The sequence below is a fragment of the Streptomyces sp. NPDC048671 genome (assembly GCF_055587045.1).
Genome location: NZ_JBVJHB010000002.1, coordinates 55736 through 171078 on the forward strand (window position 1 = coordinate 55736; position 115343 = coordinate 171078).

At 70.2% G+C, this 115343-nt stretch carries 98 protein-coding genes and 4 pseudogenes (2 of these 102 running past the window's edge); 68 read left to right on the forward strand and 34 right to left on the reverse strand.

The features are described from left to right. The 3 genes from ACZ6S6_RS04665 to ACZ6S6_RS04675 form a co-directional block, all read right to left on the reverse strand. On the reverse strand, positions 1–562 hold the 5' portion of the coding sequence (locus tag ACZ6S6_RS04665; protein WP_362953027.1) for a sirohydrochlorin chelatase. 311 nt of this gene lie to the left of the window's left edge; only the first 562 of its 873 coding nucleotides appear in the window; it begins with the start codon at positions 560–562; its stop codon lies off the left edge, out of view. 5 nt (positions 563–567) lie between these two features. Continuing rightward, positions 568–873 (reverse strand): urease subunit gamma, encoded by a 306-nt coding sequence (locus ACZ6S6_RS04670; protein ID WP_073734599.1) that lies wholly within the window; start codon positions 871–873, stop codon positions 568–570. Positions 874–936: 63 nt separating this feature from the next. Continuing rightward, entirely contained in the window at positions 937–1899 is a 963-nt protein-coding gene (locus ACZ6S6_RS04675; protein ID WP_469703963.1) for an urea transporter, read from the reverse strand. Positions 1900–2097: 198 nt separating this feature from the next. Between ACZ6S6_RS04675 and ACZ6S6_RS04680 the strand changes: the two genes are divergently transcribed. Together ACZ6S6_RS04680 and ACZ6S6_RS04685 are read left to right on the forward strand one after the other, a co-directional pair. After that, positions 2098–2568 carry a fluoride efflux transporter FluC gene (locus tag ACZ6S6_RS04680; RefSeq protein ID WP_362953023.1) on the forward strand — a complete coding sequence of 157 codons (471 nt, stop codon included), beginning with the start codon at positions 2098–2100 and terminating at the stop codon, positions 2566–2568. Further along, positions 2565–2939, forward strand: coding sequence for a fluoride efflux transporter FluC (locus ACZ6S6_RS04685; RefSeq protein ID WP_362953021.1), 375 nt, complete (start codon positions 2565–2567; stop codon positions 2937–2939). Before ACZ6S6_RS04680 ends, ACZ6S6_RS04685 begins: the two co-directional genes overlap by 4 nt. A 79-nt stretch (positions 2940–3018) precedes the next feature. Here the strand turns inward: ACZ6S6_RS04685 and ACZ6S6_RS04690 are convergent, their stop codons facing one another. Together ACZ6S6_RS04690 and ACZ6S6_RS04695 are read right to left on the reverse strand one after the other, a co-directional pair. Then, on the reverse strand, positions 3019–3195 hold the full coding sequence (locus tag ACZ6S6_RS04690; RefSeq protein WP_362953019.1) for a hypothetical protein: 177 nt from the start codon (positions 3193–3195) through the stop codon (positions 3019–3021). A gap of 350 nt (positions 3196–3545) precedes the next feature. After that, a complete protein-coding gene (locus ACZ6S6_RS04695; protein WP_469703967.1) occupies positions 3546–5030 on the reverse strand; it encodes an SDR family NAD(P)-dependent oxidoreductase in 1485 nt (494 codons plus the stop codon). 210 nt (positions 5031–5240) lie between these two features. Here ACZ6S6_RS04695 and ACZ6S6_RS04700 point away from each other — a divergent pair, with 210 nt between their 5' ends. The 5 genes from ACZ6S6_RS04700 to ACZ6S6_RS04720 all read left to right on the forward strand — a co-directional run bounded on the left by ACZ6S6_RS04700 (position 5241) and on the right by ACZ6S6_RS04720 (position 10151). Beyond that, on the forward strand, positions 5241–6119 hold the full coding sequence (locus ACZ6S6_RS04700) for an RNA polymerase sigma factor SigF (RefSeq protein ID WP_362953015.1): 879 nt from the start codon (positions 5241–5243) through the stop codon (positions 6117–6119). Positions 6120–6259: 140 nt separating this feature from the next. Beyond that, the gene (locus ACZ6S6_RS04705) at positions 6260–7528 is read left to right on the forward strand and encodes a PP2C family protein-serine/threonine phosphatase (protein ID WP_469703970.1); all 1269 of its coding nucleotides are present in this window, start codon (positions 6260–6262) and stop codon (positions 7526–7528) included. Then, entirely contained in the window at positions 7525–9156 is a 1632-nt protein-coding gene (locus tag ACZ6S6_RS04710; protein ID WP_362953013.1) for a sensor histidine kinase, read from the forward strand. The genes ACZ6S6_RS04705 and ACZ6S6_RS04710 overlap by 4 nt, the downstream gene beginning before the upstream one ends. Then, positions 9153–9596, forward strand: a complete 444-nt coding sequence (locus tag ACZ6S6_RS04715) for a response regulator (RefSeq protein WP_469703972.1) — start codon at positions 9153–9155, stop codon at positions 9594–9596. The genes ACZ6S6_RS04710 and ACZ6S6_RS04715 overlap by 4 nt, the downstream gene beginning before the upstream one ends. A gap of 99 nt (positions 9597–9695) precedes the next feature. Next, a complete protein-coding gene (locus ACZ6S6_RS04720) occupies positions 9696–10151 on the forward strand; it encodes an ATP-binding protein (protein WP_362953009.1) in 456 nt (151 codons plus the stop codon). A gap of 52 nt (positions 10152–10203) precedes the next feature. On the opposite strand, the gene ACZ6S6_RS04725 is transcribed toward ACZ6S6_RS04720, so the two are convergent. The 3 genes from ACZ6S6_RS04725 to ACZ6S6_RS04735 all read right to left on the reverse strand — a co-directional run bounded on the left by ACZ6S6_RS04725 (position 10204) and on the right by ACZ6S6_RS04735 (position 16254). Continuing rightward, on the reverse strand, positions 10204–12555 hold the full coding sequence (locus ACZ6S6_RS04725) for a GH92 family glycosyl hydrolase (protein WP_469703975.1): 2352 nt from the start codon (positions 12553–12555) through the stop codon (positions 10204–10206). Between the two features lie 129 nt (positions 12556–12684). Continuing rightward, a complete protein-coding gene (locus ACZ6S6_RS04730) occupies positions 12685–15291 on the reverse strand; it encodes a PA14 domain-containing protein (protein ID WP_469703977.1) in 2607 nt (868 codons plus the stop codon). Between the two features lie 261 nt (positions 15292–15552). Then, positions 15553–16254: a (2Fe-2S)-binding protein gene (locus ACZ6S6_RS04735; RefSeq protein WP_362953005.1), complete on the reverse strand. Its 702-nt coding sequence runs from the start codon at positions 16252–16254 to the stop codon at positions 15553–15555. A 232-nt stretch (positions 16255–16486) separates the two neighbouring features. Here ACZ6S6_RS04735 and ACZ6S6_RS04740 point away from each other — a divergent pair, with 232 nt between their 5' ends. Next, positions 16487–17791, forward strand: a complete 1305-nt coding sequence (locus ACZ6S6_RS04740) for a DMT family transporter (protein WP_469703979.1) — start codon at positions 16487–16489, stop codon at positions 17789–17791. On the opposite strand, the gene ACZ6S6_RS04745 is transcribed toward ACZ6S6_RS04740, so the two are convergent. Further along, a complete protein-coding gene (locus tag ACZ6S6_RS04745; RefSeq protein ID WP_469703981.1) occupies positions 17761–19068 on the reverse strand; it encodes a transglycosylase family protein in 1308 nt (435 codons plus the stop codon). The genes ACZ6S6_RS04740 and ACZ6S6_RS04745 overlap by 31 nt on opposite strands. Positions 19069–19277: 209 nt before the next feature. On the opposite strand from ACZ6S6_RS04745, the gene ACZ6S6_RS04750 reads away from it, so the two are divergent. The 3 genes from ACZ6S6_RS04750 to ACZ6S6_RS04760 all read left to right on the forward strand — a co-directional run bounded on the left by ACZ6S6_RS04750 (position 19278) and on the right by ACZ6S6_RS04760 (position 23589). Continuing rightward, positions 19278–21797 carry a glycoside hydrolase family 3 C-terminal domain-containing protein gene (locus ACZ6S6_RS04750; protein ID WP_469703984.1) on the forward strand — a complete coding sequence of 840 codons (2520 nt, stop codon included), beginning with the start codon at positions 19278–19280 and terminating at the stop codon, positions 21795–21797. 8 nt (positions 21798–21805) lie between these two features. After that, positions 21806–22915 carry a LacI family DNA-binding transcriptional regulator gene (locus tag ACZ6S6_RS04755; RefSeq protein ID WP_362952997.1) on the forward strand — a complete coding sequence of 370 codons (1110 nt, stop codon included), beginning with the start codon at positions 21806–21808 and terminating at the stop codon, positions 22913–22915. A gap of 110 nt (positions 22916–23025) precedes the next feature. After that, on the forward strand, positions 23026–23589 hold the full coding sequence (locus tag ACZ6S6_RS04760) for a hypothetical protein (RefSeq protein ID WP_469703986.1): 564 nt from the start codon (positions 23026–23028) through the stop codon (positions 23587–23589). 68 nt (positions 23590–23657) lie between these two features. On the opposite strand, the gene ACZ6S6_RS04765 is transcribed toward ACZ6S6_RS04760, so the two are convergent. Then, positions 23658–25016 (reverse strand): ROK family transcriptional regulator, encoded by a 1359-nt coding sequence (locus ACZ6S6_RS04765; protein ID WP_362952993.1) that lies wholly within the window; start codon positions 25014–25016, stop codon positions 23658–23660. 145 nt (positions 25017–25161) lie between these two features. Here ACZ6S6_RS04765 and ACZ6S6_RS04770 point away from each other — a divergent pair, with 145 nt between their 5' ends. The 7 genes and pseudogenes from ACZ6S6_RS04770 (at position 25162) to ACZ6S6_RS04800 (ending at position 32483) form a co-directional block, all read left to right on the forward strand. Further along, the gene (locus ACZ6S6_RS04770; RefSeq protein WP_362952991.1) at positions 25162–26475 is read left to right on the forward strand and encodes an extracellular solute-binding protein; all 1314 of its coding nucleotides are present in this window, start codon (positions 25162–25164) and stop codon (positions 26473–26475) included. 9 nt (positions 26476–26484) lie between these two features. Further along, on the forward strand, positions 26485–27495 hold the full coding sequence (locus tag ACZ6S6_RS04775) for a carbohydrate ABC transporter permease (RefSeq protein ID WP_362952989.1): 1011 nt from the start codon (positions 26485–26487) through the stop codon (positions 27493–27495). Continuing rightward, positions 27488–28396: a carbohydrate ABC transporter permease gene (locus tag ACZ6S6_RS04780; protein ID WP_362952987.1), complete on the forward strand. Its 909-nt coding sequence runs from the start codon at positions 27488–27490 to the stop codon at positions 28394–28396. Before ACZ6S6_RS04775 ends, ACZ6S6_RS04780 begins: the two co-directional genes overlap by 8 nt. A 20-nt stretch (positions 28397–28416) precedes the next feature. Then, a complete protein-coding gene (locus ACZ6S6_RS04785; protein WP_469703991.1) occupies positions 28417–29775 on the forward strand; it encodes a GH1 family beta-glucosidase in 1359 nt (452 codons plus the stop codon). Between the two features lie 408 nt (positions 29776–30183). After that, a pseudogene (locus ACZ6S6_RS04790) lies at positions 30184–30378 on the forward strand (NAD(P)-binding domain-containing protein); the annotation flags it as partial. Positions 30379–30761: 383 nt separating this feature from the next. Then, on the forward strand, positions 30762–32201 hold the full coding sequence (gene gndA / locus ACZ6S6_RS04795; RefSeq protein WP_469703993.1) for an NADP-dependent phosphogluconate dehydrogenase: 1440 nt from the start codon (positions 30762–30764) through the stop codon (positions 32199–32201). A 75-nt stretch (positions 32202–32276) separates the two neighbouring features. Then, a complete protein-coding gene (locus tag ACZ6S6_RS04800) occupies positions 32277–32483 on the forward strand; it encodes a 3-hydroxyacyl-CoA dehydrogenase family protein (RefSeq protein WP_469703995.1) in 207 nt (68 codons plus the stop codon). 279 nt (positions 32484–32762) lie between these two features. On the opposite strand, the gene ACZ6S6_RS04805 is transcribed toward ACZ6S6_RS04800, so the two are convergent. Continuing rightward, on the reverse strand, positions 32763–33851 hold the full coding sequence (locus ACZ6S6_RS04805; protein WP_469703997.1) for an IS630 family transposase: 1089 nt from the start codon (positions 33849–33851) through the stop codon (positions 32763–32765). Between the two features lie 103 nt (positions 33852–33954). On the opposite strand from ACZ6S6_RS04805, the gene ACZ6S6_RS04810 reads away from it, so the two are divergent. Beyond that, positions 33955–36366, forward strand: a complete 2412-nt coding sequence (locus ACZ6S6_RS04810) for an NACHT domain-containing protein (protein WP_469704000.1) — start codon at positions 33955–33957, stop codon at positions 36364–36366. Between the two features lie 45 nt (positions 36367–36411). On the opposite strand, the gene ACZ6S6_RS04815 is transcribed toward ACZ6S6_RS04810, so the two are convergent. From ACZ6S6_RS04815 to ACZ6S6_RS04830, 4 genes are all read right to left on the reverse strand, one after another. Beyond that, complete coding sequence (locus tag ACZ6S6_RS04815; protein ID WP_469704002.1) at positions 36412–36789, reverse strand: hypothetical protein; 378 nt, start codon at positions 36787–36789, stop codon at positions 36412–36414. Further along, positions 36786–37175: a hypothetical protein gene (locus ACZ6S6_RS04820; protein WP_469704005.1), complete on the reverse strand. Its 390-nt coding sequence runs from the start codon at positions 37173–37175 to the stop codon at positions 36786–36788. Before ACZ6S6_RS04820 ends, ACZ6S6_RS04815 begins: the two co-directional genes overlap by 4 nt. A gap of 153 nt (positions 37176–37328) precedes the next feature. Continuing rightward, positions 37329–38345 (reverse strand): transposase family protein, encoded by a 1017-nt coding sequence (locus ACZ6S6_RS04825; RefSeq protein ID WP_469704007.1) that lies wholly within the window; start codon positions 38343–38345, stop codon positions 37329–37331. 277 nt (positions 38346–38622) lie between these two features. Continuing rightward, entirely contained in the window at positions 38623–39240 is a 618-nt protein-coding gene (locus ACZ6S6_RS04830; RefSeq protein WP_469704009.1) for a DUF6624 domain-containing protein, read from the reverse strand. 153 nt (positions 39241–39393) lie between these two features. On the opposite strand from ACZ6S6_RS04830, the gene ACZ6S6_RS04835 reads away from it, so the two are divergent. Next, positions 39394–39873 carry a hypothetical protein gene (locus ACZ6S6_RS04835; protein ID WP_469704012.1) on the forward strand — a complete coding sequence of 160 codons (480 nt, stop codon included), beginning with the start codon at positions 39394–39396 and terminating at the stop codon, positions 39871–39873. A gap of 93 nt (positions 39874–39966) precedes the next feature. On the opposite strand, the gene ACZ6S6_RS04840 is transcribed toward ACZ6S6_RS04835, so the two are convergent. After that, positions 39967–40515 (reverse strand): ATP-binding protein, encoded by a 549-nt coding sequence (locus ACZ6S6_RS04840; RefSeq protein ID WP_469704014.1) that lies wholly within the window; start codon positions 40513–40515, stop codon positions 39967–39969. A 317-nt stretch (positions 40516–40832) separates the two neighbouring features. Here ACZ6S6_RS04840 and ACZ6S6_RS04845 point away from each other — a divergent pair, with 317 nt between their 5' ends. Further along, positions 40833–41642 (forward strand): SDR family NAD(P)-dependent oxidoreductase, encoded by an 810-nt coding sequence (locus ACZ6S6_RS04845; RefSeq protein ID WP_469704016.1) that lies wholly within the window; start codon positions 40833–40835, stop codon positions 41640–41642. A gap of 9 nt (positions 41643–41651) precedes the next feature. On the opposite strand, the gene ACZ6S6_RS04850 is transcribed toward ACZ6S6_RS04845, so the two are convergent. Further along, positions 41652–43037: a hypothetical protein gene (locus tag ACZ6S6_RS04850; RefSeq protein WP_469704019.1), complete on the reverse strand. Its 1386-nt coding sequence runs from the start codon at positions 43035–43037 to the stop codon at positions 41652–41654. A 212-nt stretch (positions 43038–43249) separates the two neighbouring features. Between ACZ6S6_RS04850 and ACZ6S6_RS04855 the strand changes: the two genes are divergently transcribed. The 7 genes from ACZ6S6_RS04855 (at position 43250) to ACZ6S6_RS04885 (ending at position 48979) form a co-directional block, all read left to right on the forward strand. Next, complete coding sequence (locus tag ACZ6S6_RS04855; protein WP_469704021.1) at positions 43250–44770, forward strand: radical SAM protein; 1521 nt, start codon at positions 43250–43252, stop codon at positions 44768–44770. 16 nt (positions 44771–44786) lie between these two features. Next, the gene (locus tag ACZ6S6_RS04860) at positions 44787–45464 is read left to right on the forward strand and encodes an aspartate racemase/maleate isomerase family protein (RefSeq protein WP_469704023.1); all 678 of its coding nucleotides are present in this window, start codon (positions 44787–44789) and stop codon (positions 45462–45464) included. 80 nt (positions 45465–45544) lie between these two features. Next, on the forward strand, positions 45545–46285 hold the full coding sequence (locus ACZ6S6_RS04865; protein ID WP_469704024.1) for a hypothetical protein: 741 nt from the start codon (positions 45545–45547) through the stop codon (positions 46283–46285). Positions 46286–46301: 16 nt separating this feature from the next. Next, positions 46302–47120: a PfkB family carbohydrate kinase gene (locus ACZ6S6_RS04870; protein ID WP_469704025.1), complete on the forward strand. Its 819-nt coding sequence runs from the start codon at positions 46302–46304 to the stop codon at positions 47118–47120. 25 nt (positions 47121–47145) lie between these two features. Further along, complete coding sequence (locus tag ACZ6S6_RS04875; RefSeq protein ID WP_469704026.1) at positions 47146–48099, forward strand: nucleoside 2-deoxyribosyltransferase; 954 nt, start codon at positions 47146–47148, stop codon at positions 48097–48099. Beyond that, on the forward strand, positions 48096–48593 hold the full coding sequence (locus ACZ6S6_RS04880) for a hypothetical protein (protein ID WP_469704027.1): 498 nt from the start codon (positions 48096–48098) through the stop codon (positions 48591–48593). The genes ACZ6S6_RS04875 and ACZ6S6_RS04880 overlap by 4 nt, the downstream gene beginning before the upstream one ends. An 80-nt stretch (positions 48594–48673) precedes the next feature. Further along, a complete protein-coding gene (locus ACZ6S6_RS04885; RefSeq protein ID WP_469704028.1) occupies positions 48674–48979 on the forward strand; it encodes a MazG nucleotide pyrophosphohydrolase domain-containing protein in 306 nt (101 codons plus the stop codon). 77 nt (positions 48980–49056) lie between these two features. Here ACZ6S6_RS04885 and ACZ6S6_RS04890 read toward each other — a convergent pair. Then, positions 49057–49607 (reverse strand): annotated as a pseudogene (locus tag ACZ6S6_RS04890) (IS3 family transposase); the annotation flags it as partial. Positions 49608–49652: 45 nt separating this feature from the next. On the opposite strand from ACZ6S6_RS04890, the gene ACZ6S6_RS04895 reads away from it, so the two are divergent. Beyond that, entirely contained in the window at positions 49653–50108 is a 456-nt protein-coding gene (locus ACZ6S6_RS04895) for a helix-turn-helix domain-containing protein (RefSeq protein ID WP_469704029.1), read from the forward strand. 46 nt (positions 50109–50154) lie between these two features. Here ACZ6S6_RS04895 and ACZ6S6_RS04900 read toward each other — a convergent pair whose 3' ends face one another. Next, positions 50155–51888 carry a serine/threonine-protein kinase gene (locus ACZ6S6_RS04900; protein WP_469704030.1) on the reverse strand — a complete coding sequence of 578 codons (1734 nt, stop codon included), beginning with the start codon at positions 51886–51888 and terminating at the stop codon, positions 50155–50157. A 184-nt stretch (positions 51889–52072) separates the two neighbouring features. On the opposite strand from ACZ6S6_RS04900, the gene ACZ6S6_RS04905 reads away from it, so the two are divergent. Continuing rightward, positions 52073–52489, forward strand: coding sequence for a hypothetical protein (locus ACZ6S6_RS04905; RefSeq protein WP_469704031.1), 417 nt, complete (start codon positions 52073–52075; stop codon positions 52487–52489). 5 nt (positions 52490–52494) lie between these two features. On the opposite strand, the gene ACZ6S6_RS04910 is transcribed toward ACZ6S6_RS04905, so the two are convergent. Further along, positions 52495–52788, reverse strand: a complete 294-nt coding sequence (locus ACZ6S6_RS04910) for a transposase (RefSeq protein ID WP_469704032.1) — start codon at positions 52786–52788, stop codon at positions 52495–52497. Positions 52789–53111: 323 nt separating this feature from the next. Here ACZ6S6_RS04910 and ACZ6S6_RS04915 point away from each other — a divergent pair, with 323 nt between their 5' ends. Then, positions 53112–53582, forward strand: coding sequence for a DUF4429 domain-containing protein (locus ACZ6S6_RS04915; RefSeq protein ID WP_469704033.1), 471 nt, complete (start codon positions 53112–53114; stop codon positions 53580–53582). Positions 53583–54107: 525 nt separating this feature from the next. Further along, positions 54108–54998: pseudogene (gndA, locus tag ACZ6S6_RS04920) on the forward strand (NADP-dependent phosphogluconate dehydrogenase); the annotation flags it as partial. Between the two features lie 56 nt (positions 54999–55054). Here the strand turns inward: gndA (ACZ6S6_RS04920) and ACZ6S6_RS04925 are convergent. Genes ACZ6S6_RS04925 through ACZ6S6_RS04940 form a run of 4 tightly spaced genes read right to left on the reverse strand, consistent with a single transcriptional unit; the run spans position 55055 to position 61537 of the window. After that, complete coding sequence (locus ACZ6S6_RS04925) at positions 55055–56440, reverse strand: NAD(P)/FAD-dependent oxidoreductase (protein WP_362952981.1); 1386 nt, start codon at positions 56438–56440, stop codon at positions 55055–55057. Positions 56441–56477: 37 nt separating this feature from the next. Then, complete coding sequence (locus ACZ6S6_RS04930; protein ID WP_362952979.1) at positions 56478–57818, reverse strand: MFS transporter; 1341 nt, start codon at positions 57816–57818, stop codon at positions 56478–56480. Between the two features lie 56 nt (positions 57819–57874). Further along, positions 57875–59524: a hydantoinase B/oxoprolinase family protein gene (locus tag ACZ6S6_RS04935; protein WP_469704034.1), complete on the reverse strand. Its 1650-nt coding sequence runs from the start codon at positions 59522–59524 to the stop codon at positions 57875–57877. A gap of 3 nt (positions 59525–59527) precedes the next feature. Beyond that, the gene (locus ACZ6S6_RS04940; RefSeq protein WP_362952975.1) at positions 59528–61537 is read right to left on the reverse strand and encodes a hydantoinase/oxoprolinase family protein; all 2010 of its coding nucleotides are present in this window, start codon (positions 61535–61537) and stop codon (positions 59528–59530) included. Between the two features lie 179 nt (positions 61538–61716). Here ACZ6S6_RS04940 and ACZ6S6_RS04945 point away from each other — a divergent pair, with 179 nt between their 5' ends. After that, the gene (locus tag ACZ6S6_RS04945) at positions 61717–63543 is read left to right on the forward strand and encodes an ABC transporter substrate-binding protein (RefSeq protein WP_469704035.1); all 1827 of its coding nucleotides are present in this window, start codon (positions 61717–61719) and stop codon (positions 63541–63543) included. A gap of 129 nt (positions 63544–63672) precedes the next feature. Here ACZ6S6_RS04945 and ACZ6S6_RS04950 read toward each other — a convergent pair whose 3' ends face one another. Then, positions 63673–65328 carry a sigma-70 family RNA polymerase sigma factor gene (locus ACZ6S6_RS04950; RefSeq protein ID WP_469704036.1) on the reverse strand — a complete coding sequence of 552 codons (1656 nt, stop codon included), beginning with the start codon at positions 65326–65328 and terminating at the stop codon, positions 63673–63675. Between the two features lie 130 nt (positions 65329–65458). Beyond that, the gene (locus ACZ6S6_RS04955; protein WP_362952969.1) at positions 65459–66154 is read right to left on the reverse strand and encodes a type 1 glutamine amidotransferase domain-containing protein; all 696 of its coding nucleotides are present in this window, start codon (positions 66152–66154) and stop codon (positions 65459–65461) included. A gap of 418 nt (positions 66155–66572) precedes the next feature. Here ACZ6S6_RS04955 and ACZ6S6_RS04960 point away from each other — a divergent pair, with 418 nt between their 5' ends. The 5 genes from ACZ6S6_RS04960 (at position 66573) to ACZ6S6_RS04980 (ending at position 72639) form a co-directional block, all read left to right on the forward strand. Next, positions 66573–67328, forward strand: coding sequence for an MgtC/SapB family protein (locus ACZ6S6_RS04960; protein WP_362952967.1), 756 nt, complete (start codon positions 66573–66575; stop codon positions 67326–67328). A gap of 210 nt (positions 67329–67538) precedes the next feature. Next, the gene (locus ACZ6S6_RS04965) at positions 67539–68609 is read left to right on the forward strand and encodes a Dyp-type peroxidase (protein WP_469704037.1); all 1071 of its coding nucleotides are present in this window, start codon (positions 67539–67541) and stop codon (positions 68607–68609) included. Further along, positions 68609–69406, forward strand: coding sequence for a family 1 encapsulin nanocompartment shell protein (locus tag ACZ6S6_RS04970; protein WP_362952964.1), 798 nt, complete (start codon positions 68609–68611; stop codon positions 69404–69406). The genes ACZ6S6_RS04965 and ACZ6S6_RS04970 overlap by 1 nt, the downstream gene beginning before the upstream one ends. A gap of 55 nt (positions 69407–69461) precedes the next feature. Beyond that, positions 69462–71135 (forward strand): PucR family transcriptional regulator, encoded by a 1674-nt coding sequence (locus tag ACZ6S6_RS04975; protein ID WP_469704038.1) that lies wholly within the window; start codon positions 69462–69464, stop codon positions 71133–71135. Between the two features lie 106 nt (positions 71136–71241). Next, entirely contained in the window at positions 71242–72639 is a 1398-nt protein-coding gene (locus ACZ6S6_RS04980; RefSeq protein WP_469704039.1) for a type III PLP-dependent enzyme domain-containing protein, read from the forward strand. 648 nt (positions 72640–73287) lie between these two features. Here the strand turns inward: ACZ6S6_RS04980 and ACZ6S6_RS04985 are convergent. Genes ACZ6S6_RS04985 through panD form a run of 3 tightly spaced genes read right to left on the reverse strand, consistent with a single transcriptional unit; the run spans position 73288 to position 74805 of the window. Beyond that, positions 73288–73947, reverse strand: a complete 660-nt coding sequence (locus ACZ6S6_RS04985; RefSeq protein WP_362952958.1) for an aspartate/glutamate racemase family protein — start codon at positions 73945–73947, stop codon at positions 73288–73290. A gap of 39 nt (positions 73948–73986) precedes the next feature. Continuing rightward, complete coding sequence (locus tag ACZ6S6_RS04990) at positions 73987–74349, reverse strand: GNAT family N-acetyltransferase (protein ID WP_469704040.1); 363 nt, start codon at positions 74347–74349, stop codon at positions 73987–73989. 30 nt (positions 74350–74379) lie between these two features. Continuing rightward, a complete protein-coding gene (gene panD / locus ACZ6S6_RS04995; protein WP_362952954.1) occupies positions 74380–74805 on the reverse strand; it encodes an aspartate 1-decarboxylase in 426 nt (141 codons plus the stop codon). A gap of 160 nt (positions 74806–74965) precedes the next feature. On the opposite strand from panD, the pseudogene ACZ6S6_RS05000 reads away from it, so the two are divergent. The 16 genes and pseudogenes from ACZ6S6_RS05000 to ACZ6S6_RS05075 all read left to right on the forward strand — a co-directional run. Then, positions 74966–75061: pseudogene (locus tag ACZ6S6_RS05000) on the forward strand (IS5/IS1182 family transposase); the annotation flags it as partial. A 773-nt stretch (positions 75062–75834) separates the two neighbouring features. After that, a complete protein-coding gene (locus tag ACZ6S6_RS05005) occupies positions 75835–76608 on the forward strand; it encodes an amino acid ABC transporter ATP-binding protein (RefSeq protein WP_362952952.1) in 774 nt (257 codons plus the stop codon). Position 76609: 1 nt separating this feature from the next. Next, positions 76610–78643, forward strand: coding sequence for a helix-turn-helix domain-containing protein (locus ACZ6S6_RS05010; RefSeq protein ID WP_362952950.1), 2034 nt, complete (start codon positions 76610–76612; stop codon positions 78641–78643). Positions 78644–78714: 71 nt separating this feature from the next. Further along, positions 78715–79806, forward strand: coding sequence for an LLM class flavin-dependent oxidoreductase (locus ACZ6S6_RS05015; RefSeq protein WP_362952948.1), 1092 nt, complete (start codon positions 78715–78717; stop codon positions 79804–79806). Beyond that, positions 79796–80308, forward strand: coding sequence for a flavin reductase family protein (locus ACZ6S6_RS05020; protein WP_362952946.1), 513 nt, complete (start codon positions 79796–79798; stop codon positions 80306–80308). Before ACZ6S6_RS05015 ends, ACZ6S6_RS05020 begins: the two co-directional genes overlap by 11 nt. Then, positions 80305–80691, forward strand: coding sequence for a carboxymuconolactone decarboxylase family protein (locus tag ACZ6S6_RS05025; protein ID WP_362952944.1), 387 nt, complete (start codon positions 80305–80307; stop codon positions 80689–80691). Before ACZ6S6_RS05020 ends, ACZ6S6_RS05025 begins: the two co-directional genes overlap by 4 nt. Beyond that, a complete protein-coding gene (locus tag ACZ6S6_RS05030) occupies positions 80688–82169 on the forward strand; it encodes an aldehyde dehydrogenase family protein (protein WP_469704041.1) in 1482 nt (493 codons plus the stop codon). Before ACZ6S6_RS05025 ends, ACZ6S6_RS05030 begins: the two co-directional genes overlap by 4 nt. Beyond that, positions 82166–83812, forward strand: a complete 1647-nt coding sequence (locus ACZ6S6_RS05035) for an amidohydrolase (protein WP_469704042.1) — start codon at positions 82166–82168, stop codon at positions 83810–83812. Before ACZ6S6_RS05030 ends, ACZ6S6_RS05035 begins: the two co-directional genes overlap by 4 nt. Then, on the forward strand, positions 83809–84135 hold the full coding sequence (locus ACZ6S6_RS05040) for an NIPSNAP family protein (RefSeq protein ID WP_469704043.1): 327 nt from the start codon (positions 83809–83811) through the stop codon (positions 84133–84135). The genes ACZ6S6_RS05035 and ACZ6S6_RS05040 overlap by 4 nt, the downstream gene beginning before the upstream one ends. 257 nt (positions 84136–84392) lie before the next feature. Beyond that, entirely contained in the window at positions 84393–85289 is an 897-nt protein-coding gene (locus ACZ6S6_RS05045; RefSeq protein ID WP_469704044.1) for a substrate-binding periplasmic protein, read from the forward strand. Between the two features lie 48 nt (positions 85290–85337). Then, the gene (locus ACZ6S6_RS05050) at positions 85338–86066 is read left to right on the forward strand and encodes an amino acid ABC transporter permease (RefSeq protein ID WP_362952934.1); all 729 of its coding nucleotides are present in this window, start codon (positions 85338–85340) and stop codon (positions 86064–86066) included. Further along, positions 86045–86707, forward strand: coding sequence for an amino acid ABC transporter permease (locus ACZ6S6_RS05055; RefSeq protein WP_362952932.1), 663 nt, complete (start codon positions 86045–86047; stop codon positions 86705–86707). The genes ACZ6S6_RS05050 and ACZ6S6_RS05055 overlap by 22 nt, the downstream gene beginning before the upstream one ends. Positions 86708–87648: 941 nt before the next feature. After that, a complete protein-coding gene (locus ACZ6S6_RS05060; RefSeq protein WP_362952930.1) occupies positions 87649–89061 on the forward strand; it encodes a family 2B encapsulin nanocompartment shell protein in 1413 nt (470 codons plus the stop codon). Between the two features lie 104 nt (positions 89062–89165). Next, positions 89166–90482 (forward strand): family 2 encapsulin nanocompartment cargo protein terpene cyclase, encoded by a 1317-nt coding sequence (locus tag ACZ6S6_RS05065; RefSeq protein WP_469704045.1) that lies wholly within the window; start codon positions 89166–89168, stop codon positions 90480–90482. Between the two features lie 17 nt (positions 90483–90499). After that, positions 90500–91405, forward strand: coding sequence for a geranyl diphosphate 2-C-methyltransferase (locus ACZ6S6_RS05070; RefSeq protein WP_469704241.1), 906 nt, complete (start codon positions 90500–90502; stop codon positions 91403–91405). 340 nt (positions 91406–91745) lie between these two features. Continuing rightward, on the forward strand, positions 91746–93497 hold the full coding sequence (locus ACZ6S6_RS05075) for a beta-galactosidase (RefSeq protein WP_469704046.1): 1752 nt from the start codon (positions 91746–91748) through the stop codon (positions 93495–93497). A gap of 172 nt (positions 93498–93669) precedes the next feature. Here the strand turns inward: ACZ6S6_RS05075 and ACZ6S6_RS05080 are convergent, their stop codons facing one another. Continuing rightward, positions 93670–95118: an RICIN domain-containing protein gene (locus ACZ6S6_RS05080; protein WP_362952922.1), complete on the reverse strand. Its 1449-nt coding sequence runs from the start codon at positions 95116–95118 to the stop codon at positions 93670–93672. 408 nt (positions 95119–95526) lie between these two features. On the opposite strand from ACZ6S6_RS05080, the gene ACZ6S6_RS05085 reads away from it, so the two are divergent. Continuing rightward, on the forward strand, positions 95527–96522 hold the full coding sequence (locus ACZ6S6_RS05085) for a LacI family DNA-binding transcriptional regulator (protein WP_469704047.1): 996 nt from the start codon (positions 95527–95529) through the stop codon (positions 96520–96522). 114 nt (positions 96523–96636) lie between these two features. Here the strand turns inward: ACZ6S6_RS05085 and ACZ6S6_RS05090 are convergent, their stop codons facing one another. Then, positions 96637–97641, reverse strand: coding sequence for a LacI family DNA-binding transcriptional regulator (locus ACZ6S6_RS05090; protein ID WP_362953140.1), 1005 nt, complete (start codon positions 97639–97641; stop codon positions 96637–96639). A gap of 271 nt (positions 97642–97912) precedes the next feature. On the opposite strand from ACZ6S6_RS05090, the gene ACZ6S6_RS05095 reads away from it, so the two are divergent. From ACZ6S6_RS05095 to ACZ6S6_RS05130, 8 genes are all read left to right on the forward strand, one after another. Next, the gene (locus tag ACZ6S6_RS05095; RefSeq protein WP_362952918.1) at positions 97913–98839 is read left to right on the forward strand and encodes a carbohydrate ABC transporter permease; all 927 of its coding nucleotides are present in this window, start codon (positions 97913–97915) and stop codon (positions 98837–98839) included. Between the two features lie 3 nt (positions 98840–98842). Then, the gene (locus ACZ6S6_RS05100; protein WP_469704048.1) at positions 98843–99823 is read left to right on the forward strand and encodes a carbohydrate ABC transporter permease; all 981 of its coding nucleotides are present in this window, start codon (positions 98843–98845) and stop codon (positions 99821–99823) included. Between the two features lie 65 nt (positions 99824–99888). Further along, positions 99889–101223: an ABC transporter substrate-binding protein gene (locus ACZ6S6_RS05105; protein ID WP_469704049.1), complete on the forward strand. Its 1335-nt coding sequence runs from the start codon at positions 99889–99891 to the stop codon at positions 101221–101223. A 396-nt stretch (positions 101224–101619) separates the two neighbouring features. After that, the gene (locus tag ACZ6S6_RS05110) at positions 101620–101760 is read left to right on the forward strand and encodes a hypothetical protein (protein WP_469704050.1); all 141 of its coding nucleotides are present in this window, start codon (positions 101620–101622) and stop codon (positions 101758–101760) included. 8 nt (positions 101761–101768) lie between these two features. Beyond that, positions 101769–103172, forward strand: a complete 1404-nt coding sequence (locus ACZ6S6_RS05115) for an aldehyde dehydrogenase family protein (protein WP_469704051.1) — start codon at positions 101769–101771, stop codon at positions 103170–103172. 2 nt (positions 103173–103174) lie between these two features. Then, positions 103175–104263, forward strand: a complete 1089-nt coding sequence (locus tag ACZ6S6_RS05120) for an NAD(P)-dependent alcohol dehydrogenase (RefSeq protein WP_362952908.1) — start codon at positions 103175–103177, stop codon at positions 104261–104263. A gap of 519 nt (positions 104264–104782) precedes the next feature. Continuing rightward, positions 104783–105703 (forward strand): AurF N-oxygenase family protein, encoded by a 921-nt coding sequence (locus ACZ6S6_RS05125; protein WP_362952906.1) that lies wholly within the window; start codon positions 104783–104785, stop codon positions 105701–105703. A gap of 28 nt (positions 105704–105731) precedes the next feature. Continuing rightward, positions 105732–107378 (forward strand): FAD-dependent oxidoreductase, encoded by a 1647-nt coding sequence (locus ACZ6S6_RS05130; protein ID WP_469704052.1) that lies wholly within the window; start codon positions 105732–105734, stop codon positions 107376–107378. Positions 107379–107408: 30 nt separating this feature from the next. On the opposite strand, the gene ACZ6S6_RS05135 is transcribed toward ACZ6S6_RS05130, so the two are convergent. After that, on the reverse strand, positions 107409–107933 hold the full coding sequence (locus ACZ6S6_RS05135; protein WP_362952902.1) for a DoxX family membrane protein: 525 nt from the start codon (positions 107931–107933) through the stop codon (positions 107409–107411). A 238-nt stretch (positions 107934–108171) separates the two neighbouring features. On the opposite strand from ACZ6S6_RS05135, the gene ACZ6S6_RS05140 reads away from it, so the two are divergent. After that, entirely contained in the window at positions 108172–110187 is a 2016-nt protein-coding gene (locus ACZ6S6_RS05140; protein ID WP_469704053.1) for an FAD-dependent oxidoreductase, read from the forward strand. A 77-nt stretch (positions 110188–110264) separates the two neighbouring features. After that, positions 110265–110816 carry a PadR family transcriptional regulator gene (locus tag ACZ6S6_RS05145; RefSeq protein WP_362952898.1) on the forward strand — a complete coding sequence of 184 codons (552 nt, stop codon included), beginning with the start codon at positions 110265–110267 and terminating at the stop codon, positions 110814–110816. A 30-nt stretch (positions 110817–110846) separates the two neighbouring features. Here ACZ6S6_RS05145 and ACZ6S6_RS05150 read toward each other — a convergent pair whose 3' ends face one another. Both ACZ6S6_RS05150 and ACZ6S6_RS05155 read right to left on the reverse strand, forming a co-directional pair. Continuing rightward, a complete protein-coding gene (locus tag ACZ6S6_RS05150) occupies positions 110847–111803 on the reverse strand; it encodes a DMT family protein (RefSeq protein ID WP_362952896.1) in 957 nt (318 codons plus the stop codon). After that, complete coding sequence (locus ACZ6S6_RS05155; RefSeq protein WP_469704054.1) at positions 111800–112654, reverse strand: phosphatase PAP2 family protein; 855 nt, start codon at positions 112652–112654, stop codon at positions 111800–111802. The genes ACZ6S6_RS05150 and ACZ6S6_RS05155 overlap by 4 nt, the downstream gene beginning before the upstream one ends. A gap of 162 nt (positions 112655–112816) precedes the next feature. Between ACZ6S6_RS05155 and ACZ6S6_RS05160 the strand changes: the two genes are divergently transcribed. From ACZ6S6_RS05160 to ACZ6S6_RS05170, 3 genes are all read left to right on the forward strand, one after another. Then, a complete protein-coding gene (locus tag ACZ6S6_RS05160) occupies positions 112817–113446 on the forward strand; it encodes a TetR/AcrR family transcriptional regulator (protein WP_469704055.1) in 630 nt (209 codons plus the stop codon). Between the two features lie 240 nt (positions 113447–113686). Beyond that, positions 113687–114700: an SPFH domain-containing protein gene (locus tag ACZ6S6_RS05165; protein WP_469704056.1), complete on the forward strand. Its 1014-nt coding sequence runs from the start codon at positions 113687–113689 to the stop codon at positions 114698–114700. Continuing rightward, positions 114697–115343, forward strand: the 5' portion of a protein-coding gene (locus tag ACZ6S6_RS05170) for a hypothetical protein (protein WP_362952888.1). Its footprint extends 253 nt past the window's final position; only the first 647 of its 900 coding nucleotides appear in the window; it begins with the start codon at positions 114697–114699; its stop codon lies off the right edge, out of view. The genes ACZ6S6_RS05165 and ACZ6S6_RS05170 overlap by 4 nt, the downstream gene beginning before the upstream one ends.

Consider the following 115343-nt stretch of genomic DNA (forward strand, 5'->3'; position numbering starts at 1 on the left):
CGCCGGTGACCTCCGGCGCCTCCGGCGGCGCGAACCCGGCCGGAAGCAGCGTGACGCGCTCCGCGCCGAGCAGCCCGCAGCGCCGGACGCCCTCGGCCGGGTCCGGGTCCCCGCCGGTGAACGCCACCTCGACCAGGGCGTGCCGCCCGTAGCGGCGTACGAGTGCGGCGATCCGGTACAGCTCCGCGTCCTCGAACGGGTCGCCGGACGGGGCCGTGACCAGCAGGGCGGAGGCCTCGGGCACCCGTCCGGCCGCCGCGCGCAGCCAGCCGACGAGGTGCTGGGCGGTGCCGAACGGTGCGGCGAGCACGGTCGCCGCCCGTTCGCCGGCGGGAACGGCGCGCAGGGTCCGGGCGGTGTCCGCGACGAGTTCGGGGTCCCGGCCGAGCGTCATCGGGACGACCACGGTCTCCTCACCCCGGCGCAGGTGCGCGGAGATGCTCCGGAACAGCTCGCGCCCGCTCGGCACGACGCTCACCCCGGGGTCCACGAGTCCGTCCAGCGCACGCCCGTACGCCGCTTCGTGGCCGCACACGGCGATGACCGCGCAGCGCTCGGCCACCGGGGTCAGCCCCCGATCGGGTCGTGGCAGGACACCAGCTTCGTACCGTCCACGAAGGACGCCTCGACCTGGAGCAGGCCGAGCATCTCCCGTACGCCGGGCATGGTGTCCGGCTCACCCACGACATGGCGGCCCAGTTCCATGCAGTCGGCGACGCTCCTGCCGTCACGCGCGGCTTCGAGGATCGCCTCGGTGATCAGCGCGACCGACTCGCTGTAGTTGAGCTTGAGGCCGCGTCCCTGGCGTTTGCGGGCCAGGTCGGCCACCACGTACACCAGCAGCTTGTCGATCTCGCGAGGGGCGAGGTTCATCGTCAGTACCTTCCTCGGGTTGTACGGGCAGAGTGCGGAGGGCGGGGGCCCCGTGAGGGGCGGTCAGCCGCTCCGGCGAAGGCGGGGCAGCAGCGGCACGGCGGCCATCAGCGTCCAGGTGGTGAGAATGAACGGCCAGGTGAAGGTGTGGCCGCCGAAGGGTTTGAAGAAGGACGTCAGCGCCGCCGTCAGCCCGGTGCTGACCGCGGCGCCGAACAGCGCGTACACGCCGGTCCAGACCGTGTTCGCCATGAAGACCGCACCGATGGCGATGGCCACGAGCACCGCGTTGTATCCGTAGATTCCGTTGGCGATCAGCGCCGTCGGCGCGCCCAGCACCCATGCGGCGACGATGCCGAGCACGCTGCCGGCCGCCGCGTAGAGCACGACGCGCAGGCCGGCCAGGGCGAGGCCGACGAACATGATCAGTCCGACGTACCAGCTGTCGATCAGGAACACCTGCGAGAGGTTGTTGAAGAACGCGTGCCACAGGGCGTTCCAGGTCCACCCGGTCTCGCCGGTGGTGGTGCTGGCCACGGAGGCCGGGGCGCCGTGCCAGATCCGCTCGAACGAGGGGGCGCCCACCACCATCACTCCGGAGACCAGGCAGAAGGGCGCGGTCAGGGGGGTGAGCCCATAAGGGCCGAGGAAGGTGCCCAGGGCGGCCATCAGCAGGGTGCACATGATGGCGCCGACGACGGTCAGCACATAGGTGGCGAGATGGTTCCCCAGCGAGGAGACGAGGGCGATGCCCGTCAGGCAGCCCGCGTATCCCTGGAGGCCGAGTGCGATCCCCGACCGGTCGACGGCGAGGGCGTAGGCGGTCGCGGTGGCGAGCAGTGTGCCGAGCGTGGCGAAGAGGCCGTTCTGCCAGCCGGACACCCACAGTGCGGTGAGGATCGCCAGGCCGGTCAGCAGTCCGGCCTGAAGATCGACCTGGCCGAATCCCCGTAGGGAGGCCAGCATGTACGCGGACGGCTGACGGCTCTCCAGCCGCCGGACGATCTCGGGCTCGGCGAGGGGCAAGGCTGACTCCAGCGACTCGACAGCGAAGGACCGCCCCGGCCCGCAGACCGGGAGGGCGCATATCTACATCTGCTATCAAGACACAGAGTGATCGGATAATCGCGCTGTGCGGTGTTCGGGTAGCCCAACCGGGTACGGGATCCGGCCTCCCAGCGCGCTCGCCCCCCGGTCGCCCCGTCCGCTCCCTAGATTCGCGGAATGTCCCCCAAGATGCGGCTGAACCGCCATAGCCACCCCGATCACCACCCGGGGGTGCAGCTGTCGGTCGTGGGCGCCGTCGCGGTCGGCGGCGCCGCCGGAGCCGTCGCCCGGTACGGCGCCGAGCGCCTCTGGCCGACCGGCACCTCGGCCTTCCCGTGGACGATTCTCCTGGTCAACACGGTGGGCTGTTTCCTGATGGGCGTCCTGATGGTCACCGTGAAGCTGCGCTTCCCCGGTGCTCCCCGGCTGATCAGTCCGCTGCTCGGCACCGGTGTGCTCGGTGGATTCACCTCGTTCTCGCACTACACGGACAACGTCCGGGAGCTGTTCGAGAACCACCAGCCGGGGTACGCGGTCGGCTGCCTGGTGCTGACCGTGGTGGCCGCACTGGCCGCCGTGACGGCGGGGGCGTTCGTCACCCACTTCGCCTTCGGGCGTTCCTACGCCACGCAGAGTGACGCGTCATGACCGACTGGCTGCTCGTCTTCGCCGGCGGACTCGTGGGCGCGCCGCTGCGCTACTACCTCGGGGTGGACGCGAAGTTCCGGCTGCACAGTGTCTTCCCGTGGGGCACCTTCGCCGCCAACGCCGCCGCGGCACTGTTCGTCGGCTTCATCGCCGAGGCGGTGGCCGGCGGGAACCTGGAACCCCGGCTCCATCTGCTGCTCGCCACCGGGTTCTGCGGGGCCCTGTCGACCTGGTCGACGTTCTCCTACGAACTGCTGACCCTGAACTCCGCCCGCCGGCTGACGCTGGCGGCGGGCTATCTGCTGCTCACCGTGGGCGCGGGGGTCGGTCTCTCGTTCGCCGGGGCCGCCGTGGCCCGCGCGGTCTTCTGAGCGGGGTCACCCACCGCACGGCCGAGCTCCGGCCCCCGCCCCGTTTCGGGGTGCAGACCGGAGCTCGGTGGTGAAGCACTCAGTCGATTCCGGGCAGGATGTGCGGCTCGGCGAGGTCGTCCTCGTAGCCGGCCAGCCGGATCGGTGCGGACCTGGCCCAGACCTCGATGTTCCGGAGCTTCTCGGGCCTGCGGGCCCGGTCTCCTTGCCGTTCGGCCGGTCGCTTCTCGTACTTCGTCAGTTCCGGTGTCGTCACCGCGCACTCCTTTGTGTCGCGTAACCCCGGGCGTCGCCGGCGGTCCGGCTTCAATACCGGCACATCGACCGCCCGTCAGGGCAGGGGCAGGATCAGCTTCGGTCGCGGTGGCGCCGGGTACGGGGCGGGACGGCGGCCTGGTTGGCAGGCCTGTCCCAGGACGGCCGAGGAACCTTCGTGGGTCCCCTGGTGGCGTCCGTTCCCCTCAGAGTAACCAAATGAGCACATCTATGCTCGTTGGAACGTGTGCCCTGGGTCACTTTCAGCCACCACTTATGGAAAAGACCCGGCCCGGGAGGGTTCCCGGGCCGGGTCTTTCCGGCTGCGTGGAGGGGTGCTGTTCCGGACCGCTACCAGTTCGCGGGGGCGTAGTCCTTGAGGAAGCAGCCGTACATCGTCTCGCCCGCCTCACCGCGGACGATCGGGTCGTAGACGCGGGCGGCGCCGTCGACCAGGTCGAGCGGGGCGTGGAAGCCCTCCTCGGCCAGCCGGATCTTGTCGGGGTGCGGCCGCTCGTCGGTGATCCAGCCGGTGTCGACGGCGGTCATCAGGATGCCGTCCTTCTCGAACATCTCCTGGGCGCTGGTGCGGGTCAGCATGTTCAGCGCGGCCTTGGCCATGTTGGTGTGCGGGTGGCCCGCGCCCTTGTAACCGCGGCCGAAAACGCCTTCCATCGCGGAGACGTTGACCACGTAGGAGTGCTTGGCGGCGGTCGCGGCCATCGCCGGGCGGAGCCGGCTGATCAGGATGAACGGCGCGGTCGAGTTGCAGAGCTGGACTTCCAGCAGCTCGATCGGCTCGACCTCGTCGACTGTCTGGATCCAGCTGTTGGTGTGGTGCAGGTCCGGGACGAGCCCGCCCGCGTCGATGGCGGTGCCGGCGGCGATGCGTTCGAGCGACGCGGATCCGGTGACCAGCGCGAGACCGGTGACGTCCTGCGCGCTCAGCCCCTCCTTGCGGGCGGCGGGCAGCGCGGCGACGCGGTCGACGGTGCCGCTGCCGAAGGTGCCGATCACCTCGGCGGCGGGAAGCTCGCCCGCGGGCAGCGGGGCCGACTCGGCACCGAGCAGTTCGCTGTACGCCTGCGGCGAGCGGCGCACCGTCTGCGCGGCGTTGTTGATCAGGATGTCCAGCGGACCCTCGGCGGCGACCGAGTCGGCGAGCGCGACGACCTGGGCGGGGTCACGCAGATCGATGCCGACGATCTTCAGCCGGTGGATCCATTCGCCGCTGTCCGGCATCGCCTTGAAGCGGCGGATCGCGTCGTTGGGGAAGCGGGTGGTGATCGTGGTGTGCGCGCCGTCACGCAGCAGCCGCAGCGCGATGTACATACCGATCTTGGCGCGGCCGCCGGTGAGCAGCGCGCGGCGTCCGGTCAGATCGGTGCGCGCGTCACGGCGGGAGCGGTTCTCCCGGGCGCACGACTGGCAGAGCTGGTGGTAGAACGCGTCCACCTCGACGTACCGCGTCTTGCAGATGTAGCAGGACCGGGGTCGCTGGAGGACGCCCGCGATCTCCGCGGCGGCGGAGGAGGACGGCAGGACACCCTGCGTCTCGTCGTCGATGCGCTCGGCCGAACCGGTCGCGGTGGCCTCGGTGACGGCCTTGTCGTGCGCGGTCTTGGCGGCCCGGCGCTCCTGGCGGCGGCGCTGCTTCACGGTCCGGTAGACACCGGCGGTGGCGCGGCGCACCGCGATGGCGTCCGGGTGGTCGACCTCGATGGCGTCGAGTTCGTCGAGCACGCTCAGACAGACGGCCAGCCGCTGCGGGTCGATACCGGGACCGAACTCCTCGATATCGGGCACGAGCTCCGGGCCGTCCTCTGTCACCGTCATTGCCGTTCCTCTGTCATTTGTCTCTTGTGGCGGCGAACGCCCCGGTCAAGTTTGCCATGCGCCGGGCGCTGCTCCGTTCGCGTGAAGCGGGGGCTTCCGCCGCCGCCGGTGCCTCCGGAGGAAATATCCCGGAAGGGATACCGAGGAATGACTTCGCATCCGCCGGGCAGGAGCCGTTCGACACATTCGCGTTCCAGGGAGGGCGACACCATGGCAGTGAGTTCCGCGCGGACGACCGGAGCAGTGGGCACACCGGGCCACGGCATCGAGCGGACCGGCGAGCTGCCCTGGATCGAGGACACCGGGAAGATCGCGCCCCAGGACGCCCGCGCCCTGTCGAAGCTGTTCCTCGACCGCCTCCAGGAACTGGAGGAGGGCACCCCGGCCCACGCGTACGCCCGCAACACCCTGATCGAGATGAATCTCTCCCTGGTGCGCTACGCGGCCTCGCGTTTCCGCAACCGGGCCGGCGACGACACCGAGGACATCATCCAGGTCGGCACGATCGGCCTGATCAAGGCGATCGACCGGTTCGACCTGTCCCGTGAGGTGGAGTTCGCGACCTTCGCGGTGCCGTACATCGTGGGCGAGATCAAGCGGTTCTTCCGTGACACCACGTGGGCGGTGCACGTCCCGCGGCGGCTGCAGGAACTGCGCGTCGATCTGGCCAAGGCCAAGGAGCAGCTCTCGATCGAGCAGGACCGGGAGCCCACCGTCAAGGAGCTCGCCGCGTACCTCGATCTCCCCGAGGAAGAGGTCATCGAGGGCCTGGTCGCCGCCAACGGCTACTCGGCCGGTTCGCTGGACACCCCCGCGGTCGACAGCGACTCCGGCAAGGACCGGCGCACCTTCGCCGATCTGCTCGGCGAGCCGGATCCCGCGATGGAGAGCGTCGAGAACCTCCAGGCGCTGGCGCCGCTCCTCGAACAGCTCGGCACCCGGGAGCGCCGTATCGTCCAGATGCGCTTCGGCCAGGAGCTGACCCAGTCCCAGATCGGCGCCGAGCTGGGCGTCTCCCAGATGCATGTGTCGCGGCTGCTCTCCAGGATCGTCGGCCGGCTGCGCACCGGGATGTGCGTCGAGAGCTGATACCGGCCGTCTTCGCCGCCCGGACCGTTCACGGTCCGGGCGGTTGTCGTGCACCGGCCCGTTCCTCCACGCTTCGGTCACATATGCTTCCCTCCGATACGGCTCGGAGTGGACTGTGCCGTCCGTACGAGGGGTGGAGAGTGGTCGAGCTCCCTGCGGGCCGGGCGGTGGCGCGTTCCGCGCACACCGCCCCAGTCCCGGCACAGCACGGGGTCCTCCCGGCAGGCAACGGTTCGGTGTGGAACGTCGACGCCGTGATCCTGCTGGTCGAGGACGACGCGGGTGACGCGCTCCTGGTCGAGGAGATGCTCGCGGACAGCGAGCTGGACTCCGCGCTGACCTGGTGCAAGACGCTGGCCGAGGCACGCCGTTTCCTGGCCGCCTGCCGTACGCCCTGCTGTGTGCTGCTCGACCTCCACCTTCCCGATGTGCACGGGCTCGACGCCGTCACCCAGCTCGTCGAGTCGGCGCCCGACGCCGCCGTCGTGGTGCTGACCGGTATGGCCGAGGCCGACACGGGCCTGTCGGCCGTGGCGACCGGTGCCCAGGACTACCTGGTCAAGGGCCGGCTGGACCCGCAGGCGCTGGGCCGCTCGGTGCGCTACGCCCTCCAGCGCAAGCAGGTGGAGCGGGCCGCCGGTGCGCTGCGCGCCAACCAGCTGATGGCACAGGAGAACGCCCGCCTGGAGCGGGGCCTGCTGCCGGTCCCGCTGCTGCACGACAACAGGTTCGAGGCGGTGGCGCGGTACGAGCCGGGCCGGGCGCACGCGCTGCTGAGCGGTGATTTCTACGACGTGGTGCAGACGTCCGACGGGACGGTGCACGCGGTGATCGGCGATGTGTCGGGGCACGGGGCGGCGGAGGCGGCTCTCGGGGTCTGTCTGCGGGTGGCCTGGCGCACGGCGGTGCTGTGCGCGACCGACCAGCTCGAACAGGTCCGGATCCTGGAGGAGATCCTGGTCGCCGAACGGTCGGATACCCATCTCTTCGCCACCGTCACCACCCTCGCCTTCCGGCCGGAAGGGCGCAGGGTCCAGGTGGTCCGGGCCGGGCACCCCGGGCTGCTGGTGCGCGGCGGCACTGAGGTGAGCTGGATCGAGCCGGAGCCCGGCATGGCGCTGGGTCTGCTGCCCGGCGCCGGCCGGTGGACCACGACCGAGCTGACCCTGCCCGAGGACGGCCGGATCGTCCTGTTCACCGACGGGCTCTTCGAGGGGCGCACCGGACCGGACTCCCGGCTGGGCGAGGACGGGCTGCTGGCCATGGCCCGCCGTCACGGGGCTCTCACGGCCCGCTCCTTCGTCGACGCCCTGGTCGACGAGGCGTCCGAGGCAGCGGGCCCGTACGGCGGTCTCGCCGACGACGTGGCCGTGCTCCATCTGGGCTGGGCACACGGAGACGGGCGGTGAACCGCAGGCACCCGTCGGCGGATCCGCACCGGCCGGGACTCGTCGCGCGTCTGTCGGTCCAGAACTGGGTCCATCTGATCCTCGGCGGCTTCGTCCTGGTCGTCTGCGGCGCGCTGGTGACCGGTGGTCTGGTGATGTCCCGGATGTCCGATCGCACCACCGAACTGGTGGACCGCATCCAGCCCGCCCGCTCCGCCTCCTTCCAGCTCCAGAACGCCCTGCTCGACCAGGAGACCGGGGTCCGCGGCTTCGCCCTCACCGGCGACTCCTCCTTCCTCCAGCCGTACGGGGCGGGGATGCGCGCCGAGCGGCTGCGGCTGAGCCGGGTGCGGACCCTGGTCGGTGACGAGCAGCCGTTCGACCGTGACCTGGACCGGATCGCCGCCGCCGCCCGGACCTGGCGCGCCCAGCACGCCGAGCCGCTGATCGCCGCGGTCCGCAGGGACGGCCCGGCGTCGGAGTCCTCGGTACCGATCCGGCGCAGCAAGAACGAGTTCGACACACTGCGCCGGCTGTACACGGCGCAGCAGGCCCACCTCGACACGGCCCGTGACCGGGCCCGCGCCGATCTGGGCGAGGCCCGCACCACCCGGGACCGGGTGGTGCTCGCGCTGGTCGCCGGGTTCCTGCTGGCCGTGGTCTCGCTGAGTCTGCTGCTGCACCGGATGGTGGGCCGCCCGCTGAACCGGCTGAGCGCCGCTTCGGACCGGGTGCGCTCGGGTGCCTTCCGCAACAGGATCGAGGTCCGGGGCCCGTCCGACGTCCGGGCGGTGGCGGCCGCTGTCGAGGACATGCGCCGGCGCATCGTGGAGGAACTCGCCGAGTCCCAGGAGCGCGAGACACTGCTGGCCGAGCAGGCGCAGGAGCTGCGGCGGTCCAACGCGGAACTGGAACAGTTCGCCTATGTGGCCTCCCACGATCTGCAGGAGCCGTTGCGCAAGGTGGCCTCGTTCTGCCGGCTCCTGGAGAAGCGTTACGCCGGCGAGCTGGACGACCGCGCGCATCAGTACATCGACTTCGCGGTCGACGGCGCCAAGCGGATGCAGGTGCTCATCAACGACCTGCTCACCTTCTCCCGGGTGGGCCGGGTCCACGACAAGTGGCGGACGGTCGGCCTGGACCGGTGTCTGGACCGCGCGCTGGCCAATCTGGCCCTGGTCATCGAGGAGTCCGGCGCCGTCGTCGTCCGGGAGGACCCGCTTCCCGAGGTCACCGGGGACGCGACGGCGCTCTCCATGGTCTGGCAGAACCTGATCGGGAACGCGGTGAAGTTCCGCCGCCCCGGCGTGCCGTGCGTGATCACCGTCAGCTGTGCGCGCGAGGGCGACGACTGGTGCTTCACCGTGGCGGACAACGGCATCGGCATCGCGCCGGAGTTCTCGGAGAAGGTGTTCGTGATCTTCCAGCGGCTGCACGGCCGCGACGAGTACGAGGGCACGGGCATCGGGCTCGCCCTCTGCCGGAAGATCATCGAGTTCCACGGAGGACGGATCTGGCTGGCTCCGGGCTCCTGCGGGGGAACCCGGATCCGCTTCGCCCTGCCCGTGGACGCCGAGGCGCCCACCCACACCACGGCGGAACTGCTCGCCCCCGCCCCGTCCACCACCCCCTCGGGAGAGACCTCGTGACCACCCTTGAGCACCCCCTGGAGGTCCTGCTCGTGGAGGACGACGCCGGGGACGAACTGATGACGCGTGAGGCGTTCGAGGACAACGGGGTCCGCCACACGCTCCATGTGGTGCGGGACGGGCAGGAGGCGCTGGACTTCCTGTACCGGCGGGAGGGCCACTGCGGCGCGCCCCGTCCGGACCTGGTGCTGCTGGATCTGAATCTGCCGAAGTACGACGGGCGCGAGGTGCTGAAGCGGATCAAGACGGATCCGGAACTCGCGCTGATTCCGGTGGTCGTGCTCACCACCTCGTCGGCCGAGGAGGATGTACTGCGCAGCTACACGCTGCACGCGAACGCCTATGTGACCAAGCCCGTCGACGCGGATCAGTTCATCGACGCGGTGCGGCAGATCGACGACTTCTTCGTCCAGTTGGTCAGGCTGCCCGGACGTGGCTGAGATCTGCCGTGAATTTTCCGGAGTGGGACCGTCGCGGGCGGGTAGGCGAACGCCTGGACATGGTCACCGAACTCCCCTGCGTCGCCCTGGCTGGAGCACATGAACGAACAGGTCACCTCCCGGCCGGCCGGCCGCCCCGGTGGCGACCGGCCCACGGAGGTTTTGCACAGCTCCGAGGTCTTCGACGGCGAACCCGGCTGCATCGCGCAGGCACGGGCCCTCGCCGACCGGTTCCTCGCGCGGCTGGCCGCCGAGTGGCTCGCGGTGTTCGGGGAGCACACCCGCAGCGATCTGATGCTGGCGGTCAGCGAGCTGGTCACCAACGCCGACCGCTACAGCCAGGGCCCGTATCTTCTGGAGCTGGAAGGCACCGCCGAGCGGGTCAGTGTCACGGTGTACGACAGCAACACGGCGCTTCCGATGTTCTACTCCCCCGACCCCACGCGCCCCGGCGGCCACGGCATGGAGATCGTCGTGGCGCTCTGCGACCGGCTGACCGCCGAGCGGGTGCCGGTGGGCAAGCGCATCCGGGCAGAGTTCGAACTGAGCAGTTGAACCACCGAGCTGTGGGGCGGGCGGGACGCCGCCCGCCCCACTTCCATCCCGGTCAGCCCAGCGCGGGCGGAGCGTCCTCGGGCGCGGTGCCCCAGGCCGACGGCTCGCTGCCCACCGTGAAGGAGAGCGAGCGGGCCGAGCGGATGTCGTCCGTGGTGAGGTAGGTGCGCGACTGCCGCGCACCGTCTAGCCGGGCCGACTGGATGTAGCGGTCGGTGTCCGATGCCCCGGGCGCGCTCACCGTGAGCGAGCCGCGCGGGTAGTACCGGCGGTCGAGCCTGATGTCGACGCGCTCGAACGCGGGCGTGGAGAGACCCCAGGTGTCGGTGCCCGGCTGGACCGGGAAGACGCCGATCGAGGAGAGCACCATCCAGGCGGACATGGTGCCCAGATCGTCATTGCCCGTCATGCCGGTCGGGCCGTTGGTGAAGAGCGTCAGGGCCGCGTGGACCACATCGGTCGTCTTCCACGGCTGGCCGGTGGAGAGATAGGTGTACGGGGCGATGAGGTCCGGCTCGTTCTGCGGGTTGTACTTGTCGGCGTTGTAGTACGCGTACGGGCCGTTGACCCAGACCTCACGGGCTGTCTTCGCGGGGTCGTCCAGCAGCTCGTCGTACGCGAAGAAGGAGTCGAGCCGCTCGTTGGCGGCGTCCTTGCCGCCGATCAGGTCGACCATGCCGGGGATGTCCTGCGGCACCATCCACTGGTACTGCCAGGACGTGCCCTCGTGGAAGCCCTCGCTCTCGGCCGGGTCGGCGGGACCGGTGAAGGCACCGGAGGCGTCGCGGGCGCGGAAGAAGCCGGTCGACGGGTCGAAGATCTTCCGGTAGTTCTGGGCGCGGGTGTCGTAGCGGGCGGCGTCGGCGTCATGGCCGAGGTCGCGGGCCATCTCGGCGAGCATTCCGTCGGAGAGGGCGTACTCCAGGGTGGCGGAGGCGCCGTGGTCGTAGTCCGAGTCGCCGGGCTTGGCGTGCTGACGGTCCTTGATGTACGGGGCGAAGCCGTCCTTCAGGTACTCGACGTTGGCTTCCCGGCCGACCGGGGCCGAGTCCGCGGCCGGCACACCGTCCGCGTTCTTCTTCAGGGCGCGGTAGGCCTGTTCCTCGTACCCCTTCAGCAGGCCCTGCTGGTAGGCGTTGGTCAGGAAGGGGGTGACCGGGTCGCCGGTCATGATGTTCGTCTCGACCGTGCCGTAGCCCCACTTGGGCAGCCAGCCGCTCTCGGCGTCGATCCGCAGGACGGATATCGCCATGTCGCGGGACTCGCGCGGGGCGAGCAGCGAGAGGAGCTGGGCCTGGGTGCGGTAGGTGTCCCAGAGGGACCAGTTCTGGTAGTAGGTGAAGCCGTTGGCGCGGTGCTTCTTCTGGTCCCAGCCGGTGTAGCGGCCGTCCACGTCGCTGCCGACGTTGGGCGCGAGGAAGGACCGGTAGAGGGACGAGTAGAAGGTGCGGCGCAGCTCGTCGCTGCCGCCCTGGGCCTTCACGCCTTCGAGGCGGTCCTCCCAGCCGCGCTGCGCGGCGCGCTCGACGCGGTCGAAGCTGCGGCCGCCCTCGGCGCGGAGGTTGAGCGCGGCGCCCTTGGCGTCGACGTAGCTCAGCGCCGTGGTGGCCTCGACGGTCCGGTCCTTGCTGGTGTCGAAGCGGAGCCAGGCGCCGTTGCGGGCGTCGGTGGCCGAGGACTTCCGGGAGCCCTCGGTGACGGTGTCGCCGTTCCAGGTGCCGGAGGTGGTGAACGGGCGGTCGAAGTGGGTGACCGTGTAGACCGTGTACGGCTTGGTGTCCTGGCAGAAGCCGCTGCCGGTGATCGCGGTGCGCACGGTGCGGCTGTCCAGGATCTCGACCTCGGAGGAGAGCGTCCTGTGCAGCGACTGGCCCGCGTTGAGCAGGACGTTGGCCTTGTCGGTGGCCGGGAAGGTGTAGCGCTGCACACCGGTGCGCTGCGTCGCGGTCAGTTCCGCGCCGATGCCGGTCTTGAGCCCGACCTTGTAGTAGCCGGGGCTCGCCTGCTCGTCGTCGTGGCTGAACTCGGCCGCGTACTTCGCGTAGTCGGTCTCGGTGACGTCGCCGGTGGTGGGCAGGGTCGGCAGGTCGCCGCCCAGACCGCAGCCGACGCCGGAGAGATGGACCGCGGAGAAGCCGCGGATGTGGTTCTCGCCGTAGTCGTATCCGGTGTTGTGGCCGGTGTCCGGGGAGAGCTGCACCATGCCGAAGGGCACGGAGGCGCCGGGGTAGGTGTTGCCCTCGTTCTGGGTGCCGATGAACGGGTTGACCAGATCGGTCAGCCGGCCGTCGGTCCGGGGCGCGGCCTGGGCCGTGGCCCCGCCGGTGAGGACACCGCCCAGGAGCGCGGCGGCGGCGAGTGCGGCCGCCGGGCCGCGGAGTCGCGGCCGTGGGGTCCGGTGCATGGGGATACTCCTTCGGACAACGTTGTCAGAGCGCGATCATTCTTGGTTCCCCGTTGACCCGCGTCAAGGGGTCGGACGGTGCCGCTCCGGCCCGCCCGCGCACGGGACGGGCCGGAGCGGCACGGGCGGTCAGGTAGCGGGGCAGCCCGCGACGACCGGTTGCGACGCGTCGCGGATCAGCGCCTGCTGGGCGTCGTGGACCCTCTTCACATCGGGTTTGACGACCCTGCGGTCGTAGGTGAGCAGCCCGTTCAACTCACCCTCCACGTCCGAGATCTGCGTGTACACCGCGCCGTTGCTCCCCTCGCAGGCGAGCGCGTGCACCTCGTCGAGCTTGGCGAGGTAGTCGTCGGTGTAGGTGGCCGGGTCGACCGCGATGTACGACTGCTGAACGGCCCAGGCGTGGCCCGGTACCGCGAGACCCAGTCCGCCGTACTCACCGCTGATCAGGGCGCGTCGGCCGTCCGGCTTCGGCAGGGCGGGGCTCGGGTAGCCGTGCTCGTCGATGATGTCCCCGGTGCCTCCGTCGATGCCCAGGTTGATCCCGGACATGCTGTTGACCAGGCGCGTCGGGTCCCAGGACTTGGCCTGGTCGGCGATGCGGGCCTCGTCGTACTGGCCCCAGCCCTCGTTGAAGGTGACCCACATGACGACGGACGGGTGGCTGGAGTGTTCGTCGATCATCTCCTTCATCTCGTGCTCGTACTGCGCACGGGCGGCGGCCGACGGGTTGACGGTGTTCATCGCCGGCATGTCCTGCCAGACCATCAGGCCCAGCTTGTCCGCCCAGTAGAACCAGCGGTCGGGTTCGACCTTGATGTGCTTGCGGACCGAGTTGAAGCCCATCTCCTTGTGCATCTTCAGGTCGTACGCGAGTGCCTCGTCGGTGGGCGCGGTGTGCAGCCCGTCCGGCCAGAACCCCTGGTCGAGGGTGGCCATCAGGAAGACCGGCTTGCCGTTGAGGACGGTGCGCGGGGTGCCGTTCACCTTCTCGACGGCGATGGACCGCATCCCGAAGTAGCTGCCGACCCGGTCGGATCCGACGGTGACCTTGAGCTGGTAGAGATGCGGATCGTCGGCGGACCACAGGTGCGGGTGCGGGACGGGCACCTTCAGCGCCGATCCGGTCCGGCCGGTGGCCGTGCCCACCTTGCGCTTGCCGTCGTACGCGGTCGCCGTGACCGGGACCCCGTCCCGCACGCCGCGCGCCTCGACGGTGACGCTCGCGGCCTGGACGTCCGGGGTGAGCTTCAGCGAGTCCGCGTGGTCGGCGGCGACCGGCTCCATCCACACCGTCTGCCAGATACCCGAGGACGGGGTGTACCAGATGCCGCTCGGGTTGAGGCGCTGCTTGCCCATCGGCGGGTTCTCGCCGTCCTCGGCGTCGGTCGGGTCGTAGACGCCGACGATCAGCTCCTGGGTACGGCCGGGCTTGAGCGCGTCGGTGACATCGGCGCTGAACTTGTCGTAGCCGCCCTTGTGTTCGACGACGCGCTTGCCGTTGACGTACACCTCGGCCTGCCAGTCGACGGCGCCGAAGTTGAGCTGGAGCCGCTTGCCGGAGCCGACCTTCCAGTTCTTCGGGACGGTAAAGGTGCGGCGGTACCACATGCGGTCCTCGTGCCGTTCGATCCCGGAGAGCTGGGACTCGACCGGGTAGGGGACGAGGATCTTCTCGCCGAGCTTCCTGCCGACCGGGGGCCGCTCCCCCGCCTTCGCCGCGGCGAACTCCCAGGAGCCGTTGAGGTTCTGCCAGTTGTCGCGGGTGAGCTGGGGGCGCGGGTATTCGGGGAGCGCGTTCTTCGGCCCCACCTCGCCGGCCCATTTCGTGCTCAGCTCATGCGTGGAGTGGTTCGGCCCGCTGGACCAGAAGGCGCCGACCGGCTTGCCGTCCTCGCCGGCCAGTGCGCCGTCGCCGTCGTAGCGGATGTCGGCCAGGCCGGTGGCGTTCCCGGCCTTGTTGCCGACGACCGGTTCCTTGAGGGCGACGGTCAGGGCGCGCGGGTCCTTCGGGTCGGCCCTGACCGCGCCGAGCGGCCACTCGGCCCCGCCGATCACGGCGTCGAGGTGGTTCACCAGGCCGGCCGGCAGCTTGCCGAGCTTCTGTGCGAAGTCCAGCTTGAGGGTGCGGCCGTCGGCGAGCACGGTGGCGGCGATCGCCCCGTCGTACGCGAAGTCGTCGGGCAGCCGGAACGCGGACTGCGGCACGGGCACCTTGGCGCCGCCCGGTTCGGTCCACTTCAGGTGGAGGTTGGAGCCGCCCTCGTGCTCGAAGTACTCGACCTTGAAGTCGTAGGCGGTCCCCGCGGTCAGCTCGACCGGCTGGGAGGTCTGCTCCTTCTCCCAGTCGTCGACCCAGTGGTCGATGACCGGCTTCCCGTCGATCCAGAGCCGGAAGCCGTTGTCCCCGATGATGGAGAAGACGTGGGCGCCGGACTTCTCCGGCACGATCTTGCCGGTCCACCGGATGCTGGCGTCGTCGGACTGCCCGGTGGCCGAGGCCAGCCGCGACTCCAGGCTCGGGAAGTCGATGCCCGGATCGAATCCGGTGGCCTTGAGCTCCCCGAAGTCGAAGGCGCCCGGGGCGGACTGGGTGTAGTACTCCCCCTTCAGCCCGTGCACGTCGGCCGGGCCCCCGGGGTCCTGATCGGCCGCCGAGGCGGCGGGTACGGCGGACAGTCCCGCGGCGCCGACGACGGCGGCGAGGAGCAGGACCAACTTCTTTCTGATGCGCACGGATCCTCCTTGTGAGGAAGGGTGGCGGCTCGTTGCAACAGGATGTACAACGTTGGAAGGAATGGCAGTTGGCATGACAGCACGACGGATGCGGCGCTGTCCAGGTGCATGACAACCCCCTGTGCGGAGGGAGCAACACCGGGCGGACCAGCGGCACATCGGCGTGGAACGGGTTACGGCGCGACCCCGCCACGCCGCTCTTCGGCACGCCTGCGACCAGGTACGCGGTAGGCCGAGGATCACCCGGCGAAACGAGAGGCCCTAACTGCGCGCCGGCGTTCCGGGCGCGCTGTCGAAGACGCAGTCGCCGCACAGTCCGCCGCCCGGAACGCGGTAGTACAGACAGCAGGTGCGCCGGCGGAAACCCGGGCCGTGCGGAGCGCCGGTGTCACGCAGGGCGGGGTGGTCGAAGAGTTCGGCCGCCAGGGTGCGGGTGCGTGCGGCGACGTCCGGCCGGCCGTGCGTACGCGCCCAGCCGGTCAGCTGGCGTACGGCTCCGGCCAGCGCGGATCCGGCGTTGCCCCACAGGAGCCGGGACGAGACGGCCGTGTCACGGCGGATCGCCTCGGCGAGCGGTTCGAGATGGCCGTACTGGACGACGTCCCTGATCCGGTCCGCGGTGCCCGGCAGTAGTTCGGCGGACCGCGTCCACAGGTCGTCGGGCGCCTGCTGACGGGGGTCCCAGTGCACGTTCTCCGCCCGCAGGTCGGGGAAGCGGCCCGAGAGCGCCGCCGGGCCCAGCGCGGTGGACCACAGCCGTGCGGCCAGCCCCAGCTGCGCGACGGAGGCGGCGACCCGGCGCTCGGGCGTACCGAGCCGCTCGGCGACGGTGTCGATCCGGGAGGTGAGCGGTGTGGCGTCGCCCTCGTACAGGCAGGCCAGCGCGCGATGCCCGCCCTCCGGCGACGGGGTCGCCCGCAGCGCGAAGAACGCGCCCACCGAGGCCGCTTCCGGCTCGTCCATCGTGCTGCCGCCCTCCGCTTCCCGGCCACCTGTCGTGACACCGCGGACACCAGGAGTGCCACGGCTCGCGGTTCACCGTATCCGTACGGGATGATCGTTCTGACGGCGGCCGCAGGGGGGACTACCGTCGGGAGGAGGACACCGTAACTACTGCCGTACTACCAAAGCAGTACGCCGGATCGCCGTCTCAAGGACGACGACGCGGCGGCTTTGAAGGGCCATCGTGGTGTACATGAGTTCCCTCGCGCTGTCCGTGCTGCTGTCACTGGTCTCCGCGGTCGCCTATGCGGCCGGCGCGATCGTCCAGGAGCACGTCGCCACAGCCTCCGACGGCCGCTCGCTCGCTCCGCTGCGCGACCGTGTCTGGTGGGTCGCGGTGGCGCTGAACGGCGTGGGAGCGGTTCTGCACGTGGTGGCGCTGGCCTACGGTCCGCTCAGCCTCGTGCAGCCGCTGGGCGCCCTGACCATCGTCTTCGCCCTGCCGATGGCCGCTCTCTTCGTCCGCCGCAGGGCCGGGGCCACGGCCTGGCGCGGCGCGGTCATGGCGACCGCGGGTCTGGCCGGCCTGCTCGCCCTCACCGGAGGCTCCGACGCACACACCCTGGGCGGCCCGCAGCAGCTGATGCTCGGCACGGTGACGTTCGGCGCGGTGGTGGCGCTCGTCCTGCTCTCCAAGGCGATGCGCCGGCCGGTGATGCGGAGCGTGGTGCTGGCCGGGGCCGCCGGTGTGGCGTTCGGCATCGCCTCGGTGTTCACCAAGACCGTGGCCATGGACTGGACCTCGGGCTCGTTGGGGACCGGACTGCCGACCCTGCTGGCGATCGCGGCCCTCGCCGCCACCGGCCTGCTGCTGTCCCAGGCCGCGTACCGGGGCGCGGGTCTGACCGCCCCGCTCGCCACGGTGACCGTGGCGAACCCGGTGGTCGCGGCGGCCGTCGGCATCACGCTGTTCGGCGAGACGTTCCGGCACGGCACCACGGGCGCGCTGCTCGCCGCCGTCTGCGGAGCCGTCGCGGCCGGCGGGCTGGTCCTGCTCACCACGGAGCGGTTGGGTGCGGAGCGCCGGCGGGGGCAGAAGGTCGCGGGCGGCGGGGAACCGGAGGCCGGGGAGAGCGCGGACGAGGGGCCGGAGGCCTCCGCCGCACCGGCCGCGCACGGCGCCTCTCCCGTCCCCGGCGCGGAGGCCGGGGATTTCGGCGGGCCCGCCGGCTCCCCGGACCCGGCGGGCGCCCTGCGGCAGCCGGCCGGGGCGACGCCGGCCGCGGTGGCGTTTCCCGAGCCCGCGGGGCCGGTGCCCGCCGGTCCGGAAACGATTCCCGGACCGCTGTCGCGGCCTGTGCGGATGCCGCCCGAGCGCCGGTTGGGGCAGGTCGGGTTCGGCCCGGCCCCGCGGCCGCACACCGGCACCGCGCGACGCGGCGGATCGCCCGCCGGGTCCACCGCCTCGCCCGCCGCTGCCGGCGCCACAGCCGTGACGGCGGATGACGCCGGGCAGGGCGGGACTCTTCAGACCTTGACGCCGCCCGCCCGGAGGTAGGCCAGCGGGTCGATGTCGGAGCCGTATTCGGGGCCGGTACGGACCTCGAAGTGCAGGTGCGGACCCGTCACGTTGCCGGTGGCGCCGGAGCGGGCGATGCGCTGGCCCGCGCCGACGTGCTGTCCCGCACGCACGTGGAGCGCCGACAGATGCGCGTACTGGCTGTACTTGCCGTCGCTGTGGCGGATGACGATCTGGTACCCGTACGCCCCGCCCCAGCCCGCCGTGACGACCGTGCCCGAGGCCATCGCCTTGACCGAGGTGCCGGTGGGAACCGGGAAGTCGACGCCGGTGTGGTAGCCGCTCGACCAGGAGCCGGCCTGCCGGTACTGGGTGCCGGTACGGGCTTCGATCGGAGCGGTGATCCCGGCGTGCTTCGCGGTGTGCGCGGGCTTGTGGGTCTCCGTCTTCTTCGGCGCCGGCTTGGCCTGCTGCTTGGGCTGGGCCGCCTGCTGCGGTGCCCGCTTCGGCGCGGGCTGCGGTGCCCGCTTCGGTGCGGGTTGCGTTGTCCGCTTCGGCGCGGCCTGCCGGGCCGCGGGCTTCGGATCCGCCTTCGGGGCGGCCTTCGTGCTCGCCCTCGGGGTCCCGGCCAGGTCGAGGCTCAGCCGCTGGCCGGGGAAGATCAGATCCGGGTCGTCACCGACGACCTTGCGGTTCGCCGAGTAGAGCCGCTGCCAGCCGTCGAGGTCGCGGTCCGCCGCGATCCCGGAGAGCGAGTCGCCGCTCGCCACGGTGTACGAGTCGCGCTTGCCCGGCACCGTCGTCGGTGTGGCGGCCGCCGGGGTCTGCTTGGCCCGGATCCTGGCGGGCGCCGGGGTCCTGCCGTCGGTGGACGCCCGCTTCGGCGAGGCGACCTTGGCCGTCCGCTCGCTCTGCGGGCTGACGTCGGGAGAGTCACCGCCCCGCGTCAGTCCGGCCCGCGCGGAGCAGACCGGCCAGGCGCCCGGCCCCTGCCCCTTCAGAACCTTCTCGGCGATGGCGATCTGCTGGTCCCTGCTGGCCAGGTCGGCGCGTGGCGCGTAGTCCGCGCCGCCGTACGCCGACCAGGTCGACCGGGTGAACTGTAACCCGCCGAAGTAGCCGTTACCGGTGTTGACGTGCCAGTTTCCGGTGGACTCACAGGCGGCCACCTTCTCCCACACATCCACTGACGCGGCACCCGCCGACGCAGCGGTGATCAGCGGCAGGGCTAGCCCCGCACCGCCCGCCGTGACCAGCACCGAGACGCGGTTGATGCGGCTCGGCTGGTACCTGCGGTGCCGTCCGTTCGCGGCCATGACTTGGCTCCCCCACTGACAGTAGGACACGTCGCAAGCGGTCAACTTATGTGCTGACAACGGGTGATGACAAGAGCGCGACCTGTGACCCACTTCAACGCCCGTGCAACCGTTCCCCATTGACACGGCCGACGTCGGCCAGCGACGCTGGGCCAGGCACGTTCGGGAGAGCGCTCTCCGGCCGTGGAGGCGCTGGGGTTCGAAGGGGCATGGCCGTCATGACGGACGAAGAGATCGATCCGCTGCTGGAGAAGCTCGACGCGGCGCAGAAGGTACGTCTGCTGACCGGTGAGAGCACCTGGCGCACGTACCCCGAACCGGCTGTCGGACTGCGCCCCCTCACCCTGTCCGACGGACCGGCAGGGGTGCGCGGCGAGACCTGGGACGAGCGCGAGACCTCGCTCGTGCTCCCCTCCCCGACCGCGCTGGCGGCCTCCTGGGACGAGCGGCTGCTCACGGACATCGGCGCGCTGCTCGCCGCGGAGGCCCGCCGCAAGGGCGTGGACGTGCTCCTCGCCCCCACCCTGAATCTGCACCGGTCACCACTGGGCGGGCGGCACTTCGAGTGCTTCTCCGAGGACCCGCTGCTCACCGGGCGGACCGGAGCCGCACTCATCAGGGGCATCCAGTCCGGCGGGGTCGCCGCCACCGCCAAGCACTTCGTCGCCAACGACGCCGAGACGGACCGGCTGAACGTCGATGTCCGCATGGACGAGCAGACCCTCCACGAGGTCTACCTCGCCCCCTTCGAGGCCGCGGTCGAGGCCGGGGTCTGGGCCGTGATGTCCGCGTACAACAAGGTCGACGGCGCCACCATGTCCGCCTCCCCGCTGCTGGAGAGCCCGCTCAAGAGCGACTGGGGGTTCGACGGAGCCGTCGTCTCGGACTGGGGAGGTGTCCGCACCCTCCTGGACACCGCGCGCTCCGCGCAGGACCTGGCGATGCCCGGCCCCGAGGGCCCCTGGGCGGCGGGGCTGCTCGCCGCCCTGGTGCAGGGGCTGGTCTCCGCCGAGGTGGTCGACGACAAGGTACGGCGGCTGCTGCGGCTGGCGCGGCGGGTGGGCGCGCTCGGCCCGCCCCGGCCGATGTGGCGGCCCGCGGTGACCCCCGCCGCCCAGCGGGCGCTGCTGCGCCGCGCCGTCGCCGCCGGTTCGGTACTGCTCCGCAACGAAGAGCGGCTGCTCCCGCTCGATCCGGCGAGGCTGCGCTCGGTCGCGGTCATCGGCCCGCACGCCACGGCGGTACGGATTCAGGGCGGCGGCAGCGCCGAGGTCTTTCCCGACTCGGTGGTGACTCCGCTGGCGGGGATCCAGGAGGCTCTGGGCGAGGGCGCGAAGGTGATCTGCCGGCCGGGACTGCCGCTGTCGCCCCGGCCCCGCCCGCTGGGCCGGGACTGGTCGCGCGACCCCCGGTCCGGGGAACCGGGCGTGCTCGTACGGCTGCTGGACGCGAGCGGGGCCGAACTCCACGCCGAACACCGGCTGTCCGGCCGGATCGTCGAGCCCTCCGTCGCGGTCGACGGCGCCGCGACCGTGGAGATCCGGGCCCTGGTCCGGCCCCCCGTGGGCGGGGTGTGGACCTGGGCGGTGGGTGGCTGGGGCGCGATCTCGCTGTCCGTCGGCGGCCGGGAGGTGCTGGCCGGGACCTTCCCGCTGGACAGCGACGACCCGACCCGGGTCCATGTCGCGCCGCCCGAGCACTACGCGCGGGCCGAACTCGCCGCGGGCGAGGAGGTGGAGGTGGTGGCGCGGCGCTCGCTCGCGCCGCGTTCCGGGGTCGCGACGATCCTCGCCGCCGCCCCGCCCGCCGGGGACGCGGCCGCCGCACTCGCCGAGGCCGTGGCGGCCGCGCGGGCGGCGGACGTCGCGGTGGTGGTCGTGGGCACGACCGAGCAGAGCGAGTCGGAGGGGCACGACCGCGAGAGCCTGGACCTGCCTCAGGGGCAGGAGGCGCTCGTCCGGGCCGTGGTGCGGGCCAATCCGCGCACGGTGGTCGTGGTGAACGCGGGCGGTCCGGTCGCCCTGCCCTGGCACACCCGGGTGCCCGCGCTGCTGCTCGCCTGGTTCCCGGGGCAGGAGGCCGGGGGCGGGCTCGCGGACGTGCTGTTCGGCCGGGCCGAGCCGGGCGGCCGGCTGCCGACCACCTGGGGCGCCGCCCAGGACGACGTACCGGTGCTCGGCACCCTGCCCGCGCCCGACGGGCGCCTCCACTACGAGGAGGGCCCGCACATCGGCTACCGCGCCTGGCTGCGCTCCGGGTCCGCGCCCGCCTACTGGTTCGGCCACGGGCTGGGCTACACGGACTGGGAGTACGAGGAGCTGACGGCCCCGGCGGGGGTACGGGCCGGGGAGCCCTTCGACGTACGGGTACGGGTGCGCAACTCGGGGCGGCGGCGGGGCCGCGAGGTGGTCCAGGTCTATCTGGCCAGGAGCGGGTCGGCGGTCGAGCGGCCGGTGCGCCGGCTGATCGGGTACGCGGCTGTCACGGCGAGGCCGGGCGAGAGCGCGGTCGCGGTGGTGCGGGTGTCCGGGCGGGCCCTGGCGCACTGGTCGGCCGAGCGGCACGGGTGGGAGACGGAGGCCGGTGAGTTCACGCTGCTGGGCGGCCGCTCGGCGGGCGAACTGCCGCTCACCGCGGCGCTGACGGCGACCGGGGCACCGCCGCCGTCCGGTGCCGGCGTTCCGGAGGCGGCGGATCGTGATGGAGAGCGCTCTCCGTCGGTGCTATAAATGCGCTCATGACGGATGATCTGCGCTCGGCCGGTACACCCACCCTGGAGGACGTGGCGAGGGCGGCCGGGGTCTCCCGCGCCACCGTCTCCCGGGTGATCAACGGAGTACGCAATGTCGATCCGGTGATCCAGGAGGCCGTGCGCCGGGCGGTGGCCCTCACCGGCTACGCACCCAACCGCGCGGCACGCTCCCTGGTGACCCGGCGCACCGACGCGATCGCGCTGGTGGTCTCGGGCGCCGGGGTCGAGTCCGAGCCCGCGGAGGGTGCGCGGCCGGCCGGAGCCGAGCCCGCGGAGGGCGGCGAGCCCGACAGCGGGGCCTCGTTCACCGCCCAGGTCTTCGCCGACCCGTTCTTCGGCCGGGTGGTGACCGGGGTCGTCAACTACCTGCGGCCGCGCGGAATGCACCCGGTGCTGATGTTCGCCGAGACGTCACGGGCCAGGGAGGACGTGGTCTCCTTCCTCCGCCAGGGCAGCGCCGACGGAGCCCTGGTCGTCTCGACGCACGCGGAGGACCCGCTGCCCGGCCTGCTGACGGACGCGGGGCTGCCCGCGGTGCTGTACGCACGGCCCGCCCGCCCGGTCCGGATCAGCTATGTCGACCTCGCCCACCAGGACGGTGCGCGGCTGGCGGCCGAGCATCTGCTGGCGCGGGGCTGCCGCCGCATCGCAACCATCGCCGGGCCGCTCGACGTGCCGGCCGGGCAGGAGCGGCTGGCCGGTTTCCGCGACACGATGGCGCGGCTCGGGCATCCGTACATCCCGATCGCCGAGGGGCAGTTCACCCAGGAGAGCGGCGAGGCCGCGATGGAACGGCTGCTGGTCGAACACCCTGACGTGGACGCGGTGTTCGCGGCCAACGACCTGATGGCGGTGGGCGCCTGCCACGTACTGCGGGAACACGGGAAACGGGTGCCCGAGGACGTCGCGGTGATCGGGTTCGACGACAGCAGCGCGGCGTCCGCCTGCCGTCCGCCGCTGACCACGATCCGCCAGCCGGTCGAGGCGATGGCCGCCGAGATGGCCCGGCTGCTGATCGAACGGCTGGCGAAGCCGGACGGGGCGGCGACCTCCGTGATCTTCGAACCGGCGCTGGTGGTGCGGGACTCGGCGTAGACGGGCGGAAAGCCCTGGGCCGTGTCCGCGAGGTCCCGAATGGGGTTGCGCGGCCAAGGCGGCCGCGGAAAGGATCGGGCGGTCGCCGCGCTACTTGATCGGGGTTCCCTGTGAGTCTGACCGACCGGATACTCCCCCTCGCGGGTGTCGCCCTCGGGGCGCTCATGTCGTACGTGATGAGCAGCCTGAACGAACGGACGAGGTGGCGCAGGCAGCAGGCCGTGCGGTGGGACGAGCACCGCTTGACGGCCTACGCCGAGTACGCCCACGCGGTCAAGGAGCTGGCCGCCCGCTACCGGACGCTCGCCGTCGCCCGTGGTCTGACCGCGGGACCGATGTCCCCGGAGGCCACGCCCGAGGTGCTCGCGGAGCTGGGCAGGCTGGAGTCCCGCCGGTCGGCGCTGTCCGAGACGCTCGCGCTGCTCGGTGACACCGAGGCGAACACCGCCTCCAAGACGCTGGACCACTGCGTGTGGCGGCTGGAGTGCCTGGCCCGCGGTATCGCCACCGAGGCCGAACAGGACTGGGATCAGGCCTATCTGGAGTTCCGTCAGACGCGGGACCGCTACGTCTCGCACGCGCGGGCCGACCTCGGCGTCCCGGGAGCCGTCGCCCGGGACGTGGCCTGGCCGGCCGCGTGGCGCCCCGCGAGCCGGTCCTCGCCCTCGCCGTGACGGGTGCGTGGCGCCCGCCCGTACGTCCCCGTACCGGCCCGCCTCGCCCCGTCCGGGCCCGAGCCGCCTCACCCCGTCGCGTCCGAGCCGGTCCGTGGGCGCTCCCGCTTCCGTACGGCGTCCGCGGCGGTCCCGAAACCCGGTGCCGGGGCGCTGGGCCGGGGTTCGGGGGCCGGGCGGCTGCCGCCCCTGGCGAGGAAGTCGGCCAGCGGGAGCGTAGCGGCGCCGACCGTGACCGCGTCGGGGCCCAGCCGGCCCATCTCGATGGTGGTGCGGGCCGCGGCGTGCCGGAGCGCGTACTCCTGCGCGTAGCGACGGATGTCGGGCAGCAGGTGCGGTCCGATCAGCAGGCCAGCCCACCCTCCGAGCAGAATGCGTTCGGGCAGGAAGAGGTTGATCAGGTCGCCCAGGGCCGCGCCCAGGCATTCGGCCGTCTCGTCGAGCAGTGAGACGGCCAGCGGGTCCGGCTCACCGCCGGGACCGGGGTAGGCCGCGGCGAGCAGCGCGGCGAGAGCGGTCTCGTCGTCGGCGTCGGCGTCGAGCGGGCCCCCCGCCTCGTGCCAGCGCTCGCGCATCGCCTCGGCGCCCGCGTACGCCTCCAGGCAGCCGATCGAGCCGCACCGGCAGCGGCGTCCGCGCAGCTGGACGGTGGTGTGGCCCCATTCGAGGGCCATGCTGCTGCGGTCCTCGTCGAGCAGGTCGCCGTGGTTCACACAGGCGCCGACGCCGGAGCCGATGAGCGCGATGGCCGAGGCTCCCGCGCCGCGGCCGCCGCCGAACCACATCTCGGCCTGGCCGAGTGTCTTGGCGCCGTTGTCGATGAAGAACGGCACCTCGGGCGGGACCCGGACGGCGTCGCGGAGCAGCCGCTCGAAGGGGACGGCGCTCCAGTCGATCGTCTGGCCGTGGACGACGGAGCCCACGTCACCGATGGCGCCGTCCGGGGCGTCCCGCTCGATGATCCCCGGAACGCCGATCCCGATGCCGAGCAGCCGCCGCGGGTCGGCCCCGGCGTCCCGCAGCACATCGGCGATCCCGCTGCGGACATGGCCGACGATGCGGCTGACGTCGTAGCCGTGCTGGGCCAGCAGCCGTTCGGTGCGGGCGAGTTCGGTGAGGGAGAGATCGAAGAGCTCCACCCTGATCCGGGTCTCGCCGATGTCGATGCCGATGAGGAGCCCGCCCCCGGGTGCGACGCGCAGCAGCGTACGGGGACGGCCGCCGTCGGAGTCGACGACACCGGCCTCCTCCAGGAGGCTCTCGGCGGCGAGTTCCGCGACGACGTTGCTGATGGAACCTGAACTCAGCCCCGTGGCGGGACCGAGCTCCTGGCGGCTCAGCGGGCCGTCGAAATACAACCGTTGCAATACCCTCGCCCGGTTGCCCCGTCGCAGGTCACGCACGGTCCGTCTGTTGCGCTCAGCCATGTGGCTCCTTCCCTTCCCGCAACATACCGTGACCGCGGGACTTGACGCGACCTTCTCTCACCTCTTAAATCACGTCATAAATTAAGGCCTGAAGACCGTTCGGTTCCCGAACACGGCCTTCCTCCCCGGAAAGGGGCCATCCAGCATGCGCACCATCAGAGCCGCAGCAGCCGTCACCCTCGCGATCTCCATCGCCGCCGGCGTCACCGGCTGCGGAGGCGGTTCGTCCGCCAAGGGCGGCAGCAACGATTCACCGAAGACCCTCACCTACTGGGCGTCCAACCAGGGCCCCAGCATCGAGGCCGACAAGAAGATCCTCACCCCCGAGCTGAAGAAGTTCGAGGAGCAGACGGGCATCAAGGTCAAGCTGGAGGTCGTGCCCTGGGCCGATCTGCTCAACCGGATCCTCGCCGCCACCACGTCCGGCCAGGGCCCGGACGTGCTGAACATCGGCAACACCTGGTCGGCATCGCTCCAGGCGACGGGCGCGCTGCTCCCCTGGAGCAAGGAGAACTTCGACGCGATCGGCGGCCGGGACCGCTTCGTCGACTCGGCGGTCGCCTCGGCCGGCGCGGCGGGCAAGGACCCCTCCGCGGTGCCGCTGTACTCGCTCGCGTACGCCCTGTACTACAACAAGAAGAGTTTCGCCGACGCGGGCATCAGCAAGCCGCCGGCCACCTGGGACGAGCTGGTCGCGGACGGCAAGAAGCTCTCCAAGGACGGCAAGTGGGGGCTGGGCGCCGAGGGCTCCAACCTCTCCAACAACATCCACCAGACCTTCGTCCTGGGCCAGCAGCACGGTGCGGACTTCTTCGACTCCGACGGCAAGGCGACCTTCACCTCCGACGGCGCCGTGGCGGCCGTGAAGCAGTACATCGACTTCATGGCCAAGGACAAGATCATCGCTCCGGGCAACGCGGAGTACGCCCAGAACCAGTCCCTGACGGACTTCGCCAAGGGCAAGACCGCGATGGTGCTCTGGCAGGCCGCGGCCTCCACCTTCGCCTCCCAGGGCATGAAGCCCGAGGACTGGGGAGCGGCTCCCGTCCCCGTCGGGTCCGGCACCCCGGGCGCCGGCAAGAGCACGAACTCCATGGTCGCCGGCATCAACATGGCGGTGTTCAAGAACACCAAGAACATCGACGGCGCCAAGAAGTTCGTGAAGTTCATGACCAGTGACGCCGAGCAGAAGCTGCTCAACAAGACCTACGGGTCGATCCCGCCGGTCAAGACCGCCCAGGCCGACGAGGCGTTCTCCGCCCCCGACCTGAAGGTCCTGCGCGACACCCTGGCCACCAGCGCCGCCCCGCTGCCGCAGGTGCCGAACGAGTCGCAGTTCGAGACGGCCGTGGGTACGGCGGTCAAGGAGCTGTGGGCCGATGCCGCAGCCGGACGCCCCGTGACCACCGAATCCGTCAAGGCGCGCCTCGAAAAGGCCCAGCAGACGATGCAGCAGTAAGGCTCCCTCATGACCGCCACCGTGACCACCGACAGCCGGACGGAAAAGTCGGACAGGGTGACGAGCCGGGGCACCGGGGGTGCGCGCAGGAGACTGCCGCGCATCCCCGACCGGATCCGCCAGGGCGGACTGCCCTATCTCCTGCTCCTGCCGGCCGTCCTGCTCGAACTCCTCGTCCACGTGATTCCGATGATCGTCGGAATCGTGATGAGCTTCCGCGAGCTCACGCAGTTCTACATCAACAACTGGGGCGGAGCGCCCTGGAGAGGCCTCGACAACTACCGGATCGCCGTTGACGTCAACGCCCCGATCGGTGAGGCGCTGCTCCACTCGTTCTTCGTCACCTGTGTCTTCACGTTCTTCGCCGTCGGCCTGGCCTGGCTGTTCGGGGTCGCGGCGGCGATCATGCTGCAGGAGAACTTCCGCGGCCGGGGCTTCCTCCGGGCGATCTTCCTCGTCCCGTACGCCCTGCCGGTCTACGCGGCCGTCATCACCTGGGCGTTCATGTTCCAGCGGGACAACGGCCTGGTCAACCACGTGCTCCACGACCAGCTCGGGCTGACCGACCAGCCGTCCTTCTGGCTGATCGGCGACAACAGCATCTACGCGCTGATCATCGTCTCGGTCTGGAAGGGCTGGCCGTTCGCCTTCCTCATCGTGATGGCGGGGCTGCAGAACATCCCGCGCGAGCTGTACGAGGCCTCCGCGATCGACGGCGCCGGCGTCTGGCAGCAGATCCGCAAGATCACGCTGCCGGCGCTGCGCCCGGTCAACCAGGTCCTGGTGCTCGTCCTGTTCCTGTGGACGTTCAACGACTTCAACACCCCGTACGTGCTCTTCGGGAAGGCGGCACCGGAGAACGCGGACCTGATCTCGATCCACATCTACCAGTCGTCGTTCGTCACCTGGAACTTCGGCACCGGATCCGCCATGTCCGTGCTCCTGCTGCTCTTCCTGCTGGTCGTGACGGCCGTCTACCTGCTCATCACCTCACGAGGAAGGAAGGGCGCCGATGCCTAGCCATGCCCAGTCGGCCGCGCTGCCGGGGGCGCCGAAGTCCCGGGACCGGAGGCGGTCCCCGATGGCCGCGCCGCGGTCCTTCCTCTGGACCCGCCGCGTCATCCTGACCTTCCTGGCCGGCTTCGTCCTGCTCCCCGTCTACGTGATGGTCAGCAGCTCACTCAAACCGCTCCAGGACGTGTCGGGGAAGTTCCACTGGATACCGTCCGGGCTGACCGTCCAGCCGTACTTCGACATCTGGGAGACCGTCCCGCTCGCCCGGTACTTCGTCAACTCGCTGATCGTGGCGGGTTCGGCGACGGTCCTCTCGGTGATCATCGCGGTGTTCTCCGCGTACGCCGTGAGCCGCTACAAGTTCCGCGGCAAGCGCGTCTTCACCGTCACGGTGCTCTCCACCCAGATGTTCCCCGGCATCCTCTTCCTGCTCCCGCTGTTCCTGATCTTCGTCAACATCGGGAACAGCACCGGGATCGCGCTGTACGGCTCGCGCGGCGGACTGATCCTCACGTATCTGACGTTCTCGCTGCCGTTCTCCATCTGGATGCTCATCGGCTACTTCGACTCGATCCCGAAGGATCTGGACGAGGCCGCCCTGGTGGACGGCTGCGGGCCGCTCGGCGCCCTGTTCCGGGTCGTCGTGCCGGCCGCCGTGCCGGGCATCGTCGCCGTCGCCGTGTACGCGTTCATGACGGCCTGGGGCGAGGTGCTCTTCGCCTCCGTGATGACCAACGACACCACCCGCACCCTGGCCGTCGGCCTCCAGGGCTACGCCACCCAGAACGACGTCTACTGGAACCAGGTGATGGCCGCCTCGCTCGTCGTCAGCGTCCCGATCGTCGCCGGGTTCCTGCTGCTTCAGCGGTACCTCGTCGCCGGCCTCACCGCGGGAGCCGTCAAGTGACCTCTTCGGAAAGGAAGTCCGTGAACGACCTGAGCGCCCTCCCGGCCGACTTCGCCTGGGGCGTCGCCACCGCCGCGTACCAGATCGAGGGGGCCGTGGCGGAGGACGGCCGGGCCCCGTCGATCTGGGACACGTTCTCCCACATCCCCGGCAAGGTGGCCGGCGACGAAACCGGCGACGTGGCCTGCGACCACTACCACCGGGTCCCCGAGGACATCGCCCTGATCAAGGAGGTGGGGGCGGGCGCCTACCGCTTCTCGCTCGCCTGGCCGCGGATCGTCCCGGGCGGCGACGGCCCCGTCAACAAGGCCGGGCTCGACTTCTACGACCGGCTGGTCGACGGCCTCCTCGACGCCGGGATCACCCCGTTCGCCACGCTCTACCACTGGGACCTCCCGCAGGCGCTCCAGGACCGCGGCGGCTGGACGGTCCGGGAGACCGCGGAGCACTTCGCCGCGTACACCTCGGTCGTCGTGGAGCGCCTCGGCGACCGGGTGAAGGACTGGGCGACCCTCAACGAGCCGCTCTGCTCGGCCTGGATCGGTCATCTGGAGGGCACGATGGCGCCGGGTCTCACCGACCTGACCGCCGCCGTCCGGGCCTCGTACCACCTGCACCTGGGGCACGGTCTGGCCGTGCGGGCGATCCGCGCCGCATCCTCGGACGCCCGCGTCGGCATCGTCAACAACCTCAGCCCGGTGGAGGCCGCCACCGACCGCGAGGCGGACCGGGCGGCGGCGGTGCGCGGCGACGGGCACGTCAACCGCTGGTGGCTCGACCCGATCCTCGGGCGCGGCTACCCGCAGGACATGGTCGACCTGTACGGGGTCGAACTCCCGGTGCGACCGGGCGACATGGACATCATCGCGGCGCCGCTCGACTGGCTGGGCGTGAACTACTACTTCCGCCAGGTCGTCACCGCCGACGCGACCGGCCCCGTCCCGCACGCCAAGCAGGTCTACCTGCCCGGCTCCCGCCACACCCACATGGACTGGGAGGTGCACGCTGAGGGCCTGGAGCAGCTGTTGCTGCGCCTGACCGAGGAGTACGGCGTGCAGCGCGTCTACGTCACCGAGAACGGCTCGGCGTACCAGGACGTCGTCCTGGCCGACGGTTCGGTGCACGACCCCGAGCGCACCCGGTACCTGGAGGAGCATCTCGCCGCCTGTGCGCGGGCCGTCCGCAAGGGTGCGCCGCTCGCCGGGTACTTCGCCTGGTCGCTGCTGGACAACTTCGAGTGGGCGTACGGCTACGACAAACGGTTCGGCCTGGTCCACGTCGACTACGCGACGCAGCGCCGCACCGTCAAGAGCAGCGGCCGCCGCTACGCCGAGCTGATCCGCGAGGCGGCGGCGGGCCGCTCGGGCAAGACCGCCTGAACGCCGGTCCCGGCACGCCACGAGTCCGCGGGGGTCACGGATTTCCGTGACCCCCGCGGACTTGCGCACCACACCGACAGCGGGGATGGGACGGTGCGGGCGGTCGTACGAGATCAGCAGCCCGGCTCGGGCGCGGAACTCGATCGGGAGAGCGCTCTCCGAACCATGGCCAGTGTTGCGCCGTCGCTCAGGGAGTGTCAAGAGTGGGAAGGACGCCTGATGATCGAGGCGCGGGACAGCGGGCCTCGGTGCGGCACTGCGACAGTTCGACAGGGCGCCGGTGCGCACCCGGCTCCGTCCCCTGGACAGGCCGTCCCCCGGTCCCGTATCCATACTGGACATCGCGGCATCTCAGCATCCCGGCACCCCGGCACCCCGGCATCCCCAACAGATTGCAGGAGCACTCAGATGAGCGGCACCGCGCAGATCGGCGTCACCGGACTCGCAGTGATGGGCCGCAACCTGGCCCGCAACTTCGCCCGCAACGGCTTCACGGTCGCGGTGCACAACCGCACGGCCGCGAAGACCGATGCCCTGGTCAAGGAATTCGGCGACGAGGGGTCCTTCGTCGCCGCGCACTCGCCGCAGGAGTTCGTCGCGGCTGCTGCGCCCAGCGGTTGAGGTCAGCCACGCAGAACTTCAGCTTTCCCCCGAAGTAGTACCTGGGGATCCCGTGCCGTCGGGACTCTTCGATACATCCATCGTTCCGTCATATCGAGGTAGATCGCGGCATCCGCGACTCCAACATAGCGACGCTCCACGTCACGCCTCCTTCAGTATGACCAGTCCGAGGAACGGTCTACACGTCATCTACGGCCGCACCAACCCAACGTGTCGGTGAGAGTCGGACGAGGGCGTCCGGGGAACTCCCCGACACCAAGGCGACCCAAAGGCCGCAAACGACTGAGCGTCGTAGGCTCGAATCCCGTATCAGCACGAAGGTCCGTCAATGCGCGGGACACGACACAACCGAAGGCAGGGTCATCATGAGTAGCACAGCCCAGATCGGTGTCACCGGACTCGCGGTGATGGGCCTCAACCTGGCCCGCAACTTCGCCCGCAACGGGTACACCGTGGCCCTCCACAACCGCACCACGGCGAAGACACTCGCCCTCGTCGAGGAGTTCGGCGACGAGGGAGACTTCGTCGCCACCGAGTCCGCCGAGGACTTCGTCGCGGCACTGGAGCGCCCTCGGCGCTTGGTGGTCATGGTGAAGGCCGGCGACCCGACGGACGCGGTGATCGCGGAGTTTGCCCCGCTCCTCGAACCCGGCGACATGATCATCGACGGCGGCAACGCCCACTTCGCCGACACCCGCCGCCGCGAGAAGGATCTGCGCGACCAGGGCATCCACTTCGTCGGCACCGGCGTCTCCGGCGGCGAGGAGGGCGCCCTCAACGGGCCCAGCATCATGCCAGGCGGCAGCAAGGAGTCCTACGCCTCCCTGGGCCCCATGCTGGAGAAGATCTCCGCAAAGGCTAAGGACGGCGACCCCTGCGTCACCCACATCGGCCCCGACGGGGCGGGCCACTTCGTTAAAATGGTACATAACGGGATTGAATATGCCGATATGCAGCTGATCGGCGAGGCGTACCAGTTGCTGCGCGACGTGGCGGGCTACTCCCCAGCCGAGATCGCGGACATCATCCGCACCTGGAACACCGGGCGGCTCGACTCCTACCTCATCGAGATCACCGCGGAGGTGCTCTCCCACGTCGACGCCGCCACCGGCAATCCCTTCGTAGACGTGGTACTCGACCAGGCCGAGCAGAAGGGAACCGGTCGCTGGACCGTACAGATCGCCCTCGACCTGGGCGTTCCCGTCTCCGCCATCGCCGAGGCCGTCTTCGCCCGCTCCGTCTCCGGCCACGCCAGCCTCCGCGAGGCCTCCCGCCACCTGGCCGGCCCCACGGCAAACACCCTGAGCAAGGACGAGGCGGCAGCCTTCGCCGACCAGGTCGAACAGGCCCTGTACGCCTCGAAGATCGTCGCCTACACCCAGGGCTTCCACCAGATCGCCGCCGGCAGCGAGCAATACGACTGGAACATCAACCTCGGCAAGGTCGCCGCCATCTGGCGCGGCGGCTGCATCGTCCGCGCCGCATTCCTCGACAGGATCACGAGCGCCTACGAGGCGCAGCCCCAGTTGCCCAGCCTCCTCGCCGACAAGAGCTTCGCCGAGGAGATCGCCGCCGCGCAGGACGACTGGCGCACCGTGATCACCACCGCCGTCACCCAGGGCGTCCCCACCCCGGCATTCGCCGCCACCCTCGCCTACTACGACTCCCTGCGCGCCGAACGCCTCCCCGCCGCCCTCACCCAGGGCCAACGCGACTACTTCGGCGCACACACCTACCACCGCACCGACCGCGAGGGCACCTTCCACACCCTCTGGGGCAGCGACAAGACCGAAACCGAAAGCTGACCGACCACCCGCAAATGCCGACGCCGGAGCGGAATCGCCTCAGCGGCGATCGGGACGCTGAAGAGACCAGAGGAGATGGACGGGGCCACGCTCCCGTCCGTCGCACCGCGGCGCACAAGGGCGCAAGGCGGAAGAACGCCCACATCCACAGCCGGCACTCATGTCCTCTTGTACGCCGAGTACAAGGAGCCCTTGTACGCCGCTCCCCCGCTGCTCCAGCGCATGGTGGACGCGGGCCGGCTCGGCCGGAAGACGGGGTCGGGGTTCTACCCGTACGCCTGACCGTCCTACCGGTGGGCCCGGCGCTCACGCCGCTGGGCCCGCCGGGGCACGTTGCTCGAGGTCATGACCGTGTATGGCCCCGAACAGGCTCGTCTCCTTCTGCCGACCCGACGCCCTGCCGGAGCGCTACAGAGCGACGGCGCGGCTGCGCGTGCCCGAAGCCCAGGGCCTTTCAGCGCTGTCGCAGCCTTCCGTGCTTGTACTGCGAAAACTCCCTCGGATGTCCCTCCGACAGAGCTGAAAGTCCCTGAAAAGTCCCTGGCGACTCAGACCCGGAACCTAGTGTCCTGAGTCGTTAATTCGTGTGCAGTATGCGGCGAGTGTGTCGAGGATGTCGTCGGCGGTCTTCGTCCAGACGAACGGTTTGGGGTCCTTGTTCCACTCGTTGATCCAGCGGCGGATGTCCCGTTCGAGTTCGACGACGCTGCGGTGGGCCGAGCGGCGGAGTTTGCGGGAGGTCAGCTCGGCGAACCAGCGCTCGACGAGGTTGAGCCAGGACGCCGAGGTGGGGGTGAAGTGCAGGTGGAAGCGGGGGTGACGCAGCAGCCACTTCTTGACCGGCTCGGTCTTGTGGGTGGCGTAGTTGTCCAGGACCAGGTGGAGTTCGAGGTGCTGGGGGACAGCTGCGTCGATGACCTTCAGGAAGCGGAGGAACTCCTGGTGGCGGTGGCGGCGGTAGTGCTGGGCGATGACCGAGCCGGAGGCGATGTCCAGGGCCGCGAACAGGCTGCTCGTGCCATGCCGGACATAGTCATGGGTCATCCTCGCCGGCGTGGTCGGTGCCATCGGCAGCACGGGCTGAGTTCGGTCCAGGGCCTGTATCTGCGACTTCTCGTCCACCGCCAGGACCAGGGCGTTCTCCGGCGGTGAAAGGTAAATGCCCACCACGTCACGGACCTTGGTCACGAACTGCGGATCGGTCGACAGCTTCCAGGTCTCCACGATGTGGGGCTTGAGGCCGAACGCCCGCCAGATCCGCGAGACGGCCGACTGCGACATGCCCTCCGTCTCGGCCATCGAACGCGTCGACCAGTGCGAATCACCGGTCGGCGGCGTCTGGCCGAGCGTCCTGGCGACCATGGCTTCGACCTGCTCGTCCGTGATCCTGCGCGGGGCCCCCGAGCGCGGCCGGTCCACCAGGCCCTCCAGCCGGTCCGCGGCGAACCGGGACCGCCACTTGCGCACCGTCTCCCGCGAGACACCCAGGTCATCCGCGACCCGCGCGTTCGGCAAGCCCTCCGCACACGCCAGCACGATCCTCGACCGCAGCACCAGTGCCTGCGACGCGGTCTGCTTGCGCAACCAGCCCCGCAGCACCCGGCGTTCGCGATCGGACAACTCCAGCGACAACGGCTTCGGACCAGGCATCACCCCACCCTATAACCGCAAGCAAACTAACAACTCAGGACACTAGGGACAAGCGAACCCTCAACGCTCGTCCCCTGCTGAGTATCAACAGGACTTAGCTCAGATGATCCTCAAGCAGCCGACGGCGCGTCAGGTATGTCGGCATCATCGGAGGATGCTGACAAATGCAGTGCGCCGTGATCGGCGCAAGTGGCAGGTCGTAGCGGCCACCAGCGCAGTGGCGATCTTGGGGAGCCTGGTCTTCACCGTATGGGCCATTGCCACAGGCGAGCAGCTTTCGCGTCTCGACATTGCGACTCTTCTCGGTGTGCCGATCGCCGTGATCGGTCTGGCGGTCGCTGCTGAGGCGCTGCGTAGGTCGGTTGAGGGCAAAGAGGCCGAACTAGCCCGCACCAATGCTAATCGGCTGGCCAAAGAGGTCTGGCGCAGTGAAAGCCAGGTAAAGAATCAACTGCTTGGTGCCGACACCCAGCGCATCAATCTCACCTATGACCTGCAGCCCGCGACCGCACGGGCCGCGACGGCTCCGGAGGCCGGGCGCACGTTCGCCGATGAACACGCCACTCTGCCTAATGTTCTGCAGTACTACCACTCCACCCAACACAAGCGCCTGGTCGTCACCGGGGCTGCCGGGGCGGGCAAGACTGTCCTGGCCCTGGAACTCATGCTCGCCCTCATCGACGGTCGGGCTGACGGCGAGCGCGTCCCAGTCCGGATCTCGCTGGCTCAGTGGGACACCACTCAGCCCCTGTCCACCCTGCTGGTACAGCGTCTGGTCGACGCCTATGGATTCACTTCCAGGGAGGCTAACGGGCTGATCGATCGTGAACTGGTGCTACCGGTGCTGGATGGACTGGACGAGATGGACCGCCCGCGTCCGGACGGCACCCCCGACCCGGAAGCGCCCCGCGCCCGCGCGGCCCTAGAGCAGCTCAATGGCTACCGTGATGGTTCGGCGCCAGGCCCCCTCGTACTGACCTGTCGCACCGGACACTACGACGCCCTCGCTCCCGTCCCCATCTCCGAATCCCGACTGATCGATGCCGCCCGCGTCGTCATTGCCCCCATCGACACCCGCCGTGCCATCAATTATCTCCGTGGCCGGATGATGGACGCTCACCGCTGGCAACGGCTGATCGACCACCTCGACACCCAGCCCACCAGCCCTCTCGCCACCACCCTGTCCACGCCCTGGCGACTGTGTCTGACCGCCACCGTCTACCGCGACGAAGGCAACCCCTCAGAACTCCTCGACCACACCAACGAGGACGACCTCGACCAGCACCTCCTGTCCCGCTACATCCCCGCCGTCATCGGCGAATCCCCCAACCCCCACGACTACAAGCACGACGACGTCCACCGCTGGCTCCACCACCTCACTCGGCACCTCGCCGACACCCCCACAAGCGCCCCAGCCACCGACATCACCCTCCACCGCCTCTGGACCCTCGCCGGTACCACCCGCGTCCGCATCGCCGACGTCATCCTCACCTTCCTCGTCATCGCTCCTGCCTGCTACCTCGGCCTCGTCCCGGACCTCTACCTGGGCCCCGAAGCCTTCTGGGGCTTCAGCCATGAAGGCGGCGTCCTCCTAGCCATCGGTATGGCCGCGTTCGCCAGCCTCGTCATCTTCCGACCCACACCCAGTCCCAACCGTCTCCATATCAACAGGGGAACGCTCCAGGGTCGGTTCAGGACCAGATTCTGGGCCGGATTCAAAGCCTGGTTCGCCGTCGGCCTTGTGGTCGGTCTTGCGTTCGGTGTCGGCAACAACTTGATGAGTTCCGAAACCACCGGGGAAGAGGTCTTAATTTTCATCACCTTCTCAGGGATAACTCTAGGGGTCGTGACTGGTCTCATCGGCGGTTCAATGAGTGGGCTTGCAGGTGGGTTCGCAGGTGGATTCAAAGCTTGGTTTAGGGGGAGTTTCACTGTTGGATTCGTGTTCTGTGGCTTGTTCTATCTCGTGTTTGTGTACTTGGGCGATGACGACTTCCCATCTGGCGGATTCCTGTTTGGTGCGACCGCGGTGAGCATGCTGCTGGGGCTCGTTGGCGGTCTTGTAGGTGGGTTCATGCGTGGGTTCAAAGTGGAGCCAACCACCGTGGCCGTGGCCGACCCTCGTGAAGTCATTCGCGGAGACATGGTCTATGGACTTCTGATCGGGCCCCTGGTCGGACTCATGACCGCACTCTTGGTTGGGCTCGTGGTCGGGAGCGTGGCTTGGCTTGATGGACAAGAGGATGCAGTTGGCAACGGGCTTATAGGCGGTATTGCAGTTGGGGTCGCGGCCGGATGTGTGGTCGGACTCGCGAGCGGTTTCGGTCGTGCGGCACGGAGGTACACGGTGTTCCTGCTGTGCTCCCGCGGCAAGCTGCCCTTCCGCCTCTGGGCCTTCCTCGACTGGGCCGTCAAAGCAGGCCTCCTTCGTTACAGCGGGTCCGGCTACCAGTTCCGCCACCGCGAGCTACAGCAATGGCTCGCCGATAACCCTCGCCCTCTTCCTCGCCCCTGAGCACCGGCGCTAGGGATTTCCTTTTACCGTAGACGCGGGCGGGTGTCATAGCGCTTCGCGTAGGGCCTGGGAAAGAAAGTCATTTGCAGCATTTCCAGGGTGGTTGACCCGCTGTGCGAACAGCGTCCGACCGCCGGCCTGGAACCGTAGCGCCTTGGCTCGGCGAGGGCGGATCACGTGGGGCCTGGTCCCCTTGATGACGTAGATGCTGGCCGGGTGGGTTGAGGTGATGACGGCCTGCATACCGCGCCCGGTCCCCTCGACCCGCATCGTGATGCCGTCACCCATACTGCCTGGTGCCAACTGTCGGGCCCGTGCCGCGACTGGGCGTGCGCGCCGTCGCAGGATGGGCTCACCGAGCCCGCCCGGCCGGCGCAACGCCCGCTCCAGCCGGGACGCGTCGATGCTGACTTCAACGCTCATGGCGAGTCGTCCTCCGGGCAAGGGGCGCAGCCAGGCAGGGCGACGATGACGCGCTGCTCGATGCCGACGCATCCGCCCTGGGGTCCGATGATCTTCTGCTGGCCCATCAGGAAACGGCGTCCTCGGCGGCCGCCGGTCTTGGGCAGGCAGCACATCAAGGCGTTGTAGACGGTGGCCGCATCCACGTGGGTGACCCGGGCGGCGGCGGACAGCTCCTCGCAGGTGGGCGGGCATCCGTTCTCGATGACCGTCGGGACGCACCGCAGGAGGGTGACGACCATCTCCGCAGCCATCGTTGCAGGGGGCTGGCAGCCGCGTGTGCCCTGCACGTTGTCGATTTCCTCCTGCGGGAACCGGGACGTGCCGTAGATCCGGGCGTAGGTCACCGTGAGCTGCCCGCCGGGACCGTCGTCCCCGTTGCACGGATCCGGAGCAGTGAGTGGTGTGCATCGTGAAGTGGCAGGTCACGGGCCTGGTGTGCGTCGGTGTGGGGGTGCTCGCGCTGGTTGTGGGCGGGTGACTTGGGTGAAGATCGTCGGTCAGCGGGTGACTTCCCGGTTCGTCAGGACCAGGAGGGCTCGCACCAGCGCGGTCGCCCACATCGGGTCGGTGCGGACCTTGCCGAGCACGCGCCAGTTCTTCAGGTGCGCGAAGCCGTGCTCGACCGGAGCCCGGACCGCGGCCAGCGCCTTGTTGGACAGCTTCTGTCCCCTGGTCAGGGGCCGGTTGCGGGCCGCCTTGTAGCCGGTGGTCACCGCCGGGTCCGCGTCCGGGTCGCCGTCGTCGAGACCGATGAAGCCCAGGGCGGCGATCGCACCGAGGCCGGCCGTGCGCAGATGGGCGGTCAGTTTGTCGTGGCGGCAGGCAGTGATTTCCGAGTCGGCCGCGCCGGAGACGGTGCCCTGGAGCTGGGCGGCGACCGCGTGATGGCCGGCGTCGGCGAGCAGGTCGACCGGGGTCCGGGCCCGGTAGCGGCGTGTGGCGTGCGGGCTGATCTCAGCGGTCGGCACCGGTGCGCCGAGGACCTTGGTGGTGACCTGCTGGTCGGCCCAGTAGGCGTGGCCCTCCAGCAGGAAGGAGTAGTCGCGGTCGCCGATACCTCGTTGGTCCGGGTAGCGCGTGTTCATCAGCACCCACAGTGAGCCGTCGGCGATGGCGTACTGAGCAAGGTGAGTCATCTCGTGGGCGATGACCTTCTGGAGCACGCGTTCGTCGTCGAGACGGCCTGCTTCTTGAAGTGCCTGGGGAAGGATCACTATCTCGGGCCGGCCGTGGCCGAAATCGACGACCTGAGCACCGATGCTCGGCCACACGATGCGACGGGAGAAACCCGAGGCTGCGGCCTGGGCCTTCGCGCTACGGCGGCTGCTGCGCGGCGGGCGCAGTTCGCGGGCTTCCGCTCGCAGCCGCACTCGGTCCTGCCGCCGGTGCACAGCCCGCCAATTCCGCACGGTCATGGTCCTGATGACCACTGTGTCGGGCAGAGACAGCCCCGTCACCGCCTTGACCACGGGAGCGGTCTGCTCCGTCACGGCGGCGAGACGGTCTGCCAGCACATCAAACCTCGGGCCGGCGTCATGGTGCACAACTGTTCTCATCATCTACCTCGATTGATTGGGCGGTTGATCGTGAACCCGACCCCTACAAGTGCGGGGAAGCCTTAAAAGCAGGAGTCGTCAGAAGGCAGCGCGGCAGACGAGGAGGCGGGACTCCTCGTGGCCGGGAGCCAGGGGTGTGCGGGCAAGTGGAAGGCGCGGTGTCCAGGACGGACAGCAGCCCGGTCATTAGCCACCAGCCGTGTCAGGTTCCGTGCGCGGTGGGCGATGGCGGCGGTCATGCCGCGTCCCCGAGTACGTCGACCGGAGTGCCCGCGTACTCCTTGTTACCGAGGAGCGGTTCCGCCACCAGGCGCTCTCTCAGCCGGTGGAGCGCGGAGGCGACGGGCGGGAGGCTCACCGCGTCTCGGCGGATGTCGAGGTCAGTGGTCGGCTCGGACACGGCCTGCATCTGCGGCCCGCCGGGACCAAGGCAGTACTGCGTCCCGTAGTACTGCGGCCGGCGGGAGTTCAGGAGACACCGGTCGTACAGGTGAGCCCACTGTCGCAGGGATGCGGTACCCCGTTCCACGGCCCCGTACATCAGCCGGGAAGCGAGCCGCTGGAGGTCGGGGCGGGTGTCGGCTCGAAGGGCGATCCTCCACGCCGCTCTGGCTCCGCCCTCCCCCACGAGCGGCACATCCGGCCACCCGTAGTCCGCCATCCTCTGGGCCAGGAGTCCGGCGTTGACGTGGTCGGTATGGCGGCACGCGCCCACCTGCTGGTCGACCACAGAAATCCGGGCCAACCGGGCCCAGTGCTCGTCGCTACAGGCGACACGCCAGACCTCGGTGTCCGGCTCCGGCCGACAGTCATGCAGGACGGTGGCAGCGGCCGACCGCAGGATCGCCTCCACCTCCGGCTCGCCCGGGTGCCGATGCGCAGCGAGCGGGAGCAGGAGTGTGCAGCGGCGCCGGCCAGGACATGGCGCTTGGGGAGCGACACGGACAGGGGAAAGACACCGGCCGTGATCAGCACTCCGAGCCAGTCGGCCGCCAGGACGGCCGGGTTGATCAGCTCCTCCTGGGCCACCACCCTCACCGGGCTTCGAGGAAAGGACGGTTACCAGCCCACCGTTCGTCAGATCCTGGAGAGCCAGGTCGACGCGCTCGGCGGACGCCGGCGCGAGACCGAAGTCAGTCCTGATCCGTGCCCGGGAAGGCATGCTCTCGGGCGGGTAAGTGCCGGCGGCACTGCCCCCGCGAAGCTGGTCGGCGATCTCTTGGACCCGGAGGCCGGGCCGGGTCGCTTCCATCAGGTCCCGCACCAGGCCACGTGCCACCGTACTGACCGCGATGAAGCCCTGTTCGGAACCGACACCGGGCTGCTGCATCCCTGCGATGAGGGCCAGCCGGCGTGCCCGGCCGGACGGGGATCCAGCGGCCTCGCGCTGCCGGGCCCCGGCGACCGGCAGCCAGGGCTTCACCATCCTCCGAACCGCACCCGTGTCACCGCCGTGCTCCCGATCGTCCTGGCGCCCGACCCGTGACAGCGTGTCCAGTCCCGAACGGAACTGGCTGCACTTCGGCACTTCTTCCAGGCTGTCGGGCGCCGGTCCGTCTTCGTTGGTGGCGTTCACGGCTCAGAGGCCCCTGACGCCGACGAGCACACGGCCGAGTAGGAGCGGGCCGGCTCGTCTGGCCTGGGGCTTCTCCCTGTCTCCGGTCGCCGGCGGCAGGCCCGGAAGCCGATCAGCCTGCTCCTCCTCACGGGGATGGCTCATGGGTGAGAGACCGACTTCGGCCCACACGACCTTCCCCGGCCTATCGCGGACCGGGTAGTGGCCCCAGTTGCTGCTCATCACCGCGACGAGGAAGATCCCTCGCCCGCTGGTGGCCTCGACCCCCACTTCCTTCAAGACGGGCGGTCTTTCGTCGTAGTCCCACACCGACACCCTGACGGCCCCGCGGACTACTTCCAGTAGCAGTTCGAAGGTCCGCACCGGGGACTGCGGGGAGTACAGCGAGGTCTGCTCTTCACTCACCTTGGGGTGCCGCACCGCGTTCGTGGTCAGCTCCGAAACGATGAGCTGAACCGTCTCGATCAGGTCGGCGGGCACGCCCCAGTGCAAGAGAACGTCGGCGGTGTGCAACCGTGCCAGGCCCACGGCGTTGGGCGTGGTGGCCAGCATGAGCCTGTTGCTCGGGTGTGGTGCCTGGGACACGGTGTGCCTCCCGAGTTGGGAGAGGAGCGCGGGTTCCGCTGGCTCTCGCTCGTTTCGTGGTGAGGACCGCCCGACCCGGTTTCAGCGACTGAGTGACGGGTGGATCAGGATCCCGGGTGCGGGTCGTCGCCCCGGTTCGCTGAGCAGGTGCCGGCTGTTCGCCGCGCTGCTGGCCCTGAGCCGGGTACGCCCATAAGAGAACCGCTCGAAAGTCCCGGTAAGAAGGGGGTACGGAGGTTGTCTCCGCCCACGCGGGTTGGCACGGTTGGTGAAGGGTTGCGCAGATGACGGATACAGAGCATGACCGCGGACAGCGAGCGGCGACGGGGCTGTTGGCAGGCCGCCGCATTGTGGTGACCGGTGGCTCCAGAGGGCTGGGGGAACACGTCGTGCGCCGCCTTCTGTCCGAAGGAGCGCGGGTGGCGACGTGTGCCCGGAAGCCCGAGCCGCTGGAGGCCCTTCGCCGATCGCTCGACTCGTCGGCGGGGCTGTTCGTGCGGTCTCTGGACGTCACCGTCCCGGAGCTGCTGGAACGGTTCGTGGAGGACGCCGTCTCAGCGCTGGGTGGGCTGGACGGTGTCGTCGCATGTGCAGGCGGTGCGCGCGGGCGGGGAATCACCGAGGCTTCTGCCGAGGACTGGGCGGCGACGTGGCAGATGAACGTCGGCCACGTCGCCCGGCTGATTGCTTCGAGTACCCCGTACCTGCGGGAAGCAGACGGTGGATCGATCGTCGTGGTGGCCTCGGTCTCCGGATGGAAGCCGGGCCCTCAAGCTCAGTACGGTTCGGCGAAGGCGGCCCAGATCCACATGGTGGCGTCCCTGGCGAGGGAGCTGGCACCGTGCGGTATCCGCGTGAACGCGGTCTCCCCCGGATCGATGCTTATCCCGGGCAAGCGGTGGGATCGGATGCGCCGGGAGGACCCGCCGGCCTTCGACCGGTTCCGTACGGAGTTCCCGGGGGGAGAGCTGGTGCGGCCGGAGGAGGTGGCGGACGTGATCACCTTCCTGCTCTCGGACCAGTCGCGGGCCGTGACCGGGATCAACCTACCCGTCGACAGAGGCCAGAACGCGCCGACGCCGGAGGGCTATTGACCGCCGTCTTCAGGCTGCTGTGCCGAGTATCGGTCGGGCCTTTCGCTCGAAGTCGCGTACGACGGCTTCGCCCCGGTGAGGGGCAAGGCGAGTGCGGAAGTCGCGAAGGGCCTGAACGGACCGCTCGCTATGAACGCCGGTAAGGAGATCCACAGCGTTGCTCGCGGTGCCTACCGCCTCGTCCAGCCTGTTCTGTTGGAGGAACGCGGTCGCAAGCACCGAGCGGCTGATGGCCTGCCGACGGCGCCGGTCACCGTTCGCCTCGACAGAGGCCAGGGCGAGGCGCTCGGCCTGGCCCGCCTCGTTGAGATCGCGATGAACCAGGGAGGCTTCGGCCTCCAGATAGTGGTGATCCAGGAAGCGAACCCAGGGCGATTCCTCTGCCGGCCCCCGGCTTGCCTCCAGGTCCCTACCGGCCTCCAGGAGGGATGTCGTCGCGCGCCGGGAGTCGCCCAGGACTGCGTATCCGCGGGCGGCCATGGCGTGCAAGCGCATGAGCCCGAGCGGGCTTCCCGCGGACTTGGCAGTCGCGATACCCGCTCGGGCCAGCGAAACTCCTTCGTTGGGGTTGCCGAGGCTGGTGGCGAGGTGTGACATGCCGGCCAGGATCTGTCCGCCGAGCACGCGGTCGCCGCCTTCGGCGCACAGTCTGAGCGCCTGGATCATGTAGCGCTCCGCGAGTCCGTAGTCGGCGGAGTCGTACGAGCACCAACCGGCCATCGCCGCCAGCTTCGCGGCCGAGGTGTAGAGGGGACGGCGCTGGTGCGAAGGCAGGCTGCGTTGCTGGAGCATGGGGGCGAGTTCGGTGCTCAGATAGTGGACGATGCTCGCTCGGACTCCGCCGCCGCCGAATCGGTTGTCCATCTCGTCGAACATCTCGATCATCGCCTGGACCTGCTCGGCAGGACCGCTGCTGGCCACCACTGCAAGCCGGGGAGCTTGGTCATCCTCCAAGAGCCACAGCAGCCAGTGCCGTTGCGGGTCCAGGAGGGCGGTCGCGACGTACGGCACTGAGCCGAGGAGGCTGCGCCGTGAAATGTCGGTCGAGCCAAGCTCCGCGAGCGTATGAAGTGTTTCACTCACGTCTTCACGGTACGTCAAGGCCCGTGCGACCACGGGTCTCTGGGACTGCTCGGCGAAGCCGATGTCCACGGGGGAAACAGGGCGGCTCAAGAACCCGGCCAGGGCTGCGGCGATGAACTCCGGGGCGCGGTCTCGCGGGGTCATCCCTTGCAACCAACGGGTCACCGAAGCCTTGTCGTAGCGCAGCACCTCGTTCTGTAGTGCGCCCAGTTCGTTGACCTTGCGCGCCAAAGCGGCATGCGAACACCCGGCCTCCAGGAGCACCGCCGCGAACGCGGCGTTGGCCTCGCCACCCGCCCTTGAACTAACCATGTGCAGATGATGCCTTGTGGATCACCCTGCGTCCCAGCCTTCGGACAGAGAGCCACGGAAGTACAACCCCCGTACAACCGAACAACCCCGTGCACCTCTCCTCCTGAGCCGTGCCAACGCCGACACTGAGAGGACTGCGGGGCCCACGGCACTTCCCGGCGAGGACGCCGTTGGAACACCGCCGATGCCCTCAGCGATGGAGGGAGATCCGTATGCAGCCTGTAGTGATCTTGGACTGCTTCACCGTCGAGCCGAGTGGTCTCGGCGTACCGCCCTACCTGTCGACCTACGTCCGGAACGCCTGGTCGGCTCTGCGGCGGGCTCGGCCGGAGACGGACGTCCGGTACGTGACCATCGACGACGTCCGCTGGTGCCTGGCCGGAGGCAAGCCCAGCGTCGAACCGCCCCTGAGTGACCGGCTCACGTACTCCACCACTGTCAACCGGGATGCTGCCGTGCAGTTCCTGCGGGATGCCGAGATCGTGATCGTCATCGCCGGGGACGCCGTTCCGTCCGTCCATCTGCACGCCGTGAACGGGTCGTTCGAGGAGATCGGTCGCGCACTCGCCTGCACACGCGGCCGTCGGTATCTGCTCGGTCCGCTGTCCGCCTACGCCTTGGCCTCCCCTGCGGAGTACGCGGGGTTGTTCGACGCCGTCCACACCCACACTGTGACGTCCGGCGACCTCCTGCTCGGCAGTCGACGCCCGGCCGACTACGAGCAGATGCGACGAGAGCGCGACTCGTTCGCCGGCCTCGTCGAGCAGATGCCCTGGCGCCCGATCGCCGAGCTGGAGCTGTACCGCGGCTGCACCCGACGCAGGTTCTGCGACTTCTGCAACGAACCGGCGAAGTCACCCGCCGTCGCCTTCCGCGAGGTCGACGACGTCGTCGACGAGGCGACCCAGCTCTACGCTGCCGGCATCCGGAACTTCCGGCTGGGTCAGCAGACTTGTTTCTTCTCCTACCGTAACCGCGACGAGGACGCGATCCGCGCCCTGCTCAGCGGCATCCGCGAGCACTGCCCCGAGCTGGAAGTGCTCCACATCGACAACGCCGACCCGCTGGCCGTCGCCGCCCCAGTTGGGCTGCGCATCGCCAAGCTGGTGGCGGACTTCTGTACCGAGGGCAACTGCGCGCCCATGGGGATCGAGAGCTTCGATCCGGCCGTTATCGAGCGCAACACCCTTACCTGCACGCCTGAAATCCTGGTGCGCGCAGTCGAGCACGTGAACACGGCGGGTGCCGTACGCGGCCCCGGTGGTCTGCCGATGCTCCTACCGGGGCTGAACCTGATCTATGGCCTCCCCGGGGAGACCCATGGCACCCACGTGGCGAACCTTCGCGGACTGGCCGGGATTCTCGACGCCGGCCTGCTCTGCCACCGGACGAACGTGCGCCGGGCGCGGGCGTTCCCCGGCACCCCGCTCGCCGCACTCGTTGAGCAGGAGCCGCTCCCGTCGGCCGAGCACTTCACATCGTGGAAGGCGGACATCGATTTCACCTGGGACCAGCCGATGAAGGAGCGGGTCTACCCGATCGGCCTGCGCGTGCCGGGGCTCCACTCCTACTTCATCAGCGATGAGGGCACCTACTGGCGGCGGCTGGGCTCGTACTCCATCCAGGTAGTCGAGCGCGGCGCGACGGTGCCGCTCGGGACTACTGGTGATCTGGTGGTCACCGGCCACTCGCCGCGCATGGTCTTCGGAGAGCCCGTTGCGTCGCCTTCCTGACGGGTCGCTCACGACGTTGGCGGCCCTGGACGCGGCGGCGGACCGCCCCAGACGCGCGGGTCTGCTGCTGCCCTGGGCCAACGTCGCCGTGGAGACAGAGTTGGCCCGCCTCGGTATGCGCCACACAGTCTTTCACCACGCCCGGCTCGTACCCGCGTCCCGTACGACGGCGATCGACGGTTCGTTCTGGCGCGGCTTACGCGAGGCATCGTCTCAGGCACTGGACTCGTTGTCGCACGTCCCGCTCGACGTGGTGATGCTGGCATGCACGTCGGCCGGCTTCACCGGCGGACCGCCTCTGCCGAGCAGTGTGTTCACGGCCTTCGACGCCCTCCTGCAGGCTCTGGCTGAGACAGCAGTGGCACGTATTGTTCTCGTCACTCCATACCCCGCCCCGGTGACCGAGACGGAAGCTGCGGCATTCACGGCAGCCGGCGTGGAGGTCCTGGCCCACACAAGTCTCGGCCTGACCGACAACTACCCCGAGGTCACGTCCGAACAGGTCCTTGCCTTGGTGGAGACACTCCCCTCGGCCGCCGTCGAAGCCGCAAGGGCGCTGGTTCTGTCGTGCACCGGTTGGCACACCCTGCCGGTGATCGCCGAACTGGAGCACCGGTTCGAGATGCCGGTGCTGTCGTCCAACCTCGCCATGGCACTGCTGGCCGCCCGAATCCCTGCTGGAGCCGGTTCATGAAGATCGAACGAATGAAGCCCAAGCCGATTGAAATTCGACGTGTTCACCGGTTGATTGCTCGCGCCGCCAGCCTGCCGAACGTGCGGACCGAGGTGGAGGCCAACCACAACGAGAACCGTTGGTGGCCGTCCTCGATCGGCGATCCGCGTGTACGGATGATCGCCGCCGGCTGGTCCACCCGGGTCTCCTACCGAATGGTCGAGACGTACGCAGGAGTGATCAACTCGGCGGAAGCACGTGGTTTCGACGACCTCGTCGCGAGCACGGACGCCGAGCTGGCCTCACTGGTCCGCCCCATCGGCCTGCCGCAGGCCCGAATCGACTACGTGCGCTCCCTCGCCGAGCTGCTCCAGGGCTGGGAGAAGGAGGGGGTCGATCCGGCGGCGGAGTCGGCGGATCTCGACGCCCTGGTCCTCGACTTCGCCACACGGGTGCACGGTGCGTCCTACAAGGTCGCCCAGTGCGCACTGCTCACCGCCCGCGGGTACCACTGCGGCATCATCCCGGTGGATTCCGGAATGGTCACCAAGTTGGCGCCCGCTCTGGGTCTCGCCCTGCCGTCGGGCCCCGTGGCACACGAACGGATGCGGCATGTCCTCGAAGCAGTCGTCCACAGCCGCGCGGGCGAGTTCCGCTCCATGGTCACCGACAACGAGTACCAGGTCACCATCCCGGAAGGGGTGGAGCCGACCTGGTGGGCCCACCTCGTCTTGATCTACTTCAAACGCCTGTACCTCAACGGCCCCTCCCCACAGCTCTGTCGTCGGCGCCCCGTCTGTACGAAGGTCGTCGGCTGCTCACACCCGACCCGGATCGCCTGATCTCCTGGGAGAGAACGTGGAACGGCTCGACGTCATCGGCAATGTCAGCTTGGACCTGACCCGCTACCCCGACCACCGTGGCGGGGCCCGGCTCGGGGGCGCGGCCCTGTTCGTATCGCTGGCGGCGACGAAGGCCGGCCGCCGGGCGGCCCCGGTCTGCGTCCTCGGAAACGACCTCGCCCACCTCCCCGAGGCACCCGGCCTGGAAACGCTCGACTGGTCGGCGCGGCTCCAGGCCGACGGCCCGTCCACCACTTTCGACCTGGAGTACGACCTGCGGGGCGAGCTGGTGAGGGTGGGCACGGACTATGGCGTGGCCGAGGCTCTGACCGAGCACGCCCTCGGGCACGTGAGCACGCACCCGCGCGCCACCATTCATGTCTGCTGCCGCCGGCCACTGGACGTCGCGGCCGTACTCGGACGACTCGCCCAGACCCCGGCCGCCTTCAGCGTGGACTTCTTCCTGCCGAGCGCGCAGGAGATGATCCGCGCTGCCGCGCCCTGGCTGCCGAAGGCAACCACCCTGTTCGTCAACGCCTCGGAGTACAGGCTCCTTGACCGAGCGGTCGACTGCGGCACGCTGCCGGAGGTGGTCGTCACCGACGGACCCCACACCGCCGTGGTCCGCCACCTCGGACTTCAGGTCGCCTCTTCCCTTCCCCCACCACGTGCTGCGCATGAAGTCTCCGGCGCCGGAGACACCCTGGCCGGGACCTTCCTGGCCCGCCGCTCACGCGGTGCCACAGCCGCCCAGGCCCTGGCGGAAGGTACAGCAGCCGCAGCCCGGTACGTCGCGGCCCCGTCCCTTCCGATCCCCGTGCCCCGACGCGGCTGACCTACCGACTTGGGGGCCTCTTCCCGTGACCGTCTACATAGCCCACCGGCTCTTCGCCGCACACGACCGCGCTCTGGCCGCCGGCCTCGCCAGTCGACTTGCTGAAAAGATCGGTCCCGACCGCGTCTTCCTGCCGTTCTGCGACACCGATGAGGAGGACCTCGTCGCGGAGGTCAAGGGGCGCCGCCTGTTCGAGTTGGACCGCGAACGCCTCGGGCGCCTCGACGCCATGATCGCCATCCTGCACGGCCCGAGCCTGGACGATGGTGTCTGCATGGAGATCGGGTACGCGGCCGCCACCGGCGTTCCCGTCCTCGTGCTCAGCACGGACTTCCAGACCTACTCGATGACCGAGGCCGGCAGCCACCTCGACTTCCCCGACCCCCTGCTCCAAGCCGTGGCCACCCGTATCGTGCGGGTGGCCACGCTCGGACCGCCGACTCTGCCTGCGCCTCCAGGCCGGTCGCGATTCCAGAGGTTCCAGGCGCGCAATGTGGCTCAGACGGATGCGGCTGTCGACGAGACTGTCGAAGCCCTGCTCAGCCTCCCGGATCGTGCTCTCTTTCCTGTACGTGCGCCCGCGGGCGTGGGCGCACCCGTGTACGTCGAAGCGTCGCCGTACACGGCGTGGGGCCAGGACCACCTGGCAAGAACCTGCGTGGATGCCGGACACGCCGTGGTCGTGCCTCAGCGCTTCACGGCGCCCGACCCGGTTGCGGGCGCCCTGGCCGATCTGACAGCGGTCCGGTCGGCTGCCCGGCTGCTGGCCGAGGTCTCCGGCCCCGAGACACCGCCGGGAACCGCCCTGATCATCGGCGCCGCTCTGGCCAGCGGCGTACGGATCGCGGCCTTCCAGCCACGCCCTGTGTTCACGCACGCTCATGGCCGTGAGCCCAACTGGCGGAACCTCATGATCCAGTACGCCACCGATACTCACCTCGACAGCGAAGAGGCCGTTCAGTCCTGGCTGGCCGCATGAACCCCGACGAGATCGCCGACTATCAAACTGTGGTTCTGGAGGGATGCGACGGGGTCGGCAAGAGCACGCTCGGCGAGCGACTGTCGAGACACCACGGCTTCACCATGGTCCATTCTCCGAGGACTCCCGACCATCTCGACCTGGCCAGCCGCTACAGGACCATCCTCGCCGGGGACGGAAAGATCCTCTTCGACCGGTGCTTCATCAGCGAGTTGGTGTACGGCCCTCTACACCGAGGTCGCTCCCGGATCAACTGGTCCCAGGCGATCGACCTGGCCGAAAGCGTCATCAACCGCTCCGGCGTACTCGTACACCTGACCGCGCCACCCGCCGTCATTCATCAGCGGCTTCTGTCACGCGACGGTGAGGCAGTCGACCTGGAGGAGATCTCCGAACTGGTGACGGGATACGAGAGGGTCTTCTCCACACTCACGGACTACACGCATGTGCTCAAGCTCGACACCTCGCTTCTCGACCTCCCCTCGACGGGGTGATGGCTCGCCGAATCCAACACGTCGGCACACCAACCCCGCTAGGGTTCCAGGGCACCTGCTGTATCGCCGCTGGAGGAGTCTTGGACATCGGGGACGCCCAGAAACTCGCCTGGGAGAACAAGAACCTCAAGGGGTTCAACACCACCGACGTGGCCTTGGAGTTCGGCCTCCTGACTGCTGAGGTGGGTGAAGCCTTCACCGCTTGGCGCAAGGGCCTGCCCGACCTCGGGGAGGAACTGGCTGACGTCTTCCTCTACCTGACGGCCCTGGCGCAGATGAATGACGTGGACCTGAGCTCCGAGGTCGCCCGGAAGATCGAGAAGAACGCGCACCGTACGTACGAGCAGAATGATCACGGGGCGCTCATCCGGACGGGCGCCTCGTAGGAAATATCGCTGCCCGACTGCCTGCACAGGCGCCTATGGCGAAGGTGAGGTTGATCCCGGGCAGTGGACACCGGGTTTCATGCGACGAGTGACAACGTACGTGTCGTGATCAGTTGTTGTTCGAATTCGCCTGGTGTGAGGCAGCCGAGCGCCGGAGTGGCGACGGCGCCGGTTGTAGTACGAAAGCCAGTGGAATCGCTTGAGCAGGTCTGTTCCTTCGAGGTCCAGCGGCGTCTGTGGAGCAACTCACGTTTGAGGCCCCGGAAGGACGACCCAGCGAGGGCGTTGGCGTAGCTCGAGCCGACTTGGCCCGTGCTGCGACGGATGCCGTGCTGGCGGCAGACGCAGCGAAGGTGGCCGCGTTGTACCGGGCGCCTCTGTCGGTTAGGAAAACGACGCCGTGGACCCGGCCGCCGCGAGCGGTCACGGCCATCTCGATCGCGTCGGTGACCAGCGAGGTGCGCATGTGGTCCGCGATCGACCAGCCCACGACCTTCCTCAATCAGATTTCGATCACCGTGGCAAGGTAGAGCCTGGACGGGCCGACGACTATGTAGGTGATGTCGCCGCACCACCTGGTGTCCAGGGCGTCCGTAGTGAAGTCACGCATCACCAGGTCCGGCGCGCGCAAGGCGTGAGAGGAGTCCTCACCGGTTTCGACCAGGAGCTTCGGGTGCTTGTCTACCCATCGGCGGTCGATCTGTCCAGCACGCACTTGCGTGACCTCGCCCAGCACCTGACTACTCGCCATCGCGAGATCGGCGCCCGATGGCGGCGCATCCCGCCGGGCCGTCAGGCTCTGCTGGTCCTGTCCCTACCTGCGCTGCGCTGCGGCGACACCTACGTCGAACTCGCCGCCGGGTTTGGCATCGGGACGGTCTACCGCTACATCCGCGAGGCGATAGATGTCCTGGCCGGGCTCGCCCCGAGCCTGGCCGAGATCAAAGCGGACCGCGTGCCGGCTGACCTTCGTGATCCTCATCGCTTCTCTCGGGGTAGCTCAGCGCACGGATTCGGCAACCACGATGACCGTGCAGCTCAGTGGTGTATGTCCGAGGTCTCAAGGTGCGCGACAGGTGTCGCGGACCGGGGCGGTGGCGGCCTGAAGCTGGTAGCTGTGGTTGCGTAAGGCGACTTGTTGTTTCGCGGGCACTTGTGGTCATAGGGACGCGCGTTCATAGGTCGACGGGCAGCGTCGTGAAGCTGCTTGCTGGTCGCTCGCCGCCGTAGACGGTGAGGGTTTGGACAAGTTGTTTTCGCTGCCGTTCGCTCATGGGGCCAAGAACACAGATAGGGATGAGCGCAACTGGGCGTTGCAGAGTTTGGGGGTGACCGTAGGGCCAGCCAGCGGGACGGAACACGCCAGCTGGCGGGCGGGCGCTCGGCTCTAGGGCGAGGTGAATGCCGGTGTACCGGTGCGGCGGTGAACCGTGGATTTCGTTGATGCTGATGCCCTGGATCTGACTCCAGGCGAACTCATCCGTGCCTGCCGCGGAGTTGATTACGATGCCGGCGCGTCCCACGTGCAGGTTCCAGGCGGATCTGATTTTACGTATGAAAGAGTGCCGGACTGTGTTGACCGTGTTCGTGATCGCGAGCCACGTAAAATAGAGTGCCGAGAGACCGCCGAAGGTGCCACCGAGGGCAGGGATGGCTATCCATGGATTGTCTCCGCCGTCTGGGCCTCCAGGCGTTATGAGTCCAGCGTGGAACGGGAAGTAGAAGGCAGCGACCACCACGGCTGAGGACAGCAGGGCACCGAGCCATTGTCCCCATAAGCTCGGCCTGGCCGTGTACGAGTTCAGCGGTTCCCTGCCGTTCCAGGAGATCTCGAAGGAGCCGGGTACGCGGGCGATTGCGGGATGCATGGGCCGCGTTACATGCGTGGCTGAGTGCTGCTTGTGCACGCTTTCTTGGTCAATTGAGACTTGCTGATCAGCCCGGAATTCGAGTACCGCGCGCGCCGCGCGGGCCATTCTGGACAGCAGCACGGTGCGCTCTGCCGCATCACTCGGAACGCCGACCGCCCGCAGACTCTTGATGCGCTGGTTCACTTCGTGTGCCGTTTGAGGCCGCTGCGCGGGGTCGCGGGCCAGGAGCGCGGCCACGAGGACCGTCAGGACGGGCGGCAGCCCTGGCAGCACGGAGTCCAGGCGTGGTGCGTCTTCGTCGATTTTGTACCGGATGACGGCTAGGCCGCTATGCCCGGTGAAGGGTGGCTGGCCGGTCAGCATGGCGAACAGAACGCCGCCCAGGGCGTACAGGTCGGAGCGCTCGTCGCCTCGTACGTTGAGGAACTGCTCGGGTGCCCCGTACTCCGGGGTCCCAGCGGGCGTCAGTTGTGAGGAGCGTGCCACGGTGAAGGCGGCTTGCAGGAACCCGGCGATGCCGAAATCGACGACCTTTACCTGGCGGTCACCGGTGAGCATCACGTTGTGTGGCTTGATGTCATAGTGGACGACCCCAGCCCGATGCGCGGCGACGAGCGCGGTGCAGATACCCTCAGCGATCGCAAGGGCGTCGTCGGGTGCCATGGCCGCCTGGGAACGGATGAGTTCGCTCAGGGGGATACCGTCGACTTTTTCCATGACGAGGAACAGCACATCCTCGTGTACGCCGCGGTCATAAAGCGTGGCCACGTTCGGATGGTTGATCTGTGCGGCCGCCACCGCTTCGCGCTCGAAACGCTGCGCCAGTTCAGGTAAGGCGCCTTCGTCTAGGACAAGTAATTTAAGCGCGATGTCGCGGTGCAGGACGCGGTCCCGTGCGGCCCATACCTCGCCCATCCCTCCCCGACCAAGCAAGTTGACCAGCTCGTAGCGGCCCGCGACCAGGTCCCCAACGTGCATACGCTCACCCCATTGATATCCGTCACACCAGCGCCAGAATACGGTTGTGTACGACGCCATGAACGCCGAACTCTGATCGCCGGACGTCCGGAGCTTGCCCCGGGCTCTTGGACACGGGCTATGGGGACGCCGCTGAGGCCGCAGTCAGCGGTTGAGCCGAGCCATCAGCTCGCGGTTGGCCGCTCGTGCGGCAGCGAGGTCCTCTTCCTGCTCGGATCAACTCCGCGCGGAGGCCGAGGATCTGTTGTTCCAGCTCACCGTTCCGGTGGGTCAGTGTCGCGACATCTGCTGGGGCTCCAAGCCCGGAGGCTTCCCACGCGACCTCCCCCAGGCTTTTGGACAGGCGCCGTTCGAGCCGGGTGATGTGCGCGGACAGTCTCCCGTTGCGGGCCGTGAGGTTCGCGACGTCAGCCAGCAGCGACTTGCGGTTGACCTGCGTTCCGGCAGTCGTGCCGGGCGGGGGCTGGCCCGCGCGGGCGATGACGGCTGCGTGCAGATCTCCGTGGCGATGAATCAGGCTGCGGTGGACGCCGGCGGCGCGGGCGACCGAAGAAACGCTGATCTCCTCGCCGGTGGAGGCCAGTTGGTCGAGAGCTTTGAACACCCGGTTTCGTCGTCGGTCGGAGTCAGCGGCCCGCGCTCGGGTCAGGTGGTCCGGTAATGCGCTCACGCGTCACGCTCCAGTCGCAGCTCCGGCTCGGGCGGACGGATGCCGGGCATGCCCAGGGAGACGGTGCGGGATTTGCGCAGGGTCCGGGTGGCGTCCTTGATCTGCTCGCGTTCGTCCTCGGTGAGCCCGTCGAGGTCGGTCTCGACGCGGCGGATCAGTGTGCGGATGCGCTTGATCTCCTCGTCGGACGGAGTCGCTTCGGTGCGGGCCCAGGCGTCGAGGTCCGAGGCCGCGGCGAGACGTTCGCGGTCCCTCAGCAGGGGGTCCAGATAGGTCCGCAGCTCTGGCAAGTACGACGGGTCGGTCGGGAAGTGGTCGCAGCCGACGCACACGAAACGACCTGCCAGCTCAGCGAGATGGCACTTATGACCAGAGCAATGCTGGACACCACGACCGGGAATCATGCGCGGAGCGTAGACCGGGCTGCTGAGTCGCGTAACGCGCTTGATTCTGCACCTAGTTGCACAATCGGCCGATCATGCCGCATCATGGGCCGCAGATCCCGCGTGCCCGAAAACAGGCAGCCCGCCCCAACATGGCGGGCCTTCGCCTTTCCCACACACACCACCACACCGCATGCCACGATGCCCCCACACAGCAGCAGGGGGCACACATGACCGAAGTCACCGGCCAGGGCGGACAGATCACGTTCGACGGCCAGTACGTCACCATCACCCGCAAAGGGTTCCTCGCCCGCGCCACGCACGGCAAAGGTGAGAAGCGGCTCCACATCAGCCAGATCAGCGCCGTCCAGTGGAAGCCCGCCGGCGGGGTGATGAACGGCTTCATCCAGTTCACCGTCCCCGGCGGCAACGAGGTCCGCGGCAGGTTCGGCTCGCAGACGTCGAACGCCGCCAAGGACGAAAACTCGGTGATCTTCACGAAGGCGCAGATGCCCGCGTTCGAAAAGCTCCGCGCCGAACTCGACGCCGCGATCGTCGCCCAGCACGCACCCCAGCACACCGGGCCCGCCCCGACCTCCTCGCTCGCCGACGAGTTGGCGAAGCTGGCCGGCCTGCGAGACCAGGGAATCCTGTCCCCGGCCGAGTTCGAGCAGCAGAAGGCGCGCCTGCTCGACCTGTAACGCCCCCTCGAACTGGCCCGGTCGCATCTCGCCGTTGCGGCCGGGCCTTCGCATGCCCCGGCGGTGACCCATGACCCACCAAGGAGAGCTCAACGGCGACCAGCGCGCCGTCACCGTGCTCTCCGCGTGAGCGGAGGTGAACCGGCGGCCTCGCCCAGCATGAGCATGACGCGATCGTGCTCTCCGCACGAGCGGGGTGAGCCAACGCTGGAGGCCGAGAACATGAGCACCCGGCCGTCCCCAGCGAAGAGGAGACAGGAAGAGGGGTGAACCAGGGCAGTCCGGTACCGCGAAACCCGGCTGCCCACGTCTGGTTGGCGAGTGCACAGAACGCTCTCGGCGGGGCGGAACCCCACCACCTTCCCCTGACGAATCGTCAGCAAAGTCAGCAAGAAGTCAGCACAACCCCCGCCAAAGACCGCCTCGCACCGCCAAAAGCCGCCGAGGCCAGAAAGGCACCGAACCATGCTTGACGTGGGAAAACACAGGTAGCAAGCACAGTGCTAGCATCGCCCCTCAGTACTCGTGAAGATGGTTCACAACGGCATCGAGTACGCCGACATGCAGCTCATCGGCGAGGCCTATCAACTGTTGCGGGACGTGGCCGGCTACTCCCCCGCGCGGATCGCGGATGTGTTCCGCACCTGGAACACCGGGCGCCTGGACTCCTACCTCATCGAGATCACCGCGGAGGTGCTCTCGCACATCGACGCGGCGACCGGCAAGCCCTTCGTGGACGTCGTACTCGACCAGGCGGAGCAGAAGGGCACCGGCCGGTGGACCGTCCAGGTCGCCCTCGACCTCGGCGTGCCCGTCTCCGGTATCGCCGAAGCGGTCTTCGCCCGCTCCGTCTCCGGCCACGCCGACCTGCGCGAGGCCTCCCGTCACCTCGCGGGACCCACCGCACAGCCCCTGGGCGGGGACGAGGCCGCGGCCTTCGCCGACCAGGTCGAACAGGCCCTGTACGCCTCGAAGATCGTCTCTTACACCCAGGGCTTCCACGAACTCGCCGCAGGCAGCCGGCAGTACGACTGGAACATCGACCTCGGCAGGATCGCCTCGATCTGGCGCGGCGGCTGCATCATCCGCGCCGCCTTCCTCGACCGGATCACCGACGCCTACGAAGCACAGGCCCAGCTACCGAGCCTTCTCGCCGACAAGGGCTTCGCCGACGAGATCGCCGCCGCGCAGGACGACTGGCGCGCTGTCACCGCCACCGCCATCCTCCAGGGCGTACCCACCCCCGGCTTCAGCGCCGCCCTCGCCTACTACGACTCGCTGCGCGCCACCCGCCTCCCCGCAGCCCTCACCCAGGGCCAGCGCGACTACTTCGGCGCCCACACCTACCGCCGCACCGACCGCGACGGCACCTTCCACACCCTCTGGGGTGCGGACAAATCGGAAGTCGAAAGCTGACCCGCCACCGGTCCGGGGTGAGCCGGGCGGCCGCCCGGCACCCTGGACCGTGACGGTCAGCGCCCCGAGATCAGATCCGCCACCCGAGCAAGGGGAGACGTGCTGGTGCGGTGTCCCGCTGTTTCCTGGCGGTCCGCGGCGCGGTAGACCGCGTACATTCCATGGACTCCGATCCAGCGGGCCGGCTCCGGTTCCCAGCGCCGCGAGGTGCGGCCGGTCCACGGCAGCCGGGTGCGTTCGGTCTCCTCTCCGATGACCAGGTCGGTGAGAGTGCGAGCCGCGAGATGCGAGGCCGTCACGCCCTGGCCCACGTATCCGCCCGCCGCGCCGATGCCGGTGGCCCGGTCCAGATGGACCGTGGGACACCAGTCACGAGGTACCGCGAGCACACCGGACCAGGCGTGAGCGACGGGGACATCGGCCGCCGCCGGGAACAGTGTGGCCAGCGTCCGGGCCAGCGAGGCCACCGTCCGGGCGCCGGTGCCGCCGTTCCCGTCGACGCGGGAGCCGAACCGGTAGGGCACGCCCCGTCCGCCCAGGGCGATGCGGCCGTCGGCGGTGCGCTGCCCGTAGAGGTAGGCATGGGTCTGGTCGCTGAACAGTTCCTGTCCCTCCCAGCCGATGCTCTGCCAGGCGGACCGGGACAGCGGCTCGGTCACGAGCATCGAGGAGTTCATCGGCAGCCAGGTGCGCTTCTCACCGGGCAGTTCAGAGGTGAAGCCCTCGGTACAGCGCAGCACGTGACGTGCGCTCACCGAACCGAATGGTGTGGTCGCCTCGTGCGGAGCTATCGCTGTGACGGGCGTCGACTCGTACAGGCGCACTCCCAGACGGACGACGCTCTCGGCGAGGCCGATGACCAGCCGGGCCGGGTGGATGCGCGCGCAGTTCGGATTGAAGGCCGCGCCGAGGCCCCCGGCGACTTCGACGCGCTTCTTCAACTCCGGTGCGGAGAGGAACACTTCGTCGGTGTTGCCCCATTCCCTGTCGTGTGTGACGGAGGCCCGCAGTCGATCCAGCTGGGCCGGCGCGTGGGCGACGCGCAGATAGCCGCTCTTCACCGCGTCCGCCGAGATGCCCTCGCGGCTCAGCGTCGAGAGCACCACGTCGACCTCCTCGTTCATCAAGGCCTGGAAGCGCAGGACGGCCTCCTTTCCGCGCTCCTCGGCGAACCGGGCGGGCGAACCCGGGATCTTGCCGGACAGCCAGCCGCCGTTGCGGCCGGAGGCGCCGAAACCCGCGAACTCCCGCTCCAGAACGACGATGTCCCAGTCGGGCCGGGCCTTCTTGAGGTGGTACGCGGTCCAGAGCCCGGTGTATCCGGCGCCGATGACGCACACGTCCGCGGTGATCGAACCGTCGAGTGGAGTGCGTCGCGCGGGGAAGCCGGTCTGGCTGAACCAGAAGGACACCTGGCCGTTGGCCGGGACAGAGGTGGACATGGCAGAACTCCGGGAGGGTGTGGTGAGGGGCGGCTGATCAGTGGGCGGAGACGGCCGCGCCGGTGCGTGGTGTCCCGGGCAGGACGTCGTCCTCGGAGCGGCGGGGCAACGCCAGGCACGCTGCGGCCATCCCCAGGGCGACGACCCCGGTGAGGACGGCCACCGGGGTCGTGCTGCCGCTGCGATCGAGCAGGTAGGTGGAGAAGCTGGGGGCGATTCCACCGATGGAGCCCGCGATTCCGTAGCTGAGGGAGGCGCCCGTGTAGCGAACCTCGGGGCGGAACAACAGGACGACCTCGGCGGCGAGGACTCCGTAGCCGGCCCCGACGAAGGCCATGCTGACGGCGACGCCCAGATACAGCAGCGCCGCGTTCTGGGTGCCCACCAGGGCGAAGGCCGGCCACGCCCAGATCACGAGGCCGGTGGCGGCGGCCACGGCGATCCTGCGTGCGCCGAAGCGGGGTGCCAGGAGAGCGCCGATGAGAACGAAGAGGCCCTCGCTGACCGCGGCGATCAGGTTCGCGGGCAGCGTGATGGAGGTGCTCATCCCGAGCGTGCCGGTCGCGTAGACGAGTGTGAACGTGGTGAGCAGGTAGTAGGTGACGAAGACCCCGGCGAACGCGCCGACTCCGATGAGGACGCGTTGCCAGTCCTGGCGCAGCACCTCGACCACGGGGAGGCGCGCGGGCTTCGGTCCCGCGCCGGCCGCGGTGAAGTCCGGCGACTCCTGGATCTTCGTGCGGATCGCCATGCCGATGGGGATGAGCAGGACGGAGGCGAGGAAGGGCAGGCGCCAGCCCCAGCTGTGCAGCCAGGCATCCGAGCCCGTGGTGACGGCCATGAAGACGAGGGTGGCGAGGACCAGGCCGAGCGGTGAGCCCATTTGGGCGAAGGCGCCGAAGAGGGTCTTGCGGCGGGGCGCGGCGTGCTCGATGCCGATGAGCGCCGCGCCGCCCCACTCGCCGCCGACGGCCATCCCCTGCACGATGCGCAGGAGCAGCAGGAGGAGCGGGGACGCGACCCCGATGGCGCCGTAGGACGGCAGGAGACCGACCGCGACCGTGGCGCCACCCATCAGGAGCAGGGTGACGACGAGGGTGCGCTTGCGCCCCACCCGGTCCCCGAAGTGACCGAAGATAACGGCACCGAGCGGGCGGGCGAGGAAGCCCGCGCCGAAGGTGGCGAGGGAGAGCAGCGTACCGACGAGCGGCGGCAGTCCGGGGAAGAAGACGCGGTTGAAGACGAGCGCGGAAGCGGTGCCGTAGATGAAGAAGTCGTACCACTCGATGGTGGTCCCGATGATCTGAGCCGAGGCGAGCCGTCTCGTGGAGAGGGCGGGCCCGGGTCCGGCGGAGGCCGGGGTCGTTCCTTGACGCATGACGTACTCCTGGCGGGGCGGCAGGGCGGGCAGCGAAGGCGGAAGGGGGTTCCTGGCTAAGCGGAGGGGGCTGAGGCGAGACCGTCGCGGTGGTCCGCCTCGAGGCGGTGTGCGGCACGGTCGGACGGCTCTCCGTGGCCGCCGCCGCCGCCGGTGACCACGCTGACGCGGTCGCCGGCCCCCAGCTTTTCGTGGAAGACGACGGGGAGTTGTTCGACGGAGCCGTCGGCGCGGGTGATGGTGAACGAGCCCGGCCGTCCGGGGCCCGCGCCGTCCAGGCCGGGTGCACCGGTGCGGTGGCGGTCCGCGTATCCGGCGATGTCGACACCGTCGGCGACAGCCTCGTAGGTACGTCGGATGCCCAGGCCGCCCCGGTGCTCGCCGGCGCCGCCGGAGTGCTCATGGAGCGCGTACTCGACGACCCGGAAGTGCGAGTAGTCGGACTCCAGGGCCTCGACGGGGGCGTTCGCGCAGTTGGAGATGGGGTTGTCGAGGGCGTCGGCACCGTCGTGTGCGGCGCAGGCGCCCCAGCCGCCGCCGAGGATCTCCAGGACGACCTGGTAGTTGCTGGTGTCCCGGTCGAGATGGCTGACGGTGAACGCGGTCGTGGTGTCGAAACCGGTCGCGGCGGCTCGGTCGGGAACCTGCCGACCGAGAGCCTGGACGATCGCGTTGAAGACCCGGCTGGCAGGGGTGAGCCGGCTGCGTACGGCGGCGGGAGACCTCGGGTTGAGGATGCTGCCGAACGGCGCGTGCACGGTGATGGGCCGGTTGCAGCCCTCGTTGAAGGGGATGTCGGGTTCGTCGAGCAGGCAGCGAACGGCGCTGATGGCTGAGGAGACGGTCGAGGCCAGGGGACAGTTGACGTTGCCTTCGATCTGGTCCCCGCTGCCCGTGAAGTCCAGATGGATTTCCTCGCCCGCCACGGTGACCCTGACCCGGATGTCGACCGTGCCGGCGTCCCAGGGGGCGCCGTCGAGGGTCTGCACGGACTCGTAGACACCGTCGGGGATGCGGCCGAGTGCCGCCCGGGTGCGCCGCTCCGAGTAGTCCTTGAGCTCGTCCATGGCCGTGAGGCAGTCGGCGGTACCGAACCGGACAGCGGCCTCCTTGAGTCGGGTCGCAGCCGTGCGGTTGGCGGCGAACTGCGCGTTGAGATCGCCGATGACGAGGTCGGGCACGCGGACGTTGGCCCGCACCATCTCTTCGACGAAGCCGCCGCGCCCCCAGTCGCGCGAGACGGAGAATCGGCTGAGCGGCAGGCGAAGGCCTTCCTGGTAGATCTCGGTCGCGGTGGCGTTGAGGCCGGGGCTGCCACCGCCGATGTCGACGTGGTGGGCGACGCTCGCGGCGAACGCCACCAGTTGCCCATCGGTGAAGACGGGAGTGAAGAGGTAGATGTCCTGGAGGTGCTGGCCGCCGTTGAACGGGTCGTTCATCAGCAGCGCGTCGTCCTCGGTCAGCGTGGACAGGTCGACGGCGTCGGCCAGACCGCGGATCGCGAACGATATGCCCGCGGTCATGATCGGGATGCATTCGGCCTGGTCGATGACCTCTCCGCGGGCGTCGGTGAGCGCGACCGAGTAGTCGCGGGCCTCCCGGACGATCGACGAGAACGCCGCCCGGCGCAGGTCGGTGGCCATCTCGCGGGTGATGGAGGAGAGCGCGGCCCGGATCAGACCGAGCCGGGCTGTGTCGAGTGGCATGGGTCAGCTCCTGGTGAGGACGAGGTTGGTGGCCGGGTCGACGGTGGCGGTCCAGCCGCTGGGCACGTAGGTCGTGGAGGACGCGTCGGTGATGACGGCGGGTCCGGCCAGTTCCGTGCCGATGGACAGGGAGCCCCGCGACACGATGACGGTGGGACGGGGTCTGCCGTACTCCAGGACGGTGCCCTCCTGGCGGAGTTCGTCGGGCCGGTGCTCGACGGCGGGGAGCGCCACCGAGGGACGGGGCCGGCCGACGCTCAGCCGGAGGGTCACCACCTGCACGGGAGCGGTGTGATCCGCGTGCCCGAAGCGCTGAGCGTGCAGGGAGTGGAAGGCCGCGACGAGCTGCCGCACGAGGTCCTCTCCCGCCGGCCGGGGCAGCGGCACCGACAGTTCGAAGCCCTGCCCGGCATAGCGCATGTCGACGGTCCAGGTGTCGTGCACGGTGGTGGCATCGACGCCCTGCCCGGCGAGTTCGCCGTGTGCCTCGCCGGTGACGGCGGCCATGACCTCACGCAGACGGGTGTTTTCGAGCGTGTCGGCGGCGGCGAGGACCGTGCGGGCGAACTCGCGTCGGAATCCGGACACCAGCAGCCCGTAGGCGGAGGCGAGCCCGGAGTGCGGGGCGATCACGACGCGCCGCATACCCAGTTCGTCGGCGACGCCCGCCGCGTGCACCGGGCCCGCTCCCCCGTAGGCGAGCAGCGTCAGCCCGCGCGGGTCCTGGCCGCGCTCGACCGACGCAACCCGGATGGCACCTGCCATGGCGACGTTGGCCAGCTGATAGGCCGACCAGGCGGCCTCGCCGACTGTGACGCCGAGCCGGGCGGCGAGCGGCGCGAAGACGGCTGCGGCGGCGTCCAGGTCGAGCGGAAAGCGTCCGGCCAGCCGCGGGTGCGGCCCGAGCAGGCCGAGGACGGCGTTCGCGTCGGTGACGGTGGGCGCCGGACCGCCGCGTCCGTAACAGGCGGGCCCCGGGTCTGCCCCGGCGCTCCGCGGGCCGACGGTGAGCAGGCCGCCGCTGTCGACAGCGATGATGCTGCCGCCGCCGGCGCCGACGGTCGTGATGTCAATCATCGGCACGCGCACCGGCAGCCCGTCGACGGTGACCTCCGGGGTGAGCTGCGGGGTGCCGTCGACGACGAGGGACACGTCCGTGCTGGTGCCGCCCATGTCCATGGTGACGACGTCCCCGAGCCCCGCTGACTCGGCGACGGCGACGGCTGCGCTGACTCCGGCGGCCGGCCCGGAGAGCAGCATCGTCACCGGCCGGGCCGTCACCACGGGCACCGGCACGGCGCCGCCGTTCGACTGCATCACCTGCAGCCCTGTGATGCCACGCCGAGCGGCCGCGTCGGCGAGCCGGGACAGGTACCCGGCGACGGCGGGCCGGACGAATGCGTCGACCACGGTGGTGCTGGTGCGCTCGTACTCGCGGAATTCGCGCGCCACCTCGCAGGACAGGGACACCGGAAGCCCGGGTGCCAGGGAGGCGGTCAACTCGGCCAGACGCCGTTCGTGCGCGGGGTTGCCGTAGGAGTGCAGCAGGCACACCGCGATGGCGGTGACGTCCTGGGCGAGCAGTTCCTTCACCGCTCGCCGTGCGCTCTCCTCGTCGAGTTCGAGGGCTGTCTCGCCCGACGCCAGAACCCGCTCGTCGATCTCCTGGACCAGATGACGCGGCACCAGTGGTGCGGGCTTGACGTACCGCAGGTCGTACATCCGGTCACGGTCCTGACGCTGGAGCGTGAGCAGATCACGGAATCCCCGGGTGACGAGGAGGCCCAGGCGAGGGCCGCGGCGCTCAAGAAGGGCGTTGGTCGCCACCGTGCTGCCGTGCAGCAGCAGCGCGCCCTCACGCAGTTCGGCCGGCAGCTCGTCGATCGCCTCGATCACCGCGCGCGACGGGTCCTGCGGAGTGGAGAAGACCTTCGATGTCGCCCGCAGCCTGCCGTCGTCGTCGAGGACGACCAGGTCGGTGAAGGTGCCACCGCATTCGACACCAATACGCATGAGACCCCCTTTCTGTGACTCAATGTGACAACCCGAAATCATTTCCGGCCTTGAAATGTGACGTTCCCATGGCCGACGATGCGCGGTAATACGTCGTTCTCCCCATGGACGAGGGTGTACGTCGGTGCTGGTCAGCCCCGGTGGGAAGAGCCGGAGCCGCCCGGCAGGAGGAGGTGCGCATGGCACGGGACCGGTCCAAGCCGTCCGAGAGCGTGTCCGAAAGCAGGCGCCTGCTGGGCCCCGGCGTGGCCCGGCTCGACGCGTCCGGTCGCTTCGAGCGCCTCGACGTGCTGGGCTGCGATCTCGTGATGGATCAGCGCGTGAGGCGCTGGGCGGAGCTGATGCCGGCCACCCGCAAGTCCGCCGTCTCCTTCGTCTGGATCACTGAGGACGGCGTATGGGCGCACATCGACCTCTCGGTGCCACCGACAGCCGAGGGCCGGCAGGTCACCGTCACCGTCGCGGTGCGGACCGGCGAACCGCCGTACGGTCTCACCGCGCGGGAACTCGACGTGCTCACGCTGCTCTCGGGTGGTCTCACCAACGCCTCCGTCGCCCGCTACCTGGGCACCAGTCCGCGCACCGTCGGCAAGCAGGTGGAGGCGCTCTTGGACAAACTGGGTCAGCCGAGCCGCAGCGCGGCGGCCGCGTTCGCCGTGGACAGTGGCCTGCTGCGGCTCCCGGTGCCCGGCGCCTGCGCCGAACTGTCCGCCCTGGGCGTGGGCATGCTCGACACATTGGAACGCGGCCGTGGCAGACCGACCCGATTCGCGGGCGCTCCGCGCCGCAACTCCCGCCTCTTCGCTCCCCGGCCGCTGACCGTGGGCCTGATGGCTCCGCTACTCGGCGCCTACGGCGCCGACGGAAAGGAGCTCCTCAAGGGCGCCGAACTCGCGGTGGCCGAACTGAACGCGCGCGGGGGCGTGTCGGGGCGGCCCGTGGAGCTGGCGACCTTCCCGCTCGACAACCAGGACGCGGTCTCGGTGGACACCGCGTTCCGTGCAGCGGGCGCCCGCGACCTGTCCGCACTGGTCGGCTCGTACCTTCTCGTCGACGAGCGTTCCAGCTACGAGCGTGCCGCCGAGTACGGGGTCCCGTACCTGAATGTCGGCAGCAGCGACCTCCAGGCGGCCTGGGTCGACTCCGAGCCATCCGTCTTCGGCAACGTGTTCCAGGCCGGCCCACGGCGCAGCAACTACATGCACGGCTTCCTGCGGTTCGCCTCCCAGACGGGCGCGGCGGGCCTGTGGCAGCCGCCGCACCGCACCATCGGCGTGGTCGAACCCGAGGTCGCGGACAGCGAGATCCTGCCGAACCGGGGCGCGGACCTGATGGAGGCCGCGGGCTGGCGCGTGGAGTTCCGGATCAAGACCAGACCGCCGTACGACGACTGGTCGAAGGTCCTTGAGCAGTTGCGGCACACCTCCCCGGCGGCGCTGCTGCTGGGCAACCATCCACCGACCGCGATGGCCGCGTTCCAACGCGCCTTCGTCCGGGATCCTTCGCCGACCCTCGTCTACAACGTCTACACCCCATCCGTTCCGGCCTATCTCGGCGCGGCGGGCGAGGCTGCCGAAGGGGTCGTCTGGGCCAGTGTCACCGGCCGGTACGGTGACGCCCGGGGAGCCTCCTTCGCCCGGAACTACGCGCGCCTGCACGGCGGCACCCCCGGTCACGGCCTCGCGGGCGCCGGCTACGACCAGGTACAGGTTCTCGCGCGAGCCTGGAGTGCCACCTCCAGCCCGGGGCACCCGGGTGAGACGGTGGACGCCCTGCGAAGCGTCGTGCACCGCGGCGTCAACGGCGCGTACTTCCTGGGAGCGGCGGGGCAGACCAACGCGGCCTACCCGGACGAGAATCCCGATCCGTCGCTCGCTCAGGCGCCGCTGGTCTTCCAGATACAGGACGGCACCAGCCGGGCGATCCATCCGGCACCGTACGCCGAGGCCGCGTTCCGGCTGCCGCCCTGGCTGCGGCAGGAGTGCCCGCGTCGGACACCTGTGTGACCACTCTCGGATTCCCGCAGCTCCAGCTCGTCCCGCGGCGACTCCACCCGCTGCCGGACGGCGGCATCCCGCTCGTCGGGCAGGCCCGTCACCGGCGGCGTCCGGAAGCAGTGGCCGGGCCGGCCGGGCTCACGGCTTCGCGCCGAAGTCCTGCGTCCACCACGGTCCGCCGGGACCCTTGTGGACGCCGATGCCGATGTCCTTGAAGGAGCAGTTGAGGATGTTGGCGCGGTGGCCCGGACTGTTCATCCAGGACTCCATCACCGCCTCGGGAGTCTGCTGGCCGCGGGCTATGTTCTCGCCGTACGTCGACCAGCGGTACCCGGCGTCGGTGATGCGCCGTCCGGGGTCGGCGCCGTCGGGGTTGGTGTGCTCGAAGAAGTCACGGGCCGCCATGTCGTCGGAGTGGCGCTGTGCCGCGTCCGTGAGCTGCGCGTCCTCCTTGACCGGCCCGCATCCGGCCGCCGCCCGCTCCTGGTTGACCAGGGCGGCGACCTGGGCCGTGGTGCCCGCGGGGGCGGGCTGCGTGGCGGGGGCGCTCGACGGAGGCGGTGGGGCCGTCTTCTTCGGGGCCGGGGCGACGCTCTTGCGCGGTTTGTGGACCGGGGCGGCCGAGGTGCTCTTCTTCGCGGACGGCGAGGGCGAGGGCGACGCGGACGCCGGGGGCGGCGATGAGGTGGTGGCCGGGTTCTCGGGGGCCGCGAGATCGGCGATCGGCTCGGCCGACGCGCGCGAGGCGCTGTCGCCCCCGGTCCCGGTTCCGGGCCCGAGGGACACGTACCACAGGCCTCCACCGGCCATGCACGCCACCACCACCGCGCCGCCGGCCGCCCGGCGCCGGATCCGCCGGCTCCGGCGCGCCGCGGCCCGCGAGGCCGCCCGGCCGTCCGTGTTCCGCCCGCCCGGGGAACGGTGCCGGCCGGGCCGGGCGGCTGCCGCGCTGTCGGCCGCCGTCGCGTCGAGCGAGTATGCGGCGGCGACGGGCGCAGCCCCGTCCCGGGCGGGCCACAGCACGAGGAGTGCCGCGGGCACGGGTATCAGTGCCAGCCCCGCCAGCAGGCCCTCGGCGGGCATCAGGCCGCTCCAGAGTCCGGCACACCGGAGGCAGTCACGGGCGTGCCGGGCTATGCGTTTGCGCCACAGCGCCGAGGGGTGGCCGTCCCATGCCACAAGGACGCCGCGGAGTTCCTGGCACGGCGGCTGCGCGCCGAGTGCCCGCACGACGACGCGGGCCGTCTCCAGTTGCGCCTTCATCCGCTGCACCCGGACCGCCGCGTACTGCGGCGAGAGCTCCAGGGCCTCGGCGACCTCGGCCCGGGTCAGCTCCCCCGCGCACTCCAGCCACCACAGCGACAGCAGGCCCCGGTCGTCCGGCTCGAGCCACCGCGTCGCGCACGCCGTCTCCTGGCGCTGTCCGGACAGCTGCAGGCGCATCATCGTCAGATCGACGAAGTCGGCCCCCGGGTCGGCTATCTCCCCGGCCTCCTCCAGCGTGCCGGGCAGGGCCGTGCGGTCCCGCCAGTGCGCGCGGACCTGGTTCATCGCGATCGCCACCAGCCAGGAGCGGAAACTCTCCGGGGTCCGCAGACCGCCGAGGCCGTCCAGCGCACGGAGCATGGTGTCCTGAACCACGTCGTCCACGTCCGCCGAACCGTTCAACGCCCGGCCCACGATGTTGTAGACGAGCGGAAGGTACGCGCTCGCCAGCGCGTCCTGCGCCCCCGCGTCTCCGTCGCGCGCGGCGATCACCAGTGGCACCGGGTCCACCGTGTGCTGATTGCTCATGTGACTGGGTCCCTGTCCTGTAGGCCGCTGATGATGCCCGATGACTGGGAGACCGCCGCGGGCGGCCCGGATAACAGTTCCTGCGGCCGGAGTTTTGCCGGTACGTGCTCCGGCACGGTTCCGCCGCGACTCAGGCGAGTTTCTTGAGCAGCTCGCCCGCGAGCGGAGCGGCGGAGGCCGGGTTCTGGCCGGTGACCAGGTTGCGGTCGACGACCACGTACGGGGCCCACGGCTCGCCCTCCTGGAAGTCGGTGCCGATCTCCACGAGTCGGTCCTGGAGCAGCCACTTGGCCTTGTCGGCGAAGCCGGCCTGGCTCTCCTCCTTGTTGGTGAAACCGGTGAGCCGGTAGCCGGCGAAGGCGTTGGTGCCGTCGGCCTTCGTGGCCGCCAGCACAGCGGCCGGGGCGTGGCAGACGATGCCGAGGGGCAGACCCGACTCCAGCGCCCGGGTCAGCAGCCTCCCGGAGTCCGCGTTCACCGCCAGGTCCTCCATCGGGCCGTGCCCGCCGGGGTAGAACACCGCCGCGTAGTCCGCCAGGGCGACGTCCTCCAGCTTCAGCGGCTGCTGGAGTTCGCTCATGGAGGCGAGGACGTTCGCCACCCGGTCGGCGTTCTCCTGACCGTCGTTGAACTCCGGCGCCAGGCTCCCCCGGTCCACGGTCGGCACCACGCCGCCGGGGGTGGCGACGACGATCTCGTACCCGGCGGCCCTGAACCTCTCGTACGGTGCGACGGCCTCCTCCGCCCAGAAGCCGGTCGGGTGCACGGTGCCGTCGGCGAGGGTCCAGTGGTCGGAACCGGTCATCACGAAAAGAATCTTTGCCATGTCACATCTTCCGCAGGGCCCAGACGTCATCCGCCCGGGACGCTTCCGCGTGGTGCGGCTCCGGATCGGGCCGGAGCCGCACCACGCCTCTGAGCCCGACCGTACGGCCGCGCACCCGCCGGAGCCCGGCGGTGGCGCCGCGGTGAGGTAGCGGGAGAGCCAATGGGATGACGTGATTGGAGCAGACGGCGGCTGTCAGCCGAGCCGGCCGTGCGCGCGCAGGGGGCGGAGGAGTCCACGGCTGGGGGAAGCGGAATCCCCGGACTCGGCGGCATCGGCGGCGCCCAGGCCCGTGCGAGGGCGGCCGGTACGGTGGGCAGCGCGCCGCCGCAACCGTCGCATCGCCCGGCACGGCGGAGCCACGGCGCTTTCCTTCCGGGGCCGGCTGCCCGGAAGGTCCAAGGGCATCGGAGGTTTTGTGGCACTCGACATCAACGAACCGTTCGGCCAGAACTGGACGCACGCGGCGCAGTTCGGCATCGCGTTCGGGCTCTCCTGCGCGATCGGGATCGAACGCGAGATCCGCCAGAAGGCGGCGGGCCTGCGCACGTACACGATCGTCGGGCTCGGGGCCGCCCTCTTCACCCTGGTCAGCAAGTTCGGCTTCTCGGACGTACTGGTCACCGGGCAGGTCGAGTTGGACCCGTCCCGGGTGGCGGCGCAGATCGTCTCCGGCCTCGGGTTCATCGGCGGTGGCGTCATCTTCGTGCACCGCGGTTCGGTCAAGGGGCTGACCACGGCCGCGTCGATCTGGCTGACCGCCGCGGTCGGCTGCGCGGCCGGAGCCGGTCTGCCCGTCCTGGCCACGCTCGCGACTCTCGCCTACTTCCTGGTGTCGTACGGCGTCCGCCCGCTGGCCCACCGCCTCCCAGCACTGCGCAACGCCTCGATCGGCTACCGGATCACCTACACCGAGGGCGTGGGCGCGCTGCGGGAGCTGGTCAGACACTGCACGGAGGCGGGGTTCGCGATCTCCGAGCTGACCACGCTCGCCGCGGACGGTGAGGGGATGTTCCGGCGCCGTCGCCGCTCGGAGACCGTGCCCCCGCCCGAGCGGACCGTCGAGGTCGCGCTCAGCGTGCAGGGCAGAGGTGATCCGGACGCGCTGATGGCCCGGCTGTCGGGCACCACGGGGGTGCTGGCGTGCAGCCGGAGTGACCTCGCGGACGAGTGAGCGCACCACCCTGGCGGGTGGGCGGGGGCGTCGGCGCGGGACGTGGCCCGGCAGCCTGGGCGAAGGACCGGCCGAGGTGTCGCCCGGTCGGATGACCCGGGGTGCGGCACTCCGGCGGGTGTGGGTAAGTGGCAGCGGGTCCCGCTGCCCGCACGCACGCGGGTTCCGCCGTACCGCCTTGTCGCCCACGCCACTTCATGGAGCCGCCGCATGACCGGGACCACCGAGGAAGCGGCCGCGGCGCAGCCCGTCGTCGCACCGCTGACCAGCGCGGCTCTGATCCTGGTCGCCACGATCGAGCCCGGTGGTGAGCCCGCGGTCCGCGACGCGCTGCCGGATCTGGCGGCCTTCGCCCGCTCCATCGGGTTCCGCTTTCCCGGCTCCGGTCTGGTCTGTGTGACCGGGTTCGGTTCCGATGCCTGGAGCCGGCTGTTCGCGGGTCCGCGGCCTGCCTCGCTCCACCCCTTCCAGGAGCTGCACGGGCCCCGCCACCACGCCCCCGCCACCCCGGGCGATCTGCTGTTCCACATCCGGGCCGAGCGGATGGACGTGTGCTACGAGTGGGCCTCCCAGCTGCTCGGCCGGCTCGGCGGTGCGGTGAAGGTCGTCGACGAGACGCACGGGTTCCGCTACTTCGACCACCGGGATCTGCTGGGCTTCGTCGACGGCACCGAGAACCCCGTGGGTGAGGATGCCCGGTCGGCGGCGCTGGTCGGTCCCGAGGACCCGGAGTTCGCGGGCGGCAGCTACGTCGTCGTCCAGAAGTACCTGCACGACCTGACCTCGTGGAACGCGCTGAGCACCGAGGAACAGGAGCGGGTGATCGGGCGGACGAAGTTCACGGACATCGAGTTCGCCGACGACGTGAAGCCCGCCGACTCCCATGTCGCGCTGAACACCATCACGGACCCGGACGGCACGGAGCGCGACATCCTGCGTGCCAACATGCCGTTCGGCAGCTTCGGGCAGGGCGAGTTCGGTACGTACTTCATCGGGTACGCCGCCGATCCCGGCGTCACCGAGGAGATGCTCCGCAACATGTTCCTCGGCAGCCCTCCCGGCACCCACGACCGCATCCTCGACTTCTCGACCGCGGTCACCGGCACGCTCTTCCACGCCCCCAGCGCCGACTTCCTCGACGCCCCGCCGCCGTCGCCCTCGTCCGACGGGGCCGGGGCACTGCCGGAGCCGGCGCCCGCGCCGGCAGCGCAGGCCCTGATCCCGCCGGGTGCCCGTGACGGTTCGCTGCACATCGGCAGCCTGCAAGAAAGCGCCCAGTGATGAACAACCTCCACCGCGCACTCGCCCCTGTCACGCAAGCCGCCTGGGACCAGATCGAGGAGGAGGCCCGGCGCACCTTCAGCCGCCATCTGGCGGGCCGCCGTGTCGTCGACGTCCGAGGGCCCGAGGGCCCGCAGCTGGCGGCCGTGGGCGACGGCCACCTGCGAGAGATCGACCCGCCCACCCCCGACGTCCTGGCCCGCGCCCGCACATCGGTGCCGGTCATCGAGTGGCGGGTGCCGTTCACGGTGACCCGGGCGGCGCTGGACGATGTCGAGCGCGGCTCCGACGACAGTGACTGGCAGCCCGTCAAGGACGCCGCCCGGACCTGCGCGTTCGCGGAGGACATGGCCCTCATCGACGGTTACGCGGCGGCCGGGATCACCGGTCTGCGGGACGGTTCCTCGCACACCCCGCTGCCGCTGCCGGCGGACGCCAGGGACTATCCGGCCACGGTCAGCCAGGCGCTGACCCAGCTGCGGCTGGCCGGTGTCGACGGACCCTACCGGCTGCTGCTGGGCGCGGACGCGTTCACGGAGGCGACCGAGACGTCCGACCACGGATACCCGGTCTCCACCCATCTGGTCCGGCTCCTTGACGACCAGATCCTGTGGGCGCCCGCGGTGGCGGGCGGGGTACTGCTGTCCACCCGGGGCGGTGACTTCGAACTGTGCCTGGGCGAGGATCTGTCGATCGGCTACCAGGAGCACGACGCGACGACCGTCAGTCTGTACTTCCACCAGTCGTTCACCTTCCGGATGCTGACGCCGGAGGCCGTGGTCCCGATCGTCGCCTGATACCGGCGGCAGCCCCTCGGCCGGCCGGGAGCCGGCGCTCGTATGCTCGGCTCCCATGACGAGCCGTACGCCCATCGCGCCGGAGCCCGCGGTCGCGCTGCGCGAGATCCTGGCCTTCGACGACAGCGGGACGCTGCGCCTGCTGCTGGCACCGGGTGGCCAGGACGTCGGAGTGCGGGCCGTGGCGGTCGGGGACGAGGGGTCCGCGCAGCCGCTCGACGGGTGCCTGGTGCTGGTGGTGGGCGCCCCCGCCGCGTCGGCCGGGGCGGCGGGGGCGGTGCGCGAGGCCGCCCGGCGCGGCGCTTCGGGCGTGGTGCTGCGCGACGCGGAGGGCGCGGCCGCCGCACCGGAGGTACTGGCCGCCGCCGAGGAGTCGGGCATCGCACTGCTCATCCGGGCGGAGTGGGCCGACTGGACGGACACCGCGGCGCTGCTGCGCTCCGCGCTGGCCTGTGCGCGGGCGGGCCGCGGCGAGGAGGGAGCGGGGGCGGGGGTGACCGACGGCGGCGTGGAGAGTCTGGCCGCCCTCGCCGCGGCCATCGCCGAGTACACCGGGGGCTCGATCACCATCGAGGACACCCGGTTCCGGGTCCTGGCCCACTCCGCGACCGGGCCGGAGGCCGACGGGCTGCGGCGGTCCACCATCCTGGGCGGCCGGGTGCCCGACTGGCGGGTGGCGGAACTGCGCCGCAGCGGAATGCTGCGCGCCCTGTGGACCTCCCGGGACGTGATCCACCGTGCCGCGGACGCGGACGGTCCGGAGCGCCTGGTCGTCGCGGTCCGCAGCGGCCCCGAGGTCCTCGGCTCCATCTGGGCGGCGGCGGACGGGCGGGGTCTGTCCCCGCGGGCGGCAAAGGCGCTGCGCCGGGCCGCCGAGGCCGCCGCACCCCATCTGGTGCGGCACCGGCTGCGCGAGAGCGGGGCCGCGCGCCGCGGTGAACTCGCGTTGCGGGGGCTGCTGTACGGGGAGGGGGACGCCCGCACGCACGCCTGGTCGCTGGGACTTTCGCCCGACGCGGCCTGTGCGGTCGTGGTGGCCGAACGCGACAGCGGGGCACCCGCGGGCGACCGCACTCTCGATGTCCTCGCGCTGCAGGCTGTGTCGTACCGTCCGTCGGTGCGGGTGCTGCGCGACGGCGACCGGCTGCTGGTGCTGCTGCCGGTGGACACCGGCCAGGAACGTGACGTGCTGGGGCTGGCCCGGGAGCTGGCCACCCTGGCCCTGTCCCTGCCTGGCAGGGTCCCGGTCCTGGCCGGTGCCGGCCCGGTGGCACCCACCGCGCTGCGGGCCCGGTCCTCCTGCGAGGAGGCCGCGCTGATCGTGCGGGTGCTGCGCGGGCGCGCGGACCGGGACGGCGAGGCGGACCGGCACGGCCAGGCGGCCGGGAGCGGCGGGACGGACCGGGCGCGGTACGCGGACGCCGCGGGCGTCGGCCCCTCGCTCGACGTCGTGCGGGTCCTGGATGCCGTACGGCCGGTGTGGGAGTCGGGCAGCGGGCCGGTGCACGACCTCGTACGGGCCGATCTCGCGGCCGGCGGCGAGCTGGTCCGCTCGCTGGCCGCGTACCTGGACGCGTCGGGCGACGTCGCCCGCGCGGCGGCCCGGCTCGTGGTTCACCCGAACACGCTCCGGTACCGGCTGCGACGCGCCCGGGAACGGTTCGGCGTGGACCTGGACGACCCCGACACCAGGCTGCTCATCACCCTCGCCGTCCGTCTCACCGGATAGATTTGCCCCTTGTTCGCACGGTCGTTGGCCGCCCGGCCAAGGACTTGTGCCGATGTTGTCCTGCTCGACAGAGATCTGCGGGGCCCCCATCAGCGACTCTCGCTCCATGAGCCTTCCCTCCGCGCCCGCCGCCCGGACCGCCTCCGCGCGTGTCGCGGCCGCGGTCCGGCACGCCGTGGCGACCGGCCTGCTCGGCGAGTCCTGCCCGGTCGCCGGTTTCATCGACACGGAGGGGGTACGCGATTCGGTCGCCGCCCTCCACGACGCGTTCTCCGGAGCGCTTGGAACGCGTGGAACGCCTGGAACACCTGGGGCGCCTGGGGTGCTGCACACCTTCGCCGCCAAGGCCGCGTCGCTCGTGCCCGTGCTGCGGCTGCTCGCCGAGTGCGGCATGGGCTGCGAGGTCGCGAGCCCCGGCGAGCTGCGGATCGCGCTCGACGCCGGCTTCGCGCCCTCGAAGATCGTCCTGGACTCCCCCGCCAAGACGCGGGAGGAGATCCGCGGGGCCCTCGCGCTCGGCGTGGCGCTCAACGCCGACAACCTCGACGAGGTGGACCGCATCGCCGCGCTGCGGCCCGCCGATTCGGCTTCCGCCATCGGGCTCCGGATCAATCCCCAGGTCGGCGGCGGGTCCATCGGGGCGATGAGCACGGCCACCGCCACCTCCAAGTTCGGCGTGGCGCTGCACGACCCCGGCGCGCGCGAGCGGATCGTGGAGGCCTTCGCCTCGCGCCCCTGGCTGACCCGTCTGCACGCCCACGTGGGTTCGCAGGGCTGCCCCCTGGAGCTGATCGCGGAGGGGATCGCGCAGACGTACCGGCTGGCCGAGGAGATCAACGAGAGGCTCGGCACCCGGCAGATCACCGGCCTCGACATCGGCGGCGGCCTGCCGGTCAACTTCGACGACGACTCGGTACGGCCCACCTTCGCCGCGTACGTGGCGGCGCTGCGCGAGGCGGTTCCCGGGCTCTTCGACGGCCGGTACGCGCTGATCACCGAGTTCGGCCGGTCCCTGCTGGCCAAGAACGGCTTCATCGGGGCGCTGGTCGAGTACACGAAGGACGCCGGCGGCCGCCGTATCGCGCTCACCCACGCGGGCGCCCAGACCGCCACCCGGACCGTCTTCATGCCGGACGCCTGGCCGCTGCGGGTCGGCGCGTTCGATACCGAGGGCCGCCCCAAGGACGGGCCGTCGCTCGTCCAGGACATCGCGGGACCGTGCTGCTTCGCCGGGGACGTCGTCGCCCGCGCCAGGGAGCTGCCGGAGCTGCGGGCGGGCGACTTCGTGGTGCTGTACGACACCGGTGCGTACTACTTCTCCACCCCGTGGTCGTACAACAGCCTGCCGCGGCCGGCGGTATTCGGATTCGCGACGGCCGGGGGAACCGGGCAGGACGGCCTCGCGGTCCGCTTCGCACCGGTGCGCGACGCCCAGTCGCTGGAGTCGATCTCGGCGGAGAGCGGACTGGCGCACGCCGACACCCTGCTGGACCTGCGCCCCTGAGCGGCTGACCACCCGACCGGCTGAGCCCCTGATCTCCTCATTCCGGATGCCGGTCCTGATCCCGGAGGCTCACCTCACCGGCCTCCGGGACTGGCACGCGGCCTGGAGGCCGCCGGGCTCGTCGGGCACACCGCCGGACACCAGGGCGGTACAACTGTCGCTGACGGACGAGGGACGCGCGGTGACGGGCCGGGCGGTCGAGGTGGTGCACCGCCTCCTCGACGGGATGCTCGCCCCGCTGGGCGGTCTGGACGGCCCGGACGCGGAGGCGTTCACCCGGACGTTGACGGCACTGCTCGACATACCGGTCCCCGCGGTGCCCACGGGAGCGGCGGCCGGTCAGCCGACCGGCGAGGGCTCCGGCTCCGGCGGCGGCACCGGCTCGGGGTTCGGCGCGGGCGGCTGCGGAATCGGATCGGGCGAGGGTCCGGGCGGGGTGGGCACGGGCGGTGTCGGCCCCGGACCCGGCGGCACGGGCGTCGGCTCCGGCAGCGGCCGGGGCGGTCCCGGAACCGGCCCCGGGGTGGGCGCGGGCGGAACGGGGTCGGGGAACGGATGGGTCATCTCGGGCCTCCGAACGGTCGGGGTGGATCTCCTCCACCGTCTCCCGGAGCGGCTGCCCGCGCCCGGTGAGTCCATACGTACGGACTACGGACGAGCCGCCCCGCCCACTGAACCGGCCGCGGCCACCGCTGCCGCGAGCCCCGGCCGCGGGCTGGACAGGACCGGGATCCGGGTGGCCGTGCGAGTGACGGCGTCGGCCATGGAGGCCTGGGCCAGCACGATCACGTCGGCGTCCGTCACCGCGTCGGCCGCGGCGGCCACCAGATCCAGGTACTCCTCGCGCTCGCCGGCCTCGAAGCGCGCCCAGGCGCCCTCGACCAGCACGGTGCGCACCTGCGCCGGACACCGGCCCGCCCCGTCCGCCTCCTCGGCGAGCAGCGCGAGGGTCGGCGGCAGGGTGGCGGCGAGTGCCGCGATGACGGTCACCCGCTCCGCACGGGCGGCGGCGGCCGCCATCGGGCGGTCGACCCGCAGCACCGGGACGCCGAGCGCCACACCGGCGGCCTCGGCGACCCCGCCGATCGTCGAACAGGTACAGAGCACGGCGGTGGCCCCCTGGGCGACCGCACCGGTGAGCAGCGTCTCGATCTCGCCCGTCACCGCCTCCGGCCCCGTCGCCCCGGCCCGGTCGAGCAGTTCCGTGTGCACGAGGTGGCGCAGGACGAGCCCCGGATGACCGGCGTCGCGCAGGGCGTCGAAGACCGGGACATGGGCCGGGGAGGTGTGCAGCAGGGCGAGGATCACGGGCGGAACGCTACCGGCCCCGCCGCCGGCGCGCAGGAGTCAGTACAGCTCGGGACGGGAGGCGAGCTGCTCCTTCGCCCGCTCCACCAGTCCGGCCGGGGCTTCCGGTGCCTCGTCGGGGTGGCGCGACGCCCATTTCGCCGCGTACGGGCAGAGCGGGACGACGGGCACTCCCTCGCGACCGGCCATGGCGTAGAACTCCCCGACCAGGGAGCCTGCGATGCCCTTGCCCTCGTGCCCCTGCTCGACGACCGTGTGCACGGCGACGAGGGCGGCGGGCGACCCGTCCATGACGAAGTACACGACGACCCCGGCAGCCGCGCCGTTCTCGTACGCGACCAGCCTGCCCGCTGCCCGGTCGTCACGGATGTCGGGCCCGGTCCGTCCGGTCTGGTCCGTCATGGCGGGTGCTCCCTCGGTGGGTCGGTCGCTTCAGCGCGCCGCGGGCACGGCGTGCGGGCCGCGCGCGGTGTCGGTGCCCGGCACGGGCGCGGAGGCGTCGGCGCCGAGCGCGACGATCCGGTTCCCCGCGTCGACATGGACGATACGCGGAACCAGGCCGCGCGCCTCGGCGTCGTCGACCTGCGCGTAGCTGATCAGGATGACCAGGTCGCCGGGGTGCACGAGGTGAGCGGCCGCGCCGTTGATCCCGATGACTCCGGAGCCGCGTTCGCCCTCGATGACGTACGTCTCCAGCCGGGCGCCGTTGTCGATGTCCACGATGTGCACGAGCTCGCCGGGCAGCAGATCAGCGGCCTCCATCAGCTCGGCGTCGACAGTGACGGAACCGACGTAGTGCAGGTCGGCCTGGGTCACGGTGGCCCGGTGGATTTTCGACTTGAACATTGTACGCAACATCGGGGCACTCCCAAAAGTAGGCTCCCTGCCCGCATCTCTGCAGGTCAAGGGCTGTTTCGACACCATACAACGAGTCGCAAGTCCGGGTGGCTTTCCCTAGGTTCTTCAGGACTTACGCTGACCCAGGAGTCACGCTGACCACTCGCTGAGCTGCGGCCTGGACACCTACGCCCGTCTCACAGCAGGCTTCCGCGTCGGGATCGCCACGGCCTACCGCTACATACTCGAGGCCGTCGACCTGCCGGCCGCCCTCGCGCCCACGGCATTCCCGCCGCCCTCGCCGCAGACACATCAAGTGCTGGGCCGGCAAGGCGTACCTGATCAAGATGGAAAAGGCTCACTTCAAACGCCTCGCGGTCCGCTGGGAAGAAGGTCCGATCATGATCGTGTCACGAGCTCTGGAGAACGAACGTGTTGCTCGGGTGGCCTGTCCGACCCGAGAGGCTGCCCGGCAGGACATCACTGGCTACAACGAGTTCCGGCACAATTATGAAATCCTCCACTCGGCTCGGCCGCGAACGTCTCCACTGAGCCCTGGAGTACCTCCCTCCGCGCGAACTCACGCCGCGTACGAGAAGGTGCGAATCGCTGCGTGAGATAGACATGGCCAGACGCCTGTCCGAAAACCTCAAAGCCCCCCAGAGGCCGCCGACACCCCCGCCTCGGACGCCGCTGTCCCATCGCCTACGAGCCCGTCCAGGACTCGGTGTCAAGGCCGCCCCACTTCGCCGTCAGTCCCGTACAGACCGTCGCCCATGAGGTGGGAGAACTCGGCACGCAGGATCGGGGACCTCGTCGGGGACGATAACCGCGTGCGGCAGCCCGGCGGGCCGTGTGCACAAGACCGTCCTACGAACAGTAGGACTCCACCGTCGCCCCGTGCTACGAATCGGCGGGGGACCTGAGGACGGCCAGTGCCTACAGTGACGGGAACGGCACCGCCCGGTCGGCAGCCGCCGCCGACGGACGTCCCCTGCGACAGCCGTCAGCCGGGCCGGTGGTATCGGCCGACAGAAAGGCGCCAATCAGATGGACAACGGAGTCGCGGTCAGCCTGCGTGATGTGGGCAAGAGATTCGGGACCTTCACCGTTCTCGACGAGGTGAGCCTGGATGTGGCAGCCGGGGAGACGGTGTGCGTCATCGGGCCCAGCGGCTCGGGAAAGTCGACGCTTCTGAGGTGCTGCAACCTTCTGGAGATACCCGACAGTGGTGAGATGCACGTCGGGGGCGCCCGCTATTATCCCATGCCCGCAGGCCGAGGTCGCGCCGCCGCTCTGCGGGAATTGCGCAGCCGCTCGGCCATGGTGTTCCAGAGCTTCGAACTGTTCCCGCACCTGACTGCCGTGGAGAACGTCGCGCTCGCACCCATCAGGGTGCGCAACGTGCCCAGGGAAGAGGCGCTGGAGAGGGCACGTGGCCTGCTGGAGAGGGTCGGACTGCGTGAGTTCACCGAGGCCCGCCCCTCGACGCTGTCGGGCGGGCAGCAGCAGCGGGTGTCCATCGCCCGTGCCATGGCCATGGATCCCGAGGTGCTGCTGTTCGACGAGCCCACCTCGGCGCTGGACCCGGAGATGGTCGGCGAGGTGCTGGAGATCATCCATGAGCTGGCGGCCACGGGGGCGACGATGATCGTGGTAACCCACGAGATGCAGTTCGCCCGCAACGCGGCCACCCGTGTCGTGGTGATGGACGCCGGGAAGATCCTGGAGGCCGGTACACCGGATCAGGTGTTCGACGCACCAAGCCATCCCAGGACGAAGCGCTTCCTCCAGGCCCTCGCCCGGTCCAGCCAGGCAGCCTGACGTGACGACGACGCCCGATACGCCTGATTCCGCTCGGCCGGGCAGTGACGAGGTGGAAGCGCTGCGCCGCATCGCCGCGACGGTCAACTCCAATCTGGAGCTGGGGACCGTCCTCGACGCGATCGTGTCGGCGGTGTCCGCGTTCACCGAGTGGAAGCTGTGCTGGGTCATCGCCCTGGACGTTCCGGCCGGGGTCGCCGAGGTCATAGCGCGCGAGGACCGGCTCACGTACTCAGGCAGTAGCAGTCAGCGGTTCTGGCCCATCGACGAGATACCCGCGAGGGACGTCGTGGGAGGCACGGAGCCGATCGTCATCCACGACGCCCACGAGTCGCAGTACCGGTTCTACGCGAATGACGCTCGTCGGCGCGGATACCGTTGCGGCGTCCTTCTGCCGCTTCGCGAGCCCGACCTCGACGGACGTTTCCTGGTTCTCGCGGTCCAGCGCCCGCAGGCCGGGCAGGTGGACAGCGCGGCGCTCGCGTTCCTCGAGGCCGTCGCCGACCTCTCGTCCGTCGCCCTCGTCAACGCGGGCAAGGTCGCACAGGAACAGCGCGACATCGCGGAGCTGGTCCGAGCCACGGCCGTCCTGCGCACCGGACTGGCGGGGACCCTGGCGGGGCAGGACGGGGAGCAGATTCTCACAGCGGTCGCCGAAACGCTGGATATCGCGATCGTCGTGGTGAACCACGAGCTCACCCCCATGGTCACGGTGGTCGGCCGGAACTGGTCGCCCGCGGGGGAGAGCGCCACCGACTATGTGTCCCTCGCGCAGAACGCGGCCCGTCGCAGGAATGGTGAAGCCCCGCAGGCCGGCCGGGAGAGGGAACAGGACCGGCCCAGGAACCGCGGCGCCCCGTCCGGGCCCGGTGCCTCCGGGAAGCCTGTGACTGGTGCGCCCGGAATGGCTCCGGCCGCTTCCGGCGGTTCCGCTGCCGAAGGAGCCGAGACGGCGGGGGACGCCTTCACGGCCCAGGGTCTGTCCGGGGTACGGGAACCGTCCGGGGTCCGAGTCAAGATCACTGAGCTGCTTCCTGAGTCGGAGCGTCCTCTGCTGGCCTGCGTCCTGCGCCGTGGACCGGCGAGCCGGGTCGAAACGGCTCTCGACTCACTCGTGAACGTCGCGGTCGGCATTGTGGTGTCCCGGTCGCTCCTGGCTTCCGCCGAACAGGACCGGGAGACCGACACGGCCCTGGCCGAACTGGTCCGCCGCTCCCCCACCGACCCCCTGGCGCTGCGAATACGCCTGGCGGCGCTGGGTCTTCCACCGCCGACGCGCTGCCGGATCGTCCGGATATCCGCCCGCTCGCCGGTGGATACCGATCTGCGCCGGGTACTGAGCGACGTGCACAGTGTGCTCCGCGCCCGGCGGGTCAGCGGAGTCGCCGTGGGCTGGGTGGACAGCAGCATCGTGCTGGTGCTGCCCTCCGCTGACGACCACCACGAGGCGCTGACGGCGATCCGGGGCATGCTGAGAGGAGTCGGCGGGATCGGAACCACGCTCACCGCCGTGGTGAGCAGTGCGGGACCGGTTCCCGCCGACGGCCCCCGGATGTGGGCCGAGTGCGAGACCCTCACCTTGGTGGGGGCGTCGGGCGCTGCCGGGGACATCGTGGCCTACGACCGGTTCGGCGCGCTCGCTTTCCTGCTGACCGCCTGCCACGACGGCGCGGCGGTCAGATTCGTCGAGTCCCAGATCGGCCCGCTCCGCCGCTACGACGACGATCACTCCGGCTCGCTCGTCGAAACCCTGGAGGTGTTCCTCCAGACGTCGGCGCGGCTTCAGGAGACGGCTCGGCTCCTGTGCATACACGTGTCCACGCTGCGGTACCGGCTCGACCGGATCACCGAGATTCTTGGAACGGATCTGAAGGGTTCCGAGGAACGGTTCGCCCTGGCCCTCGCCTGCCGGCTGATGCATATGGTCGACGCCGCTGCCGGGCCGGCCGAAAACGGTGGACCTGTAGCAAAAGCAGCAGGCAATGGTAAAAGTTCGTCGGAACCGAAGGAAGGAACGGAAGAGCCGGGTCTGTAGCGTTCAAGGTGTCGAAGGAAAGTCCGCGGGACGAACAGCGCGGATACCGATTCGAATTCATTGGACGCAACATGGAACTCGGGCTTTTTCTCGCCTATCAGGTCAACAGCGACGCACAAATGGACGGCCTTTACGATCGCATGGTGGAATACGCGGTCCGGGCCGACGAGAGCGGGTTCACTCGGGTCTGGACTCCGGAACACCACCTCGTGCAGTTTCTGCCCTCACCCTCGGCGCTGATCACCGCGGTCCACATAGGACAGCACGTGAAATGCCGGGTGGGCACCGGGGTGGTGGTCCTCCCCTTCCACCAACCCCTCCAGCTCGCCGGGGAGATCGCGGCGGCCGACAACTCCCTCGGCGGGAGGCTCGACCTCGGCGTGGCCAGGGGCGCGTACCGCTACGAGTTCGAGAAGTTCGGTCTGTCGTTCGCCGAGAGCCGGGACCATTTCATCGAGAACCTGACCGCGGTCGAGATGCTGCTGCGCACCGAGGATGCCCCGGTCAGCTTCACTGGGCGGTTCTCCTCCTTCCACGACGCCTATGTGTGGCCACGTCCGGTGCAGCGTCCGATGCCTCCGGTGTGGATGGGGGTGCAGAGCCCGCCGGGTGTCGAGGACGCCGCCCGGCGTGGCTATGACGTACTCAATTCCCTGTTCTTCTGGGACGACGACCACATGCGTACGGTCGCCGAGGCATTCCACCGGGGAAAGGCGCAGTCCTCCCGCGACGATGCCCGGCTCGGAGTCACCCGCTACGCGTTCGTCACCCGTGACGACAAGGAGACCGAGCAGCGCATCGAGGAGGTCCTGGAGGGCTGGCGCGTCCACGCGCAGCTCCATGACTTCACCCAGAACGCCGACCCGCTCGGCCGCGTGCGCCCGGCCCTGCAGGAGAACGAACCGACCGTCGACGACCTGCGCGACCGGCTGTTCATCGGCACCGGCGACGAGATCAAGGAGAAGCTCCGCCGGTACCGCGACGCGGGCGTGGACATGATCAACCTCAACCTCGTGGGGGGCGCTCCCCGTGACGAGACGCTGGAGACCATCGGCCGGTTCGGCGAGCTGCTCGCCGAGGTCAACGCCGAATCCGGGGCGTCAGCCGAATCCTCGACATCAGAGGAGGGCCGCGGCCATGGTGAGCCCGTCCATGCCCGCTGAGCACGGGAGCTGCGCCGTGGAGACCGCCGACAAGGCCGTACCGGTGCACGAGTACAAGCAGTTCGCCGGATCGTTCCTCACCGGGGTGGCCGTTGTCACCGCGCGGGACCTGGACGGTGATCACGGGTGCACCGTCAGTTCCCTGTCCAGCGTCAGCCTGGACCCGTCCCTGATGATGGTGTGCCTGCACCGGATGTCACAGACACTCCGGGTGATCGAGCGGACGGGGCGGTTCGCGGTGAGCCTGCTCGCCCAGGGAGAGCAGGCGACTCAGACCGCGCTGGCCTTCGCCCGGCCGGGGCGTGACGCGTTCGACCAGATCACTCTGGAGCGCAGCCCCGCCGGCCTCGCGCTCAGCCCCGACGCGGTGGCGCAGGCCGAACTGACCGTCCAGGCACTGCACGACGGTGGCGACCACGCGATTGTTCTGGGCACTCCGATCTGGACCTCCGACGCCGACGGTGTCCCCCTCGCCTACTGGAGATCACGGTTCCTGTCATGACCACTCATCCCACCGACCCCAGCTCCGTCCCGGACCCTGCCGGCCCCGGTGCTCACGCGTGGCCCGCGGCCGGCATGGACCGGGGAAGCGGCTGGAGCGCCGACTGGAGCGCCCTCACCCGCGACATCGTGTTCGACCGGATCTGGTCCCGCCCAGGGCTGACCACACGGGAGCGCCGACTCGTCACGGTCGCTCTGCTGGCGGCCTCGGGCGCCGAACCGGCCGCCCGGTTCCACCTCCGGGCGGGCCTGGACGAGGGCATCGACGCGGACGACTTCTACGAACTCATCGCGCACACCGCCGTCTATGCGGGATGGGCCACCGGAGGGCGCGGGATCGGCTGGCTGCGCTCCGTCGTGGCGGGCAGCGAGGAGGACCGGTGAACGGACCATTCGCCACTCAGGACGTCCAGGCCGTCCGCGACCGGCTCGCGGAACTATGCGCCGAACTCGTCGTCGCGGGCGGTTCAGTCCGTCCCGAGGAGTCGTTCACTGTGAGCGCCCCGGGTATGCCCGCACTGACCTGGTCCTGCGCCGACGCGGGGCCCGGTGACGCGGACCGCGCGCTGGACGCGGCCTGGAACTGTTACCCCGGCTGGGCGGCGACGCCCGTCTCCGAACGGGCGGCGCTCGTCCGTCGCTGGGCCGCCCGGATCGAGGACGACGCGGACCGGTACGCGGTCGTGATCGCCGTCGAGGCGGGGAAATCGCTCCCCGAGGCCCGGCGCGAGACGCTGTTCACGGTCGCCACGCTGAAGGCCTTGGCCGATACGGCGGAGGACTTGCTCACCGGGGCCGGCCCAGGGGTGCGCCGGGACCGCACGGTCATGGTGCGGCAGCGCCCCGTGGGCCCTGTCCTCGCGATCACCCCATGGAACTTCCCGCTGTCGCTGGCCGCGCGCAAGACGGCGTCCGCACTGCTCACGGGCTGTCCGGTGATCCTCAAGCCGTCCGAGCTCACCCCCGCCTCCGCACTGCTGATGGGGCGTGACCTCGTCGCCGGAGGAGCGCCCGAGGGATCCGTGTCGGTGCTGCCGACCACCCGGTCGGCCGACCTGACCGGCGCGCTGACCGGTGACCCGCGACTGCGAAAGGTCTCGTTCACCGGCTCGACAGAGGTCGGCCGGGCGGTCCTGCGCGCGACCGCCCGGAACATCCAGCGGGTCTCACTCGAACTCGGTGGCAACGCCCCGTTCGTCGTCTGCCCCGCGCACGACGCCGAGAAGGCCGCGTCCGGCGTCCTCGCCGCCAAGCTGGCGAACAACGGCCAGGCATGCACCGCGGCCAACCGTCTGATCATCCCCGAGGATGCTCGCCGGATGCGGACGCTGGTGGCCGAGCGGTTCCAGGAACTGGGCATCGGCTGGAGCCTCGAACCGGAGGCGTCCCCGGTCGGACCAGTCATCAGCGCGGAGGCCGCCGAACGTGTCGAGGCCCTGGTCTCCGACGCCCTCGCCCGGGGGGCACAGGTGGTCAGGGCCCGCGCCGAAATTCCGGAGTACGGCCATTACGTACGCCCGGCGCTCGTTCTCGGAGTGGAGCCGCACTGGCCCATCGCCAGACAGGAGGTCTTCGGGCCCGTCCTGCCGGTGCTCACCTACCGGGACCTGGACGAGGCCGTACGGATCGCTGACGGTACCGAGTACGGACTCGCTGCCTACGTCTACGGCACCGCGCCCGCCGAGGTGACCCGAGTCACGGACGGTCTCGACACCGGCCTCGTCGCGGTCAACCACCCCTCCGTGTCCCACCCAGCGGCCCCCTTCGGCGGGGTCAAGCACTCCGGCTACGGCCGTGAGAACGCGGCGGAGGGACTGTCCGAGTACATGTCCGTCACCAGCACCATCGGGGATCTCCAATGACACTCATCACCGCCACCAACCGTTCAGCCGACGAGTCCGTCCTCCGGTCGTCCCGGATCTTCACCATGGACGCCGACCGCAGCATCGTGGACGGTCATGTACACATCCGTAACGGCCTGATCGTCGCCGTCACCGAGGGCCCGTGGAAGGGGCCCTCGCACGTCCCCGTGACCGACCACGGAGACCGGCCCCTGCTGCCCGGCTTCGTGGACCCGCACGTCCACCTGGAGATGAGCGCCGCCGCCCTGTGGGGAACGGTTGACTGCCACACCCCGCCGTGCTCGTCCATCGACGATCTCCTCAGCCAGCTCCACAACCACCGTGACCTGCGGGAACAGCGGGGCGGATGGCTGATCGGTCAGGGCGGCCTCTTCGCCGACCGACGGTTCACGGACGGTCGCCTGCCCACCCGGGACGATCTGGACAAGGTCTCCACGGAATTCCCGATCGCCATCCGCTTCGGCGCACATGTCACAGTGCTCAACTCGGCCGCCTTGGCCATCGCGCGTGAGTCGGGCCTGCCGGAGACCGGGGACGCGCACATCGGCACCGACGACACCGGGCGCTGGACCGGCATCCTGCACGAGCTGTACTACGCGCTGCCCATACCCGTGATGACCCGGGACGATCTGCGGTCGGCAGTGGAAGCCACGGCGCGGCGGTATCTCACCCGCTACGGCGTCACGACGATCGGCGAGATCACGAACACCCCGGAGGGCATCGAGCTGCTCGCCGAGGCTGCGGGCACGCGGGTGCCCCAGCATGTGCGGGCCTTCGTCTGGTCACCCGGCACGATGGACCTCGACACGGTGTGCGCACGCGCGGACGCGGGACTGCTGCCCCGCACCGGGGCGTTCGACGTCGCCGGAGTCAAGATCTTCGTCGATGGGGGGTTCTCCGCCGCAGGGGCCGCCGTCCTGCGGCCGTATCGCTCCAACCCGGGGTCACGGGGCAGGATGGCGTACGACCGCGCGGCGCTCACCGACCTCGTGCGCCGGACGGACGAGGCGGGCCTCCAGGTCGCCGCGCACGTCAACGGCGAACGCGCCCAGGCCGAGCTGTGCGCGGCCACCGTCGCGGCCCGCTCCGGCCGCTCCCGTACGTCTCCCCGTATCCGGCTCGAACACGCCGGCAACGTCCTCACCGACCCCTCGACCGTGGACCGGTGGGCCGAGGCAGGGGCGGTCATCGTGCCGCAGGCCGGGTTCATCTGGACGATGGGCAGCTTCCTCACCGACTACCTTGGCGACTACGCGGCCGACGCCCGCTTCCCGTTCCGCTCCCTGCTCGACCGAGGAGTGACGGTCGCGTCCAGCTCGGACGGCGCGGGCTCGGAACTCCTCCAGTTCAACCCCATGTTCGGCGTCCAGTGTGCGGTCGGCCGGGTCTCCTGTACGGGCGAGGTGGTGGCCCCGTCCGAAGGAGTCACCGTGACCGAGGCGCTGGCGATGCACACGATCTCCGCGGCCGAGGCCCTTGATGTCGCGGACACCCGCGGCTCCCTGGAGCCCGGCAAGCGCGCCGACCTCGTCGTTCTGCCCCAGGACCCCACCACCGTCGGTGTCGCCGTCCTGGCGGACCTCCTGCCGGAACAGGTGCTGTTCGCCGGCGTGCCCGCGGACCTCGGGAAGGACCGGCCGTGATCACCGAGTTCCGCCGCTACCGGGTCACGGCAGAAGACCTCCCCGATCTCACGCACCGCTTCACGCACATCGTGACCCCGCTGTTCATCGCGCACGGGTTCCGGGTCGAAGGCGCGTGGACCCTCACCGTGCCTGGCCCGGCGCACGAGCTGCTGTACGCGGTCTGCTGGAGCGACGAGGAAGACATGGCAGACGGATGGCGGCGCTTCAGGGAGGACCCGGCCTGGCAGCGGGCACGGGAGATACCCCGATACTCCGGACTGCGTCCGGACATCACCTCGACCACCTGGACGCCCGCCGAATTCCTCGGGACCAGGCCATGACCTGACCATTCCGGGTTCTTCGGCCGGTTCGCGGTCTCCCTGGCCAGGGCCGCCTCCCGGCCGCGAGATCGCAGTACCGGAAAGGAAGGCGCGGAGAGACGGTGTGGGGAGCGAAAACGGAAAAACACCGTCCACTCCTGTCCTTCATGTGAACCCGGGCCGGGAACTTCCACCGAAACGACGAAGGCTGTCCCGGCCCCACTCGACTTACAGTGTGCCAACCCCCAAATCTCTCACCTCGTAAAAGGAGACGGAAAGTGAACCTGAGAGCATCGGCGAAACACCTCTTCCCACGTAACCCGCGAATGATCGGCTCCGCCGTCGCGGCCCTGGTCATCCTCACCGCGACGGCCACAGCCTGCGGCGGTTCGAACACCGGCGGGCACGAGAGCGACGGCGCTCCCTTCAAGACCGCGGAGAAGGGGCATCTGACCGTCACCTATTCCGAGAGCTATCTTCCGAAGATCGCCACGGGAGAGGAAGGAAAGCTCATAGGGTACGAGGGATTCCTGCTGACCAAGGTCGCCGAGAAGTACGGTCTGAAACTGAAACTGAAGCCGACCGAGTTCGCCTCCCAGGTTCTTTTCGTGTCTCAGGGGAAGGCCGATGTCGGCACCGGGACCTACTACACGGACAAACGGGCCGAGCAGGTCTACTACAGCCGGCCCAACGTCAACGACCGGCTGGGCGCGCTGATGCTGAAGAACGCGTCGTGGTCTGGCGTCGACTCCCTGAAGGGAAAGCCGATCGCCTCGGTGACGGGCTACTCGTACAACGACTACCTCATCAAGGCGTACGGAGAATCGAATGTGAAGCTGTTCCCCTCCTACGCCGAAGCCGCCAAGGCCACGATGAACAAGCAGGTGAGCGCCTTCATGGGTTCCACCGGAACCGCCCCTGGCATCATCAAGCAGAACCCCCGGCTCACCCTGCACGCTCTCGCCGACGGTGATCTGGATCTGCCGCCGAACATCCTCGTCTCGCCCACCTACGACTACGTACGCTGCGACAACCCGAAGCTCGCGGACGCCGTTGACAAGGTCCTGGACGAGCTGATCGAGTCGGGTGAGTGGCAGAAACAGCTCGACGCCTGGGGTGTCGGCGGCGAGGAGTACCTGCCGTCCAGGAACCGCCCCGACCAACTGTGCGCATGACCAGCGGCGCCGGTTCCCGCACCGGGACATGAGGGAAAGGAGGCAGCAGTGGAGACAAGCTGGATCAGCTTCCTGATCCGTGGGTTCGAGACGACCGTCATGCTCGTGGTCATCAGTTCGGTGATCACCGTCGTCGCCGCCGTGGTCGTGGCCGCGGGCCGGATCAGCCCCAGACGCTCGGTACGGCTGCTGACCAGGGTCTATGTCGAGGTGTTCCGCAGCATCCCGCTACCGGTGCTCCTTGCCGGACTGTACTTCGGTTTCGGCCCGCAGTTCGAGAACATCGGCGTCACCGCCTTCGGACTCGCGGTCCTCGGACTCGTCCTGAACGAGACCGCCTACCTCGCCGAGGTCTATCGGGGCCTGATCTCATCGGTCAGGATCGGCCAGTGGCGCGCCGCCGCCAGCCTCGGTCTCACCCGGGGGCAGACCCTGCGTCACGTGCTCATACCGCAGGTGACGACCGCCGCCGGCCCCCAGACGGCCAACGGGATCATCTACCTCGTCAAGGGCAGCGCCCTGGCCTCCCTGATCACCGTGCCGGAACTGACCATGTTCGGGACCCGGCTGGTCGTCGACACCTTCCGACCACTGGAGGTGTACCTGCTCATCGCAGTGTTCTACCTGCTCCTCACCGTCCCGGTGGCATACGTAACCCGTGCGATGACCGGACGCCGGAGACGCGTCCGCTCGAAACGCGGGCCGCACACCCGCCGAGACAGCGCAGGATCGTCACCGCAGCACACGGAGAAGGCATGGACATCTACCTCGACCTGATCTCGAAGGCACTGCCGGTCACCCTGTCGGTGAGCGCCTGCGCCTGGCTGGTGGCCGCCGCACTCGGTCTGGGCCTCGGCCTTCTCGGCGGCTCACGTCACCGTGCCGTACGTGAGGGCCAGTTCTTCGTGAGCACGGTGCTGCGCGGCATGCCCGAGGTCCTGGCGATCTACCTGCTCTTCTTCGGCCTCACCGACTACGGCATGGACTTCTCCCCGTTCAGCGCCACGGTCGTGGCCCTCGGTCTGACCCAGGCCGGATTCTGGTCCGAGGCGGTGCGCGGCACGCTCGATCTCGTACCGCTCCGGCAGCGCGAAGCGGGCCAGTCGCTCGGGCTGTCCGTCCTCCAGGTCCACCGCCATGTGGTGCTGCCGCAGATTGTGCAGCCGCTGCTCGCACCCGCGTTGAACATGTTCGTCGCCCTGATGAAGCTCACCGCCATCGCCGCGGCGGTCGGACTGCCCGAACTCCTCCACTCGGGCCGCGCGGAGATGGACCGCACATATCAGGTCATACCCGTCGTCATCGCTCTCGCCGTGATCTACGTCGCGGTGACCCTGCCGCTGACCCATGTGGTAGGTGTCATCGAGCGGCGCAGCCGCAGCCGGTCGACCCAGGAGTCGATGCCGGTGTTCTCCTGAGCGGGCATACGGCCGGCTGCCGCGACGGCCGGCGCTCGTCGGCCGGCCATTCGCACCCCCTCCCGCGAGCCCGCCCCACCACATCGTCGACCGCCCGTCCCCGGACGCGGCTTCCGCGACTCGGCCACACCGGCTTCCCGATGGCATCAGGAAGAGGGCGTGCAACGTGCTCAGACAGGCGGGAAACCGCAGGTCGCATGGCCAAGGCGGGAGCGGAAGGACTACGCGGCCCCTACGAACCGGCCGCCTGAACAGGCATGTGGCCGAGAGCGCGGCCGATGGCTCCCCCGAGGCAACGACGGCCGGCGTGTCGCAGGCCATGTCCATGCAGCAACCCCGGACGGCCCCATCCGTCGAACGGCGGGCTGAGCGGCACCGTACCGGCCCCATGGTGGCTTCATCGCAGCGCGGCGACCGACTCCATGAGATCCCCACCTGGTCCAGCAGGTCGCGCCCGCAGTCGGCCCTGTGCATCGCCCCACTGCCGTGCCGACCAACGGCGGGTTCGCAGAAACAGGGCCGATGTCGGCGCGGCGGCCGTGTGGTTGTGCACAACCAGCGCCTCGATCCCCCAGTTCCGGCCGGGACGATGCGGGCACGGCGTGCTGTCCAGGTGGCTGAACGTGTACGCGTGCGTGAGATCGATGACGACGAGGGGCGGCGACTGCTGCGGATCATCCGCAGGGTTCACTGCCGCGGTCCCTGCGCCCCGCCACCCGAGGCGACTTGGCCGAATCTCATCGGGACCAGGGTAAACATCCCATCGACGCGATCATCGCATCGAGTTAATGTCAGCTGATTTCCTTGGGCCGGACGGCAAAGCGGCCATTACTGTTCCCCTGAATCTGGACGGATTCCCCTTCGTATCCCCTGTTTTTCGTCCTGCTGTTCGGTGTGTTCACGTATGCCCGTCACCGCCCTGACCAAGGAGCCCTTGCCCGATGACTGTTGACTCGAATTCGGAAACACAGTTGGAACTGCCCCGGCAGTCCAGCCTGGGGACAGCGGCTGCCCGCAACCTCGCCACCACGACCAAGTCCGCTCCGCAGATGCAGGAGATCACCTCTCGCTGGTTGCTGCGGATGCTCCCCTGGGTGGAGACCAAGGGCGGGGCCTACCGGGTGAACCGTCGCCTGGCCTACACCGTCGGCGACGGGAGGGTGGACTTCGTCCAGGACGGCGCCGACGTCCGGGTGATCCCCCAGGAACTGGGTGAACTGGCCTTTCTGCGCGGCTTCGACGACGCCGAGGTGCTCACCGCCATCGCCGACCGGTGCGTTCAGCGCGACTTCCGGATCGGCGAGACACTCGCCGAGCGAGGAGCGGCCGCGGATCAGCTCCACCTGATCGCCCACGGCCGCATCGGCCAGACCTCCGTGGGCAATTACGGCGACGAGGTCGCTCTGGACGTACTCGCGGACGGCGACCGGTTCGGAGAGCACGCTCTGCTGGACGAGGACGCCCGGTGGGAGCACACCGCCGTCGCGGAGACGTCGGGCACGCTGCTCACCCTGTCACGCGCCGACTTCGAGGCCGTGCTCTCGGCGGCACCGAGCCTCCGGGAGCACCTCGACGCGTTCGCGTCGCGCTCCCAGCAGCGGCAGAACCATCGCGGCGAGGCGGAGATCGCGATGTCGGCCGGCCACACCGGCGAGCACGCGCTGCCCGGCGCCTTCGCCGACTACGAACTGAAGCCCCGCGAGTACGAACTCTCCGTTGCCCAGACCATCCTGCGGATCCACACGCGGGTCGCCGACCTCTACAACGGTCCGATGAACCAGACGGAGGAACAGCTCAGGCTCACCATCGAGGCGCTGCGCGAGCGCCAGGAGCACGAGCTGATCAACAACCGGGAGTTCGGCCTGCTCCACAACTCCGACTTCAAGCAGCGCATCCAGACGCACTCCGGCCCGCCGACCCCGGACGACCTGGACGAACTGCTCTCCCGCCGGCGCGGTTCCAAGTTCTTCCTCGCGCACCCCCGGACGATCGCGGCGATCGGGCGAGAGTTCAACTCGCGCGGGCTCTACCCGGACCACGTAGACCTCGGCGGCCAGCAGGTCCCGGCCTGGCGCGGGGTCCCGATCCTCCCCTGCAACAAGATCCCCATCACGCAGGAGCGGACCAGCTCGGTCCTCGTCATGCGTACCGGCGAGGAGAACCAGGGCGTCATCGGTCTGCACCAGACCGGCCTGCCCGACGAGTACGAGCCGGGGCTCTCGGTCCGCTTCATGGGCCTCGACGAAAAGGCGATCACGTCCTACCTCGTCACTGCCTACTATTCCGCCGCCATCCTCGTGCCGGACGCGGTCGGCGTGCTGGAGAACGTGCAGATCGCCCGGCGGCCCGAGTAGCCGGCCCGGCCCGTACGGCGTGGTGCGACACCCCGGACTCAGCGGGGCGGTCGCGCACGCCCGGAGCCCCTCGGACAACCGCCCACCCCACCAAGGAGCCATGGATGCCCGCGCCTGAGCTGCCACCTCCGCAGTCGAGCCTGCCGGAGGCCGCTTCCCACTTCGGGGTTCACGTACTCGCCGAAGCCGCGGCCCGCGCCCGCGACGTCAAAGCCGCCACCGGCGGCCCGCCCCCCTGCACCACGTCCCCGCCCGCCCCGCCCGCCCTCGCCGCGCCGCCGGCCGCGATGCCGGCACCGGGTGCCGAGCGGGGACGGATCCTGCGAGGGCCCACCGGCCTGGGCACCACGAGCCTGCGCATGATCCTCCGGGACGGGCTCCCCACGCCGCCGGCAGCCGCGGCGGAAGGCACGGCGGAGATCGGGGCGGGAGGCAGGGCGGAAGGCAAGGTGATCCCGGGCCTCTACCACCACCCGATCCCCGAACCCGACCCGGTGCGGGTCGAGGAGGTCAGCCGAAGGATCAAGGCCTGGGCCCTGGACGAGGTCGCTCTGTATCCCGAGGACTGGGAGGAGGAGTTCGACGGCTTCTCCGTGGGCCGCTACATGGTCGGCTGCCATCCGGACGCACCCAGCATCGACCACCTGATGATCGCCACACGCCTGATGGTGGCCGAGAACGCGGTGGACGACTGCTACTGCGAGGACCACGGCGGATCGCCCATCGGGCTCGGCGAGCGGCTGCTGCTGGCGCACACCGCACTCGACTCCCTGCACACCGCCGCGGAGTACCAGCCGCAATGGGCGAAGTCCCTGCACGCGGACGCGCCTCGGCGCGCCTACCGCTCCGCCATGGAGTACTTCGTCCGAGCGGCCGGCCCCTCCCAGGCGGACCGGCTCCGGCACGACATGGCCCGGCTGCACCTGGGCTACCTCGCCGAAGCGGCCTGGGCCCAGATGGACCACGTACCGGAGGTGTGGGAGTACCTGGCGATGCGCCAGTTCAACAACTTCCGCCCCTGCCCCACCATCACCGACACCGTCGGCGGTTACGAGCTCCCGGCGGACCTGCACGCCAGGCCGGCCATGCAGAAGGTCATCGCCCTGGCGGGAAACGCGACGACCGTCGTCAACGACCTGTACTCGTACACCAAGGAACTGGACGCGCCGGGCCGGCACCTGAACCTCCCCGTCGTGATCTCCGAACGTGAGGGGCTCTCCGACCGGGACGCCTATCTGAAGTCGGTCGAGATCCACAACGAGCTCATGCACGACTTCGAGACCGCGGCCGCGTCCCTGGCCGCCGACCTGCCCCTCCCGGGTGTGGAGCGCTTCCTTCGCGGCGTGGCCGCCTGGGTCGATGGCAATCACCACTGGCACCAGTCGAACACCTACCGCTACAGCCTGCCCGACTTCTGGTAAACGAAATGGACTCATCCGTGACCAACGCCGAACTCACCACCACCGCCGGCTCCACCCCCGCGTCCGGCGCCGCCTCGCTGCGCATCCCCAGCCCGGCGACGCCCTACCAGGGGGACATCGCCCGCTACTGGGACGGTGAGGCCAGGCCCGTGAATCTGCGCCTCGGCGATGTCGACGGTCTCTACCACCACCACTACGGCATCGGTGAGGTCGACTCCGCCGCGCTCGGCGACACCGGGGACGGCGCGAGCGAGAAGAAGCTGATCTCCGAGCTCCACCGACTGGAGTCGGCGCAGGCCGAGTACCTCCTGGGTCACCTCGGCGACATCAAGGGGGCGGACACCCTGCTGGACGCCGGCTGCGGCCGCGGCGGCTCGATGGTGATGGCGCACCAGCGCTTCGGGTGCAAGGTCGAAGGCGTCACACTGTCGGCCAAGCAGGCCGACTTCGCCAACGGCCGGTCCCGCGAGCTCGGCTTGCAGGACCATGTCCGAGCACGCGTCTGCAACATGCTCGCCACGCCGTTCGGGAGCGGGTCGGTGGCGGCCTCGTGGAACAACGAGTCGAGCATGTACGTCGACCTCCACGACCTGTTCGCGGAACACTCCCGCGTCCTGGAGGTCGGCGGTCGCTACGTGACCATCACCGGCTGCTGGAACCCGCGGTACGGCCAGCCGTCGAAATGGGTCTCCCAGATCAACGCGCACTTCGAGTGCAACATTCACTCGCGCCGGGAGTATCTCCGCGCCATGGCGGACAACCGCCTCGTGCCGCAGGCCATCGTCGATCTCACGCCCGACACCCTGCCCTACTGGGAGCTGCGGGCCACGTCCTCGCTGGTGACGGGGATCGAGGACGCGTTCATCAACTCCTACCGGGACGGCTCGTTCCAGTACCTCCTCATCGCGGCCGACCGCGTCTGACCCCCTGCTGACGGGACGGGCCCGCCGACCGTACGGGCCCGTCCCCCGGCCATCCGCCGTCGGCGGGCAGGCGTGCGGCCGCCCCTCGCCGCCGGCGCCGGGTCCGCCCCGCGCCTGCCCGCCGACGGCGGCCGCGGTCATCGCGTTCGCTCCTCCTGTGTCCCCGGTGTCCCCCGCGTTCAGTGGGGCAGTCCGACAGCGCTTTCCCCGTTGTGGCGTCGCTGGATGACCCAAGGCTTGCCATTCCTAAGTGTTTACGTAAACATATCTATGAGGTGCGCTTACCCGCCGGCACGCCACACTCCACCGCGTACTCCCTTCAGCACAGGAGCAGCAGCACATGCCCGTTCTTCAGATTGACGACAGCGGATTCCGCCTGGACGGCAAACCCTTCCGGCTCCTGTCCGGCGGGCTGCACTACTTCCGCGTCCATCCCGCGCAGTGGGCCGACCGGCTGCGCAAGGCCCGTCTGATGGGCCTCAACACCGTGGAGACGTACGTCCCCTGGAACCTCCATCAGCCGCGACGGGACGTCTTCCGCATGGACGGCGAGGTCGATCTGCCCGCCTTCCTCGACCTGGCCGCCGCCGAGGGCCTTCACGTCCTGCTCCGCCCCGGTCCGTACATCTGCGCCGAATGGGAAGGCGGCGGTCTGCCCTCGTGGCTCCTGGCCGAACCCGGCATCCGGCTGCGCACCCGCGACCCCCGCTTCCTCTCGGCGGTCGACGACTACTTCACCCGGCTGCTCACCCCGCTCCAGCCGTACCTCGCCACCCGCGGCGGCCCGGTTCTCGCCGTGCAGGTGGAGAACGAGTACGGGGCCTTCGGCGAGGACACCGCCTACCTGGAACACCTGGCCCGCACACTGCGCCGGTGCGGAGTGGACGTACCGCTGTTCACCTGCGACCAGCCGGCCGACCTGGAACGGGGCGCGATACCGGGGGTCCTCGCGACGGCCAACTTCGGCAGCCGCTCCGCCCAGAACCTCAGCGCCCTGCGCGCCCACCGGCCGAACGGCCCCTTGATGTCGACCGAGTTCTGGATCGGCTGGTTCGACCGCTGGGGCGGCCACCATGTGCTCCGGGACCCCGTCCAGGCGGCCCAGGAGCTCGACGAACTGCTCGCGACCGGGGCCTCGGTCAATTTCTACATGTTCCACGGCGGCACGAACTTCGGCTTCACCAACGGAGCCAACGACAAGCACACCTACCGGCCCACTGTCACCTCCTACGACTACGACGCCCCCCTGGACGAAGCCGGCGACCCCACCGAGAAGTTCGCCGCATTCCGCGAGGTCATCGCCAAGTACGCGCCGGTTCCCGCCGAGCCCGTGCCCCCGCGCTCGGCCAAGCTCGCCCTCCACTCGATCCCGTTGACCACGAGCACCGGCCTGCTCGACTCCGCCGCGGTGCTCGGGGACGCCGTCGAGTCCGAACGGCCGCTGACCATGGAGCAGCTCGGGCAGGACTTCGGATTCGTCCTGTACGAGACCGCCCTGCCTGCCCCCGGCCCCGTCCTCGTCGAGTTGGAGCAGGTCCGTGACCGTGTCCAGGTCTTCCTGGACGGGCAGCCCGTCGGGGTCCTGGAGCGGGAGAACCATGAGCATGCCCTCGCCTTCACCGTGCCGCGCGCCGGCTGCGTCCTGAGCCTGCTCGTGGAGAACCAGGGCCGGGTCAACTACGGGCCCGGCATCCATGACCGCAAGGGTCTTCCCGGCGCGGTCCTGGTGAACGGTTCGGAGCACGCCGGATGGACCAGCCGGCCGCTGCCGCTGACATCCCTGGACGCGCTGCGGTTCACCGCCGCCACGACGGCGCCGACCGGTCCGGCCTTCCACCGCGGCACCTTCGAACTCGAAGGGACCGCCGACACCTTCCTCCATCTCGACGGCTGGACGAAGGGGAACGCGTGGATCAACGGATTCGCGCTCGGCCGCTACTGGTCGAGGGGACCCCAGCGATCGCTGTATGTCCCGGCTCCTGTGCTGCGCACGGGTACCAACGAGATCACCGTGCTCGAACTGCATGCCTCCCGGCACTCGCGCACCGTCGACCTCCGGCAGGCGCCCGACCTCGGCCCGACCGAGGAGTAGGACCGCGGGACCGGGAGGTCCGGGCACGGCACACGGCGGAATCCGGCACAGGGCGGGATACGGAACAGGGCGGGATACGGCCCACGACAGCTGTCGGCTCACGGCAGCGACCGGCTCACGGCACGGCCGGGCACCGGCCTCGGGGGCGGTGCCCGGCCGTGCCGCGTCGGGCCTACCGGCCGATGCCGCGCAAGTTCCAGGACTGGTTGTCACCGGCGTTGCAGGTCCACTGGACGAGCGGCGTGCCGTCGGCGGTGGACTGGTTGGTGACGTCGAGGCACTTGCCGCTGTGACGGGCGGCGAGCTGTACGGTCTTGCCCGTCCCGGTCACGGTCCACTGCTGATGGGCCGCGCCCTCGTCACAGGCGTACTGGACGACAGCGGCACCGTCGTCCTTGGAAGCGTCGCGGACGCCGAGGCACTTGCCGCTGTGCCGCAGCATGATCCGCACCGAACCGTTCCCGACGTCCTTGAACCAGAACTGCTGGTTGACGGCGTTCGGATCGCATGACCACTGGATCAGGGCAGCCCCGTCGGCGGTGGACCGGTCGGCGGCATCGGCGCACTTTCCGCTGTGCACGGCCGACATGGTCTCCCAGGTGCCGAGGCCCGTCACCGTGCCCGCCGCTGTGTCGATGCCGATCTGCGGGAAGTACTCCATGCTCATCGTGTCGTCGGTGGGAAAGGTCAACGGCAGCCAGACGTACTGGGAGTCCTCGACCGTGCCGCCCATGGAGTCGCCCCAGCGGTCTCCCATATACAGGTACGAGGTGCCCGAGGTGCCCTGGACGGGCAGGACATAGGCGGTCTGCGAGCCGTACGTGGTGTTGTCGCCGATGTCCTTCAGGCCGCTCCAGGATCCCGTGACGCTGGTGGCTGTGCCGTACTTCTGCTGGTTCGGCGACCAGCCGGTGGCGCCGGAAGTCAGCAGGAAGTACACACCGTCGCGCTTGAACATGGCCGGGGCCTCGCGCGACTGTCCCGCCCAGAGCTTCTGTACCCGCGATTCCACGCCGGTGTAGTCCGCGGTCAGCCGGTACACGTGCAGATCGGCGTTCTCGTTGGCCGCCGAGACCATGTAGCCGGTGCCGTCGGTGTCGACGAAGGTGGTGATGTCACGTGACATGTGATCCAGCGGTCGGAAGCTGCCGCGCCAGGTGTAGTCACCGTCCACCGTCGAGGAGACCGCGACCGCGGCCCGCGCCTCGGAGTAGTCGGTGGCGCCCTCCTTGTGCATCCACATCACGAACTGGCCGGTCGCGCTGTTGAACATGACCTTGGGCCGCTCGATGTTGGCGGACCGGAGCTCCGGATCGGTCGCCTGGGTCAGCACGTGGTTGCGGAACTCCCACGCTTTGAGGTCGGTGGAGCGGTAGGCGGAGACGTACCGGAAGGAGTTGTCGGCGTTCCGGTTCTCGCCGAACCAGTAGTAGTACTGCCCCACTTTGACGACCCCGCCGCCGTGGGCGTGCACGGGATCGCCGTTCGGATCGGTGAACTGCGTGGCGTTGGTGACGGTCAGGGGGGCTGCCTGAGCGGTGCCCAGGGCACCGAGGAGGGAGAGCAGGAGGGCGGACAGGACGGCCATGGCCGTCGCCACCCCGAAGGGCTTGCGTCGCATGATCGCGTACCTCTAACTGTTCGGTGGACAGAGCAGGACCGCGCATGAGCCCGGCAGGAACCCGCTGGAGCCGGCGCGAGCGGCCGCGCCGGGACGGGCGGCGGAAGAAGACCCCCAGGCTGGGGGCGGAAGGCGACCGCTCCGCCGCGTTGATGGATCAACCTTTCATGTTCACGTAAACATGAGCGATTTCGGGGAGAGTTTGGAAGCGTCATCCGGGCCTGTCAAGGACTTGCACAAGAACGTCCACCGGTTTGACCCACCGCCATGTTTGCGTCACCATGCAGGATGGGTCCGGCTGCCGCCGTTCAGCGGTCAGACTCCTGAGTCCCAGCGAAAGGCCCGTACATGGCGACGGAGAAGAGACACAGGTCGCCGCGTTCGCGCCCGCCCCGCCAGTGGCCCTCCATGGCGGATGTGGCAGCGATGGCCGGCGTCTCGTCGCAGACCGTCTCCCGGGTGGCGAACAACCGCGAGAACGTGGACGCGGCCACGCGCGAGAAGGTGCTGGCCGCGATGCGGGACCTCGGCTACCGCCCCAACACCGCGGCCCGCGCACTGGTGACCGGCAGGTTCGGCGCCCTGGGTGTCGTCAGCTTCGACGTCGGCGCGCACGGCAACGCCAGGACACTCGCCGCGATCGCCGACGCCGCCCGCGAGGCCGACTACTCCGTGAACTTCATGGGCGTGCGGACTCAGACGGAGGCCGCCGTACGGCAGGCGTTCCAGCATCTGATGCTGCAGTCCGTCGACGGCATCGTGCTGATCGAGTCCCAGATACTCGACACCCCGTCGCTGCACCTGCCTCCCACCATGCCCGTCGTCGTCGCGGACGGTGACACCGGCCACCGCTACCCCAACGTCGACGTCGACCAGGCCCACGGCACGCACAGCGTGGTCGCCCACCTGCTCGGCCTCGGCCACCGCACCGTCTGGCATGTCGCCGGACCGCGCGACTCCTTCGCCGCACGACGGCGCGCCGAGACCTGGCGGCGCACCCTCGCCGAGTCAGGCGCCCCGGTTCCCGATGTGCTGCACGGGGACTGGACCGCGGAGTCGGGGTACCGGGCGGGCCGGGAGCTGGCCGGCCGCCCGGAAGTGACCGCGGTGTTCGCGGCCAACGATCAGATGGCCATCGGCCTGATGCGGGCGATGCACGAGGCCGGCCGCGACGTGCCCGGCGACATCAGCGTCGCCGGTTTCGACGACATCGCCGAGGCCGCGTTCCTGCACCCCCCGTTGACCACGGTGCACCAGGACTTCGACATCGTCGGACGGCACTGCGTCACCCTGCTGCTCGACCAGATCAACGGCAGGACGGACGGACCGCACCGGATGGCCGTGGAGCCCGCCCTCGTCGTGCGAGCCAGCACGGCACCTCCAACGACCGGGCCGGGGTCCTGAGGGCGAACAGTCGCAGGAGTCACAGGAGTCACAGGAGTCGCCCACTTCAGCCCGGAGCGCCCGCTCTCGCCACCACGGCACTCCCCCTGATCCGGCCGGGCACCGCCGCTGCCCTCACCCCTCCCCCACGGCGTCCGCCGGGCACGCGGCCGTGCTCCTGCGGACCACCAGGCGGGTCGGCACGAGCGTCGTGCCGCCTCCGGGGCTCCCGCCGCGGAGTTCCCGCAGCACGGCTTCGACGCACAGCTCCCCCACCTTGGCGAAGTCCTGGTGGACCGTGGTCAGAGGAGGGATGTAGGAGGCGGCGTCCGCGATGTCGTCGAAGCCGACGACGCTGACCTCCTCCGGCACGCGCCTGCCGCGCTCATGCAGAGCCCTCAAGACGCCCAGAGCCATCTGGTCGTTCGCCACGAACACCGCGGTGCAGTCGGCCTCGTCCGCCAGCCGGAGGCCCGCCTCGTAGCCGGACTCGGGGGTCCAGTCCCCCCTCAGCGGGGGTGGCACCTCGCGCCCCTCCTCGCGCAGTGCCGCCTCCCAGGCGGCCTCGCGACGGCCCGCCGCGAACGACTCCTCGGGTCCGGCCAGGTGCCGGACGGTGCGGTGCCCGAGCTCCAGCAGGTGCCGCACGGCCAGTCGCGCACCCTGGTGCTGATCGGTGTCCACGACATGGAACCGGTCGCCGGCGTCCGAGTCCACGACGACGACCTTCACATGGGGCGGCAGCGTCAGCGTCGTCGCGTCGAGCAGATGCACCTCCATGATCAGGACGACCGCGTCCACCGCGAGCTCACCCAGCCGAGTGAAGGCTCCTCTGACGTTGTCCTGGGTCGGGGCGTCGAGCGGGATCAGCGTGACCGCGTACCCGGCTCGGGACGCGCAGTTGGCGATGGCCTCCAGAGTCCGCACGTTGCCCGTACTGGAGAGACTCATCGTGATGACGCCGATGGTCCGGAAGTCGCCGCGCTTGAGGGCGCGGGCGGCGCTGTTGGGCCGGTAGCCGAGCTCCTTCATGGCGTCCAGCACCTTCTGCCGGGTGCTGTCGATGACGGCCGGGTCACCGTTGGAGACCCGGGAGACCGTCTGCGACGAGACGCCGGCGGCCTGCGCGACGTCCGCCATGGAGACGCGGCGCTGCCGCCCTTTCGCGGTACGCCGACCCTCACCGCCGGCCGTCTTCCCAGCAGCGGCCGTGTCCTTGTCCGTCACCAAAATCCTTCCTCTCACTACCGCTTCGTGCTTGACGCCCCCCAGCGGGGGTGTCACCATCACGCTACCGATGATTACGTAAACATTGCACATCGGGCCAGCCTCCACCCGACCGTGTCGGGCCCGAAGGCCCCTCCCCTCCCTCTAGTCCGGACCGGTCGGTCACCGACACAAGGAACCAGTCATGACGCTCTTGTCGACGCCCGCGAAGGCAGCACCACCACCCCGCCCACGCGTACGAACCCGCCTGCGCAAGGAGGCCCTCGTCGGCTGGGGATTCGCCGGTCCGTTCGTCGCGGTCTTCGCGCTCGTCTTTCTCGCGCCGATCGGATACGCCCTCTACCTCAGCCTGTTCCGCGACCGGCTGATCGGCGGCAACTCCTTCGTCGGACTGGACAACTACCGTCAGGCGCTGACCGATCCACAGTTCTGGGAGGGACTGGCCAGGGTCGGGCTCTTCCTGGCCGTACAGGTGCCCGTCATGCTGGGCATCGCGCTGCTGGCCGCGCTCGCGATCGACAGCGGGAGGCTGTACGGCAAGTCCTTCTTCCGCATCGCCATCTTTCTGCCCTACGCCGTGCCCGCCGTGGTGGCCAGCCTCATGTGGGGCTTCATCTACGGGACCAGGTTCGGCCTGGTCGGCAACATCAACGACGCGTTCGGTGTCTCCCTGCCCGACCCGCTCTCCCCCTCCCTCGTACTCGCCTCCATCGGCAACATCGTGACCTGGGAGTTCGTCGGCTACAACATGCTGATCTTCTACTCGGCGCTGAAGGTCGTCCCCCGGTCGCTGTACGAGGCGGCCGCGATCGACGGAGCCGGGGAGTGGCGGCTCGTGACCGCGGTCAAACTGCCCGCCATCCGCGGCGCTCTGGTCATCGCGACGATCTTCTCGATCATCGGCAGCTTCCAGCTCTTCAACGAGCCGAGCATTCTGCAGAAGCTCGCCCCCAACGCGATCACGAGCGACTTCACACCCAACCTGTACACCTACTCGCTGTCCTTCTCCGGCCAGCAGCACAACTACGCAGCGACCGTGGCGATCGTGATGGGTGTCATCACCGCGATCATCGCCTACACCGTCCAGCTGCGCGGCATGCGGAAGGGCTGAGCCATGAGCGCGTACGTCTCCAGCACCGTCTCGAACCCCTCCGACCCTTCTGACCCCTCCGGCTCCAGGAAAGCGACCGGCACCGCCGATGCCGCCGGTCCGCCGGCTCCGCGGCGCCGCCGTCGCCCCCACACCCCGCTCCACCCGCGCCCGAGCACCCGGCTGACCTTGCTGACCGGGCTGGTCCTTGTCTACACACTGCTTCCGCTCGCCTGGCTGGTCATCAACTCGACCAAGAACCAGAAGAGCCTGCTCGACTCCTTCGGCCTCTGGTTCGGAGACGACTTCAACCTCTGGGACAACATCACCCGCACGCTGTCCTACGACGACGGCGTCTTCGTCCGCTGGCTGCTGAACACTCTGCTGTACGTCGCCGCAGGAGCGGGCGGCGCCACGGTCCTCGCCGTCCTCGGAGGCTACGCGCTGGCCAAGTACAGCTTCCCGGGGCGCCGCGCCGTGTTCGCGGTCGTCATCGGAGCCGTGGCCGTGCCGGGCACGGCCCTGGCCGTGCCGACCTTCCTGATGTTCAGCCACATGGGGCTGACCAACACGCCGTGGGCCGTCATCATCCCCTCGCTCATCTCCCCGTTCGGGCTCTACCTGATGTGGGTGTTCGCAGCCGAGGCCGTGCCCACGGAACTCCTCGAAGCGGCCCGCATCGACGGCTCCGGCGAACTGCGGACCTTCTTCCGCGTCGCGCTGCCGCTGCTGATGCCGGGAACGGTCACCGTGCTGCTGTTCTCCATGGTGGCGACCTGGAACAACTACTTCCTGCCACTGATCATGATCAAGGACCCGGACTGGTACCCACTCACCCTCGGCCTCAACGCCTGGAACTCCCAGGCGCAGACGGCCGGCGGCGAGGCGGTCTTCGACCTCATCATCACCGGCTCACTCCTCACGATCGTACCGATCGTGGCGATCTTCCTCCTGCTCCAGCGGTACTGGCAGTCGGGCCTGGCCGCGGGCAGCGTCAAGGAATGACCTCCGCCCCTCCTCACAGCTCCACCCTCTTCCCTTTCGCGCCCACCGAACCAGGAGCACCACCCATGCGAACGAACAGCACCCGACGGCTTCTCGGTGCCGTCGCCACGGCCTGCGTGATGGCCGTCGCCGCGACTGCCTGCGGCTCCTCCGACCCGGCCGCCGACGGTGGCACGGAGAAGGACGTCAAGTCCGCGCTGGAGAAGGGCGGCAAGGTGACCGTGTGGGCCTGGGAACCCACGCTCAAGAAGGTGGCCGCCGACTTCGAGAAGAAGTACCCCGAGGTCGACATCGAACTCGTCAACGCCGGCACCGGCGACAAGCAGTACACCGCGCTGCAGAACGCCATCGCCGCCGGTTCGGGCGCCCCCGACGTGGCACAGATCGAGTACTACGCGCTGGGGCAGTTCGCGATCGGCGAATCCGTGGAGGATCTTTCCGGTTACGGCGCCGCCGGATACGACAAGACGTTCACCACCGGTCCGTGGAACGCGGTGAAGTACGACAAGTCCGTCTACGCACTGCCGATGGACTCGGGCCCGATGGCGCTGTTCTACAACAAGAAGGTCTTCGACGAGCACGGGCTCAAGATCCCGACCACCTGGGACGAGTACGTGGAGGCCGCGCGCACCCTGCACAAGGCCGACCCCAAGGTCTTCATCACGAACGACACGGGCGACGCGGGCGCCACCACCAGCCTCATCTGGCAGGCCGGGGGCCGGCCTTACAAGACCAAGGACACCGACGTCTCGATCAATTTCGGGGACGCCGGCACGAAGACCTACACGAACACCTGGCAGAAGCTGCTCGACGAGGACCTGGTCGCCCCGATCACCTCCTGGAGCGACGAGTGGTACAAGGGCCTCGCCGACGGCAGCATCGCCACCCTGGCCATAGGCGCCTGGATGCCCGCCAACTTCACCTCGGGCGTCTCGTCCGCGTCGGGAGACTGGCGGGTGGCCCCGCTCCCGCAGTGGACCAAGGGCGACACGACCAGCGCGGAGAACGGCGGCAGTTCCCTCGCCGTGCCGAAGGCGGCCAAGAACAAGGAACTCGCCTACGCCTTCATCAAGTACGCCACCACCGGTGCCGGCGCCTCGGCTCGCGTCGCCGAGGGCGCCTTCCCCGCCACAAAGGCCGACCTGGAATCGAAGGCGTTCCTGGAAACCCCGTTCCCCTACTTCGACGGCCAGAAGGCCAACAAGATCTTCGCGGACTCCGCCGCCAACGTCGGCACCGGCTGGTCGTACCTGCCGTACCAGGTGTACGCGAACTCCGTCTTCAACGACACCGTCGGCAAGGCGTACGTCTCATCGACGCCTCTGGGCAAGGGACTTGAGGACTGGCAGAAGAAGACCGCCAAGTACGGCAGCGATCAGGGCTTCAACGTCGGCAAGTAGCCCCCACGGGCGCGGCGGCCGTGATCACCGCTTCCACACGGCCGCCCAGGGCCCGGACGGCGCACGCGCCGAACGGTCCCGGCCCTGCCCGACCGATCCGTACAGCCACCGGCACGTCCACCACGTGCACGGCGCCCGGCTGCGCGACGCGCGTCCGGGGCGGCCCCGATGCCGTCCGCTGTCCGCTCCCACCGCTTCGCGGCCGCGCGCCTGGTCCGGACCGGCGTGGACGGCGGACCGCGGCGCGTGGCCAGGCCGGGGCAGTGATCCGTTCTGACTCCGCGCGCCCTGCCGGTGGCGCCGGCCAGCAGCAATGATGAGCGGACGGCAAGTGTTTCCAGGCGGCTCCGCACGCCTGCCTCTGGGCAGGCGGACCTGCGGTGGAAGGAATCCACGTTGTTGCTTCTCATCTCCCCGGACGGCATCGAGGAAGCCCTCGGCTGCGCGAAGGCGGCGGAGCAGGACCGACGGGCCCGGGAGCACGCCGCTTCCGCTCCCGTTGCGGCTCCCGCCGCCGCTCCCGTTGCCGCGAGCTGACCGCCGGTATGCCGAATTGCCGGCCCTGCCGCGCGCCCCGCACGCGCGGCGGGCGCTTCGCCGTCATCGATCCGGCGACGGGCGAGGCCTTCGACGACTCCCCCGACCAGCAGCCGGACGAGTTGGACGGCGTCGTCGGCCGGGCCCACGAGGCCTGGCAGAGCTGGCGGACCGACCCCGTCGCCCGCGCCACCGCACTGCTCGCGGCCGCCGACGCCGTAGAGGCTGCCGGGCCCGGCCTCGCTCCCCTGCTCACCCGTGAACAGGGCAAACCCCTGGCCGAGTCGTACGCGGAGATCGCCGGCACGGCGGCCCGCCTGCGCTACTTCGCGGAGCCGGCCCCGGAGCCCCGGCCGATCACGGACGGTCGGCCGGTCCGCGGCGAGATCCGCTGGCGGCCGCTCGGGCCGGTCGCCGCGATCGTCCCGTGGAGCTTCCCCCTCCAGCTCGCCTCGGCGAAGATCGCTCCCGCGCTCGCCGCGGGCAACACGGTGGTGCTCAAGCCGTCCCCGTTCACCCCGCTCGCCACACGGCTGCTGGCGTCCGTCGTCTCCGCCGCCCTCCCCGAGGACGTACTGACGGTCGTCACCGGCCGCGAACCCCTCGGCGCCCGCCTCGCGTCCCATCCGGGGATCCGCCATGTGACCTTCACCGGTTCGGTCCCCACCGGGCGGGCCGTCGCCGAGGGTGCGGCGGCCTCGCTCGCCCGGGTCACGCTGGAGCTGGGCGGTAACGATGCCGCCGTCCTGCTGGACGACGTGGATGTGGAGCGGGTCGCGGAACGGCTGTTCTGGGCGGCGTTCCGCAACTGCGGGCAGGTCTGCACGGCGGTCAAGCGCGTCTACGCCCCGGCCCGGCTCTGCTCCTCCGTGGCCGAGGCGCTCGCGCAGTACGCGAAGTCCGCCGTCGTGGGAGCCGGGCTCGACGCGGGCACGCAGCTGGGGCCGGTCAACAACGCCGCCCAGCTGGCCCGGGTCGAGCGCTGCACGGCCCAGGCCCTGGCGGACGGCGGCCGAGCCGTTTCCGGTGGCCACCGGCTGGACCGGCCGGGCTATTTCTTCGCCCCGACGATCCTGGCCGATGTCCCTTCCGACAGCCCGGTGGTGACGGAGGAGCAGTTCGGCCCGGTGCTGCCGGTGCTGCCGTACGGGAGCCTCGACGAGGCCGTCGAGGCGGCCAACGACACCTGTTACGGGCTGGGCGGCTCGGTCTGGGGGACCGACCTCGACCGGGCCGAGGCGGTGGCCGACCGGCTGGAGTGCGGGACGGCGTGGATCAACCACCACGCGGAACCGTCCCTCGCCCAGCCCTTCGCGGGCGTCAAGGAGAGCGGGGCCGGCGTCGCGGGCGGGCCGTGGGGGCTCTACGGAAACCTCAGGCCGTTCGTCGTGCACCGTCCGCAGGAGGCCTGACGGTGAAGTTCGACGCGGCGGTCCTGCGTGCGTACGAGAGCCCGTTCGCCGTCGAGGAGGTGATCCTGAACGCGGGGCCGGCCGAGGGCGAGATCCTGGTCAGGATCGCGGGCTGCGGGATGTGCCGGACCGATCTCGCGGTCCGGCGATCAGCGGGGCGCTCACCGCTGCCGGCGGTGCTGGGCCACGAGGGAGCCGGGGTGGTGGTGGAGACGGGCGGCCCGGACACCGGCCTGAGCGTCGGTGACCATGTCGTACTGGGCTTCGACTCCTGCGGCCACTGCCGCACCTGCATGGGCGCGGCCCCCGCCTACTGCGACTCGTTCGACTCGCTCAACCTCTTCGGCGGACGCACGGAGCACGCGGCGCGGTTCAAGGACGCGGCCGGGGGCGGGCTGGCACCGAGGTGGTTCGGCCAGTCGTCGTTCGCCGAGTACGCGATGGTCCCGGCCCGCAATGCCGTCCGGGTCGACCCCTCGCTGCCCCTCGAACTGCTGGGCCCGCTCGGCTGCGGCTTCCTCACCGGCGCCGGAGCGGTCCTCAACTCCTTCCGTGTCGGCCCCGGCGACACCCTCGCGGTCTTCGGTGCGGGGGCGGTGGGTCTGGCCGCGGTGATGGCGGCCAATGCCGCCGGGGCGGTGACGGTGGCCGTCGACCGGTTCCCCGAACGGCTGGCCCTCGCCGAGTGGTTCGGCGCGATCCCGCTGCGCGCCGGATCGGCCGGGCTGGCCGACCGTATCCAGGGCCGGACCGACGGCGGCGCGCAGTACGCGCTGGACACCACGGGTTCCGCGCCGCTGATCAACGACGCGCTCGGGTCCCTGCGTCCGACCGGCCATCTCGGACTGGTGGCAGGGCTCCGGACCGCACTGCCGCTCGAACCGGGGGCCCTGGACCGGGGCCGGAGGATCTCCCACATCTGCGAGGGGGACGCGGTGCCGCGCCTGTTGATCCCGAGGCTGACCCGGCTGTGGCAGGCCGGGCGGTTCCCCTTCGACCAGCTGATCCGGACCTACCCGCTCGTCGACATCAACGAGGCGGAACGCGACTGCGACGCGGGCCGCGTGGTCAAACCGGTCCTGGTTCCGTAGGAAGAATCCGCAACGGCCGGAAGTCCGACCCGGCTCCGGGCAGGACCACTCGGCGGGCGCCCGCCTGCACCGACCGGAGGAGGATCTGCCGGATAGCGGACCGGCCGGCGAGAAATGCGAATTTCGGGTCCCGCGGTGCACCTATGGTGCTTTGCCCGCCGAATGCGATGCGGTGATCCGGCACGGACTCCTTTTGAGCAAGGGGTCCGCGGACCATCGGCACTTCGACCCAGGCGAGGGGGCGGCATCCCGCCCGCCGGTTCGCTCGCCCGATCACCCGTGCGGCCGGGCCGTGTTGCGGCCGCGGTGCTGCCGCGCCGTGGAGAGACCGTACGGATTTCCCGCATGGGGGTAGGCCGCCGCCCGCTCTTGCTATACCTTCCGTCTAACAGCTTGCTAGACGCGACGTCTAACAAGCGGGGCGGCGTTCGGCGGCCACCTGTCTCATCGAGTGGGCACGGGATGAGACACCGGCCGGGCGGCGTCGGGTCGATCCCTCTCGATTCAAGGAGCCGCAGCATGGCAAGCAGCACGGTCCGGCCGCAGGACCAGAACCAGGACCGGCACGCCGGGCAGGACGTCGCCCGGCGCCTGCTCGACTCGGCCGCGAAGCTGTCGTACGACCCGGCCACCGAGGTGGACTGGAACACTCCCCTGGACACGGACCACCATGGTGCGAGCCCCGAGTGGAGCACGCTCTACGGGACCGCGTACTGGCAGGAGTTGACCGATTCCCAGCGCAAGGCGCTGACCCGCCAGGAGGCCGCGTCCGTCGCTAGCACGGGCATCTGGTTCGAGATGATCCTGCAGCAGATGGTGCTGCGCGACATGTACGCCAAGGACCCGACCGATCCGCGGTTCCAGTGGGCGCTCACCGAGGTGGCCGACGAGTGCCGGCACTCCATCATGTTCGCCCGGGGCGCGGCGAAGCTCGGCGCCCCGGCCTACCGGCCGCACCGCGCGGTGGTCGAACTGGGCAGGGCCTTCAAGACACTTGCCTTCGGCGAGGCCGCGTACGCCGCGATCCTCGTCGCCGAGGAGGTGCTCGACGTGATGCAGCGCGACTGGATGCGGGACGAGCGGGTCGCGCCGTTCGTCCGCACCATCAACAACATCCATGTGGTGGAGGAGTCACGGCACATGAAGTTCGCCCGTGACGAGACCCGCAGGCGCCTGCGGAACGCGGGTCCGGTGCGCCGGCACATCAACTCCCTCGTGGTCGCGATCGCCTCGTACTACATCGTCACCAGCATGGTGAACCGGAACGTCTACGCGAACGCCGGGCTGGACAGCGAGCGTGCCCGCGCCGAGGCCGGGACCAACGAGCACCACAAGTCCCTGATGCGGTCCAGCTGTTCGGGCCTGATGGAGTTCCTCGCCTCGGCCCGGCTGCTCACCAGGCCGGCCCTGTTCTTCTACAAGCGCGCCTCACTGATCTGACCCGGACCCACCGACTTGAGCTGATGAGATGACCTACGCCATCACCCAGACCTGCTGCAGCGACGCCACCTGTGTCACCGTGTGCCCCGTCAACTGCATTCACCCGACACCCGAGGAACAGGCCTTCGGCAGCACCGAGATGCTGTACGTCGACCCGGCGACCTGCATCGACTGCGGCGCCTGCGCGGATGCCTGCCCGGTCGACGCGGTCTTCCCGGTGGACAGCCTCTTCGGGGCGCGGAAGGAGTACGCCGCGATAAACGCCGCCTACTTCGAGGACCGGGAGCCGGAGCCGGTCGCCGGACCGAACTTCCACGCCTGGGGCGAGCCCTCGTTCCCGCGCAGCCTGCCGTCCGACTTCGCGCCGATCCGGGTGGCGGTCGTCGGCACCGGACCGGCCGGGATGTACGCCGCCGAGGACCTGCTGCTGCACACCAACGCCGAGGTGACACTGGTCGACCGGCTGCCGGTGGCCGGAGGCCTGATCCGGTACGGCGTGGCGCCCGACCATCCCGCGACGCGGAAGGCCGGCGAGACGTTCGCCCGCTTCCACTCGCACCCCCGGGTACGGATGGCCCTGGGCGTCGAGGTGGGCCGGGACCTCACCGCACAGGAGCTCGCCGCGCACCACGACGCGGTGATCTACGCGGTCGGCGCCTCCACCGACCGGCGGCTCGGCATACCGGGCGAGGATCTGCCGGCCAGCGTCTCGGCCACCTCGTTCGTGTCCTGGTACAACGCCCACCCCGAAGCCCCGCCGGAGACCGTGGCCCTGGCGGCGGAGCGGGTGGTCGTCGTCGGGAACGGCAACGTCGCTCTCGACGTCGCGCGCATCCTCGTCACGGATCCGGCCGCCCTGGCGGACACGGACATCGCCGATCACGCACTGGCGGCCCTGCGGGAGTCGAAGGTGCGCGAGGTCGTGGTGCTGGGACGACGCGGCCCCGAACACGCGGCCTGCACATCCTCCGAACTGCTCGCCCTCAGCCACCTGCCGGGCGTGGAACTGGTCGTGGACGACAGCGATCCGAGGACGGGGGCGGCGATCGACGGCGCCGCGCCGGGCGAGAAGGCCGCGCTGCTGCGGGACGCGCGCCGGGAGACGGTCGACTGGTCGCTCCCTCCGGCCGAAGGACGGCGCATCGTCTTCCGTTTCCACTGCGCCCCGGTTGAAGTGCTCGGCCACGACCGCGTCGAAGCGGTGCGGGTGACCGCGGGCGAGGGCGAGCAGGAGATACCGGCGGGCCTGTTCCTGCGGGCGATCGGCTACCGGGGTCTGCCGGTGCCGGGGCTGCCCTTCGACGAGACGACCGGCACCGTCCCGCACGAGGACGGCCGGGTCACGGGCCTGCCGGCGACGTACGTCGTCGGCTGGATCAAGCGTGGCCCGTCGGGCGGCATCGGGGCCAATCGCACCTGCGCCGCCGAGACCGTCGGCGCTCTCCTGGACGACGCCGTCGCGGGCGTACTGCCCTCCCCCACACCCCCGCCCAAGGCGTTCCACCGCCTCGCCCGGAGCCGCGGCCGCGACGTCGTCGACGCCGGGGGCCAGGCGGCCATCGACCGGGCCGAACTGGCGCGCGGCCGCGAGCAGGGCCGCCCAAGGGTCAGACTCGCCACGGTGCCCGCGCTGGTCGCGGCGGCGAAGGGCGGCCGCCGGAGACCGCGGAACTGACCGGGCCGGCCGGCGGCGGATCGCGCGGGATCAGAATTCTTCCGGAGCCGGGACCTGCTCCTTGGCCCGCTTGCCGACGACGGCAGCGACCGCCACCGCACCGCCCACGAAGGCCAGAGCTACCGTCCAGGGCTGGTTGAACGCGTGGCAGGTGGCCTGGTCGACGGAGTAACGGCCGGGGCCGATCAGCCCGATCGCGGCAGCGGTGAAGCCGAGGAAGGCCGGATACTCGTAACCGCCGCCCTGTGCGAAGAATCCGGCGGGCGCGTGGACGGCCACGGCTCCCGCCATGGCACCGGCGGCCGCAGCTCCGGCCGCCGGCGTGGCCAGGCCCAGGGCCAGCAGGACGCCGCCGCCGGCCTCGCCGGCTCCGGCCGCGACCGCGCTGCGCTTCGGCGGGTGGAAGCCCATGGCGTCCATCGCGGCGGCGGTTCCCTCGATACCTCCGCCGCCGAACCAGCCGGCCAGTTTCTGGCTGCCGTGCGCGGCCAGCACCGCGCCGGTGCCGACGCGCAGGAGGAGCAGGCCGAGGTCACGACGGTTCACGCTGCCCATGGGGTCTCCGGGAGGGTTCGGGGGCCCGCTGCGAACGAGGGGCCCCGGTGCGGTGAGCTACGTGTCCACTCTCCGCGCCGCCGCGTTCCGGAGGGGCACGTTGTTACGCCGTCCGGGCGTGGCCCGGACCGGGCGTGACGCGTGGCACAGTGCGACGTACACCATTGTGCAACTTGTTGCACAATGGCGTCGCGGTGCTCTAGAACTGGTGCGACGACACTGCGCGAGGAGCCGCCGCATGAGCCCGTACCCGCACCTGCTGAGCCCGCTCGACCTCGGGTTCACCACCCTCCCCAACCGGGTCCTGATGGGATCGATGCACATCGGCCTGGAGGAGGTCGAGAACGGCTTCGAGCGCATGGCCGCGTTCTACGCCGCCCGCGCCCGGGGCGGCGTGGGCCTCATGGTCACCGGCGGCATCGCGCCGAACGACCCCGGCTGCACGTTTCCCGGCGGCGCGAAGATGACCACCGATGCGGAGGCGGCCGAACATGCGCAGGTGACCTCGGCCGTGCATGCGGCGGGCGGCCGGATCGCCATGCAGATCCTGCACTTCGGGCGCTACGCCCATCACCCCGGCCTGGTCGCACCGAGCGCGATCAAGGCTCCGATCAGTGCGTTCACCCCGCACGCGCTCACCGACGACGAGGTCGAGTCGACCATCGAGGACTTCGTCACGGCGGCCGCGCTGGCGCGGCGCGCGGGGTACGACGGCGTCGAGATCATGGGCTCCGAGGGCTACTTGATCAATGAGTTCATCGCCTCGGCGACCAACCACCGCGACGACCGCTGGGGCGGCTCGTACGAGAACCGCATCCGCTTCCCCGTGGAGATCGTGCGCCGGGTCCGTGAGCGGGTCGGCGGCGACTTCATCCTGATCTACCGGCTCTCGATGCTGGACCTGGTGCCCGGCGGATCGTCGCTGGCGGAGGTCGTGCGGCTCGCCCGGGAGATCGAGGCGGCCGGGGCGACGATCATCAACACCGGCATCGGCTGGCACGAGGCCCGTATCCCCACCATCGCGACGTCGGTGCCGCGCGGCGCCTTCACCTGGGTCACCGAGAAGGTGCGCGGCGCCGTCTCCGTACCGCTGGTGACGAGCAACCGGATCAACACCCCCGAGGTCGCCGAGGAGATCCTGGCGGCGGGGCGCGCGGACATGGTGTCGATGGCCCGGCCGTTCCTCGCCGACCCGGACTTCGTCGTGAAGGCGAGCGAGGGCCGCGCGGACGCGATCAACACCTGCATCGGCTGCAACCAGGCCTGCCTGGACCACATCTTCAGCGGCCAGGTCACCTCGTGTCTGGTCAATCCGCGGGCCTGCCACGAGACGGAACTCACGCTGTCACCGACGAGGACCCGCAAGCGGGTCGCGGTCGTCGGTGCCGGTCCCGCCGGGCTCGCGTGTGCGGTGACGGCCGCCGAGCGCGGTCACGAGGTGACGCTCTTCGACGCGGCCGACGAGATCGGCGGGCAGCTCAACGTGGCGCGCCGGGTGCCCGGCAAGGAGGAGTTCAACGAGACGCTGCGCTACTTCCGCACCCGGCTGGCGGAGGAGAAGGTCGAGCTCCGGCTCGGCGCCCCGGCCACCGCGGGGCAGCTCGACGGCTTCGACGAGATCGTCCTGGCCACCGGGGTGACCCCCCGCACCCCCGCGATTCCGGGCGTCGGCCACCCGAGTGTCGTGAGTTACCTCGACGTCCTGCGGCACGGGGCGCCGGTGGGCGACCGGGTCGCTCTCGTCGGGGCGGGCGGGATCGGTTTCGACGTGGCCGAGTTCCTGACCGACGGCGGGGGCGGCGCGAGCCTGGACCCCGAGGCGTTCTTCCGGCAGTGGGGTGTCGACACCGAGTACCGGGAGCGGGGCGGACTGGGCACCGCCGAGCGCCCGGAGTCGCCGCGCACGGTCCATCTGCTCCAGCGCAGGACGAGCAAGGTCGGTGCGGGGCTCGGCAAAACGACGGGGTGGATCCACCGCACCGAACTCCGCCACCGCGGCGTCACCATGCTGGCGGGCGTGGGTTACGACCTGATCGACGACGACGGGCTGCATGTCACGGTCGACGGCGAGCAGCAACTGCTGCCGGTGGACACGGTGGTGCTCTGCGCGGGCCAGGAGCCCCGGCGGGACCTGTACGAGGAACTGCTCGCCGCCGGCCGTCAGGCGCATCTCATCGGCGGCGCGGACGTTGCGGCCGAGCTGGACGCCAAGAGGGCGATCCGCCAGGGCACGGAACTCGCCGCCTCGCTCTGACCCGGCGCCCCTCGACGACGCGGGCCGCGCGCCCGCGCCGTGGGGCCGCCCGCCCGGCCGTCCTTAGGATGCACCCCATGTCACTCCCGCACGCGATCCTCACCGCCCTGCTCGAAAAGCCTTCGTCGGGGCTGGAGCTGACCCGCAGGTTCGACCGGTCGATCGGCTACTTCTGGTCGGCCACGCACCAGCAGATCTACCGCGAGCTGGGAAAGCTGGAGCAGGCCGGGCAGATCAGGGCGCTCGTGCCGGCGCAGCCCGCGCGGGGGCGGAAGAAGGAGTACGAGGTACTGCCGGCGGGCCGCGAGGCGCTGTCCGCCTGGGTGGCCCGCCCGGAGGACCCGAGACAGGTACGCGATCCGCTGCTGCTGCGGATGCGGGCGGCGGCGGTCGTCGGAGCGCCCGGCCTGGACGCGGAGCTGCGCCGGCATCTGGCGCTGCACCGGCAGCAGCTCGCGGAGTATCTGGCGATCGAGGTGCGGGACTTCCCGCCGGAGCGCACCGCGGCGGAGGACCGGCTGCGGCATCTGGTGCTGCGGGGCGGCATCGATCTGGAGAACTTCTGGATCGGCTGGCTGACCCGCGCGCTGGCCGATGGCGCCGTCCCGGCGGCGCCCGAGCCGGAGTAGGCGGACCGGGCGGGGCTCTCACGACACGCTTCAGGACCGGCCGGCCCTGATCCGCCTGAGGTGTCCGTGTTCCGGGCGGAGCGCGCGCGGGCTCCTGATGACGACTCGCGACGGTGCGGCGGGAGCGGCCCCGGCTGCGGCGGCCGGGGCGGCGGGTGCCGTGCCGGCCTGGGCGCGGCTGAGCAGGAACACTCCGCGTACCGCGGCGGCCGCGCCCAGCAGCGCCGGGATCAGGCTGATCGTCCCGCCCTGGAGGCGCTCCCCGAGCAGGGCCAGGCCGATGGCCGCCGCGGCGACCGGATTGGCGAGGGTGACGACGGCGAGCGGTGCGCCGAGGCCGCCCCGGTAGGCGGTCTGGGAGAGCAGCAGCCCGCCCATCGCGAACGCCGACACGAGCACGGCGACGACCACCAGACGCCAGGTGAACAGCGGGCCCGTGGTGTGGTCGGTGACGGCGACGGTCAGCGTCTGGGTGAGCGCGGAGGCGACGCCCGAGGTGATGCCGGAGGCCGCCGCGTGCCGCAGCCCGGGGCGGGCGCCCGGACGGCTGAGGCCCGCGACGACCGCCATGGTTCCGGCGCCGACGGCCAGGGCCTCGACCAGGGTGAGGGTCTCGTGCGGGGCGGAACCGCCCGCGGTCATCAGCAGGGCGCCGAGGCCGAGCAGGGTGAGCAGGGTGCCGCGCCACTCGGTCGTGGAGACGCGGCGTCCGGCCGCGCGGGCGCCCAGCGGGACGGCGGCCACCAGCGTGAGGGCGCCGAGCGGCTGGACGAGGGTGAGCGGGCCGTAGTTCAACGCGGCGACGTGCAGCAGCGCGCCGCCGGCGTTCAGCGCGACGGCCGACCACCACGCGCCGCGCCCGAGCAGCCGGAGCGTGCCGGTACCGGGTGCGGTGCGCCCGGCGAGCCGTGCCTGCGCCACCGCGGCCGACGCGTAGGCGACGGCGGAGACCAGGGACAGCGCGACGGCGATCAGGGTGGCGTTCATCGTCCGGCTCCGGACGGGACGCAGGACGAGGAGCGGCCGTTGGCCTGTACGGGGGTGGCGTACGAACCGTTGGCGTACGCGCCCGTGGCGGCGGCCGGCCAGGGGATGTGTACCCGGACCGGTTCCGCGCGCGGCAGGCGCAGGGCGGCGAGGGCCACCGAGAGCAGCGCGGCCACCACGATCGAGTCGAGCCAGTAGTGGTTGGCGGTGCCGACTATGACGAACAGGGTGATCGCCGGGTGCAGCAGCCACAGCCAGCGCCACCGGGAGCGGGTCGCGACGACCAGGCCGACACCCACCATGACCGCCCAGCCGAAGTGCAGTGAGGGCATCGCCGCGAACTGGTTCGCCATCGAGTCGGTGGCGGGCGTCGCCCCGTACACCGTCGGCCCGTACACCTGCCCGGTGTCCACCAGCCCGGTCGCGGCGAGCAGCCGCGGCGGGGCGAGCGGGAAGATCAGGTGCAGGGCGAGTGCGGCGCCGGTGAGTGCGGCCAGGACGCTACGCGACCAGATGTAGTGGCGCGGGCGGCGCCAGTACAGCCAGCCGAGGAAGAGCAGGGTGGCCGGGAAGTGCACGGTCGCGTAGTAGGTGTTCGCCAGGTGGACCAGCGTCTCGTTGTGGAGCAGCAGCCCCTGTACGGCCCCCTCGCCGGGCAGGGGCACGGCGCGTTCGAGGTCCCAGACCCGTCCGGCGTTGTGGAACGCCTCATCGACGTGACCGTTGGCCGCCTGGCGGCCGAACTTGTAGATCACGAAGAGTCCCACGACGAGAAGAAGCTCGCGGACGAGGGGCGGTCGGGCAGAACTGTCCGGCTCCCGATCTGCGGGCCTGCTGCCGGCGAACTTCACCCGGTGCCCCTTTGCTGACGAAGCGGTGTTACCACGGCATGGACCGGTCCATGCCGTATCGATACGCCAGTGTACCGATACGCGAACGTATCGGAACACTCGCGTATCGGTACACTGGCGTATCGATGGACCTCGTCGCAGAGTCGCAGAGAGGGAACGCGCATGTCGTCGCAGGAAACCGAGCAGGAGACGGCCCGCGCGCCACGCCGGTCGAAGATCACGCCGGAGCGGGCACAGGAGCTCTACACGGCCGTCCTCGACATGCTCAGGGAGAGCGGCTACGAGTCACTCACCATGGAGGGCGTCGCCTCCAGGTCGCGCTGCGGCAAGTCGACGCTCTACCGTCAGTGGGGCTCCAAACCGGAGCTGGTCGTCGCAGCCCTGCACGGCACCCGGCGCGGTCTGCTGCCGAGCATCGACACGGGCACACTGGCGGGAGACCTGCGCGAGGCGGCGAAGGCCATCGGTGAGGGTTCCGGACGCGACACGCCGCTGATGCTGGCCCTGAGTCACGCCGCGCTCCAGAGCCCGGAGCTGCTGTGCGCGCTGCGCGAAGCGCTGATCCTGCCGGAGCTGGCGGCGCTGGACGCCATGGTCAGGCGCGGCGTGGAGCGAGGCGAAGTCGCGGCCGACAACCCCGCCACGGAGTTCGTCTCCGCGCAGCTGCTGGGCGTGATGCGCGCCAGGCCCCTGCTGGAGGGGACCTACGCGGACGAGACCTTCCTCGTCCGCTTCGTGGAGGGCGCGGTCTTTCCCGCACTCGGCCTGGACGCCCCGGCGTCCGGGTCCTGACAGACGTGGGCCGTCGCCCCAGCGGATGACGACGGCCCGCCCGCGCCGCACCGTGGGGACGGGGGCGGCGCATCATCCGGGCGGCCGGTGACTTCTTCGGAAGTCACCGGCCGCCCGTTTTCGGGCGGCACGTTCGGCCGGCATCCGTCACCACCGCGCGCACCCGTCTCTTCTCGTCCCCTTGACGATATGACTCGACCCCCTTTATCGTCTCAATGACGAAAACAAAGGGGTCCTCTCATGGCCGACATCACCAGGCGCTTCGGCTGGCGCCATCTGCGCTCCGCGCCCACCGCTCACATCCGCCACCACAAGCGCGGCCGGCTCGCCCACGACGGGGCGGGACTGAGCTTCTGGTACCGGTCGCTCAGCGCCGCGCTCTCCGAGGTGCCGGTCAACGACCGTGAACTGGCCATGGCGTTCCACGCCCGCACCGCCGACTTCCAGGACGTCACCGTGCAGGCCACCGTGACGTACCGCATCAGCGATCCGGCCGAGGCGGCCGCGCGCCTGGACTTCTCCGTCGACCCGGACTCCGGCGTCTGGCGCGGCGCGCCGCTGGAGCAGATCGCGACGCTGCTCACCGAGACCGCCCAGCAGCACACCCTGGACGTGCTGGCCCGTACCCCGCTGGCCGGTGCGCTGGTCGACGGCGTCGCCGCCGTACGCGAACGCGTCGCCGCGGGCCTGGCCGACGAGCCGCGGCTGCCCGCGACCGGGATCGAGGTGGTGGCGGTGCGCGTCGTCGCCATCCGGCCCGAGGCCGAGGTGGAGCGGGCCCTGCGCACCCCCGCCCGCGAGCAGATCCAGCAGGAGGCCGACCGGGCGACGTACGAACGGCGGGCCGTGGCCGTCGAGCGCGAGCGGACCATCGCCGAGAACGAGCTCGCCAGTCAGATCGAACTCGCCCGCCGCGAGGAGCAGTTGGTCGAGCAGCGCGGCACCAACACCCGGCGCGAGGCGGAGGAGAACGCGGCGGCCGACGGCGTACGCGCCGAGGCCGAGGCGGCACGCAAGGTGCGCCTCGCCCGCGCCGAGGCCGAATCGGCGCGCGAGGTCGGCGCGGCCCGCGCCGAGGCCCAGGCGGCCTGGCTGCGGGTGCACGGGGAGGCGGAGGCCACGACCCTGCACGCGCTGGCCGCCACCCGGCTCGCCGAGAACCTGCCGCGCATCGACAGCCTCACCCTGTCGCCCGACGTCCTCACCGGCCTGCTCACCAAGCTCGGCCGGCCCGCCCCGGAGACCCGGGCATGAGCCTGGCCCCGAGAGCGGTTCTGGTGCACCGCACCACCGAGTACGAGGAGTTGCTCGCCCGCCACGGCACCCACGGCCAGGCGGCGTTCTTCCTGACGAGCCGGGGCCGGTCCATCGAGGAGGTCGCACGGCGGCACGAACGCAGCCGGCAGGCGCTCGCCGATGTGGCGGCGGCCGTTCCGCTGCAGTGGCGCCAGTCCCGGGTGGAGCGCCAGGATCTGGACCGGTTCCTGTTCGCACCCGAGGACGTGGTGGTCGTCGTCGGCCAGGACGGCCTGGTCGCCAACGCCGCCAAGTACCTCTGCGGCCAGCCGGTCGTCGGCATCGACACCGATCCCGGACGCAATCCGGGAGTCCTGGTCCGCCACCGGCCCGCCGACGCGGCGGCGCTGCTGCGCGCGGCCGTGACGCCCGGCGGCGCGGCGGACGAGCTCACCATGGTCGAGGCGGTGGCCGACGACACCCAGCGGCTGCTGGCCCTCAACGAGATCTACCTCGGTCCGTCGGGGCACCAGACGGCCCGCTACCGGCTCGGCCCGGACGCGGCGGACTCCCCCGCCGAACCGCAGGCCTCCTCCGGCGTCCTGGTCGGCACCGGCACCGGCGCCACCGGCTGGCTGCGCTCCGTGTGGCAGGAACGCCG

Coding starts and splice junctions, on each gene's coding strand:
- ACZ6S6_RS04670 (WP_073734599.1), bottom strand. CDS start 873: ATGAACCTCGCCCCTCGCGAGATCGACAAGCTGCTGGTGTACGTGGTG.
- ACZ6S6_RS04680 (WP_362953023.1), top strand. CDS start 2,098: ATGTCCCCCAAGATGCGGCTGAACCGCCATAGCCACCCCGATCACCAC.
- ACZ6S6_RS04685 (WP_362953021.1), top strand. CDS start 2,565: ATGACCGACTGGCTGCTCGTCTTCGCCGGCGGACTCGTGGGCGCGCCG.
- ACZ6S6_RS04695 (WP_469703967.1), bottom strand. CDS start 5,030: ATGACGGTGACAGAGGACGGCCCGGAGCTCGTGCCCGATATCGAGGAG.
- ACZ6S6_RS04700 (WP_362953015.1), top strand. CDS start 5,241: ATGGCAGTGAGTTCCGCGCGGACGACCGGAGCAGTGGGCACACCGGGC.
- ACZ6S6_RS04720 (WP_362953009.1), top strand. CDS start 9,696: ATGAACGAACAGGTCACCTCCCGGCCGGCCGGCCGCCCCGGTGGCGAC.
- ACZ6S6_RS04725 (WP_469703975.1), bottom strand. CDS start 12,555: ATGCACCGGACCCCACGGCCGCGACTCCGCGGCCCGGCGGCCGCACTC.
- ACZ6S6_RS04735 (WP_362953005.1), bottom strand. CDS start 16,254: ATGGACGAGCCGGAAGCGGCCTCGGTGGGCGCGTTCTTCGCGCTGCGG.
- ACZ6S6_RS04740 (WP_469703979.1), top strand. CDS start 16,487: ATGAGTTCCCTCGCGCTGTCCGTGCTGCTGTCACTGGTCTCCGCGGTC.
- ACZ6S6_RS04745 (WP_469703981.1), bottom strand. CDS start 19,068: ATGGCCGCGAACGGACGGCACCGCAGGTACCAGCCGAGCCGCATCAAC.
- ACZ6S6_RS04750 (WP_469703984.1), top strand. CDS start 19,278: ATGGCCGTCATGACGGACGAAGAGATCGATCCGCTGCTGGAGAAGCTC.
- ACZ6S6_RS04755 (WP_362952997.1), top strand. CDS start 21,806: ATGACGGATGATCTGCGCTCGGCCGGTACACCCACCCTGGAGGACGTG.
- ACZ6S6_RS04765 (WP_362952993.1), bottom strand. CDS start 25,016: ATGGCTGAGCGCAACAGACGGACCGTGCGTGACCTGCGACGGGGCAAC.
- ACZ6S6_RS04770 (WP_362952991.1), top strand. CDS start 25,162: ATGCGCACCATCAGAGCCGCAGCAGCCGTCACCCTCGCGATCTCCATC.
- ACZ6S6_RS04775 (WP_362952989.1), top strand. CDS start 26,485: ATGACCGCCACCGTGACCACCGACAGCCGGACGGAAAAGTCGGACAGG.
- ACZ6S6_RS04780 (WP_362952987.1), top strand. CDS start 27,488: ATGCCTAGCCATGCCCAGTCGGCCGCGCTGCCGGGGGCGCCGAAGTCC.
- gndA (WP_469703993.1), top strand. CDS start 30,762: ATGAGTAGCACAGCCCAGATCGGTGTCACCGGACTCGCGGTGATGGGC.
- ACZ6S6_RS04800 (WP_469703995.1), top strand. CDS start 32,277: ATGGACGGGGCCACGCTCCCGTCCGTCGCACCGCGGCGCACAAGGGCG.
- ACZ6S6_RS04805 (WP_469703997.1), bottom strand. CDS start 33,851: ATGCCTGGTCCGAAGCCGTTGTCGCTGGAGTTGTCCGATCGCGAACGC.
- ACZ6S6_RS04810 (WP_469704000.1), top strand. CDS start 33,955: ATGATCCTCAAGCAGCCGACGGCGCGTCAGGTATGTCGGCATCATCGG.
- ACZ6S6_RS04815 (WP_469704002.1), bottom strand. CDS start 36,789: ATGAGCGTTGAAGTCAGCATCGACGCGTCCCGGCTGGAGCGGGCGTTG.
- ACZ6S6_RS04840 (WP_469704014.1), bottom strand. CDS start 40,515: ATGCTGGCCACCACGCCCAACGCCGTGGGCCTGGCACGGTTGCACACC.
- ACZ6S6_RS04845 (WP_469704016.1), top strand. CDS start 40,833: ATGACGGATACAGAGCATGACCGCGGACAGCGAGCGGCGACGGGGCTG.
- ACZ6S6_RS04850 (WP_469704019.1), bottom strand. CDS start 43,037: ATGGTTAGTTCAAGGGCGGGTGGCGAGGCCAACGCCGCGTTCGCGGCG.
- ACZ6S6_RS04855 (WP_469704021.1), top strand. CDS start 43,250: ATGCAGCCTGTAGTGATCTTGGACTGCTTCACCGTCGAGCCGAGTGGT.
- ACZ6S6_RS04880 (WP_469704027.1), top strand. CDS start 48,096: ATGAACCCCGACGAGATCGCCGACTATCAAACTGTGGTTCTGGAGGGA.
- ACZ6S6_RS04900 (WP_469704030.1), bottom strand. CDS start 51,888: ATGGCGTCGTACACAACCGTATTCTGGCGCTGGTGTGACGGATATCAA.
- ACZ6S6_RS04915 (WP_469704033.1), top strand. CDS start 53,112: ATGACCGAAGTCACCGGCCAGGGCGGACAGATCACGTTCGACGGCCAG.
- ACZ6S6_RS04925 (WP_362952981.1), bottom strand. CDS start 56,440: ATGTCCACCTCTGTCCCGGCCAACGGCCAGGTGTCCTTCTGGTTCAGC.
- ACZ6S6_RS04930 (WP_362952979.1), bottom strand. CDS start 57,818: ATGCGTCAAGGAACGACCCCGGCCTCCGCCGGACCCGGGCCCGCCCTC.
- ACZ6S6_RS04935 (WP_469704034.1), bottom strand. CDS start 59,524: ATGCCACTCGACACAGCCCGGCTCGGTCTGATCCGGGCCGCGCTCTCC.
- ACZ6S6_RS04940 (WP_362952975.1), bottom strand. CDS start 61,537: ATGCGTATTGGTGTCGAATGCGGTGGCACCTTCACCGACCTGGTCGTC.
- ACZ6S6_RS04945 (WP_469704035.1), top strand. CDS start 61,717: ATGGCACGGGACCGGTCCAAGCCGTCCGAGAGCGTGTCCGAAAGCAGG.
- ACZ6S6_RS04950 (WP_469704036.1), bottom strand. CDS start 65,328: ATGAGCAATCAGCACACGGTGGACCCGGTGCCACTGGTGATCGCCGCG.
- ACZ6S6_RS04955 (WP_362952969.1), bottom strand. CDS start 66,154: ATGGCAAAGATTCTTTTCGTGATGACCGGTTCCGACCACTGGACCCTC.
- ACZ6S6_RS04965 (WP_469704037.1), top strand. CDS start 67,539: ATGACCGGGACCACCGAGGAAGCGGCCGCGGCGCAGCCCGTCGTCGCA.
- ACZ6S6_RS04970 (WP_362952964.1), top strand. CDS start 68,609: ATGAACAACCTCCACCGCGCACTCGCCCCTGTCACGCAAGCCGCCTGG.
- ACZ6S6_RS04975 (WP_469704038.1), top strand. CDS start 69,462: ATGACGAGCCGTACGCCCATCGCGCCGGAGCCCGCGGTCGCGCTGCGC.
- ACZ6S6_RS04980 (WP_469704039.1), top strand. CDS start 71,242: ATGAGCCTTCCCTCCGCGCCCGCCGCCCGGACCGCCTCCGCGCGTGTC.
- ACZ6S6_RS04990 (WP_469704040.1), bottom strand. CDS start 74,349: ATGACGGACCAGACCGGACGGACCGGGCCCGACATCCGTGACGACCGG.
- panD (WP_362952954.1), bottom strand. CDS start 74,805: ATGTTGCGTACAATGTTCAAGTCGAAAATCCACCGGGCCACCGTGACC.
- ACZ6S6_RS05005 (WP_362952952.1), top strand. CDS start 75,835: ATGGACAACGGAGTCGCGGTCAGCCTGCGTGATGTGGGCAAGAGATTC.
- ACZ6S6_RS05015 (WP_362952948.1), top strand. CDS start 78,715: ATGGAACTCGGGCTTTTTCTCGCCTATCAGGTCAACAGCGACGCACAA.
- ACZ6S6_RS05020 (WP_362952946.1), top strand. CDS start 79,796: ATGCCCGCTGAGCACGGGAGCTGCGCCGTGGAGACCGCCGACAAGGCC.
- ACZ6S6_RS05025 (WP_362952944.1), top strand. CDS start 80,305: ATGACCACTCATCCCACCGACCCCAGCTCCGTCCCGGACCCTGCCGGC.
- ACZ6S6_RS05035 (WP_469704042.1), top strand. CDS start 82,166: ATGACACTCATCACCGCCACCAACCGTTCAGCCGACGAGTCCGTCCTC.
- ACZ6S6_RS05055 (WP_362952932.1), top strand. CDS start 86,045: ATGGACATCTACCTCGACCTGATCTCGAAGGCACTGCCGGTCACCCTG.
- ACZ6S6_RS05060 (WP_362952930.1), top strand. CDS start 87,649: ATGACTGTTGACTCGAATTCGGAAACACAGTTGGAACTGCCCCGGCAG.
- ACZ6S6_RS05065 (WP_469704045.1), top strand. CDS start 89,166: ATGCCCGCGCCTGAGCTGCCACCTCCGCAGTCGAGCCTGCCGGAGGCC.
- ACZ6S6_RS05075 (WP_469704046.1), top strand. CDS start 91,746: ATGCCCGTTCTTCAGATTGACGACAGCGGATTCCGCCTGGACGGCAAA.
- ACZ6S6_RS05080 (WP_362952922.1), bottom strand. CDS start 95,118: ATGCGACGCAAGCCCTTCGGGGTGGCGACGGCCATGGCCGTCCTGTCC.
- ACZ6S6_RS05085 (WP_469704047.1), top strand. CDS start 95,527: ATGGCGGATGTGGCAGCGATGGCCGGCGTCTCGTCGCAGACCGTCTCC.
- ACZ6S6_RS05090 (WP_362953140.1), bottom strand. CDS start 97,641: ATGGCGGACGTCGCGCAGGCCGCCGGCGTCTCGTCGCAGACGGTCTCC.
- ACZ6S6_RS05095 (WP_362952918.1), top strand. CDS start 97,913: ATGACGCTCTTGTCGACGCCCGCGAAGGCAGCACCACCACCCCGCCCA.
- ACZ6S6_RS05100 (WP_469704048.1), top strand. CDS start 98,843: ATGAGCGCGTACGTCTCCAGCACCGTCTCGAACCCCTCCGACCCTTCT.
- ACZ6S6_RS05105 (WP_469704049.1), top strand. CDS start 99,889: ATGCGAACGAACAGCACCCGACGGCTTCTCGGTGCCGTCGCCACGGCC.
- ACZ6S6_RS05115 (WP_469704051.1), top strand. CDS start 101,769: ATGCCGAATTGCCGGCCCTGCCGCGCGCCCCGCACGCGCGGCGGGCGC.
- ACZ6S6_RS05125 (WP_362952906.1), top strand. CDS start 104,783: ATGGCAAGCAGCACGGTCCGGCCGCAGGACCAGAACCAGGACCGGCAC.
- ACZ6S6_RS05130 (WP_469704052.1), top strand. CDS start 105,732: ATGACCTACGCCATCACCCAGACCTGCTGCAGCGACGCCACCTGTGTC.
- ACZ6S6_RS05135 (WP_362952902.1), bottom strand. CDS start 107,933: ATGGGCAGCGTGAACCGTCGTGACCTCGGCCTGCTCCTCCTGCGCGTC.
- ACZ6S6_RS05140 (WP_469704053.1), top strand. CDS start 108,172: ATGAGCCCGTACCCGCACCTGCTGAGCCCGCTCGACCTCGGGTTCACC.
- ACZ6S6_RS05145 (WP_362952898.1), top strand. CDS start 110,265: ATGTCACTCCCGCACGCGATCCTCACCGCCCTGCTCGAAAAGCCTTCG.
- ACZ6S6_RS05150 (WP_362952896.1), bottom strand. CDS start 111,803: ATGAACGCCACCCTGATCGCCGTCGCGCTGTCCCTGGTCTCCGCCGTC.
- ACZ6S6_RS05160 (WP_469704055.1), top strand. CDS start 112,817: ATGTCGTCGCAGGAAACCGAGCAGGAGACGGCCCGCGCGCCACGCCGG.
- ACZ6S6_RS05165 (WP_469704056.1), top strand. CDS start 113,687: ATGGCCGACATCACCAGGCGCTTCGGCTGGCGCCATCTGCGCTCCGCG.